General features: G+C 53.8%; 101 protein-coding genes (1 of these 101 cut by a window edge). 43 read left to right on the top strand and 58 right to left on the bottom strand.

Annotation, left to right across the window (positions count from 1 at the left end):
• Positions 1–336 precede the first annotated feature (336 nt).
• Entirely contained in the window at positions 337–897 is a 561-nt protein-coding gene (gmhB, locus tag DFO57_RS09495; RefSeq protein ID WP_041930709.1) for a D-glycero-beta-D-manno-heptose 1,7-bisphosphate 7-phosphatase, read from the bottom strand.
• Positions 898–1085: 188 nt separating this feature from the next.
• Here gmhB and metN point away from each other — a divergent pair, with 188 nt between their 5' ends.
• The 6 genes from metN (at position 1086) to proS (ending at position 6641) form a co-directional block, all read left to right on the top strand.
• Positions 1086–2117 (top strand): methionine ABC transporter ATP-binding protein MetN, encoded by a 1032-nt coding sequence (metN, locus tag DFO57_RS09490; protein WP_020693764.1) that lies wholly within the window; start codon positions 1086–1088, stop codon positions 2115–2117.
• A complete protein-coding gene (locus tag DFO57_RS09485) occupies positions 2110–2763 on the top strand; it encodes a methionine ABC transporter permease MetI (protein ID WP_013024713.1) in 654 nt (217 codons plus the stop codon). Before metN ends, DFO57_RS09485 begins: the two co-directional genes overlap by 8 nt.
• A 29-nt stretch (positions 2764–2792) precedes the next feature.
• Positions 2793–3608, top strand: a complete 816-nt coding sequence (locus tag DFO57_RS09480) for a MetQ/NlpA family lipoprotein (RefSeq protein ID WP_014592975.1) — start codon at positions 2793–2795, stop codon at positions 3606–3608.
• 126 nt (positions 3609–3734) lie between these two features.
• Positions 3735–4133 (top strand): Rcs stress response system protein RcsF, encoded by a 399-nt coding sequence (rcsF, locus tag DFO57_RS09475; RefSeq protein ID WP_014592974.1) that lies wholly within the window; start codon positions 3735–3737, stop codon positions 4131–4133.
• Positions 4130–4834, top strand: a complete 705-nt coding sequence (gene tsaA / locus DFO57_RS09470; protein WP_013024710.1) for a tRNA (N6-threonylcarbamoyladenosine(37)-N6)-methyltransferase TrmO — start codon at positions 4130–4132, stop codon at positions 4832–4834. Before rcsF ends, tsaA begins: the two co-directional genes overlap by 4 nt.
• Before the next feature lie 88 nt (positions 4835–4922).
• Positions 4923–6641 carry a proline--tRNA ligase gene (gene proS / locus DFO57_RS09465; protein WP_013024709.1) on the top strand — a complete coding sequence of 573 codons (1719 nt, stop codon included), beginning with the start codon at positions 4923–4925 and terminating at the stop codon, positions 6639–6641.
• 117 nt (positions 6642–6758) lie between these two features.
• Here the strand turns inward: proS and arfB are convergent, their stop codons facing one another.
• Entirely contained in the window at positions 6759–7169 is a 411-nt protein-coding gene (gene arfB, locus DFO57_RS09460) for an alternative ribosome rescue aminoacyl-tRNA hydrolase ArfB (protein WP_013024708.1), read from the bottom strand.
• A 217-nt stretch (positions 7170–7386) separates the two neighbouring features.
• Between arfB and DFO57_RS09455 the strand changes: the two genes are divergently transcribed.
• Together DFO57_RS09455 and rof are read left to right on the top strand one after the other, a co-directional pair.
• Positions 7387–7587 (top strand): YaeP family protein, encoded by a 201-nt coding sequence (locus tag DFO57_RS09455; protein ID WP_014606545.1) that lies wholly within the window; start codon positions 7387–7389, stop codon positions 7585–7587.
• Complete coding sequence (rof, locus tag DFO57_RS09450; protein WP_013024706.1) at positions 7574–7834, top strand: Rho-binding antiterminator; 261 nt, start codon at positions 7574–7576, stop codon at positions 7832–7834. The genes DFO57_RS09455 and rof overlap by 14 nt, the downstream gene beginning before the upstream one ends.
• 37 nt (positions 7835–7871) lie before the next feature.
• Here the strand turns inward: rof and DFO57_RS09445 are convergent, their stop codons facing one another.
• From DFO57_RS09445 to rpsB, 21 genes are all read right to left on the bottom strand, one after another.
• The gene (locus DFO57_RS09445) at positions 7872–8180 is read right to left on the bottom strand and encodes a cytochrome c (RefSeq protein ID WP_013024705.1); all 309 of its coding nucleotides are present in this window, start codon (positions 8178–8180) and stop codon (positions 7872–7874) included.
• Complete coding sequence (gene tilS / locus DFO57_RS09440) at positions 8180–9487, bottom strand: tRNA lysidine(34) synthetase TilS (protein WP_013024704.1); 1308 nt, start codon at positions 9485–9487, stop codon at positions 8180–8182. Before tilS ends, DFO57_RS09445 begins: the two co-directional genes overlap by 1 nt.
• A gap of 47 nt (positions 9488–9534) precedes the next feature.
• On the bottom strand, positions 9535–9924 hold the full coding sequence (locus DFO57_RS09435; RefSeq protein WP_013024703.1) for a VOC family protein: 390 nt from the start codon (positions 9922–9924) through the stop codon (positions 9535–9537).
• A 29-nt stretch (positions 9925–9953) separates the two neighbouring features.
• The gene (locus DFO57_RS09430; RefSeq protein WP_019106450.1) at positions 9954–12101 is read right to left on the bottom strand and encodes a lysine decarboxylase LdcC; all 2148 of its coding nucleotides are present in this window, start codon (positions 12099–12101) and stop codon (positions 9954–9956) included.
• A 121-nt stretch (positions 12102–12222) separates the two neighbouring features.
• The gene (accA, locus tag DFO57_RS09425) at positions 12223–13179 is read right to left on the bottom strand and encodes an acetyl-CoA carboxylase carboxyl transferase subunit alpha (protein WP_013024701.1); all 957 of its coding nucleotides are present in this window, start codon (positions 13177–13179) and stop codon (positions 12223–12225) included.
• 12 nt (positions 13180–13191) lie between these two features.
• The gene (gene dnaE, locus DFO57_RS09420; RefSeq protein WP_014592968.1) at positions 13192–16674 is read right to left on the bottom strand and encodes a DNA polymerase III subunit alpha; all 3483 of its coding nucleotides are present in this window, start codon (positions 16672–16674) and stop codon (positions 13192–13194) included.
• Between the two features lie 28 nt (positions 16675–16702).
• A complete protein-coding gene (rnhB, locus tag DFO57_RS09415; RefSeq protein WP_110015296.1) occupies positions 16703–17329 on the bottom strand; it encodes a ribonuclease HII in 627 nt (208 codons plus the stop codon).
• Positions 17322–18470, bottom strand: coding sequence for a lipid-A-disaccharide synthase (gene lpxB, locus DFO57_RS09410; protein ID WP_013024698.1), 1149 nt, complete (start codon positions 18468–18470; stop codon positions 17322–17324). Before lpxB ends, rnhB begins: the two co-directional genes overlap by 8 nt.
• 3 nt (positions 18471–18473) lie before the next feature.
• Complete coding sequence (lpxA, locus tag DFO57_RS09405) at positions 18474–19262, bottom strand: acyl-ACP--UDP-N-acetylglucosamine O-acyltransferase (RefSeq protein ID WP_013024697.1); 789 nt, start codon at positions 19260–19262, stop codon at positions 18474–18476.
• Positions 19263–19265: 3 nt separating this feature from the next.
• Positions 19266–19721, bottom strand: coding sequence for a 3-hydroxyacyl-ACP dehydratase FabZ (gene fabZ / locus DFO57_RS09400; RefSeq protein WP_006117769.1), 456 nt, complete (start codon positions 19719–19721; stop codon positions 19266–19268).
• A 152-nt stretch (positions 19722–19873) separates the two neighbouring features.
• Entirely contained in the window at positions 19874–20899 is a 1026-nt protein-coding gene (lpxD, locus tag DFO57_RS09395) for a UDP-3-O-(3-hydroxymyristoyl)glucosamine N-acyltransferase (RefSeq protein WP_064373233.1), read from the bottom strand.
• A 3-nt stretch (positions 20900–20902) separates the two neighbouring features.
• A complete protein-coding gene (locus tag DFO57_RS09390; RefSeq protein ID WP_014606549.1) occupies positions 20903–21403 on the bottom strand; it encodes an OmpH family outer membrane protein in 501 nt (166 codons plus the stop codon).
• Between the two features lie 96 nt (positions 21404–21499).
• Positions 21500–23911 (bottom strand): outer membrane protein assembly factor BamA, encoded by a 2412-nt coding sequence (gene bamA, locus DFO57_RS09385; protein ID WP_014592965.1) that lies wholly within the window; start codon positions 23909–23911, stop codon positions 21500–21502.
• 51 nt (positions 23912–23962) lie between these two features.
• On the bottom strand, positions 23963–25312 hold the full coding sequence (rseP, locus tag DFO57_RS09380) for a sigma E protease regulator RseP (protein WP_110015295.1): 1350 nt from the start codon (positions 25310–25312) through the stop codon (positions 23963–23965).
• Between the two features lie 12 nt (positions 25313–25324).
• Positions 25325–26182, bottom strand: a complete 858-nt coding sequence (gene cdsA / locus DFO57_RS09375; protein ID WP_015700924.1) for a phosphatidate cytidylyltransferase — start codon at positions 26180–26182, stop codon at positions 25325–25327.
• An 18-nt stretch (positions 26183–26200) separates the two neighbouring features.
• Positions 26201–26953: a (2E,6E)-farnesyl-diphosphate-specific ditrans,polycis-undecaprenyl-diphosphate synthase gene (gene ispU / locus DFO57_RS09370; protein WP_013024690.1), complete on the bottom strand. Its 753-nt coding sequence runs from the start codon at positions 26951–26953 to the stop codon at positions 26201–26203.
• 177 nt (positions 26954–27130) lie between these two features.
• Positions 27131–28327, bottom strand: a complete 1197-nt coding sequence (gene ispC, locus DFO57_RS09365) for a 1-deoxy-D-xylulose-5-phosphate reductoisomerase (protein ID WP_024472048.1) — start codon at positions 28325–28327, stop codon at positions 27131–27133.
• Positions 28328–28437: 110 nt separating this feature from the next.
• Positions 28438–28995, bottom strand: coding sequence for a ribosome recycling factor (frr, locus tag DFO57_RS09360; protein WP_013024688.1), 558 nt, complete (start codon positions 28993–28995; stop codon positions 28438–28440).
• Positions 28996–29138: 143 nt separating this feature from the next.
• Positions 29139–29864 (bottom strand): UMP kinase, encoded by a 726-nt coding sequence (gene pyrH / locus DFO57_RS09355; protein ID WP_006117760.1) that lies wholly within the window; start codon positions 29862–29864, stop codon positions 29139–29141.
• Positions 29865–30018: 154 nt separating this feature from the next.
• Positions 30019–30870 (bottom strand): translation elongation factor Ts, encoded by an 852-nt coding sequence (tsf, locus tag DFO57_RS09350; protein ID WP_013024686.1) that lies wholly within the window; start codon positions 30868–30870, stop codon positions 30019–30021.
• A gap of 183 nt (positions 30871–31053) precedes the next feature.
• Entirely contained in the window at positions 31054–31779 is a 726-nt protein-coding gene (gene rpsB, locus DFO57_RS09345) for a 30S ribosomal protein S2 (protein ID WP_014592960.1), read from the bottom strand.
• A gap of 318 nt (positions 31780–32097) precedes the next feature.
• On the opposite strand from rpsB, the gene map reads away from it, so the two are divergent.
• The 4 genes from map to DFO57_RS09325 all read left to right on the top strand — a co-directional run bounded on the left by map (position 32098) and on the right by DFO57_RS09325 (position 37119).
• Positions 32098–32892 carry a type I methionyl aminopeptidase gene (gene map / locus DFO57_RS09340; RefSeq protein ID WP_013024684.1) on the top strand — a complete coding sequence of 265 codons (795 nt, stop codon included), beginning with the start codon at positions 32098–32100 and terminating at the stop codon, positions 32890–32892.
• 64 nt (positions 32893–32956) lie between these two features.
• Positions 32957–35605, top strand: coding sequence for a bifunctional uridylyltransferase/uridylyl-removing protein GlnD (gene glnD, locus DFO57_RS09335; RefSeq protein WP_013024683.1), 2649 nt, complete (start codon positions 32957–32959; stop codon positions 35603–35605).
• Between the two features lie 80 nt (positions 35606–35685).
• Entirely contained in the window at positions 35686–36510 is an 825-nt protein-coding gene (gene dapD / locus DFO57_RS09330) for a 2,3,4,5-tetrahydropyridine-2,6-dicarboxylate N-succinyltransferase (RefSeq protein WP_013024682.1), read from the top strand.
• Positions 36511–36726: 216 nt separating this feature from the next.
• Complete coding sequence (locus DFO57_RS09325; protein WP_006117754.1) at positions 36727–37119, top strand: DUF3461 family protein; 393 nt, start codon at positions 36727–36729, stop codon at positions 37117–37119.
• 83 nt (positions 37120–37202) lie between these two features.
• On the opposite strand, the gene DFO57_RS09320 is transcribed toward DFO57_RS09325, so the two are convergent.
• The 4 genes from DFO57_RS09320 to dgt all read right to left on the bottom strand — a co-directional run bounded on the left by DFO57_RS09320 (position 37203) and on the right by dgt (position 42859).
• Positions 37203–38414 carry an alginate lyase family protein gene (locus DFO57_RS09320; RefSeq protein ID WP_064373230.1) on the bottom strand — a complete coding sequence of 404 codons (1212 nt, stop codon included), beginning with the start codon at positions 38412–38414 and terminating at the stop codon, positions 37203–37205.
• 32 nt (positions 38415–38446) lie between these two features.
• The gene (locus DFO57_RS09315) at positions 38447–39604 is read right to left on the bottom strand and encodes a CdaR family transcriptional regulator (protein ID WP_014606551.1); all 1158 of its coding nucleotides are present in this window, start codon (positions 39602–39604) and stop codon (positions 38447–38449) included.
• Positions 39605–39780: 176 nt separating this feature from the next.
• Positions 39781–41235, bottom strand: a complete 1455-nt coding sequence (gene degP / locus DFO57_RS09310; RefSeq protein WP_013024679.1) for a serine endoprotease DegP — start codon at positions 41233–41235, stop codon at positions 39781–39783.
• Between the two features lie 133 nt (positions 41236–41368).
• Positions 41369–42859 carry a dGTPase gene (dgt, locus tag DFO57_RS09305; protein ID WP_013024678.1) on the bottom strand — a complete coding sequence of 497 codons (1491 nt, stop codon included), beginning with the start codon at positions 42857–42859 and terminating at the stop codon, positions 41369–41371.
• Positions 42860–42951: 92 nt separating this feature from the next.
• Here dgt and mtnN point away from each other — a divergent pair, with 92 nt between their 5' ends.
• The 3 genes from mtnN (at position 42952) to DFO57_RS09290 (ending at position 44830) form a co-directional block, all read left to right on the top strand.
• Positions 42952–43650 carry a 5'-methylthioadenosine/S-adenosylhomocysteine nucleosidase gene (mtnN, locus tag DFO57_RS09300; RefSeq protein WP_013024677.1) on the top strand — a complete coding sequence of 233 codons (699 nt, stop codon included), beginning with the start codon at positions 42952–42954 and terminating at the stop codon, positions 43648–43650.
• Entirely contained in the window at positions 43643–44437 is a 795-nt protein-coding gene (gene btuF, locus DFO57_RS09295) for a vitamin B12 ABC transporter substrate-binding protein BtuF (protein WP_022622243.1), read from the top strand. Before mtnN ends, btuF begins: the two co-directional genes overlap by 8 nt.
• 141 nt (positions 44438–44578) lie before the next feature.
• Positions 44579–44830, top strand: coding sequence for a hypothetical protein (locus tag DFO57_RS09290; RefSeq protein ID WP_014606555.1), 252 nt, complete (start codon positions 44579–44581; stop codon positions 44828–44830).
• Between the two features lie 30 nt (positions 44831–44860).
• Here DFO57_RS09290 and erpA read toward each other — a convergent pair whose 3' ends face one another.
• Entirely contained in the window at positions 44861–45208 is a 348-nt protein-coding gene (gene erpA, locus DFO57_RS09285) for an iron-sulfur cluster insertion protein ErpA (RefSeq protein ID WP_013024674.1), read from the bottom strand.
• A 189-nt stretch (positions 45209–45397) separates the two neighbouring features.
• Between erpA and hemL the strand changes: the two genes are divergently transcribed.
• On the top strand, positions 45398–46678 hold the full coding sequence (gene hemL / locus DFO57_RS09280) for a glutamate-1-semialdehyde 2,1-aminomutase (protein ID WP_014592952.1): 1281 nt from the start codon (positions 45398–45400) through the stop codon (positions 46676–46678).
• Between the two features lie 32 nt (positions 46679–46710).
• Here hemL and fhuB read toward each other — a convergent pair whose 3' ends face one another.
• The 6 genes from fhuB to hrpB all read right to left on the bottom strand — a co-directional run bounded on the left by fhuB (position 46711) and on the right by hrpB (position 57921).
• On the bottom strand, positions 46711–48690 hold the full coding sequence (fhuB, locus tag DFO57_RS09275; RefSeq protein ID WP_199226573.1) for a Fe(3+)-hydroxamate ABC transporter permease FhuB: 1980 nt from the start codon (positions 48688–48690) through the stop codon (positions 46711–46713).
• A complete protein-coding gene (fhuD, locus tag DFO57_RS09270; RefSeq protein ID WP_014592950.1) occupies positions 48690–49568 on the bottom strand; it encodes a Fe(3+)-hydroxamate ABC transporter substrate-binding protein FhuD in 879 nt (292 codons plus the stop codon). The genes fhuB and fhuD overlap by 1 nt, the downstream gene beginning before the upstream one ends.
• A gap of 10 nt (positions 49569–49578) precedes the next feature.
• A complete protein-coding gene (gene fhuC / locus DFO57_RS09265) occupies positions 49579–50373 on the bottom strand; it encodes a Fe3+-hydroxamate ABC transporter ATP-binding protein FhuC (RefSeq protein ID WP_022622244.1) in 795 nt (264 codons plus the stop codon).
• A 39-nt stretch (positions 50374–50412) separates the two neighbouring features.
• Positions 50413–52620 carry a ferrichrome porin FhuA gene (gene fhuA, locus DFO57_RS09260; protein ID WP_026021066.1) on the bottom strand — a complete coding sequence of 736 codons (2208 nt, stop codon included), beginning with the start codon at positions 52618–52620 and terminating at the stop codon, positions 50413–50415.
• Positions 52621–52816: 196 nt separating this feature from the next.
• Positions 52817–55342 carry a bifunctional glycosyl transferase/transpeptidase gene (mrcB, locus tag DFO57_RS09255; protein ID WP_072404436.1) on the bottom strand — a complete coding sequence of 842 codons (2526 nt, stop codon included), beginning with the start codon at positions 55340–55342 and terminating at the stop codon, positions 52817–52819.
• An 83-nt stretch (positions 55343–55425) separates the two neighbouring features.
• A complete protein-coding gene (hrpB, locus tag DFO57_RS09250; RefSeq protein WP_110015294.1) occupies positions 55426–57921 on the bottom strand; it encodes an ATP-dependent helicase HrpB in 2496 nt (831 codons plus the stop codon).
• Between the two features lie 36 nt (positions 57922–57957).
• Between hrpB and thpR the strand changes: the two genes are divergently transcribed.
• The 9 genes from thpR (at position 57958) to panD (ending at position 65018) form a co-directional block, all read left to right on the top strand.
• The gene (gene thpR, locus DFO57_RS09245; protein ID WP_110015293.1) at positions 57958–58485 is read left to right on the top strand and encodes an RNA 2',3'-cyclic phosphodiesterase; all 528 of its coding nucleotides are present in this window, start codon (positions 57958–57960) and stop codon (positions 58483–58485) included.
• An 11-nt stretch (positions 58486–58496) separates the two neighbouring features.
• Positions 58497–59201, top strand: coding sequence for a DNA/RNA nuclease SfsA (sfsA, locus tag DFO57_RS09240; RefSeq protein ID WP_014592945.1), 705 nt, complete (start codon positions 58497–58499; stop codon positions 59199–59201).
• Positions 59202–59450: 249 nt separating this feature from the next.
• Positions 59451–59906, top strand: a complete 456-nt coding sequence (dksA, locus tag DFO57_RS09230) for an RNA polymerase-binding protein DksA (protein ID WP_006117731.1) — start codon at positions 59451–59453, stop codon at positions 59904–59906.
• Positions 59907–59976: 70 nt separating this feature from the next.
• Positions 59977–60858 carry a tRNA glutamyl-Q(34) synthetase GluQRS gene (gluQRS, locus tag DFO57_RS09225; RefSeq protein WP_105088310.1) on the top strand — a complete coding sequence of 294 codons (882 nt, stop codon included), beginning with the start codon at positions 59977–59979 and terminating at the stop codon, positions 60856–60858.
• Between the two features lie 86 nt (positions 60859–60944).
• Positions 60945–62363, top strand: coding sequence for a polynucleotide adenylyltransferase PcnB (pcnB, locus tag DFO57_RS09220; RefSeq protein ID WP_206099803.1), 1419 nt, complete (start codon positions 60945–60947; stop codon positions 62361–62363).
• Entirely contained in the window at positions 62360–62845 is a 486-nt protein-coding gene (folK, locus tag DFO57_RS09215) for a 2-amino-4-hydroxy-6-hydroxymethyldihydropteridine diphosphokinase (RefSeq protein ID WP_013024661.1), read from the top strand. Before pcnB ends, folK begins: the two co-directional genes overlap by 4 nt.
• 83 nt (positions 62846–62928) lie before the next feature.
• Positions 62929–63723 (top strand): 3-methyl-2-oxobutanoate hydroxymethyltransferase, encoded by a 795-nt coding sequence (gene panB / locus DFO57_RS09210; RefSeq protein WP_110015292.1) that lies wholly within the window; start codon positions 62929–62931, stop codon positions 63721–63723.
• 15 nt (positions 63724–63738) lie between these two features.
• A complete protein-coding gene (panC, locus tag DFO57_RS09205) occupies positions 63739–64593 on the top strand; it encodes a pantoate--beta-alanine ligase (RefSeq protein ID WP_013024659.1) in 855 nt (284 codons plus the stop codon).
• 44 nt (positions 64594–64637) lie between these two features.
• Positions 64638–65018, top strand: coding sequence for an aspartate 1-decarboxylase (gene panD / locus DFO57_RS09200; RefSeq protein WP_013024658.1), 381 nt, complete (start codon positions 64638–64640; stop codon positions 65016–65018).
• A 55-nt stretch (positions 65019–65073) separates the two neighbouring features.
• On the opposite strand, the gene DFO57_RS09195 is transcribed toward panD, so the two are convergent.
• Together DFO57_RS09195 and DFO57_RS09190 are read right to left on the bottom strand one after the other, a co-directional pair.
• Positions 65074–65844: an ABC transporter permease gene (locus DFO57_RS09195; protein WP_013024657.1), complete on the bottom strand. Its 771-nt coding sequence runs from the start codon at positions 65842–65844 to the stop codon at positions 65074–65076.
• Complete coding sequence (locus DFO57_RS09190) at positions 65841–66767, bottom strand: ABC transporter ATP-binding protein (RefSeq protein ID WP_013024656.1); 927 nt, start codon at positions 66765–66767, stop codon at positions 65841–65843. The genes DFO57_RS09195 and DFO57_RS09190 overlap by 4 nt, the downstream gene beginning before the upstream one ends.
• 106 nt (positions 66768–66873) lie before the next feature.
• Here DFO57_RS09190 and can point away from each other — a divergent pair, with 106 nt between their 5' ends.
• Positions 66874–67539, top strand: a complete 666-nt coding sequence (can, locus tag DFO57_RS09185) for a carbonate dehydratase (protein ID WP_014606563.1) — start codon at positions 66874–66876, stop codon at positions 67537–67539.
• 69 nt (positions 67540–67608) lie between these two features.
• On the opposite strand, the gene hpt is transcribed toward can, so the two are convergent.
• Positions 67609–68145, bottom strand: coding sequence for a hypoxanthine phosphoribosyltransferase (gene hpt, locus DFO57_RS09180; protein WP_013024654.1), 537 nt, complete (start codon positions 68143–68145; stop codon positions 67609–67611).
• A gap of 234 nt (positions 68146–68379) precedes the next feature.
• On the opposite strand from hpt, the gene DFO57_RS09175 reads away from it, so the two are divergent.
• On the top strand, positions 68380–69663 hold the full coding sequence (locus DFO57_RS09175; RefSeq protein ID WP_013024653.1) for a cystathionine gamma-synthase family protein: 1284 nt from the start codon (positions 68380–68382) through the stop codon (positions 69661–69663).
• On the opposite strand, the gene cueO is transcribed toward DFO57_RS09175, so the two are convergent.
• Positions 69664–71265 carry a multicopper oxidase CueO gene (cueO, locus tag DFO57_RS09170; protein ID WP_110015302.1) on the bottom strand — a complete coding sequence of 534 codons (1602 nt, stop codon included), beginning with the start codon at positions 71263–71265 and terminating at the stop codon, positions 69664–69666.
• A 158-nt stretch (positions 71266–71423) separates the two neighbouring features.
• Between cueO and DFO57_RS09165 the strand changes: the two genes are divergently transcribed.
• The 5 genes from DFO57_RS09165 to DFO57_RS09145 all read left to right on the top strand — a co-directional run bounded on the left by DFO57_RS09165 (position 71424) and on the right by DFO57_RS09145 (position 76254).
• Positions 71424–71771 (top strand): YacC family pilotin-like protein, encoded by a 348-nt coding sequence (locus tag DFO57_RS09165; RefSeq protein WP_014606565.1) that lies wholly within the window; start codon positions 71424–71426, stop codon positions 71769–71771.
• A gap of 108 nt (positions 71772–71879) precedes the next feature.
• The gene (gene speE / locus DFO57_RS09160) at positions 71880–72743 is read left to right on the top strand and encodes a polyamine aminopropyltransferase (RefSeq protein ID WP_110015291.1); all 864 of its coding nucleotides are present in this window, start codon (positions 71880–71882) and stop codon (positions 72741–72743) included.
• Between the two features lie 28 nt (positions 72744–72771).
• Positions 72772–73581, top strand: coding sequence for an adenosylmethionine decarboxylase (speD, locus tag DFO57_RS09155; protein WP_013024649.1), 810 nt, complete (start codon positions 72772–72774; stop codon positions 73579–73581).
• A gap of 731 nt (positions 73582–74312) precedes the next feature.
• Positions 74313–75080, top strand: coding sequence for an alpha/beta fold hydrolase (locus DFO57_RS09150; protein WP_227008665.1), 768 nt, complete (start codon positions 74313–74315; stop codon positions 75078–75080).
• A gap of 1 nt (position 75081) precedes the next feature.
• A complete protein-coding gene (locus DFO57_RS09145) occupies positions 75082–76254 on the top strand; it encodes a nucleotide disphospho-sugar-binding domain-containing protein (protein ID WP_022622250.1) in 1173 nt (390 codons plus the stop codon).
• A 52-nt stretch (positions 76255–76306) separates the two neighbouring features.
• Here the strand turns inward: DFO57_RS09145 and DFO57_RS09140 are convergent, their stop codons facing one another.
• The 6 genes from DFO57_RS09140 to DFO57_RS09115 form a co-directional block, all read right to left on the bottom strand.
• The gene (locus DFO57_RS09140) at positions 76307–77854 is read right to left on the bottom strand and encodes a methyl-accepting chemotaxis protein (protein ID WP_014606568.1); all 1548 of its coding nucleotides are present in this window, start codon (positions 77852–77854) and stop codon (positions 76307–76309) included.
• Between the two features lie 609 nt (positions 77855–78463).
• On the bottom strand, positions 78464–79732 hold the full coding sequence (locus DFO57_RS09135) for a four-carbon acid sugar kinase family protein (RefSeq protein ID WP_199226575.1): 1269 nt from the start codon (positions 79730–79732) through the stop codon (positions 78464–78466).
• A complete protein-coding gene (locus DFO57_RS09130) occupies positions 79732–80688 on the bottom strand; it encodes a 2-keto-3-deoxygluconate permease (RefSeq protein WP_146206685.1) in 957 nt (318 codons plus the stop codon). Before DFO57_RS09130 ends, DFO57_RS09135 begins: the two co-directional genes overlap by 1 nt.
• 151 nt (positions 80689–80839) lie before the next feature.
• Positions 80840–81202: a protein YacL gene (gene yacL / locus DFO57_RS09125; RefSeq protein WP_013024643.1), complete on the bottom strand. Its 363-nt coding sequence runs from the start codon at positions 81200–81202 to the stop codon at positions 80840–80842.
• 158 nt (positions 81203–81360) lie between these two features.
• The gene (acnB, locus tag DFO57_RS09120) at positions 81361–83958 is read right to left on the bottom strand and encodes a bifunctional aconitate hydratase 2/2-methylisocitrate dehydratase (protein ID WP_085980279.1); all 2598 of its coding nucleotides are present in this window, start codon (positions 83956–83958) and stop codon (positions 81361–81363) included.
• 245 nt (positions 83959–84203) lie between these two features.
• Positions 84204–85202 (bottom strand): aldo/keto reductase, encoded by a 999-nt coding sequence (locus tag DFO57_RS09115; RefSeq protein ID WP_110015288.1) that lies wholly within the window; start codon positions 85200–85202, stop codon positions 84204–84206.
• 97 nt (positions 85203–85299) lie between these two features.
• Between DFO57_RS09115 and DFO57_RS09110 the strand changes: the two genes are divergently transcribed.
• A complete protein-coding gene (locus DFO57_RS09110) occupies positions 85300–86220 on the top strand; it encodes a LysR family transcriptional regulator (RefSeq protein WP_072136427.1) in 921 nt (306 codons plus the stop codon).
• A gap of 620 nt (positions 86221–86840) precedes the next feature.
• Here the strand turns inward: DFO57_RS09110 and lpdA are convergent.
• The 4 genes from lpdA to pdhR all read right to left on the bottom strand — a co-directional run bounded on the left by lpdA (position 86841) and on the right by pdhR (position 94001).
• Positions 86841–88265: a dihydrolipoyl dehydrogenase gene (lpdA, locus tag DFO57_RS09105; RefSeq protein ID WP_014606575.1), complete on the bottom strand. Its 1425-nt coding sequence runs from the start codon at positions 88263–88265 to the stop codon at positions 86841–86843.
• 283 nt (positions 88266–88548) lie between these two features.
• Positions 88549–90453, bottom strand: a complete 1905-nt coding sequence (gene aceF, locus DFO57_RS09100; RefSeq protein ID WP_110015287.1) for a pyruvate dehydrogenase complex dihydrolipoyllysine-residue acetyltransferase — start codon at positions 90451–90453, stop codon at positions 88549–88551.
• Between the two features lie 14 nt (positions 90454–90467).
• Entirely contained in the window at positions 90468–93134 is a 2667-nt protein-coding gene (gene aceE / locus DFO57_RS09095; protein ID WP_014592928.1) for a pyruvate dehydrogenase (acetyl-transferring), homodimeric type, read from the bottom strand.
• Positions 93135–93236: 102 nt separating this feature from the next.
• On the bottom strand, positions 93237–94001 hold the full coding sequence (gene pdhR, locus DFO57_RS09090) for a pyruvate dehydrogenase complex transcriptional repressor PdhR (RefSeq protein ID WP_013024636.1): 765 nt from the start codon (positions 93999–94001) through the stop codon (positions 93237–93239).
• A 513-nt stretch (positions 94002–94514) separates the two neighbouring features.
• Between pdhR and aroP the strand changes: the two genes are divergently transcribed.
• The 3 genes from aroP to DFO57_RS09075 all read left to right on the top strand — a co-directional run bounded on the left by aroP (position 94515) and on the right by DFO57_RS09075 (position 98406).
• A complete protein-coding gene (aroP, locus tag DFO57_RS09085) occupies positions 94515–95870 on the top strand; it encodes an aromatic amino acid transporter AroP (protein ID WP_014592927.1) in 1356 nt (451 codons plus the stop codon).
• 176 nt (positions 95871–96046) lie between these two features.
• Positions 96047–97450, top strand: coding sequence for a glycoside-pentoside-hexuronide (GPH):cation symporter (locus DFO57_RS09080; protein ID WP_029571016.1), 1404 nt, complete (start codon positions 96047–96049; stop codon positions 97448–97450).
• Entirely contained in the window at positions 97447–98406 is a 960-nt protein-coding gene (locus DFO57_RS09075) for a family 43 glycosylhydrolase (RefSeq protein WP_015700951.1), read from the top strand. Before DFO57_RS09080 ends, DFO57_RS09075 begins: the two co-directional genes overlap by 4 nt.
• Here the strand turns inward: DFO57_RS09075 and ampE are convergent.
• Positions 98388–99242: a beta-lactamase regulator AmpE gene (ampE, locus tag DFO57_RS09070; protein ID WP_013024632.1), complete on the bottom strand. Its 855-nt coding sequence runs from the start codon at positions 99240–99242 to the stop codon at positions 98388–98390. The two genes, DFO57_RS09075 and ampE, sit on opposite strands and share 19 nt — an antisense overlap.
• A gap of 16 nt (positions 99243–99258) precedes the next feature.
• A complete protein-coding gene (gene ampD, locus DFO57_RS09065; protein WP_014592923.1) occupies positions 99259–99810 on the bottom strand; it encodes a 1,6-anhydro-N-acetylmuramyl-L-alanine amidase AmpD in 552 nt (183 codons plus the stop codon).
• 197 nt (positions 99811–100007) lie between these two features.
• Here ampD and nadC point away from each other — a divergent pair, with 197 nt between their 5' ends.
• The 4 genes from nadC (at position 100008) to hofC (ending at position 104101) form a co-directional block, all read left to right on the top strand.
• Positions 100008–100904 (top strand): carboxylating nicotinate-nucleotide diphosphorylase, encoded by an 897-nt coding sequence (nadC, locus tag DFO57_RS09060; RefSeq protein WP_019106426.1) that lies wholly within the window; start codon positions 100008–100010, stop codon positions 100902–100904.
• Between the two features lie 177 nt (positions 100905–101081).
• On the top strand, positions 101082–101537 hold the full coding sequence (gene ppdD, locus DFO57_RS09055) for a prepilin peptidase-dependent pilin (RefSeq protein WP_014606580.1): 456 nt from the start codon (positions 101082–101084) through the stop codon (positions 101535–101537).
• Positions 101524–102909: a type II secretion system protein GspE gene (gene gspE / locus DFO57_RS09050; protein WP_029571013.1), complete on the top strand. Its 1386-nt coding sequence runs from the start codon at positions 101524–101526 to the stop codon at positions 102907–102909. The genes ppdD and gspE overlap by 14 nt, the downstream gene beginning before the upstream one ends.
• A complete protein-coding gene (gene hofC, locus DFO57_RS09045) occupies positions 102902–104101 on the top strand; it encodes a protein transport protein HofC (RefSeq protein ID WP_089517591.1) in 1200 nt (399 codons plus the stop codon). The genes gspE and hofC overlap by 8 nt, the downstream gene beginning before the upstream one ends.
• Positions 104102–104141: 40 nt before the next feature.
• On the opposite strand, the gene DFO57_RS09040 is transcribed toward hofC, so the two are convergent.
• On the bottom strand, positions 104142–105182 hold the full coding sequence (locus tag DFO57_RS09040) for a GMP reductase (RefSeq protein ID WP_013024626.1): 1041 nt from the start codon (positions 105180–105182) through the stop codon (positions 104142–104144).
• Positions 105183–105407: 225 nt separating this feature from the next.
• Between DFO57_RS09040 and coaE the strand changes: the two genes are divergently transcribed.
• Genes coaE through yacG form a run of 3 tightly spaced genes read left to right on the top strand, consistent with a single transcriptional unit; the run spans position 105408 to position 106978 of the window.
• Entirely contained in the window at positions 105408–106025 is a 618-nt protein-coding gene (gene coaE, locus DFO57_RS09035) for a dephospho-CoA kinase (RefSeq protein ID WP_014606583.1), read from the top strand.
• Between the two features lie 3 nt (positions 106026–106028).
• Positions 106029–106772, top strand: coding sequence for a cell division protein ZapD (zapD, locus tag DFO57_RS09030; protein WP_013024624.1), 744 nt, complete (start codon positions 106029–106031; stop codon positions 106770–106772).
• A gap of 8 nt (positions 106773–106780) precedes the next feature.
• Positions 106781–106978 (top strand): DNA gyrase inhibitor YacG, encoded by a 198-nt coding sequence (gene yacG, locus DFO57_RS09025; protein WP_014606584.1) that lies wholly within the window; start codon positions 106781–106783, stop codon positions 106976–106978.
• Positions 106979–107009: 31 nt separating this feature from the next.
• Here yacG and mutT read toward each other — a convergent pair whose 3' ends face one another.
• From mutT to ftsQ, 7 genes are all read right to left on the bottom strand, one after another.
• The gene (gene mutT / locus DFO57_RS09020) at positions 107010–107405 is read right to left on the bottom strand and encodes an 8-oxo-dGTP diphosphatase MutT (RefSeq protein WP_013024622.1); all 396 of its coding nucleotides are present in this window, start codon (positions 107403–107405) and stop codon (positions 107010–107012) included.
• 137 nt (positions 107406–107542) lie between these two features.
• Positions 107543–110248 (bottom strand): preprotein translocase subunit SecA, encoded by a 2706-nt coding sequence (gene secA / locus DFO57_RS09015; protein ID WP_013024621.1) that lies wholly within the window; start codon positions 110246–110248, stop codon positions 107543–107545.
• A gap of 71 nt (positions 110249–110319) precedes the next feature.
• Positions 110320–110826, bottom strand: a complete 507-nt coding sequence (secM, locus tag DFO57_RS09010) for a secA translation cis-regulator SecM (protein WP_014606586.1) — start codon at positions 110824–110826, stop codon at positions 110320–110322.
• 291 nt (positions 110827–111117) lie between these two features.
• Entirely contained in the window at positions 111118–112035 is a 918-nt protein-coding gene (gene lpxC, locus DFO57_RS09005; protein WP_013024619.1) for a UDP-3-O-acyl-N-acetylglucosamine deacetylase, read from the bottom strand.
• Between the two features lie 101 nt (positions 112036–112136).
• A complete protein-coding gene (ftsZ, locus tag DFO57_RS09000) occupies positions 112137–113291 on the bottom strand; it encodes a cell division protein FtsZ (RefSeq protein WP_013024618.1) in 1155 nt (384 codons plus the stop codon).
• A 71-nt stretch (positions 113292–113362) separates the two neighbouring features.
• A complete protein-coding gene (gene ftsA / locus DFO57_RS08995) occupies positions 113363–114619 on the bottom strand; it encodes a cell division protein FtsA (RefSeq protein ID WP_006117681.1) in 1257 nt (418 codons plus the stop codon).
• Positions 114616–114957: the 3' end of a cell division protein FtsQ gene (gene ftsQ, locus DFO57_RS08990; RefSeq protein WP_013024616.1), read on the bottom strand. Its footprint extends 498 nt past the window's final position; only the last 342 of its 840 coding nucleotides appear in the window; the start codon falls outside the window, past its right edge; its stop codon occupies positions 114616–114618. The genes ftsA and ftsQ overlap by 4 nt, the downstream gene beginning before the upstream one ends.

Genomic DNA, 114957 nt, shown 5'->3' with positions numbered 1-114957 from the left:
TCGTGAGGCTTTGATATTTTTTACGTCCGGAGACGCTGATATCAATCCTGCGAGTGCCCACACAGATTGTCTGATAAATTGTTAAAGAGCAGTGCGAACAGCGGGTTAACCGTCTGTCGCGAGGTGGCGTATATTACGCTTTCCTCCTTCAGAGTCAACCTCTTTTTCAGAAGTTTTTCTCCGGCGGAAACTCCTGGGAGCCTCCTGCTGAACACCGCGTTACGTAAGCCGTTGTGCCGTGTCAGTGGAGGCGCATTATAGGGAAGCTTTCACAGAGCGCAAGTGCAAATTTGAACTTTTTTGCTGTTCGTCTGAAATTTGCACAAAGGGGCTGTTTTACGCGCTTTTAATACGGGCAGGTAACTCGGCAAGACTCTTTATTACCCAGTCAGCCAGCGCTTCACCTTCAGCCGTGACCGGCTTACCGCTGCGCACAAGGACTTTCTTACCTACGCCGGCGGCCTCGGCGGCTTGCATATCTTCCAGTTTGTCACCCACCATATAAGAGGCCGCCATATCGATGTGCAACTCTTGTTGCGCGGACAGTAACATTCCGGGCTGAGGCTTACGGCAGTCACACTGCTGGCGATATTCTTCAACCGTCGCGTCGGGAAGGTGCGGGCAGAAATAGATCCCATCAAGGTCGATATCCCGATCGGCCAGCGACCAGTCCATCCACTCGGTAAGCCGCATAAACTGATCTTCGCTAAACATACCGCGAGCAATACCAGACTGGTTAGTCACGACAACCAACGCAAAGCCCATCTTCTTTAATTGTTGCAATGCTTCAATGACGCCATCAATAAACTGGAAATTATCGATTTCGTGGACGTAGCCGTGATCAACATTGAGGGTGCCATCGCGATCGAGAAAAATGGCCGGGACTTTATTCGTCACGTAAAAACTCCTGCTATAAAAATTGCCGATCAGTATCGCACGATTGCGATTAAAGGGAGAATGTCTGATTGAATCACTTCCATTGATTTAGACGTCTGGATGCCTTACCATCCATCCAGCTTATGCATGCTTTCAGTGATGAGAGCACACCAGACCACGGACAATGCAAGACGATAATAAATAACGTAATGATTAAATTAGAAAATATTACCAAAGTGTTCCAGCAAGGTTCGCGATCGATACAGGCATTATCGAATGTCAGCCTGCACGTACCTGCCGGGCAAATCTATGGCGTCATCGGTGCATCCGGTGCCGGTAAAAGCACGCTCATTCGTTGCGTGAATCTGCTTGAACGCCCGACTTCCGGCCGCGTGCTGGTTGACGGTGCAGACTTAACGGCGCTGGGCGAACGGCAACTGACTCAAGCCCGCCGTCAGATCGGCATGATTTTCCAGCACTTTAACCTGATGAACTCACGCACGGTTGCGGGCAACGTTGCGCTGCCGTTAGAGCTGGGTCAGCTCTCTCGTGAGGAAATTAAAAAGCGTGTGACCGAGCTGCTGGATCTGGTCGGCCTGGCTGATAAACACGACGCCTGGCCAGCCAATCTTTCCGGTGGTCAGAAACAGCGCGTCGCTATCGCGCGTGCGCTGGCAAGCAACCCTAAAGTCCTTCTGTGTGATGAAGCCACCAGCGCGCTCGATCCGGCAACAACCCGTTCGATTCTTGAATTGCTCAAAGATATTAACCGTCGTCTTGGCCTGACCATTCTGCTGATTACGCATGAGATGGATGTCGTAAAACGCATCTGCGATCAGGTCGCAGTGATAAGCCAGGGCGAGTTAATTGAAAAGGACAGCGTGAGCGAAGTCTTCTCGCATCCTAAAACGCCGCTGGCACAACAGTTTATCCAGTCAACGCTGCACCTGGATATTCCGGACGATTATCAACAGCGCCTGTCACCTGAAGCAGGCCCAGAGAGCATGCCCTTACTGCGTATGGAATTCACCGGGCAGTCTGTCGATGCACCTTTACTCTCTGAAGCCGCGCGTCGTTTCAATATCAACAACAACATTATTAGTGCGCAGATGGATTATGCCGGCGGTGTGAAGTTCGGCATCATGCTGGCGGAAATTCACGGCAGCGAAAGCGATACACAGGCCGCGATTCAGTGGCTGCAGGAACATCACGTAAAAGTAGAGGTACTAGGTTATGTCTGAAGCGATGATTGCGTTGCTGGGGCGCGGCGTGTGGGAAACGTTGATGATGACCTTTGTCTCTGGCTTTTTCGGTTTCGTACTGGGATTACCGGTAGGCGTCCTGCTATATGTGACCCGTCCGGGTCAGATTCTGGAAAACAAAGGTTTGTATCGGGTGCTGTCGGCGCTGGTCAACATCTTCCGCTCTATTCCCTTTATTATCCTGCTGGTCTGGATGATTCCGTTTACCCGCATCATTGTTGGCACCTCTATTGGCTTGCAGGCCGCCATTGTGCCACTGACCGTGGGTGCGGCGCCCTTTATTGCCCGTATGGTTGAGAACGCCCTGCTGGAACTGCCAACCGGACTGATCGAAGCGTCACGCGCCATGGGTGCCACACCGATGCAAATCGTGCGAAAAGTGCTGCTGCCCGAAGCCCTGCCCGGCCTCGTCAATGCGGCCACCATCACGTTGATTACGCTGGTCGGCTACTCTGCAATGGGCGGAGCCGTGGGCGCGGGCGGTCTGGGACAGATTGGCTACCAATACGGTTATATCGGATATAACGCGACAGTGATGAATACGGTATTAGTGTTATTAGTCGTTTTGGTGTATCTCATACAATTCTGTGGCGACCGCATCGTGCGTGCTGTGTCCCATAAATAAGCAAGCAATATCACTATTAAGGAAAGGATATGTCTTTCAAATTTAAAAAAATTGCCGCTGTGGGTGCATTAATTGGCGCGATTGCGCTGGCAGGATGCGATCAAAAAGCCAAAGATCCAAACCACATTAAAGTGGGCGTGATTGTCGGCGCAGAACAGCAGGTTGCGGAAGCGGCGGCTAAAGTCGCTAAAGACAAGTATGGCCTGGATGTTGAGCTGGTCACCTTTAACGACTACGTGCTGCCTAACGAAGCACTGAGCAAAGGTGATATTGATGTGAATGCCTTCCAGCATAAACCGTATCTGGATCAACAAATCAAAGATCGTGGTTACAAGCTGGTATCCGTTGGTAACTCTTTCGTTTATCCGATTGCGGGCTACTCGAAAAAGATCAAATCACTCGACCAACTGCAGGACGGCGCGCAGGTTGCCATTCCTAATGACCCAACTAACCTTGGTCGTTCGCTGCTGCTGCTGCAGAAAGTGGGCCTGATTAAGCTGAAAGACGGTGTGGGCCTGCTGCCAACCTCACTGGATATCGTTGAGAATCCAAAACATCTGAAGATTGTTGAGCTGGAAGCGCCACAGCTGCCACGTTCACTGGACGATCAGCAAATCGCACTGGCGGTCATCAACACGACTTACGCCAGCCAGATCGGCCTGACACCGGCGAAAGATGGCATCTTTGTTGAAGATAAAGACTCACCGTACGTGAACCTGATTGTTGCGCGTGAGGACAATAAAGACGCAGAAAACGTGAAAAAATTCGTGCAGGCTTATCAGTCTGACGAGGTCGCGGATGCGGCGAACAAAGTCTTTAACGGTGGTGCAGTTAAAGGCTGGTAATTCAGCCTCCCATCTCTCCTCAGGGCGGCTTATAGCCGCCCTTTCTGATATTGCGCTTTGCTGACTTGTTATTTATCCGTGTCCTTGTTTCAATAACGCCACTTTTTGAAACTTGAGGATGTTGCCATGCGTTTTTTACCGCTCTGCTTGTTAGCATTGATGCTGACAGGGTGTGTTCGAGAGTACCACCCAATAAGCAGCGCACCTTCTCATCCGCAGCAATCCAGCGAACCGACACGTAAGCCAACGTATCGTCCCGCGCCTGTTAAGGTTTACACCGATGCGGCCGATCTGGTGAGCAAACCCTTCCGCGATTTAGGCGAAGTGTCCGCTGAAGATTGCCAGGTGAGCAATCAGAGCTCCCCCCCAAATATCGCTACCGCACGTAAACGTATGCAGATTAAAGCGTCACAGATGAAAGCCAATGCTGTACTGCTGCATAAATGTGAAATCGTCAGCAGCACACCGGGCTGTTACCGTCAGGCTGTTTGTCAGGGATCGGCGTTGAAAGTCACCAGTCAATGAGTGAATTCGCCTTTGCGCAAATCGGCGTGATACGTTCACCCTGGAAAGAGAAGTTCGCCGTGCCGCGTCAGCCTGGGCTGGTACAGGACGGCGGCGGCGAACTGCATCTTTTGCCGCCTTATAACCAGGCGGATGCCGTGCGCGGTCTGGAAGACTTCAGCCACCTCTGGATTCTGTTTGTTTTTCATCAGACCATGGAAGGCGGCTGGCGCCCTACCGTACGGCCTCCACGGCTGGGCGGTAACGCGCGCATGGGCGTTTTTGCCACCCGCTCCACCTTTCGCCCCAATCCCGTCGGCATGTCGCTGGTTGAGCTCAAAGGCATTCGCTGCGAGAAGCAGCAGGTCATTCTGCAACTGGGCAGCCTGGATTTAGTGGACGGTACGCCGGTTGTCGATATCAAACCCTACCTGCCTTTTGCCGAGGCCCTGCCCGAAGCGCGCGCCGGTTTCGCGCAGGCCGCGCCGGAAAGCACTATGCCGGTCCGGTTTTCAGCGCTTGCCCAACAGCAGTTGCAACAGCACGCCCGCTATCCGCATCTGGCACGCTTTATCAGCGACGTTCTCGCTCAGGATCCGCGGCCCGCTTACCGTAAAGGTGAAATCCAGGACAGGGAATATGCCGCCTGGCTAATGGAGTTTAACGTGCGCTGGCGCATTGATGACGCAGGGACGGAAGTCGTGGCTATCGATCCGCGTTAAAACCCGCTTTTTAGCCAGTGATCTCACTGGTACACTAGCCGCCAGCAAATTTTGTCTGTGAATTTCCGATCAACTGGAATCGTAATCAATGCGTACTACTCAATATCTGCTCTCTACTCAGAAAGAGACACCTTCTGACGCGGAAGTGATCAGCCACCAGCTGATGCTGCGTGCCGGGATGATCCGTAAACTGGCTTCAGGCTTATATACTTGGCTGCCAACCGGACTGCGCGTATTAAAAAAGGTCGAAAACATCGTCCGTGAAGAAATGAACAATGCCGGTGCCATTGAGATTTCAATGCCTGTGGTGCAACCCGCCGATCTGTGGCAGGAGAGCGGTCGTTGGGAACAGTACGGTCCAGAGCTATTGCGCGTTGCCGATCGCCATGAGCGCCCGTTTGTGCTCGGTCCGACGCACGAAGAAGTGATCACCGATCTGATTCGTAATGAGCTGAGCTCCTACAAACAGCTGCCGCTGAATCTGTATCAAATCCAGACTAAATTCCGTGATGAAGTGCGCCCGCGCTTTGGCGTAATGCGTTCGCGTGAATTCATCATGAAGGATGCTTACTCCTTCCATACTTCTCAGGAATCGCTGCAGGAAACCTATGACGCGATGTATCGCGCCTACAGCCAGATTTTCAATCGTATGGGGCTGGATTTCCGTGCAGTGCAGGCTGATACCGGCTCAATTGGTGGTAGCGCATCTCACGAATTCCAGGTGCTGGCGCAGAGCGGTGAGGATGACGTGATTTTCTCAACGGCGTCTGACTTCGCCGCCAACATTGAATTTGCTGAAGCCGTCGCGCCCGCGGGCGATCGTCCTGCGCCTGCAGAAGAGATGCGTGAGGTGGATACGCCGAATACCAAAACCATCGCAGAACTGGTGAGCCAGTTCCAGCAGCCGATTGAGAAAACCGTGAAAACCCTGATGGTGAAGGGCGCAGAAGAAAGCGGTCACGCGTTGGTGGCGTTGCTGGTTCGCGGCGATCACGAACTGAACGAAATCAAGGCAGAGAAATCGCCTCTGGTTGCTTCTCCGCTGACCTTTGCCACCGAAGAAGAGATCCGCGCAGCGGTTGGTGCGGGTCCTGGTTCGCTCGGCCCAGTGGGGCTGAATATGCCAGTTATCGCAGACCGTACCGTGGCGAAGATGAGCGATTTTAGTGCCGGTGCCAACATTGAGGGTAAACACTATTTCGGCATCAACTGGGAACGCGATCTGCCAATGGCGCAGGTAGCCGATCTGCGTAACGTCGTGGAAGGTGACCTGAGCCCGGATGGCAAAGGTACGTTGCAGATTAAACGTGGTATCGAAGTCGGCCACATTTTCCAGCTGGGCACCAAATACTCTGAAGCGATGAAAGCCTCCGTACAGGGCGAAGACGGTCGTAACCAGATCATGACCATGGGCTGCTACGGCATCGGCATCACCCGCGTGGTTGCGGCGGCCATCGAGCAGAACCATGACGACCGCGGCATCATCTGGCCTGCTGCGCTGGCGCCGTTCGAAGTGGCGATTCTGCCGATGAATATGCAGAAATCGTTCCGCGTGAAAGAGTTAGCGGAAGAGCTGTACAACACGCTGCGCGCCAAAGGCGTAGAGGTGATTCTGGACGATCGTAAAGAGCGTCCGGGCGTGATGTTTGCGGATATGGAGCTGATTGGCGTACCGCACACCATCGTGATTGGCGATCGCAATCTTGATAATCAGGAGATTGAGTATAAAGCCCGTCGTGCCGGTGAGAAGCAGATGATCAAGCAGGATGAGATTGTCGAATTTCTGCTTAACGCGCTTAACAAGTAACCGCACTATAACGCCCCTTTAAGGGGCGTTTTTTTTGCTGAATAACGCGCGGCTATCAGGCTTGTTCCCGCATTCTGCCCCTGTCTGACTTGTCATAACGCCCCATGCACATGCCCCTTATTGCACCTTACCGCGCAGCGCTTTGGTATTGCTGCGCCGTGACTTGCCTTCCAGCCTACGCTCTTTCGAGGCGCGCGTAGGTCGTGTTGAGCGCCGGACTTTCTCTACCGTGGTAAGTTCGCGGATCAGGTTGACCAGCCGCTGCAGTGCCGCCTCCCTGTTCATCTCCTGACTCCGGTACTCCTGCGCCTTGATGATCACGGTTCCGTCACCGGTAATTAAATGGTGGCTGGCATTTAGCAGTCGCTCTTTATAGAACGGTGGCAAGGACGAGGCAGCAATGTCGAAACGTAGATGAATGGCGGTGCTGGTTTTATTCACATGCTGACCGCCAGAACCCTGCGCCCGAATAGCCGTCAGTTCAATTTCACTGTCCGGCAGCTCAACGTTGCGTGACAGCATAATCATCTGTCACCTGCCTGCGTACAGTACGCGTTTTTTTGTATGGGGCTATCCATTCACTGAACCTTTCGTGCTTTATCCTGAGTCGTCTTAGACGGCGTAGCCAGCTACTTTAGCAGTGATTTGCGCGCGGTTCCTGTTTTTGCCTGGCTGATTTTCTGGAAATGCCTGTGATATAGTCGCTAATCAACCAGAGTGTTTCTGCTCTGCTGAGGAGGTGCCTGTGCAAAAATATTGTGAGTTAGTTCGCCAAAAATATGCCGAAATCGGCAGCGGAGATCTGGGATATGTACCCGATGCCATTGGCTGCGCCTTAAAAGCGCTGGATGATATTGCCGCGAATGTTGCGCTAAACGCTTCTCTCAGGGAACAGGCGGCCTATGCCGCCGCAAACTTATTGGTGAGCGACTATGTTGATGAATGAAGCTTATAAACCCATCAATTGCGATGACTACGATAATCTGGAACTCGCCTGCCAAAAAAACTGGATGCTGTCGCTGGAGTTAAAAGACGGTGAACAGCTTAAGGCCAAAGCCAAAGATATTCTTTCACGTAAAAACGTTGAATATCTGGCGATTGACCTTTCCGGTGAAACGCGCGAGTTACGCCTCGATCACATTGCCAGCTTCAGCCATCCTGAACTCGGCACCGTTGTTGTCAGCGAAGAGTAATTCACTTCCCGTCGGGCGGGATGCACTCCCGCCCACCTCATTCAGGTTTCAACGAACTGTAATAGGCGGCTAAATTCGCCATATCCTCATCATTTAAGCCTGCCACAAATGCCTTCATGACTTCAGCCTGTCCCCCGCTTCGTTCCCCTTTCTTATAGGCCTGTAATGCCTGGTTAAGATAGGCCGCATTTTGGCCAGCCAGATTGGGATAGAGAGGCGTGGTTGCTTTACCCTGTGCCCCGTGGCAGGCCATACAGGCGGCCGCGCGTTGCTCACCCGCGTTCACATCGCCTGCGGCGTGGACCGGTAAAACAGTTATCAGCAGCAAGGCTGCTATGCGTTGCATTATTCCGGCTCTCCCGTCGTTTTCTGCCAGTTGACTTGCCAGCCAGCGGCATCCTCGCTGGCACCTTCGCGGGTAACAAACAGCCCGGGCGCGCAAATCAACGTCTGATTAAAATAAATTAATGGAATACGCGCGCGTTGCCAGGGCGGGATATTCAGCCTCTGCCAGATTTTTTTTATATCTCGTCCGCCTGGGCGATTCACGATATGCACATAGCCTGTTGCGTGAAACCGCACGAATACCTGCTCCTGCGGTTGTGGGCAGCGAAGCGTACTCGTGCTTTTTTCGGCCGTCAGTACGCCCAGGTTTTGTGGCAAATGCAGAGGTTGTTCGACGTCATTCCAGGCGATTTCACAGTCAGCTAAAGAGGCGCTGAGCGGCAAGTGGTAAAGCTGCTGCCGGTAGCGACGGATCTCGTGGTTGCCCAGCTTCAGGCGCGGCTGCGCATCTTCACGGCACAACATGATCTCCTGACGGATTCGACGTAATGCTTCGCGCGACGGCATTTTCTCGCCCTGAGCGGCCAGCCAGCGACGCAGCAGGGCGTTGCCTTTTACCTCACTCATGGTCAGCAAAGGTGTGAAGCACAGGCTACCGTCGGGTTGAATAAGCTCGCTAAGCGGCTCAGCCAGTAACTCATCCAGCAGTTGCTCCTGCTCGCCACACAAGGCGGCACTGCGCGCCGACGCCTCGGCAAAATGCGGCCAGCGGCGCAGAACCGTCGGCAACAGCTGCTGACGCAGAAAGTTTCGGTCATAGCGCTGATCCTGATTGCTTTCATCTTCAACCCAGACCAGTTGATGCGCCTCGGCATACTGCTCCAGGCTCAGGCGGGAATGGTTTAACAAGGGTCTGAGTAAGGCATGTCCGGCAAACGTCGTCGCCGCCGGCATGGCCGCCAGGCCCGCCGGGCCGCTGCCGCGCTTCAGCGCCAGGAGCAGCGTTTCACACTGATCGTCCAGATGCTGCGCGGTTAGCAGCTTTTCATCCGCGCACAGCGCCTGCCCCAGAGCCTGATAGCGCACCTGCCGCGCTGCCGCTTCAATGCCTTGTCCCTGATCCGTTACCTGCACACGCAGGACTTCACAAGGAATCTGCCACCGTTCGCACAGGCACAGGCAGTGCGCTGCCCAGCTATCGGCATTCGGGCTGAGGCCATGATGCACATGCAGCGCACGCAGCCGTGACTGCGGGCGCGCTTGCTGCCAGGCCCGCAGTTGATGAAGCAGAACGGTAGAATCCAGACCACCGCTGAACGCCACGACCAGCGCGTCATTTTCCTTTAACAGTGCGTCAAAATCAGACATGTTCTCAATCCATACCGCGGCCAGTGGAGTCGCCCAAAGCCGCCATTTTACGCCTGATAGAGTTCCAGCGGCAAACCATCCGGATCGGCAAAGAACGTGCAGGGCTTTCCGGTTAGCTCATCGATGCGGATCGCTTCACATATCACGCCCTGCGTTGCCAGATAGCGCATCGCCGCTTCAACGTCCGGCACGCTGAAGGCCAGATGACGCAGGCCACAGGCTTCCGGTTGACTGACGCGTGCGGGCGGTTTGGGAAACGAAAACAGCTCAATCGTATACTGACCGTTCAGTGCCAGATCCCCTTTCCACGAATCACGCGCTTCACGATAGTGTTCGCTTTGCAGTTCAAACCCCAGAATGTCGCAGTAAAACGCTTTGCTGCGCGAATAGTCTGATGCAATGATCGCGATATGATGGATGTGCGTTAGCTGTAGCATCGTTGCTTCCTGTTAAACATGACGTCCTGTTAGCCGGCCTGTTTCAGCACACGTACCCGATATTCCCCCTCTTCGGTGAGGATCGCGCCGTGAATATCCGTCTCAAAGCCAGGATAGTGGCGTCCAATGCTACACAGCATTAACAGGAAGTCGAGTACGGCGCGGCTTTGTTCTGTGATCATTTCACCAGGCATCACCAGAGGAACGCCCGGAGGATAAGGCAGGATCATGTTGGCAGAGATGCGGCCCACCAGCTCATTGATGTTCACGGTTTCAATATTGCCCTTCACCTGTTGCTGAAAAGCCTGATGCGGCGTCATTTTCATCTCGGGCAACACGTCAAACGCCTTCAACATGAGCCGCGGTAAATCATGTTGCTGGATAAGACGGTGGATCCCCTGCGCCAGCGCCTGAATACGCATGTTGCGATAAAAATCGGGATCCTCCGCATAGAGATCCGGCAACATATTTTTGACCCGGAGATTGAGATCGTAGGCGCGCTTAAATTCCGTTAACCCTCGCAGCACGCTCATCGCTTTGGTTTTATCAATGCCGATACTAAACAGGAATAACAGATTGTAAGGGCCGGTTTTTTCAACCACGATGCCGCGCTCATCCAGGAACTTCGCCACCAGCGCCGCCGGAATGCCCTCTTCCGCCATCACGCCCAGCTCGCTCATGCCGGGTGTCAGGATCGTTACCTTGATCGGATCAAGATACATGTGGTCGCGATCGGCCTGGGTGAATCCGTGCCAGTCCTCTTCCCCCGGCTGTATCGGCCAGCACTGGGCTTCATCAACGTGTTCAGGCTGCCAGATATCAAAAAACCAGCTGTCGCACTCTTCTCGCAACCGCTGTATCTCACGACGGAAATGCAGGGCGCGTTCCACTGACCGGTTAATGAGCCTTTTGCCCGGATTTCCCCGCAGCATCGCCGCCGCTGTCTCAATGGATGAGACGATGGCATAGTTCGGTGAGGTGGTGGTGTGCATCATGTAGGCTTCATTAAACGTCTGCTCGTCATAGTCGCCTTTAATATGAATCAGCGAAGCCTGGGAAAAAGCCGCCAGCAGTTTATGGGTGGACTGCGTTTCATAGAAGACTTTACCCGGCACCCGCTCACCGCTCATGCCGCTTTTCCCCTCATAGATGGGATGAAAGTTGGTATAGGGAACCCAGGCAGAATCAAAGTGGATCGACGGCACCTCAAGGGTTTGCTTGATGTACTGAGTGTTGTAGAGCAAACCGTCGTAGGTCGAATTGGTAATCACCGCATGTACCGGCCAACTGGCGCGCGGCGTGACCGCCACTTTTTGCTCGATGCTGGCACGGGTGAACTCTTTTTGCGGAATACCGCCCAAAATACCCAATGCGTTGCGTGTTGGCTTGAGCCAGATGGGGATCAAATCGCTCATCATCAACAGATGCGTGAGCGACTTATGGCAGTTGCGGTCCACCAGAATCGTGCTGCCTGCCGGGGCAGCATACATTCCGACGATTTTATTCGAGGTCGAGGTGCCGTTGGTCACCATGTAGCTCTGTTCCGCACCAAAAGTGCGGGCGATATACTCCTCGGCTTCCAGATGCGGCCCTGTGTGGTCCAGCAGCGATCCCAGTTCCGTTACCGAAATCGAGATATCCGACTTCAGCGTATTGGCACCAAAAAAGTCATAGAACAAGCAGCCGACCGGGCTTTTCTGGAAGGCCGTACCGGCCATATGGCCAGGGGTACAGAAGGTGTATTTCCCCTCTTTCACATAGGTAAACAACGCTTTGGTCAACGGCGGCGTGATGTTGTCGAGGTAGTCATCTGTGTACTGTCGGATGTGAAGAGCAATATCGTCGGCGGCATTCAGAGCATATTCAAAGAAATGCAGTGGCATACGCATTTCATTAATACTGATATCCATCTGGGAATGGGTATTGATAAAGGCATACAGCGGCAGGTATTCATTAAGCTGATTGATTTCACCACACAGCTCCGGGCTGTTGTGTTCATCCCAGTCAAAAATGACGCCGCTGATACGGGGATTGTGTTCAATGAGTTTTAGCAGATCGTCATTGTTTTTCGGCCGGATGAGTTGAAAACCTTGCTGACTCAGCGCGACTTCCAGTTCGCGCAAGGGTTCATCTTTGTAAAACACGCCATGCGCGCCCATGATCGCCAGAATATTCAATGCACATCTCCCTGATTGTTGAGGCATTAAGTAAGCATAGCGAATGATGCCACTCAACTGCAGTCAGATTAATGGCATAAAAAAAGCGGACCGAAGTCCGCTTTATCGTCATGAAGCACAATCAGGCGTAGCCGTAGCTCATCAGACGTTGATAACGGCGATCGAGCAGTTCTTCGGTGCTGAGCCCTTCCAGATCTGCCAGATCGGCCAGCAGTTGCTGTTTCAGCGACTGCGCCATTTCGACAGGATGACGATGCGCCCCGCCCAGTGGCTCAGGGATAACCGAGTCAATCAGCTTCAGCTCTTTCAGACGCGGCGCGGTAATACCCATCGCTTCGGCTGCCAGAGGCGCTTTATCGGCGCTTTTCCACAGAATAGAGGCACAGCCTTCCGGAGAGATAACAGAGTAAGTGCTGTACTGCAGCATGTTAACTTTATCACCCACACCAATGGCCAGCGCACCACCGGAACCGCCTTCACCGATGACCGTACAGATCACAGGCACCTTCAGACCGGACATTTCCCGCAGATTACGGGCAATAGCCTCAGACTGACCACGCTCTTCCGCACCAACGCCAGGATAAGCGCCAGGCGTGTCGATAAAGGTCAGGATTGGCATCTTGAAACGCTCAGCCATTTCCATCAGGCGCAGCGCTTTGCGATAGCCTTCTGGTGCTGGCATGCCAAAATTACGGCGAATCTTCTCTTTGGTTTCACGTCCTTTCTGGTGACCAATGATCATGACCGGGCGACCATCAAGGCGCGCAATCCCGCCCACAATGGCTTTGTCATCCGCATAAGCACGGTCACCCGCCAGCTCATCGAAATCGTCAAAGGCATTGCGCACGTAATCAAAGGTATAAGGACGTAGCGGATGGCGTGCCAGTTGTGCAATTTGCCATGCGCCCAAATCGGCGAAGATTTTACGGGTCAGCTCAACGCTTTTCTCGCGCAGTCGCTTCACTTCTTCGTCGAGATTGACGTGTTTATCGTCCTGACGACCAATCGAGGTTAGCGAATCAATCTTCGCTTCCAGTTCTGCAATTGGCTGTTCAAAATCCAGGTAATTAAGACTCATAATGTTCCTGTTTTAGTCAAACTCCAGTTCCACCTGCTCCGATCCAATTAACGACCGCAAATCGTTGAGTAAACGATCGCTGGGCGAAATTCGCCACGCTGCACCAAAGCGTAGCTTCGCTCGCGCGTCGGCTCTCTGATAGTAGAGATGCACTGGAATTGTCCCTGAACGATGAGGTTCCAGGGACTGACGGAGTCGGTTTAATAGCTGGTCATCAATTTGCCTGTCCGTCAGCGAGATAGCAAGTCCACGGGCGTATTTTTCGCGCGCTTCGTCGATGTCCATGACTTCCCGGGCGGTCATTTTAAGCCCACCACTGAAGTCATCAAAGCTGACCTGTCCGCTGACGATCAGGATACGGTCTTTCTCCAGCAGTTGCTGGTATTTATCTAACGCATCGGTAAATAACATGACTTCGAGACGGCCGGAACGATCGTCAAGTGTACAAATACCAATTCGGTTGCCGCGTTTGGTCACCATTACACGCGCAGCAATCACCAGACCTGCCGCAACGGTAATCTTACCACGATCGGTAGGATGCATATCTTTCAAACGCATCCCGCCAACGTAACGCTCAATTTCTTTTAAATACTGATTAATAGGATGGCCGGTAAGATACAACCCAAGGGTTTCTCGTTCACCATCCAACTGCACCTGTTCCGGCCAGGGCGTCACGCTGGCATAGGACTGTTCTACCTGTTCAGGCTCGTCGGCCAGTACGCCAAACATGTCCGCCTGGCCGATCGCTTCGGCTTTCGCATGCTGATCCGCCGCCTTCAGCGCATCGTTAAGGGCGCTCATTAAGGCAGCGCGGTGTGGGCCGAGACGATCAAAGGCACCTGACATGATCAGTTTTTCCATGACCCGACGGTTGATCTTTTTGGTATCGGTGCGCGCGCAGAGATCGAACAGCTCCCGGAAATAACCGCCCTCGTTACGCGCATCGATGATCGCTTCGATCGGCCCTTCACCGACGCCTTTAATGGCGCCGATGCCGTAAACGATCTCGCCCTCATCATTGACGTGGAACTGATACAGGCCCGAGTTAATATCCGGCGGCAGGACCTTTAGCCCCATGCGCCAGCACTCATCCACCAGGCCAACCACTTTTTCCGTGTTATCCATATCCGCCGTCATGACCGCAGCCATAAATTCGGCCGGATAATGCGCTTTCAGCCACAGCGTTTGATAGGACACCAGCGCATAAGCCGCAGAGTGCGATTTGTTAAAACCGTATCCGGCAAATTTCTCTACCAGATCGAAGATTTTCATCGACAGTTCGCCGTCGATGCCCATGCTTTCAGCGCCGTCTTTAAATACGGAGCGCTGCTTGGCCATCTCTTCGGGTTTCTTTTTACCCATGGCGCGACGCAGCATATCCGCCCCGCCGAGCGTATAGCCAGACAGGACCTGGGCGATCTGCATCACCTGTTCCTGATACAGGATAATGCCGTAGGTCGGCTCGAGAACCGGCTTCAGGCTTTCATGCTGCCACTGGATATCAGGATAGGAGATGGCTTCCCGACCGTGCTTACGGTCGATAAAGTTATCCACCATGCCCGACTGCAACGGGCCAGGGCGGAACAGCGCCACGAGGGCGATCATGTCTTCAAAGCAGTCAGGTTTCAGACGCTTGATCAGATCTTTCATGCCGCGCGATTCAAGCTGGAAAACCGCCGTGGTTTCCGCGCGCTGCAGCATATCAAAGCTTTTCTTGTCTTCAAGCGGAATGGTGGCGATATCGATCGGCGGCAACCCCTGCTTTTCACGGCGCGGGTTAATCATCTTCAGTGCCCAGTCGATAATGGTCAGCGTACGCAGCCCCAGGAAGTCAAACTTCACCAGGCCGGCATATTCCACATCATTTTTATCAAACTGCGTCACCGGATACTGGCCGTTTTCGTCACAGTACAGTGGCGCAAAATCGGTAATTTTGGTGGGCGCAATCACTACTCCACCCGCGTGCTTACCGGCGTTTCGCGTAACACCTTCCAGCTTGCGCGCCATATCAATTAGCGCTTTGACTTCCTCATCGGCCTCATAAATTTCAGGCAGTTGCGGCTCTGCAGCAAAGGCTTTTTCCAGCGTCATGCCCGGATCGGGCGGCACCAGCTTTGAAATACGATCGACAAAACCATAGGGATGGCCCAGAACGCGTCCCACGTCACGAATGACCGCCTTAGCCGCCATGGTGCCGAAAGTAATAATCTGAGACACCGCTTCGCGGCCGTACATGTCGGCCACGTGTTCAATCACCTGGTCACGTTTCTCCATGCAGAAATCGACGTCGAAGTCGGGCATGGAAACACGTTCTGGGTTCAGGAAACGTTCGAACAGCAGGTCGAACTCCAGCGGATCAAGGTCAGTGATCTTGAGCGCATAGGCGACTAAGGATCCCGCACCAGAACCACGGCCCGGCCCAACCGGCACGCCGTTATCTTTCGACCACTGGATAAACTCCATCACGATCAGGAAGTAGCCAGGGAACCCCATCTGGTTAATAACGTTGAGTTCCACTTCCAGACGTTCATCGTATTCCGGCCGCTTTTCGGCCCGTACGGCTTCGTCCGGAAACAGCATCGCGAGGCGCTCTTCCAGCCCCTCGCGGGATTTCATCACCAAAAAGTCTTCGGTGGTCATATCCCCTGTCGGGAACTGGGGCAGAAAGTACTCACCCAGCCGGACCGTGACGTTACAACGCTTAGCAATCTCTACGCTGTTTTCCAGCGCTTCCGGGATGTCCGCGAACAGCTCGCACATCTCCTCTTCGCTGCGCATGTATTGCTGAGGACTGTAATGGCGAGGACGTTTCGGATCGTCGAGCGTGTAACCATCATGAATGGCAACGCGGATCTCGTGGGCGTCGAAATCTTCTTCATTGATGAAGCAGACTTCATTCGTGGCAACAACGGGGATCCCTTCTGCAATCGCCAGCTCAACCGCCGCATGCAGATAGCTCTCCTCATCAGGACGACCGGTACGGACCAGCTCCAGGAAGTAGCGATCGGCGAAATGCTGTTGATAGAAAGCCAGGCAGTCAGACACCAGCGCGCTGTTACCTCGTAGCAGGCTGCGGCCAACATCCCCTCGACGGCCCCCGGACAGCAGAATCAGTCCTTCCTGCAGTTCGGCCAGCCAGTCGCGATCGATAATCGGGCCAGCAATACCGTAACCCCGTTGGTAAGCACGGGAAATCAGCAGTGTCAGATTCTGATAGCCGGTATTATTTGCCGCCAGCACGGTAATCTGGGTCAGTTCATCGCCCATCAACTCGCTGGCAACGTTAAAATCTGCCCCGATAATCGGTTTAACCCCTGCCCCGTGCGCACCGCCGTAAAATTTCACCAGCCCGCAAAGGTTGGTGAAGTCGGTAATCGCGATGGCTGGCATACCCAGCGCAGCCGCTTTCTTGATCAACGGGCCGGTTTTCGCCAGGCCGTCGACCATGGAATAGTCGCTGTGTACGCGCAGATGTATAAAACGGGGTTCGGCCATATCAGTTTCCGGTTAAAACAGGTTCGGATTAGCGCAGCGTGGTCAGGCTGCTCGCCAGTACATCGGCATCAATCAGCGCATTACGCACCGGCGCAAAGCTGCTGCGGTGATGAGGGGTTGCACCGTACTGCGTCAATTTTTCCATGTGTAACGCCGTAGGATAACCTTTATGCTGCGCAAAACCATACTGCGGAAACAACAAATCCAGCTCTGCCATTTCACGATCGCGCGTGACCTTGGCGATGATGGAGGCGGCACTGATTTCGGCGACCAGGCTGTCGCCCTTCACCACCGCCAGAGAAGGCATCGGCAACGCCGGACAGCGATTGCCGTCAATCAGCACAAAGTCTGGCGTGATGGACAGGCCAGCGACCGCGCGCTGCATCGCCAGCATCGTGGCGTGCAGGATATTAAGATTGTCGATCTCGTCCGGTTCTGCGCGCCCCAGGCTCCAGGCGAGCGCTTTCTCTTTGATTTGATCAAACAGCGCGAGACGGCGTTTTTCTGACAGTTTTTTGGAGTCTGCCAGGCCGGGAACAGGATTCGCGGGATCGAGGATCACGGCGGCGGTCACAACGGCCCCGACTAATGGCCCGCGCCCGACTTCGTCCACCCCGGCAATACAACCGGCGGCAGGATAGATAAAATCAGCCATTGGCAAGCTCCAGCACCGCATCTGCGGCTTGTTCGTCAGCGTTCCAGCGGATCTGCTGGTGCAGTTCATAAAAGGTGTTCAGCAGCGTTTCACGTTCACGACTGGCATGCAGCAACGGATCCAGCGCCGCGGCCAGCGCCTCAGGCTGACATTCATCCTGCAACAGCTCTTTGACCAGTTCGCGCCCGGCCAGCAGATTCGGCAAAGAGACGTAATCCGTTTTGACCAGTCGTTTAGCCAGCCAGAAGGTAAACGGCTTCATGCGGTAGCCAACCACCATCGGGCATTTTGCCAGCATGCACTCCAGCGCCGCCGTTCCCGAAGCCAGTAGCGCAGCATCACTTGCCACCATGGCTTCCCTGCCCTGACCATCCAGCAGGTGCATCGGCAGCTCAGGCGCGACCTCCGCTTTAATTTTTTCAAACTGTTCGCGGCGCTTAGCGTTAACCAGGGGCACGACAATTTCCAGCGCCGGATAGTGCGTACGCAGACGCTGTGCGGTTTTAAGGAAATCCGCACTCAGCATTTCGACTTCGGCACCCCGGCTGCCGGGAAGCAGTGCCAGACAGAGCGCGTGCTCGTCTATGCCAAGATGGCGGCGAGCGGCGGCCTTGTCGGGCTGTAACGGCATGGCATCCGCCATGGTATGACCAATAAAGCGACAGGGAACGTTGAAACGGTCGTAGAAGGCTTTTTCAAACGGCAGAAACGCCAATACCAGATCGGTATTGCGGCCGATTTTAAAGACGCGCTTTTGTCGCCAGGCCCAGACAGAGGGGCTGACGTAATGAATGGTGCGAATGCCTGCGCGTTTGAGATGGCCTTCCAGCGTGATGTTGAAATCCGGCGCATCAATACCGACAAAGACGTCAGGCTGAAGCGCGGTAAAGCGCTGCGTAAGATCGCGACGTATACTTAATAAACGCCGTAACCGCCCCAGCACCTCCACAATGCCCATCACCGCCAGCTCTTCCATCTCGTACCAGGCTTCGCAACCTTCGGCCTGCATTAGCGGACCCGCGACGCCAACAAAACGGGCATCAGGATGACGCGCTTTTAATGCCCGAATCAGGCCTGCGCCAAGGATATCGCCAGAGGTTTCTCCGGCGACCAGGGCAATCGTAAGGGGACGCGCTGACATGAATTAGCGAATTAATCCACGAGTTGAACGAGCAAAGAAATCAAAGAAAGGCTGCACTTCGCTGTGCTGCTGAGCAATCGCCTCGATTTCCGGTTTGACTTCATCCAGCGTTCTGCCGCTGCGATAAAGTAACTTGTAGGCGTTGCGGATAGCGTGCAGTGCTTCTTTGCTGAAGCCACGGCGCTTCAGGCCTTCAATGTTGATACCGAATGGCGTGGCATGGTTGCCTTGCGCAATGACATAGGGCGGCACATCCTGAGCCACGCCTGAACAACCACCAACCATCACATGTGCGCCAATGGTGCACCACTGGTGCACGGCCGTCATGCCGCCAATAATGGCGAAATCGTCGACAGTGACATGGCCGCCTAGTGTCGCATTGTTGGCCATAATGCAGCGGTTGCCAATGACACAGTCATGCGCGATATGGACGTTAACCATTAACAGATTGTCACTGCCGACAACCGTGACATTTGTGCCCTGAGTCGTGCCACGATGAATGGTCACGCTTTCACGAATACGGTTACGATCGCCAATGTCAACACGGGTGGGTTCACCCGCGTATTTCAGATCCTGATTCACTTCACCGATAGAAGCAAACTGATAGATCTGGTTGTCTTTACCGATACGCGTATGGCCGTTTACCACCACGTGTGACTTAAGGACGGTTCCCTCACCAATCTCGACATTCGCCCCGACAAAACAGAAAGGACCAATATGAACGCCGGGGCCGATAACAGCCCCGTCTTCGATAACTGAACTGGGATGGATGTTGGCGGTTGGATCAATCACGAGTTATGCCTCCCGGCTACGGGCACACATCATGGTCGCTTCACAGACGATTTTACCGTCGACAGTCGCTACGCCATTGAAGCGAGTCAGACCACGGCGGGTTTTCTCGAAGGTCACTTCCATAATCATTTGATCGCCCGGTACGACCGGACGCTTGAAACGGGCATTATCAATGCCAGCAAAATAATAAAGCTCGCCTGGCTCCAGTTTACCCACGCTTTTAAATGCCAGAATGCCGGTGGCCTGTGCCATCGCTTCCAGAATCAGAACGCCGGGAAAAATCGGTTTACCAGGGAAATGCCCCTGGAAAAACGGCTCGTTAAAGGAGACATTCTTTACGGCGCGCAGATATTTGTTTTCTTCAAAATCCAGCACGCGATCTACCAGCAGAAACGGATAACGGTGCGGCAGCAGCTCTAAAATCTCTTCAATTTGCAGAGTATGAGTTTCAGTAGTCAAAATACTCTTCCTGTCCTAAAAATCTGATGACATCAATAACACGGCCTGCACCGATCATCATGATCGTTGGCAGGCCGCAAATAGGTTCCGTGGCGCCTGGCTTCCCTGCTTAACACTGTTATTATGAAAGCCGGTCTGTCATGGGATGGCGTCTAGTCGTCTTTGCCGACTTTCCGCTCGATTGCTTTTAAGCGTTTGCTTAGTTCATCGATATTCATCACCAACGCTGCAGTTTTGCGCCAGGTTTTGTTGGGCTGTAATGGAATGCCTGAGGAGTATACACCAGGTTCTGTTATCGGACGCATAACCATGCCCATGCCGGTTACGGTTACTTTGTCACAGATTTCCATATGGCCATTAATGACGCTGGCACCGCCAATCATACAATAACGACCAATTTTCAAACTACCCGCCATGATCACACCGCCAGCAACCGCAGTATTGTCGCCAATAAACACGTTGTGAGCAATCTGACATTGGTTATCTATGATAACACCATTGCCGATCAGAGTGTTATCCAGCGCACCACGATCGATGGTGGTACAGGCACCGATTTCGACCCGATCGCCAATGATGACCGAACCCAACTGCGGGATTTTCACCCAGTTGCCACGATCGTTAGCATAACCGAACCCATCTGAACCTATCACCGTGCCGGACTGAATCAGACAATCCTGACCAATCTGCACCTCATGGTAAACCGAGACGTTAGCCCATAAACGCGAGCCGTTGCCGATACGGGTTTTTTTGCCAACAAAACAGCCTGGGCCGATGACCACGTTGTCACCGAGTACCACGTCGGACTCAATAACGGCATTGGCGCCGATGGACACATTCTCACCCAGTCTGGCGCTGGAATCGATTACGGCGCTCGGCGCAATGTGCTGCGCAGGCTGCGGCGTCGTATCCAGTAACTGCGCCATTCGCGCATAGGTAAGATAGGGGTTTTTAACAACCAGCGCGGCGGTTTTACACCACTCCAGATCCGCTTCCGTCAGCACCACGGCTGAAGCCTGGATCAGGGCGAGCTGCTCGCGGTAACGGCTGTTGGCAAGAAACGTGATTTGACCAGTGGTGGCGGATTGCATAGAAGCAATGCCGGAGATGACGATATCGCCATCTCCGTGCAATTCTGCATCCAACTGCTGGGCTAAATCAGCCAGTCGAATTGATGACATCGATTATTTAACCTGCTTCGCAACTTCATCGGTGATGTCTTTAACATCAGAACCCGAATACAGCACAGCCTGAGAATTCAGCACCAGGTCATAGCCGCCGCTTTTGGCAACCGACTGAACAGCAGTCTGGATTTTTTCCAGCAGCTTGTTACGCTCCTGAACCTGACGGGTCTGGTTGTCTTTCTCAAACGCGTCGGCTTTTGCCTGGAAAGCATTACGCTCAGAGTCAATCTGCTTCTCTTTCTTGCTGCGCTCGCTCGCCTTCATGGTTGGCGCGTTACGCTGCAGATCCTGCATTTCCTGCTGGATTTTGTCGTGCTGAGAACGGAGTTCTGCCGCGCGGCCCTGGAATTCACTCTCGAGCTGCTTGGTGATAGTCGCGCGCTGAGGTGATTTCTGGAAAACCTGGCTCAGATCCACAGTTGCGACTTTATCCGCCGCCTGTGCGCCAGCAGAAGCAGCCAATGCAACACCCAGAGTAACTGCACATAACAACTTTTTCACTATAAACTCCTTACCCTCAACATGTATGTTTGCAGCGTGGAGCATAGCAATGCCCCACGTGTGCAAGCTAATTTTTTAACATCCCTGTATAGAACATTACCAGGTTTTACCAATGTTAAACTGGAACTGCTCTGACTTATCTCCCTCAACTTTCTTAACCGGCTGGGCATAGGAGAAGACTAACGGCCCCAGCGGTGACATCCACTGTAAAGACACACCGGTCGAAACGCGAATGTTGTTCGGATCGCTGTAGTCAGGAATACCGGCAGCGCGCGTCTCCGCCGTGTTCTGCCATTTAGTATCCCAGACCGTACCCGCATCCACAAACAGCGAAGTGCGGACGGAATTCGAATATTTCTCACTCAGGAACGGTGTTGGCGTGATCAGCTCAAGGCTGGCAATCGCCATCGCGTTACCCCCGATTGCATCGCTCGACTTACAGATACCGTTCGGATCGCTCAGGTTACAGTATGACGAACCATTGTTCAGGTAAGCGGCTTTCGGACCGATGGTATTGGACTGGAACCCGCGCACGGTACTCGAACCGCCGGCGTAGAAGTTCTCATAGAACGGCATCTCTTTACCGCTAATGCCGTCACCGTAGCCCACACGACCGCGACCTAATACAACCCAGGTATGATCTTTATTGATCGGAACATACTGCTGGCTGTCCAGGGTCATTTTGTAGAACTGGTTATCTGAACCTGGAATCGTGACTTTGCCGTTCAGGTTAGTACGGTTACCTGAGGTGGCAAAGAAACCACGGTCGAGCGTGTTATAGGTCCAGCCATAGTTAAAGGTGAAGTCGTCAGCAGAGAAGTCGCCGTTGCTGTTCAACTGCTGTGGCTTACCGACCGAGTCAAGATAACGCCACATCGCAACCTGTGGACGCATGTCTGACAGGTCGTTATGGACATAGCCCAGACCGACGCGCAGCGAGTTGTTCTCGTTGATTGGGAAGCCCAATGTACCGTCTGTACCGTAACTTCTGTTGGTATAGCCGGAGAGATCGGCGTTGCTGGCCTTAAAGTTGTTGTAGAACACCCGGCCGCCCAGACTCACACCGTCAACGGTAAAGTAGGGATCGGTCAGGGAGAATTCTGCATAGGTCTGGTAATCGTTTTTAGTGCCGCTAATCCCCACGGTATTACCGGTGCCGAGCCAGTTATCCTGGGTAACACCGACCTGGAAACTCACGCCACTTTCTGTACCGTAGCCGACGCCAAAGTTAAAGGTACCGGTATTGCGTTCTTTAACTTTATAGACCACGTCAACCTGGTCAGGTGAGCCGGGAACGCGCTGCGTATCCACGTCAACGGTTTCAAAATAGCCCGTACGATTCAGACGCTCTTTGCCCTGATCGACCAGGTCGCTGCCCAGCCAGGCGCCTTCCATCTGACGCATTTCACGACGCAGTACGGCATCTTTTGATGTATCGTTTCCTTCGAAGCGCACTTTACGCACGTAGTAGCGGTTACCCGCATCGACGTTGATGTGCAGCTTAACGGTTTTATCCGCATCGTTAATTTCAGGCTGTGTCACAACACGTGGATAGGCATAGCCGTAGCGACCCAGCAGTTTCTTAATGTCATCTTCCATCGACGTGACTTTCGTGCCGTTATACAGCTCGCCCGCCGGAATTTTGGTCAGATGTTCGATTTCGGCCGAATGACCCGCCATGCTGCCGTTAACGATTACGCCAGCAATCTTGTACTGATCGCCTTCGGTAATGTTCACGGTGATGTAGATGCCTTTCTTATCCGGCGTCAGGCTGACCTGGGTCGAATCAATGTTGAAACGCGCATAACCCCGATCCAGATAGAAGCTGCGCAGGGTTTCAAGGTCGCCCGCCAGTTTCTGCTTCTGGTATTTACGGTCGCCCACCACGTTCCACCACGGCACTTCGTCACGCAACTGGAAGCGGGAAATGAGCTCGTCGGAGCTAAAAGCTTTGTTACCGACGATATTGATCTGCTGAATTTTGGCAGAAACACCTTCGGTAAACACCAGTTTCAAATCGACGCGGTTACGCGGCAGCGGTGTGACTACGGCTTTAACGCTGGCGGTGTATTTGCCCACGCTGTAGTAGAAGTCTTCCAGGCCCTTCTCAATCGAAGAGATGGTGGTGCGGTCCAGCGCTTCGCCGACGCGCACGCCTGAGGCTTCAAGGTTTTGTTTGAGCTGATCGTCTTTAACCGCTTTGTTACCGCTGAAGGTAATGCTGGCGATGGTGGGACGTTCTTTGACCTGAACAATCAGCGTATTACCATCTCGCAGGACCTGAACATCCTCAAAGTTGCCAGTTGCGAACAGGGAGCGAATGGTATTTCTGACGTCATCGTCATTCACCGTATCGCCAACCCGAACTGGCATGCTCAGCAGAGCCGCGCCGACGGCGACTCGCTGCAGCCCTTCGAAATGAATGTCCTTCACCACGAAATCGTCTGCACCGTAAACGGTGGCGCTGCTAAACAGCAGCGACGCTATGAGCAACTTTTTCATCGCCATCGTTATTATGCGTTTTCCTAACACATCCCACGTAAGCTCGCGTTCCAGCGGTTACAAACGTGAGAAATCATTGAAAAGTGCAAGCCCCATTAACATCACCAGCAGTATTGAACCGATGCGGTAACTAAAGTCTTGAACTCGCTCGGACACCGGTCCCCCTTTGATCTTTTCAATCGCAAGGAAGAGCAAGTGCCCACCATCTAAAACCGGTAGCGGGAACAGGTTGATGATCCCTAAGTTGACGCTAATCAACGCCAGGAACATCAGGTAGTAAATCATTCCATACTCGGCTGACAAACCTGCACCTTGCGCAATCGAAATCGGGCCGCTCAGGTTGTTCAGCTTCACATCGCCGGTTATTAACTTGCCCAACATAGAGACGGTCAGCTTCATTAACTGCCAGGTTTTTACACTGGCTTCACCAATGGCTGAAAACGCACCATATTGTCTTACCGTTTTATACTCGTCTGGCAGCGGTACGACTCGGGGAATCACCCCCGCAAACCCTTGTGCTTTGTTCCCAGGTTTCGCTTCGGGCGTCAGGGTTAACTGCACCGCGTCACCGTTGCGATCGACCTCAAGAGCAATACTTTTTCCTGGGTTATCCCGAACCTGGGTAGCAAAAGGCTGCCACTGCGATAATAACTGACCATCGACTTTAACGATCCTGTCGCCAGCTTGCAAACCGGCTGCACTGGCAGGCGAATTCTTTTGCACTTCAGCCAGGGTCGTTTCAATCTGCGGGCCCCGGGGACGAATTCCCAGCGCGACGACAGGGTCCTGCTTATCAGGTTCGAACTGCCAGTTGCGCAAATCGACCTGTTTTTGCTGCGTCCCCTGTTCGCCAAAACGACCCACTGTTAATGTCGTGCTGGCCTCACCGATTTTACCGATCAATGCCATGCGCACAGCTTCCCAGTCAGGCGTTTCGATACCGTCAACGGCCTTAAGTTCCGTCCCGGGTGTAATTTGCGCTTCTGCGGCGACCGAACCGTTCAGAATTTCACCAACTACCGGTTTAATACCCGGCACGCCGTGGATGAACACGACCCAGTAGGCAAAGATAGCAAACAGGAAATTGGCAATCGGGCCGGCAGCAATAATAGACGCGCGCTGCCAAATCGCTTTATTGTTAAACGCCTGGTGCCGAAGCTCGGCGGGAACGCTTTCTACCCGCTCGTCCAGCATTTTGACATAACCGCCAAGGGGAATGAGCGCAATCACAAATTCGGTGCCGTGACGATCGCGGCGTTGCCATAACGCCTTGCCAAAGCCGATAGAAAAGCGCTCTACTCTCACACCGCAACGCCGCGCCACCCAAAAATGGCCAAACTCATGCACGGTGATTAACACGCCCAGTGCAATGATAAATGCGGCAAAACTCCAGATTACGCTTAACATCGTCGTTTGCCCTTAAAGTGTCTGAAACACCAACAGCAATAAACAGGCAAATACCGGCACTGCTGCTGTCAGGCTGTCGATGCGGTCAAGAATACCGCCATGTCCGGGAATCAGGCTCCCGCTGTCTTTGATACCGGCCTCGCGTTTAAACATGCTTTCCGTCAGATCGCCCAGTACCGAAGCAAGGGTGGAAATCACGGCGCAGATCACCAGCGTGCCGGTGGGAACGGAAAGCGGCGCAAAACTGGCGAACAGGACGGCAATCAGCGCAGAAGAGAGCAGTCCGCCCAGAAAACCTTCCCATGTTTTACCGGGCGACACTTTTGGCGCCAGCTTATGTTTGCCAAACAGTTTGCCGAACATGTAGGCACCGGAATCAGCGCCCCATACCAGAAACATAACAAACAGCAGCCACCAGGCACCGGCAAAGTGATCGGCTTCGTAATGATACTGGCGGAGCGCCATCATGCCCCAGAAGAAAGGAATGACCGTTAACGCACCAAACAGCAGACGCAAGGGTCGGGAAGTCCGCCATAACGCAGCAGAGGCAGGATAGAACAGAACCAGTAACAGCGCGGCAATCCACCAGGCCAGTGAGGCCCACAGCCAGCCCGCCACCTGCGGCAGGTGCGCGTTATGTTCGTAGGGAGGAAGCGTAAACAGCATCAGCGTCAGAGCCAGACCGCATATCAGCGCGAGCCAGATCCGTTGTTGACGCGATGCCATACCAGACAGCTGCCCCCATTCCCAGGCGGCCAGCATGCAGATAATAATCGTAATAATTGCAAAGCCAACAGGCGGTAACCAGAACAATGCAGCGATCACCAGCGGGATGAGAATCAGCGCGGTGATCAGACGAGACTTCAGCAAAGGTTACCCCCAGATTGCTCAGGCGCCGCCTGGTGCAGCGCCGCCAAAGCGTCGCTCCCGCAGAGAGAATGCATTCAGTGCACCTTCAAAAACGTGTTCATCAAAATCCGGCCAGAGCACATCAGTAAAATAGAATTCCGCATAGGCAATTTGCCACAACAGGAAGTTGCTAATCCGATGCTCTCCCCCGGTCCTTATCACTAAATCCACTGGCGCCAACTGGTTCATGCACAGTTGCGACGTCAGGCTCTCTTCGGTTATCTGATCAGGGCGTAACAAGCCTTCCTGAACCTGTTCAGCCAACTTTTTAACGCCTTCGATAATATCCCATCGCCCGCCGTAGTTCGCAGCAATGTTTAGCGTGAGTCGATCGTTATTCTCCGTCAGCGCTTCTGCCCGACGGACACGTTCCTGAATGCGGGGGCTGAAGCGGCTGATATCGCCAATGATGCGTAAGCGAACATTATGCTTGTGCAGGCTTTTCACTTCACTGTCCAGCGCCCAGACAAACAGCTCCATCAAGGCAGTGACTTCCTGCGCAGGACGGCTCCAGTTTTCGCTACTAAAGGCGTAAAGCGTTAACGCTTCAAGATTATTACTGACGGCAAAGCTAACGGCGCGACGTACTGATTTCACGCCCGCTTTGTGACCGGAGATACGCAGTTTTCCCTGGTTCTTAGCCCAACGGCCATTGCCATCCATAATGATAGCAACGTGGCGTGGACCGGTTCCCTGTTGGTCATCGGTGTTGTTGTGATTTTCAGACGACATAACGCGTAATCAATTCCTTTCATCAGAAATGCTGTGGTTTCTGAATACATTGCGCCCGGTACAAATCCCGGCACTGTCTGCCAGGCCACACCGAATTTGGTGACAGACCGTTAAACGCGAGCCAGCGACTATAACATTTTCACCTGAAGCGAACAAATAGCCTCAACGCAATCGTTGTTATGCCGTGAAGCGTGGCAACATTTCGGTCGCAGCGGCGCGTGCCATACGATCGATTTCGATGACAGCGTCCACTGAATCCGGTTCCTGGCCGTGCTGCGATGACAGCACTGCGCTGTTTAACGCTGCGATATCGGTAAAACGAATTCGCTGATTCAGGAACGCCGCCACGGCGATCTCATTGGCAGCATTAAGCGTGGTGGTGGCCGCCTGCCCGGCCTCGCAGGCATCAATTGCCAGTTTAAGACAGGGGTAACGGCCAAAATCAGGTTCTGAGAACGTCAGCGCCGACATGCGGGTAAAGTCCAGCGGTGTGACCCCAGCGTGAATACGCGCTGGCCAGGCCATACTGTGGGCGATAGGGGTTCGCATGTCAGGTGAACCTAACTGTGCCAGCACGCTGCCATCGCAGTAACGCACCATGGAGTGGATCACCGATTGGGGGTGCAAAATCACTTCCATCTGCGCGGCACTGGCGTTGAACAGCCAACGAGCTTCAATGTATTCAAGACCTTTATTCATCATGGTGGCCGAATCAACCGAGATTTTACGCCCCATTGACCAGTTCGGATGTGCACAAGCCTGATCTGGCGACATATTGCGCAGATCCGCTAAATTTGTGTCACGAAAAGGGCCACCCGATCCCGTAAGAATAATCGACTCAATGCCGTTATTCTGCAGGTCAGCGTAACCTAACTGATGCTGGATGGTAGCGGGCAAACTCTGAAAAATCGCATTGTGCTCGCTGTCTACCGGCAACAGCTGCGCCTTATGCTGGCGCACAGCCTCCATAAATAAACGGCCGCACGTCACCAGGGATTCTTTATTCGCCAGCAGGACGGTTTTACCCGCGCGAATCGCTGCCAACGTGGGCAGTAAACCTGAGGCGCCCACAATCGCCGCCATCACCTGGTCAACCTCATCCAGCGCGGCCAGTTCACAGGCTGCCTGAACGCCGGAGAGCACTTCAGTCTTCACCTTCAATGCTCTCAGTCGCTCACGTAGCGCAACAGCGGCTTCTTCGTCTGCCATCGCCGCATAGCGGGGTTGGAACTGTACGCACTGCTCAGCCATCAGGGCCACGTTTTTACCGGCAACCAGCGCCGTGATCTGATAGCGCGTAGGATTGGCACTGACGACTGCCAGCGTGCTGGTGCCTATCGAACCGGTTGAACCGAGCAGAGTTAATCGCTTCATAATGCTGTCCATGTAGAGGTGAAAGCGTGGGGCACAATGTAAAACGCCGCCAGAGGTGACATTCTGTCAGAATGCCTCTCTGTACGGCGTTTTGGTCGGCGATGATGGAATCAGAAGTCCATCAACTCCGCTTCTTTTTCGGCCAGTGCCGCATCAACTTTCTTGATGTGCGCATCGGTCATTTTCTGGATTTCATCCTGCGAACGACGTTCGTCGTCTTCGCTGATTTCTTTATCTTTCAGCAACGCTTTGATTTTATCGTTGGCGTCGCGACGAACGTTACGTACAGACACACGTCCCTGCTCGGCTTCACCGCGTACGATTTTAATCAGATCTTTACGACGCTCTTCCGTCAGCGCAGGGAGCGGAACACGAATGTCCGAACCCGCTGAGTTTGGATTGAGGCCAAGATCGGACGCCATAATCGCTTTTTCAACGGCCGGGCCGAGAGAGCGATCAAACACGTTGATTTTCAGCGTGCGGGAGTCTTCAACGGTAACGGAAGCCAGCTGACGCAGTGGCGTCGGCGTACCGTAATATTCAACGATAATGCCGTCGAGCAGAGAAGGTGAAGCACGGCCTGTGCGTACCTTGCTGATAGTGGTTTTGAATGCCTCGACGCATTTGTCCATGCGCGTATCAGCATCTTTTTTAATGTCGTTAATCACGTTAAAACCCTTGGATTCGGTTTGACCTGGCCAGTTCCGGCATCACCGGAAGCGGGATCGATAATCATCGATAATCCTGACTGGTGCACGGCTAAACATTACCGCACTGACAGAATATACCTTATTTTATCTCGCCTCGGGTATTAATGCGTAATCAGGGTACCTTCTTTTTCACCCATCACTACGCGACGCAATGCGCCAGGTTTGTTCATATTGAAAACGCGGATTGGCAGTTTGTGATCGCGCGCCAGCGTAAACGCGGCGAGATCCATCACTTTAAGCTCTTGATCCAGCACTTCCGCATAAGTCAGTTTTTCATACAGCGTTGCATCAGGGTGCTTCACCGGGTCGGCCGAGTAAACACCGTCAACTTTCGTGGCTTTCAGCACTACATCCGCTTCGATTTCAATACCACGCAGACAGGCGGCTGAATCCGTCGTGAAGAAAGGATTGCCCGTACCCGCAGAAAAGATAACCACACGGTTATTACGTAACAGGCTGATGGCTTCTGCCCAGCTGTAGTTATCGCAAACGCCGTTGAGGGGAATCGCGGACATCAGACGGGCATTGACGTACGCGCGGTGCAGTGCATCACGCATCGCCAGGCCGTTCATTACCGTAGCAAGCATCCCCATGTGGTCACCCACAACGCGGTTCATGCCCGCCTGCGCCAGGCCGGCTCCGCGGAACAGGTTACCGCCGCCAATCACAACGCCCACCTGGATACCCAGCTCGACCAGTTCTTTGACTTCCTGAGCCATGCGGTCAAGCACGCTCGCGTCGATACCAAAACCCTCTGCACCTTGAAGTGCTTCGCCACTGAGTTTTAGCAGGATACGTTGATAAACAGGTTTTGCGTTGGTCGCCATGGTCAATTCGTCCTGGAAGATATGATGAATAAGAAGTAATTCCGATCAATCATCCGCTTAGAGCAAAAGAATTACTATTGGGATGAAACTGAAAACGTATCTTTTGCCTGTGGCAGACAAAAAAGAACCGCCATCTGGCGGTTCTTTCAGATCATTAAGACTGTTTGGACATTGCTGCAACTTCAGCAGCAAAATCAGTCTCAACTTTTTCGATGCCTTCGCCCACTTCAAAGCGGATGAAGTTGATTACGTCAGCGCCCTGCTCTTTCAGCGCCTGGCCAACGGTTTTGCTTGGATCGATAACGAATGCCTGACCGGTCAGAGAGACTTCACCGGTGAATTTCTTCATACGGCCTTCAACCATCTTCTCTGCGATCTCTTTTGGCTTACCAGACTGCATCGCGATGTCCAGCTGAACCTGGTATTCTTTATCAACCACTTCCGCAGAAACGTCTTCTGGCTTAACAAACTCAGGTTTGCTTGCCGCAACGTGCATTGCGATCTGTTTGATCAGATCTTCGTTAGCGCCTTTGGCAGAAACCAGAACGCCGATACGTGCGCCGTGCAGGTAGCTGCCCAGTTCTTCGCCTTCCAGAAGAGCAACGCGACGAATGTTGATGTTCTCGCCGATTTTAGCAACCAGGGCAACACGTTCTTCTTCGAACTGTGCTTTCAGCACTTCAACGTCGGTGATGCGGTCAGCCGCAGCAGCGTCAAGAACTTTATCAGCAAACGCCTGGAAACCGCCGTCTTTTGCTACGAAGTCAGTCTGGCAGTTCACTTCCAGAATCACACCGTAGTTACCAACGATTTTGGTTTTGATTACGCCATCAGCAGCAACGTTACCCGCTTTTTTCGCTGCTTTAATTGCGCCAGACTTACGCATGTTTTCAATCGCCAGCTCGATGTCGCCGCTCGCTTCAGTCAGCGCTTTTTTGCAGTCCATCATGCCTGCGCCAGTACGCTCACGCAGTTCTTTTACCAATGCAGCGGTAATTTCAGCCATTCCAGAATCCTCGGTTCGTACCTGAGCACAAGTGCATCAGAAGGTACTTATTTGCGGAAAATTTACTCTGTCCCGCCGTCCTGAACAGGGGCGTAACAGACTTGGATAAAATAAAGGGGCCATGTTTGGCCCCTTACAGATCACATCTGAATGCTAAGGGCTCTTATGCAGAGCAAACCTTAATTAAGCGTTTTCTAAAGACGCTTCTTCAGCCTGCTCAGCCAGATCCTGAGAGCGGCCTTCGCGAACGGTGGTCGCAACGGCAGTCAGGTACAGGTTGATAGCACGGATCGCATCGTCGTTACCTGGGATAACGTAATCAACGCCATCTGGATCAGAGTTAGTATCAACGATAGCAAATACTGGGATACCCAGGTTGTTTGCTTCTTTGATTGCGATGTGTTCGTGGTCAGCATCGACAACAAACAGTGCATCCGGCAAACCGCCCATGTCTTTGATACCGCCCAGGCTGTTTTCCAGCTTGGCCAGTTCACGAGCGCGCATCAGCGCTTCTTTCTTGGTCAGTTTGTCGAAAGTGCCGTCCTGAGACTGCGTCTCAAGCTCTTTCAGACGTTTGATAGACTGACGAACGGTTTTCCAGTTGGTCAGCATGCCACCCAACCAGCGGTGGTTTACGAAGAACTGGTCGCAGCTCAGTGCAGACTCTTTGATCGCTTCGGCAGCAGCGCGCTTAGTACCAACGAACAGAATCTTACCTTTACGGGAAGAGATTTTGGTCAACTCAGCCAGAGCGTCGTTGAACATTGGTACAGTTTTCTCAAGGTTGATGATGTGAACTTTGTTACGCGCACCGAAAATGAATGGCTTCATTTTTGGGCACCAGTAACGGGTCTGGTGACCGAAGTGAACACCAGCCTTGAGCATATCGCGCATGGAAACAGTTGCCATGATTACTACCTCTAGTTTAATTGGGGTTGGGCCTCCATGTATCCCATACAACCGACCTCTTTCAAGGCACCCCGGCGTATGTGTCGATACATGTGTGTTTTATTACACATAGTGAGATTATTGCGTTTCCCGCTGACCTTAACGGCCATACAGAGAATCGTCGGCGCGCTTTATACCACAATCACGCTTTGGACGCCAATAAATGTTCGCTTACGGCCTGTGGTGCGTTCTCTGTTTGGCAGCCCTTTTGGCTTGCTGTTAACATGAGAGCACAGCATTCATTATCGCTGAAAATTTCAGCAGCAGCGGAATAATTTAATGGCAATCTCAATTAAAACCCCCGAAGAAATCGAAAAAATGCGCGTCGCTGGCCGCCTCGCCGCCGAAGTGTTAGAAATGATCGAACCCCATGTGCAGCCTGGCGTGACCACGGGTGAACTGGATCGTCTCTGCCACGAACACATTACGCAGCATCAGCAGGCGATTTCTGCCTGCCTGGGTTACCACGGTTTTCCGAAATCCGTCTGCATCTCGGTAAATGAAGTGGTCTGTCACGGTATTCCGAGCGACGATCGTCCGTTGAAAGATGGCGACATCGTTAACATCGACGTGACCGTGATTAAAGACGAGTACCACGGCGATACCTCGAAAATGTTTATCGTCGGCAAGCCGACGATCCAGGGTGAGCGCCTGTGCCGCGTGACTCAGGAAAGCCTTTATTTATCACTGCGTCTGGTGAAGCCGGGTATTCGCCTGCGCGAGCTGGGCCGCGCTATCCAGAAATATGTTGAAGCGAATGACTTCTCAGTGGTGCGTGAATACTGCGGTCATGGCATCGGCAAGGGCTTTCATGAAGAGCCACAGGTTCTGCACTACGATGCAGACGACAGCGGTGTCGTCCTGCAGGCCGGCATGACCTTTACCGTGGAACCGATGGTGAACGCCGGTGATTATCGCATTCGTACCATGAAAGACGGCTGGACGGTGAAAACCAAAGATCGCAGCTTGTCGGCGCAGTACGAGCATACTATTGTGGTGACGGATAACGGCTGTGAGATTTTAACCCTGCGTAAAGACGACACCCTTCCCGCGGTGTTAGTTAACCAGGCGTAATTCCTCCCCTGATAAAAGGCCGGCGCTCTGCCGGTTTTTTTATGGTTACTGATGAGAACGCTGCATGAGCCTGTCGCAAGAAGTGAAAAACGGTCTGAATGATTCGCCTGGCGAGTGGCAGGACGATCAGCTATCACGTGAAATACTCAAGCAGCGCCTGGAGTGCTTTCAACAGCACCTGGCGGCGGCCTTTGATAGCGGTGAGGCGGCAGAGAATCTGATTCATGCCCGAACCCTGTTTATCGATCGCCTTCTGCGTCGCCTGTGGCGTTACTTTGGCTTCGACAGCATGAAATCCATCGCTCTGGTTGCTGTCGGGGGTTATGGTCGGGGTGAGCTTCACCCGCTTTCCGATATTGACATATTGATTCTCAGCCGCCAGCCGCTTAACGAAGAGGCCGCCCAAAGCGCCAGCGCGCTGCTGACGCTGATGTGGGATCTCAAACTGGAAGTGGGCCACAGCGTGCGTAGCCTGGAAGAGTGCCTGTTGGAAGGCTTATCCGACCTGACGGTGGCGACCAACCTGATTGAAGCGCGGATGCTGGCCGGTGATGTCGCGCTGTTCCTCGAACTGCAGAAAAATGTCTTTAGCGATGGCTTCTGGCCGTCGTCCCGCTTTTTTGCCGCCAAAATTGAAGAGCAACAAGAGCGTCATACGCGCTATCACGGTACCAGCTACAACCTGGAACCGGATATTAAAAGCAGCCCGGGCGGTTTACGTGATATTCATACGTTACAGTGGGTTGCGCGACGGCACTTCGGCGCGACAACGCTCGACGAGATGGTGGGCTTTGGCTTTCTGACCGACGCCGAACGCGCCGAACTGAATGAATGCCAGGCCTTTCTCTGGCGGATTCGGTTTGCGCTGCATCTGTTGCTGCCGCGTTATGACAACCGGCTACTGTTCGATCGCCAGCTTAGCGTTGCCCAGCGCCTTCAGTATCAGGGCGAAGGCAACGAGCCGGTTGAACGCATGATGAAGGATTTTTATCGCGTCACGCGTCGTATCGGCGAACTGAACCAGATGCTGCTGCAGTTGTTCGATGAAGCCATTCTGGCCCTCTCTACCAATGAAAAACCCTGCGCTATTGATGATGACTTTCAGCTACGGGGTAACCTGATCGATCTGCGCGATGAAACGCTGTTTGATCGGGAGCCTCAGGCGATAATGCGCATGTTTTACGTCATGGTGCGCAATGACAACATCAAAGGGATCTATTCGACCACGCTGCGCCGCCTGCGCCACACACGTCGCCATCTTAAGCAGCCGCTCTGTCAGTTGCCTGAAGCACGCCGTCTGTTTATGTCGATCCTGCGTCATCCCGGTGCGGTCAGTCGTGCATTAGTTCCGATGCATCGCCATAGCGTACTCTGGGCCTATACGCCGCTCTGGGGTCAGATCGTTGGGCAGATGCAGTTTGACCTGTTCCACGCCTATACCGTGGATGAGCACACCATTCGGGTTCTTCAGAAGCTGGAAAGTTTTGCCAACGAAGCGACGCGTCCACAACATCCTTTATGCGTTGAACTCTGGCCGCGCCTGCCTCAGCAAGAGTTACTGCTGATGGCGGCGCTGCTGCATGACATTGCGAAAGGACGTAACGGCGATCACTCTGTTCTTGGCGCGCAGGATGCGCTGGAGTTCGCCGAGATGCACGGCCTTAACTCGCGTGAAACGCAACTTGTCGCATGGCTGGTACGGCATCATCTGTTAATGTCCGTGACCGCGCAGCGTCGTGATATTCAGGACCCCACGGTGATTCAGCAGTTCGCCGAGGTCATGCAGAACGAAAACCGACTGCGTTATCTGGTGTGCCTGACGGTGGCTGATATCTGCGCCACCAATGAGAGCCTGTGGAACAGCTGGAAGCAAAGTCTGCTGCGAGAGTTGTTCTTCGCCACCGAAAAACAGCTGCGTCGCGGCATGGAAAACAGTCCGGATCTGCGGGAACGCGTACGTCATCACCGCCTGCAGGCGCTGGCGCTGCTGCGTATGGACAACATCAATGAAGAGCGGTTACATCACATCTGGAATCGCTGTCGCGCCGACTATTTTCTGCGCCATACGCCCAACCAGATTGCCTGGCATGCCCGCCACTTACTGGGACACGATCTTAATCAACCGCTGGTGCTGGTCAGCCCGCAGGCAACGCGCGGCGGGACCGAAATTTTTATCTGGAGTCCCGATCGCCCGCACCTGTTCGCCGCCGTGGCAGGAGAGCTGGATCGTCGCAACCTCAGCGTGCATGATGCGCAAATTTTTACCAGCCGCGATGGCATGGCGATGGATACCTTTATTGTACTGGAGCCGGATGGCAGTCCCCTGTCGCCCGATCGTCATGCGATGATCATTCAGGCGCTGGAGCAGGCGATAACCCAGAGAGAGTGGGTGCCACCGCGCACCCGCCGTCAGGCCGCCAGGCTTAAGCACTTTAGCGTGGATACCGAAGTGAATTTCCTGCCAACTCACACCGATCGCCGCAGTTATCTGGAGCTGGTAGCCCTGGATCAGCCCGGTTTACTGGCGCGCGTGGGGGAAGTGTTTGCCGATCTCGGCGTCTCTCTGCATGGTGCGCGCATCAGCACCATTGGCGAGCGCGTGGAAGATTTGTTTATTTTAGCCAATAGCGAACGCAAGGCACTGGATGAGGAAATGCGTCAGACGTTGCAACAACGGTTGACAGAAGCCCTTAATCCAAACGATAAAGTGTGACCCGCTTCAATTTGTGAACATCAACTTTTTACCCGTGCCGGTCACTGGCTGGCACCACAAATGACAGATCAGGAAAAAATATGCAACAGTTACAGAGTGTTATTGAATCTGCCTTCGAACGTCGCGCTGACATCACCCCGACCAGTGTGGATACTGAAACCCGCGAGGCGATTAATCAGGTTATCGCCAAACTGGACAGTGGTGAACTGCGCGTTTCTGAAAAAATCGACGGCGAATGGGTAACGCATCAGTGGCTGAAAAAAGCCGTTCTGCTCTCTTTCCGCATTAATGACAATCAGGTGATGGAAGGGGCTGAAACCCGTTTTTACGACAAAGTGCCAATGAAGTTTGCCGACTGGGACGATGCGCGCTTCAAAGAAGCCGGCTTCCGCGTGGTGCCGCCCGCTGCCGTTCGCAAAGGGGCTTTTATTGCGCGCAACACGGTTCTGATGCCTTCCTACGTGAACATCGGCGCCTTTGTGGACGAAGGCACAATGGTTGATACCTGGGCAACCGTCGGTTCCTGTGCACAGATTGGTAAAAACGTACATTTATCCGGTGGTGTAGGAATCGGTGGCGTACTCGAGCCGCTGCAGGCCAACCCCACCATCATTGAAGATAACTGCTTTATTGGCGCACGTTCTGAAATCGTTGAAGGCGTGATCGTTGAAGAAGGCTCCGTGATTTCAATGGGTGTTTATATCGGTCAGAGCACCAAAATTTATGACCGCGAAACCGGCGAAATCCACTACGGTCGCGTGCCTGCCGGCTCGGTCGTGGTATCCGGTAACCTGCCGTCTAAAGATGGCCGCTACAGCCTTTACTGCGCAGTCATTGTGAAAAAAGTTGATGCGAAAACGCTGGCGAAAACCGGCATCAATGAACTGCTGCGTACGATCGACTAATCTGTCGGACGGGCTGTACGGCAGCCCGTCATCTTTTGTTTACAGCTGTTACGGGTAATGTTGTTTTTCTACACGAACCAACAGGTGCGTTTACTTTTCATCCAGGTCATAATTCGCGCCAGTTAAATCCTGTTGCGCACTGATTCATGTTATTTATGTCTATAGTCATTAAGTCATGAACAATTCTGCGCGCCTATCATTTGGTGGAAAATAATTATGTATGACAATATTAAGAGCTTAGGCATTAGTAACCCTGACGATATCGATCGCTACAGCCTGCGTCAGGAAGCGAATAACGATATTTTGAAAATTTATTTCCGCAAAGATAAAGGTGAATTTTTCGCCAAAAGCGTGAAATTTAAATATCCTCGCCAGCGCAAGACCGTCGTTGCTGATAACGCGTCACAAGGCTATCGCGAAGTGCAGGAAATCAGCCCGAACCTGCGTTATGTGATCGATGAACTGGACCAGATCTGCCAGCGCGATCAGGTGGAAGTCGATCTGAAACGTAAAATCCTTGATGATCTGCGTCATCTTGAAGGCGTCGTTTCCCATAAAATCGCCGAAATTGAATCCGATCTGGAAAAACTGACCCGCAGCGGCCGTTAATTATTTCAGATTTACATCAGGCCAGCCGCATTAAGTGTGATTCACTTGACGCGTCTGGCCTTTTTTATTGGCAATCTGCGCGGCTATCGCCTGAGTAACACCACATCACGTAGCACCTCTGCTGAGCCGGTACGCCATTCAGGACGATCAATCCAGGATTGGTAACGTTCTGACTTAAGTGTGACGTCAGCCAACAGCAGTAAGGGGATTAACCGCTCGCTTTGGCGTTCGCGGGTTTTCCACGGCCAGCGGCGTGATGGATCGCTAAAGGGCGCCATATAATCCAGCGCCGCCAGTAGCGAGCCACCCTGCTTGTTTTGATAGTGCCAGAGATCGTCCAGCCCACGCTGAGAAGCTAACGCCGCGATAGCGGTTAGCGCCTGCAAATTAAAGACGCTGTAATGAAAGGAGCGGGTTCGCGCCAGCTCAAGTGGCTGAGTCCCCTCTTTCTGTATTTGCCCATCAATTTTTCGTTTGGCCAGCGCCGACATATCAGCGATCACCGTGTTTTTGCCCAGGTAAGCGGCAATACCGGCAACCTGTACGCTGTACCAGCTGCCATGATTATTTGGGGCATCCCGCTCCTGTTGCGCCAGCTGGCTGGTCTGCAGCCAGCTAAGATAGTCACTGAACCAGCGATGTAACGCCGCCTCGTCGCTGTCGCGCCAGCCGGGTGACTGGCGCAACAGCACCAGCGCATCAACAATGCGGGTCGCAAAATAGCGCCCATCCAGTACGCCATCATGACGGCCAGGCGTCCTGCCTGGAATCCCCTGGGCATAATTCAGGTTTGGATTCATACGGCTGGCAGGATCGATAAACCAGTGGCGGATCATCGATTGTGCTTTGCTGGCATAGCGTGCATCGCCAGAAAAGAACCAGGCCAGCGAGAGTGTCTGTACATCTGCGCTAAAGCGCGCCAGCCGCACGCCGTCGGTTTGGTTATTTTTCGTGTCGGGATTAATCTCACCATCCCGACGAATCCAGGGCAACCCCGTTTTCTGCTTTCCGTCCGGCCACCAGTAGGCGCTCAGGCTCAGATAGTCATGCCGCGATCCGCTGGGCGGCATCAGCCCCTTATCCATCACGCTGGGATCGGGCTGGCTGAGCGCCTTTTCTGCCTGATGTTGCAGCTGACGCCAGGCCTGTTCCGTCAGTGTGCTCGCCTGATGATTCTGCAAAGCCTGCCGGGTATTCATCAGGGCATCAGTAGAGAGAAAAATCAGGCTGTCAGGCCGTGCCTGGCAGGTAAACGTAACGATTAGCAGGCAAACTATGGCGGGCAATATACGCATCGGGCGTCCTCATGGTTTCATAAGCAGCGTCATCAGCCCTGCTCATCCAGCTGTAACGCAATATACAGCAGTAATCGATCGTCAAAATGACCAAGGTTCAGTCCGGTTAACTCAGCGATCCGATTCAGTCGATACTCCAGCGTATTACGATGAATAAACAGCGCGCGTGATGTTGCGCCGGGCTGGACGTTATTGCTGAACCAGGCGCTTAAGGTCCGGCGCAGTAAACCGTTGCTGTCCATGCTTTTCAGTTTTTCCAGCGGACGTGCCAGCTCGTTCGCCTGCCAGCCACCGCGTAAACTGTCCAGTAATACCGGCAGCATCAGATCCTGATAAAAATAGCTGCGGACGTCTGGCATGCGCTGCTTTCCAACGGCCATGGTGGTGCGCGCAGTGCGGTAAGAGCGGGCGATGCTGCCCGGACCGGTAAAGAAGTTGCCCAGCGCAATACGCATGCGCAGATGACCGCTTTCGTTCATTCGCTGCATCAGTTGCTCAACCCGCTTGCGATGATCGTGACGGTCGTAACGTCCGTGTGTGTTTAATGCCGGTTTCAGTACGACCATTTCGGTTAGCGACACAATGGCTATCAGGTTATCCCGAACGGGGGTGGTGAGTAAGGTTTGCAGCTGCTGTAATTCAGACATGGCGCTGTCCACGCCTAACTGCCCGCTGTCGACTTCGATCACTGCCACCACGCGGGGCTGATTAAGATCGATACCCAGGCGCTGTGCCCACTCTGTCAGCTGTGGCGTCAGCGCATCACTTCTTATCAGGTTGAGCACCAGCTCTTCACGCAGTCGGCTGTCCTGAGCCAGCATATGTAATAGCCGGGCCTGCTCCAGCATCATCTCTGCCGCCATACAGACTAATTCGCCATAGTGACGCAGTGCGCCCGGCTCGCCTGTCAGGCCAATGACGCCTACGATCGCCCCGTCAATACGTAGCGGAAGATTGATGCCTGGCCGCACGCCGTGCAGATGTTTTGCCACAGCATCGTCGATATCCACGATGCGCCCCTGAGACAACACCAACAGCGCGCCCTCATGCAACTCCCCGATGCGCTCCCTGTCACCACTGCCAATGATTCGCCCACGCGCATCCATCACGTTGACATTGCCATCAATGATTTTCATGGTGCGCGCAACAATTTCCTGCGCCAGCCGCGCGTCGAGATGACAGGTAGCCATCCTTATCTCCTGAGTCATATGAGAGGAAGGACAGAATAGCCGTGTGACACGCGGAGAACATTATGCATTCGCCCATAGCCGCGCCGGCTTTGGCAGAAATGCGGCAGGCATCACATTTGTGATCTGTGCCATAAAAAAGGCGGACCGAAGTCCGCCTGATAAGCATCAAGCAGTGATTACTGCATCAGCAGGTAGAGCGATGTGTCGCCACGTTGCACATTCAGCGCCAGCACCGGTGGTTTGGTATCGAGGATCTTGCGTAGTTCCCCTAAGTTGGTCACCGGCTGCTGGTTGACGCCAAGAATCAGGTCGCCTTTTTTCAGACCCACTCTTGCCGCCGCACTGCCCGCTTTCACGCTATCGACCCGCACGCCTTTCTCTTTGCCTGCGTTATTACTCAGATCTGCACCTTCAATGCCGGTGTAAATCGTAGCGGACTGCACTTTGTCCTGGGTGCTCTGCTGCAGCTGCACGGAGACATCCAGCGGTTTGCCATCACGCAGCAGGCCCAGCTTCAGCGTCGTGCCTACCGGTAAAGAGCCGACTTCAGCGCGCAGCGAGGCAAAGCTGGTGAGCGGCTTGCCGTTCATAGAAACGATCACGTCACCCGCTTTAATACCGCCTTTCGCTGCCGCGGAATTGGGCACGACCTGACTAACAAAGGCGCCGCGCTGCGCATCGACCTTCATCGCTTTAGCCAGTTCAGAGTTGAGCTCTGTTCCCATGATACCCAGCTCACCGCGTTTCACCTGACCATACTCCACCATCTGTGCGGTCAGGTTTTTCACCATGTTGCTGGGGATGGCAAAACCAATACCAATGTTGCCGCCGTCTGGGGCCAGAATCGCGGTGTTAATACCAATCAGCTCACCGTTGAGGTTCACCAGCGCGCCACCCGAGTTACCGCGGTTAATCGCGGCATCGGTCTGGATAAAGTTTTCGTAGTTTTCAACGTTGAGACCACTGCGCCCCAACGCCGAAACGATGCCCGAGGTTACGGTTTCGCCCAGACCATAGGGGTTACCGATTGCTACGGTATAATCGCCAACGCGCAAATTATCGGAGTCAGCCATTTTAATGGCGGTCAGATTTTTCGCGCCTTCCAGCTGAATCAGCGCTATATCCGAGCTGGGATCTTTGCCGATGACTTTGGCGTCGTAGCTACGACCATCGCTCAGTTTGACCTGAATTTTCGTCGCATCGTTGACCACATGGTTGTTGGTTACCACATAGCCTTTTTCTGCGTTAATGATCACGCCAGAACCCAGCGCTCTGAATTTTTGCTGCTGGGTATCCGGGCCTGCAGGCGCACCGCCGCCGCTCCCGCCCGCGCCCTGGCACAGCGGCGAGCCCATGAACGGAGAACCGTCCTGACAGAAAGGCGAATTATCGCCAAAAAATTGCTGGAACTGCTGCGGCATACGCGGCGTTTTGACCGTTGTACTGCCTTCCACGCTGATGCTCACAACGGAAGGCATCACCTTCTCCAGCATGGGGGCAAGGCTTGGCAACGGCTGGCTTGGGGAAGATGAAACGGAAGAGGATGTCTCCGCAGCGAAAGCACTCACAGGGGTCAGTGCCATGCCAAGACTAAGCGCCAGAGCGCTTAACATTAACGAGGTTTTTTTCATTTTGGTATCTCACAATGATGGATATACTGACCATTGCTGTGGTCGAATGTTGAGATAAATGTTTTAGCGCGAAGTTCCTCGAAAAGTTTTAGGCAAAGGTAAAAATTTATTCGCGCTCTTTACAATTCTCTGCTTATTCCACCGCCATCAAACGACGGTACTCATCCCAGGCATAGAGATCGGTCATGCCGCTAATGTAATCCTGAATCAGACGAAAGCGATAATAACGTTCCCATAACAAACGCTCATATTTGTGTTCAACAACCAGCGTGCGCATTTTATACAGATAGGCTTTTCTGTGCTTTCCGGAAAGTTTATGGAAAAGACGTGTCTCAATCGGATGGTTGCGCAAAAAATCTTCATTTATCAGTGTAGTAAAGTCTTCATAATTCAACATCATTAACGGTTGGTATATTTCAAGCAACCCCTTTATGACGCGATAACCCTGCAGCTCCAGCTGTTCAACTTCGGAATGATTAAACACCTGCTGCCGTGCTACAGTTTTAAATATTTGTAATAAACGCCCCTCTTCGCCGCCATCTTCTAATAATGCATGGTTGAAGTTTCCGTCAAAAATAGCGGGCAGATTGTCGATAAAACGTTTAACGGCATAGGTGACCAGAACGTTCTGAACATTAACCCGGAGGGACATGAAAAATTGATCGCTTCGGCTGCGGCGTTTTTTACTTCCTGCTTCGCGCCAGGCCTCACCTACGGTACGGCTGAACGCATCATTGTTATTTATTGGCCCCCAGGCTTTGCTGAGGAATTCATACAAACTGTCGACATTGAAAATGGCTTTTTCGACGGCGTCATCCAGATCGGCAATACAATATGAAATGTCATCAGCCGCTTCCATGATATAGGTCAGCGGGAAGCGATGATGCTCCGTCAGATGCGTGGCGGCACGGAGGTCGCTGATATATTCCCGCTCAGACAAATAAAAGCCCGGCTTTTTCATTAATACGCTAAATTCGGCCGGTTTCTCACCCTGCCACCATGCCGGCGCGGTATATTTAAGAATACAGGCCACCTGAGAGTAGCTCAGGTTGAGCTGCAGCAAGGTGTGCACCATACGGATCGCCTGGGCATTGCCTTCAAAATGGCATAAATCCTGACGAATCATAGCGTTCATTTGATTAAAGGACTGGCGCTGCTCTTCGCTTTCGACGCCAGCCACCAGCGGATCGACCAGTTCGGCAGCCAGATTATCTTCAAACCAGTCGTTAATGGCAGCTTCGCCAAAATGCCCGAACGGAGGATTCCCGACGTCATGCAACAGACACGCCATTTCGACCAGACTTTCAAAGGCCCCTTCCATGTCGTCCAGTCCATATTTTGCCAGCCCACCCTGCATTTTTAAGGTTTGCAGAATCTCTTTGCTGATATATCGACCGGTTTGCTGCACTTCAAGCGAATGCGTCAGGCGTGAACGGACGGCGGCGTTGCGCTCAAGCGGAAAGACCTGGGTTTTTTGTTGCAGTCGGCGAATGGCCGCCGAATTAATGATGCGTCCACGATCGCTTTCAAAATGGCGGGTAATAAAATATTCACCTTGCGGATCTTTACGGTTGCTATAAGGGCGAGTGAAGCTGATCTTCTTCCTGAAATTGATCGCCGCCATACCTGTCCCCTTATTTTTTCGTGAAATGATCCCGTCAGTGCCATGATAGACTATGCCCGATTTTTACATTCATTACATTAGCGAGACGCAAAATGAAAGCAGGCATCATTGGCGCAATGGAGCAGGAAGTGACCCTGCTGCGTGACAAAATTGAAAATCGTCAGACTCTGTCTCTGGCGGGCTGTGAAATTTACACTGGCACACTCAATGGTGTTGACGTTGCCTTGCTGAAATCAGGCATTGGTAAAACCTCGGCAGCCCTTGGCACCACGCTGTTGCTGCAGCTGTGTAAACCCGATCTCGTTATTAATACCGGTTCCGCAGGCGGTTTAGCCCCGACGTTAGCCGTAGGTGACATCGTGGTGTCGGAAGAAGTGCGCTATCACGATGCCGATGTGACCGCGTTTGGCTATGAGCCGGGCCAGATGGCAGGTTGTCCGGCTGCCTTTACGGCTGACAGCACCCTGATTGCCGAGGCGGAAGCCTGCATTAAGCAGCTCAACCTGAACGCGGTTCGCGGCCTGGTGGTGAGCGGCGATGCGTTTATCAACGGGGCTGAGCCCCTGGCGCGCATCCGGGCGACTTTCCCACAGGCTATTGCGGTTGAAATGGAAGCGACCGCCATCGGCCATGTCTGTCATCAGTTCCAGGTGCCTTTTGTGGTCGTCAGAGCGATTTCCGACGTGGCCGATAAGGAATCACACCTGAGTTTTGACGAGTTTCTGAGCGTCGCGGCCAGCCAGTCGTCACTGATGGTTGAAAATTTGCTGGCCCGTCTGGCTCGTGGCTAAACGGCTGTTGTTGTGCTGGCTGCTGCTGTTGAGCAGCAGCCTGTATGCTGCCCCACCCCGCGTCATCACCCTTGCTCCCCATCTGACTGAGCTCGCCTTTGCCGCAGGTATTACCCCGATTGCGGTCAGCGCCTGGTCCAGCTATCCGCCTGAAGCAAAAAACATTGAACAGGTCGCTAACTGGCAGGGCATCAATCTTGAACGTATTTTGCAGCTTAAACCCGATGTGGTGTTGGCGTGGCGCGGCGGCAATCCGCAGCGTCAGGTAGACCAGCTGCAGCAGTTGGGTATTAAGGTTGAATGGGTCAATGCCGCAACGCTGGATGGCATGATTGATGCACTGGCAGGATTAGCAAAGTGGAGTCCAGCTCCGCAACGTGCCGCACAAGCCGCCGAGGAGCTGCGCCAGCAGGAAGCGGCTTTGCGGGAGCGCTACCACACACAACATCCCGTTCCCGTCTTTCTGCAGTTTGGCTTTTCGCCTATGTTTACCGCGGCTAAGGCGACGCTGCAAAACGATATCATCAGGCTGTGTGGCGGGCAGAATATCTTTGCCGACAGTGCGGTGAGCTGGCCCCAGGTGAGCCGGGAACAGGTGCTGATGCGCCATCCGCAGGTCATCGTCACAACAGGTGATGCACAGCAGGCGAGTCACACGGCGCAGTTCTGGCGACCGCAGCTTAACGTCAGCGTGATTGCCATTAACGACGACTGGCTCAGCCGTCCGGGACCGCGCATCCTGTTAGCCGCCGACCAACTGTGTAAAGGCCTGCACCCGGGTAAATAATGCTGTCGGTTCTGCATGCGTTACACCGTCAACTAAAGAAATCACCCTGACTGCCGTTAATTTTAAGTATGAGACACGTGCCACGTATGCCCGATGTCCGTTTTAGCGCTTAGCGCATTCGACTACACCAGGAATTTAAATATGACCAAAGCACCGCTTCTGGCCATAGGGCTTCTGATCGCGCAGCAGGCCTACGCGGGATCGACGACCGGCTCTATTAACGTCAGACTCGTCATCTATTCACGTTGTGAAGTTAACCGTTCAATGGGGCAGTCTGTGCCGCAGGTTGAGTGCGGTCGTCAGATAAACGCACAGCCGCGCGTGACACAAACGGTGTTAAAGCGACAGGGAAGCAGCGGGACGAACGATCGTCTGGTGACGGTTGAATGGTAGCCGAGGCCGCCCGCTGAGGCGGCCCGATAATCAGATACTGAATGACGACCCGCAGCCGCAGGTGGTTTTGGCGTTAGGGTTGGTGACGATAAAGCGCGATCCTTCCAGCCCTTCCGTGTAATCCACAGAACCGCCCACCAGATACTGCAGGCTCATGGGATCAACCACCAGCGAGACGCCCTGCTTTTCAATGGTCATGTCGCCGTCGTTCATTTGATCGTCGAATGTAAAACCATACTGAAAGCCGCTGCAACCACCACCAGTGATATACACACGCAGCTTCAGTGCCGGGTTCTCTTCGTCAGCAATCAGATTCTTAACTTTTTTGGCTGCTGCGTCGGTAAACTGCAACGGCAGTGCTACTACTTCATCACTCATGAGTTACTCCGTAAACGTCCGGGTCAGAAAACGACCTCAATATTGCTATTATCTGCCAGCGACCCGGCGCAATCAAGCTTTCAGCTTCGCACTCTGTGCCGGATTCACTTTGATGATTATAGCGGCCTTTCGTCAGCAGCCCCTCTTCCGTAGAATAGCCCGATATTTTATGAACTGCTGGAGCCGAAAATGAGTAAGTCTGAAGAACTGTTCGCCGAAGCACAACGCCTGATCCCCGGCGGTGTGAACTCGCCGGTACGGGCGTTTACCGGTGTGGGTGGCGTTCCGCTGTTCATTGAGCATGCTGACGGTGCATATCTTTATGACGCCGACGGTAAAAAGTACATCGACTATGTTGGGTCATGGGGCCCGATGGTGCTGGGACATAACAATGATGGCATTCGTCAGGCCGTGATTGAGGCTGCCCAGCGCGGCCTGAGCTTCGGGGCACCAACCGAGATGGAAGTCACCATGGCGCAGCTGGTGTGTAAACTGGTGCCCAGCATGGAAATGGTGCGGATGGTGAACTCCGGCACCGAAGCCACCATGAGCGCGATTCGTCTGGCGCGCGGTTTTACCGGTCGCGACAAAATCATCAAGTTTGAAGGGTGCTACCACGGTCATGCCGACCATCTGCTGGTGAAAGCCGGTTCCGGTGCGCTGACGCTGGGGCAGCCTAACTCACCGGGCGTGCCCGCCGATTTTGCCAAGCATACGCTGACCTGTACATATAACGATCTGGATTCGGTGCGCGCTGCGTTTGAACAGTATCCGCAGGCTATCGCCGCTATTATTGTCGAGCCCGTGGCCGGAAACATGAACTGTATTCCGCCCCAACCCGAATTCTTACCCGGCCTGCGCGCGCTCTGTGATGAGTTTGGCGCACTGCTGATTATCGATGAAGTGATGACGGGTTTCCGCGTTGCCCTGGGCGGTGCGCAAGAGTACTACAACGTTAAACCGGATCTCACCTGCCTCGGCAAAATCATCGGTGGCGGTATGCCGGTGGGTGCTTTTGGCGGCCGTCGCGAAGTCATGGAGGCACTGGCACCGACCGGACCGGTTTATCAGGCGGGTACGCTGTCCGGTAACCCTGTCGCTATGGCTGCCGGCTATGCCTGCTTAACCCAGATTGCCCAGCCGGGCATGCATGACAAACTCAATCGTCTGACCTCACAGTTAGCGCAGGGACTGCTCGACGCGGCAAAACAGGAAAATATTCCGGTGGTGGTGAATCAGGTTGGCGGCATGTTTGGCCTGTTCTTTACCGATGCCGACAGCGTCACCTGCTATAAAGATGTGACGCAGTGCGATGTTGAACGCTTCAAGCGCTTTTTCCACCTGATGCTTGAAGAAGGCGTTTACTTTGCACCGTCCGCCTTTGAAGCCGGCTTTATGTCGCTGGCGCACAGCGCAGAGGACATTCAGCACACTGTCGATGCCGCCCGTCGCTGCTTCGCTAAGCTGTAAAAAAATGCAGACCGGCAAACGCCGGTCATTTTTTAACGAGCGCGCCGCAATAACCAAATAAAATAGGGTGCCCCTAAAAATGTGGCCATCAATCCCGCCGGAATTTGGTTTGGGAACGCCACCATTCGCCCACACCAGTCAGCTATCATCATTAAACCTGCGCCAAGCACACCCGACAGCAACAGCTGCGGCAACGCGCGACGGAACCCCAGCATGCGCGCCATGTGTGGTGCCATCAGCCCCACGAAGCTCAATGGCCCAATCGTCAGCGTGGCACTGGCCGTTAAGGCCGCGGCCAGCAGCAGCAGCGCCAGCCGCGAGGCGGTGAGCGCCATGCCGGCCGAGCGCGCCGTGGCGCTTCCCAAAGGCAGCAGCGTGAGCCAGCGGCTGGCCAGCGGCGCTAACGACACCAGCACGACTGCACAGCCTGCACTTTGCAGCGCCTGGGTGGCGCTGACGTTATAGGTCGAGCCGGAGATCCAGGTCAGTAAACCCGACATCCGGGGATCGCCACTGGCCATCAACAACATCAGAATGGTGACAAAAGCGCTGTTTAACGCCATCCCGGCCAACAGCATGCGTTCGGGTGAAAACCCGCCACGGCTGGCAACCAGCATAATGATCGCCAGGGTTACCGCTGCGCCCAGCGCACCGGCAGGCAACAGAAACGCCAACGCATTACCGGGTACCAGGAATAGCATCACGACCACACCACAGGCCGCCCCGGAACTGATGCCCAAGACTTCCGGGCTGGCCATCGGGTTACCGGTCAGTCGCTGAATCAGGCTACCGGCTACGCCCAGCATTAAGCCTACCGCCAGGGCCGCCAGCACGCGCGGTGCGCGCCAGGGTAGCAGCTGCTGTAGCATGTCACCCTGGGTCCAGATCCAGCCTTGCGCGTCCCGTCCAAACGCCAGACAGAGCCAGGCCAGCATGCCTAACACCACCAGACCGGTCAGGCTCCAGCGCAGAAAATGATGACGTTCAACCGGCACGCTGTCGCCCTGATCCAGTGCGGGGGGAACGGACCCCGTCCGCAGGCGCGGGAGCAGCCAGAGCAGAATCGGCACGCCCAGTAACGCCGTCACCGTGCCGGTGGAAACCTCGCGCCAGTGCGTCGTAAGCCACAGGACGCAGGCATCCGCCAGCCACAGCAGCAATGCGCCAATCAGCGGAGCCAGCAGCATGCGGCTCAGCAAGCGGCGTCCACCGAGCAGCCTTGCCAGCAGCGGCGCAAACAGGCCGATAAAACCAATGATGCCGGCGACGCTCACCAGCTGTGCGCTCAGCAGTATTGCCAGCGCCAGAATCGCTAGCCGGGTGACGGACAGGGCCAGCCCGAGGTTTTTTGCCACGCCATCGTCCAACCCCATGAGCGTCAGCGGCCGCAGAAGTGCCAGTGACAGTATCAGCGCCAGCACCAGGCGCGGCCAGAGCTGGGTAACGCTGTCCCAGCTCATCTGGTTCAGTGCGCCCGTGCTCCACAAAAACATATTTTGCAACTGGTCGTGATTGAAGATGGCGAAGATCTGATTAACCGCCCCGCTGTAGAGACTCAGGATCAGCCCTGCCAGAATCAGGGTAACGGGCGATAAGCGTTTACTCCAGGCCACGCTAAAGACCAGCGCCCCCACCAGCAACGCACCACCTGAGGCGGCAAGCTGCTGGGTGAGTGCTCCGCCCGGCAGGTGCCACAATGTGGCGACGGTGATCCCCAACTGTGCGCCGGATGAAACCCCTAGCGTTCCCGGTTCCGCCAGCGGGTTTCGCAGTACCTGTTGAAACAGCAAGCCCGCTAATCCCAGACCGGCACCCACCAACAGCGCCAGCGCCCAGCGCGGCAGCAAACTGTAGTGAAACACCATCTGCTGGACATTAGCGGTATCCGGTGACCACAAGGCCTGAGTCCACTGCCCCGGAGGCAGGGCCTGCTGAAGGTTTATCGCGGTGAGCGCCAGCGCGAGCAGAAACAGGACGCTCAGCACGGTGACAGGAAAATAACGATGCCGCATCAGACCTTCTCCAGCGCATGTTCCAGCACGCGTATAAAATGCAGGGCCGACAATGTTGCCCCGTAGTACCAGACCGCCGGTACGCGTTGAAAATGACCGCTTTGGACAAAAGGCATTGCCTGCCACAGCGGGCTGCGCGACAGCTGCTGCATAACGGCCGCATTGTCGTGGTCGAAGCAGATGGCTTCGACATCGTGAAACGCCGCCAGCCTTTCCAGGCCAATCACTGAACTTCCCCAGAAATTGGTTTCTCCCTGCCAGGCATTCTTCAGGCCAAGCCGTTCCATGACTTCAAGGAATAAGCTGTTCTTACCGAAGGTGATGGCATGGCGGCTGTCAAGCAGTGACATCAGCAAGATAGCGCGTCCGGCATAGGGAGCCAGACGCTGACGGGCTGCGGCGATTTCCGCATCCACGTATTGCAGATGCGCTTCAGCCTGAGCTTCCCGCCCCAGCCTGGCCCCGAGCGCGCGCAGCGAGACACGCGCGCGCGACAAGGGTTTACCGTCGCCGCCGTGCAGGTCAAACCCCATAATGGGCGCAATACGCTGGAGTTTCTCTTTAGGCGGTCCATAGCCGTTTGAACAGAGAATCAGGGAGGGATGCATCTGGGTCATCAGTTCAAGGTTAGGCTCGGTACGCAGCCCAACATCCACCACGCCGGCAGGCAAGGCTGGCTGCCCGACCCAGATATTATAATTATGCACATCGGCGACCCCAAAGGGCTTAACGCCTAACGCCAGCAGCAGTTCGGTGGGTAACCACTCCAGCGCGATGATGCGAGCGGGATCGGGCTGCGCCGCCTGGAGTGAAAAGGGGCTCATCAGTGGCGATAACGCCATCGCCATCATCAGGCGACGGCGGAATAAATCGGGCATTATCCTGTCCTTAACACACAAAGCTCACCGGCGCGCCGCCGCCAGGATGGGGAAAGATCCCCATTGGAATACCATAGATATCCTGCAAAACGTCCGCCTGCATGATGTGCTCCGGGCCGCCTTGCGCGATAAGCCCGCCGCCACGTAATGCCACCAGATGGTCGCAGTAACGGGCCGCCATGTTGATGTCATGCAATACGGTAATGACGGTTAAGCCATGCTCCCGGCTCAGCGTCTGAATCAGGGCCAGCACGTCCACCTGGTGGGCAATGTCCAGTGCGGAAGTGGGTTCATCCAGCAGCAGACAGCGGCTGTTTTGCGCCACCATCATCGCCAGCCAGGCCCGTTGCCGTTCCCCACCCGATAAGCTGTCTACCAGACGAGAGGCAAAAGGCGTTAATCCGACGAGCGAAATCGCCTGCTCAACGCGTGCCCGGTCCTCCTGACTGAAACGTCCCAGCGCCCCATGCCAGGGATAACGCCCGATGGCCACCAGCTCACGCACCGTCATGCCTTCGGCAGCCGGTAACTGCTGCGGTAAATAGGCGACCTCACGGGCAAACAATTTGCTTTTTAAGCTCTCTACAGGCCGACCGTTAAGGAGCACCCGGCCTTCGCTGGCCGCGTGATGCCGTCCCAACATTTTTAACAGCGTGGATTTGCCTGAACCGTTATGACCTATCAGTGCGGTCACTTTGCCTGGTGTAAAAGAGAGAGACAGCGGCTGGAGAAGCGTGCGACCGGGTACACGAAAGCTGGCATTCTCCAGTTGGAAGGTCGTTTGTTGATGCTGCGGAAGCTGCATGGTAATCCCTGTAAACGGGCGCCGAAGCGCCCTCATCTATCAGAACCGGAACGTGGCGGTACCTGTAATCTGCCGTTCAGCGCCCCAGTAGCACGCATACTCACGGTAACAACTGGCAACGTAGTCGCGGTTAAACAGATTGTTAACGTTAACGCCTACCGTTGAGCCAGGCAAACCAAAACGTCCTAAATCATATTTCAGTGCAGCATCGACAGTGGTATAACCCGCCACGCTAAAGTTCTGGTTGACATCAGGACCTGTGCTATACAGCCCCTGACTTTCGCCCACGTAACGGACGCCCGCTCCGACCGTGACGCCTGACAGCGCGGTTTCGTGGAAGGTATAGTCACTCCACAGTGACGCCATGTGTTTGGGCACCTGTACCGGGGTTTTGCCCTGGAGCTGGGTATCTTCCGTATACTCGGCATCGGTATAGGTATAAGAGGCCGTCAGGTTTACGTTGGCGTTTAGCGCCGCTTTGGCTTCCAGTTCCACACCGCGAGAACGGATTTCGCCGCTCTGGATGCTGGCAAACGGATGCAATGGGTTGGGATCTGCCGTCAGATTTTTGGTCTTAGTCAGTTCATATACCGCGGCTGTCATGACGATTGGCCGATCTTTCGGTACATATTTCACACCGGCTTCATACTGCTTAGCCCGAGAAGGATCGAACGCGTTCCCCTCATACGTCGAGCCCGCATTAGGAAGGAAGGCTTCGCTGTAGCTGAAGTAAGGTGCGATACCGTTATCGAATACGTAGTTCAGACCGCCGCGCCAGGTAAAGGCCTGATCGTTTTGACGATCGAGATTACCGTTATAGCGGTTGTATACTGACGTCATGGCGTAATCATATCGGCCACCTAACGTCAGAACCCAGCGATCCCACTCCATCTGATCCTGCGCATACAAACCTGTCTGGCGCTGTTTATTTAAGTGCTTGTAGGGTTCAGCATAGGGCGAAGTCGTATCATTGCCATATTGCGGGTTAAACGGATTTAACGCTGTTGCTGTACCGAACTGTGCGTCAATATCATTACGGGTACGCTGGAAATCAACGCCAAGCAATAAGGTATGAGCGAGTTCACCGGTGGCAAATTTAGCCTGTACCTGATTGTCCACAGCAAACTGGTTCAGCTTCTCTTTGGAAAGTGCTGAATTGCGCGTAATCAGCTGCGTGTCCGGATTATAACCAAAGCCGTAAATACTGCGGTAATCCGTGGTTAACTCGGCATAGCGCAGATTCTGACGCACCGTCCAGGTATCATCAAAACGGTGCTCGAAGCTGTAGCCCAGCATTTTGGTGTTGCGTGAGATGCGGTTGCTCTTCTCGCCCTCATCAAAGTTGGTCGGCAGTTTGTACTGGCTGCCATCAGGCCGGGTGATCGGCACAACGGTCCCTTCACGCGGCAGCCAGCCGTAATAGCCGGTGTCCGGCTCGTTCTGGAAATAGGTCAGCAGATCTAAACGGGTATTTTCATCCGGACGCCAGCTGAATGAAGGGGCGATAGTGTAACGCTTTTGTTTATTGTTCGCCTGTTGGGCATCCTGGCTGCTGGCCTGGCCTGTCAGGCGATAGCTGTATACGCCCGCATCGTCTATGGCACCGCCAAAGTCGAAACCGGTGGAATAAAGATTATGGTTGCCCATCTGGAACTGGACTTCGCGCAGCGTTTCCTGAGTGGGACGCTTGCTGACTAAAGCGACAACCCCGCCGGGATTGCTTTTACCGTACAGCACGGAAACCGGACCGCGCAGCAGTTCAGCCCGCTCCAGAAAATAGGGATCGATAGCGAATTCAGAGTAGTTGTCACCCTGCAGCTTAAGCCCATCAAGATACTGGTTGGTGTTGGTTTCGCTAAAGCCGCGAATCGACAGCGCGTCAATGACCGAAGAGCTGCCGCGGTTGCCGGTGAGTACGCCTGGCGTATAGTTAAACGCCTGCTTGACGCTGCTGACGTTGCGCATCTCCATCTCTTCACGCGTGACCACGGAAACCGACTGCGGGTTCTTTTCAATCGGCGTATCCGTTTTGGTACCGGTAGCGCTGCGTTTCGCAGCAACGGTGGCCGCCGGTCCCCACGGATTTTCCTGCCCGACAGCGGCACCACCGTTGGCCGAAACCACCACCGTTTGTTCGGCGAAGGCCAGCGAACTTGCGCCGCCGGAAAGCAGCGCAATCATCAGTGCCAGAGGGCGACGGGTAAATAACCTTTGTGGGAAACCAAAAGTGGTGGTGCGCGCAGTCATGAAGGTGTCTCTCAAATGGGGATGAATAAGCGAATCGAAACGATAATGATTATTATAACGTTTCGATAATATGCGAGATCCAACATTTTCTGCAAGCGGAATTCCCTTCAGTGGCGCTGTTTGTCGCTCGATTCCTTCATCATCAGCAGGCACAAAAAAAGGCACCTGAGTGCCTTTTTTAACCGCTTTTAGCCGGTTATTTACCAAACATATCTTTTATCCAGCCCGCAACGCCATCACTGTCTTTCTGTTCCTGTTGTTGCTGCTGTTGCAATTGTTGCTGCTGTTGCTGTTGTTGCTGCTGCATTTGCTGCTGCTGAACCTGCTGCTGCTGCTGTTGACACAGCGCGTTGGGATCCAGCGCCCAAACCGGTAGCGAACGCCAGGTGCTGCTGCCCGAGCCACAAACAAAGTTGCCTGCCGAATCTATATTCATCATCGTGACATCTTCAGGCGGCGTCAGCTGCAACGGCATGGGTGCCTGGTTATCAAGATAGCGACGATAGATCTGCATGGCGCCGCTGGCACCGTACAGTTTGGTGGGCTGGTTGTTATCACGCCCTACCCAGGTTATCGCTACTTCTTTACCGTCGATGCCCGCAAACCAGCTGTCGATCAGGTCGTTTGTGGTGCCTGTTTTACCTGCCAGATGCGCATTCGGGAAACGCGCGCCCAGGGCGCGCGCTGTACCGTGATCGGCAACCTGCTGCATCGTGTAGAGCGTTAAATAGGCCGCCTGCGCCGGTTCAACCCGCTGGGCCTGTGGGAAGCTCTGGTACAGTACGGTTCCGTCTTCCGCAATGACGGAGCGCACTGCAGACAGATCGGCACGATTCCCTCCGCTGGCAATCGACTGGAATGCCTGGGCAACTTCAACCGGCGTCAGGTTGAGTGCGCCCAGCAGCATAGCCGGCACCGGGTTGAGCTGATCTTTTGGCACGCCCAGTTTGGTCCAGGTATCCACCACTGCATTGAGCCCCAGCGTCATGCCCAGGTTCACCGTTGGCACGTTCATAGAGTTGGTTAACGCGTCCACCAGCATAACTTTGCCACTGAAGCGGCGGTCGTCATTCATGGGTTTCCAGACGCTGCCGTTGGGCTGTTTCAGCGCAATAGGTTCGTCGGCGATCCAGGTATTCAGCCGGTACGTATTCGGCTGGCTCAGTGCGGTAAGATACGTCGCGGGTTTCGCCAGAGAACCAATTGAACGGCGAGCCTGTAACGCACGGTTATAGCCTGCAAACTGCGGATCGGCGCCGCCGACCATCGCGCGAACTTCACCCGTGAAGCGGTCAACGACCACCATTGCGGTTTCCAGATCTTTCAAACCGCGCTGCTTTTTCAGGGTGGGAATACCGTCGATCACCGCTTTTTCAGCGGCATCCTGTGAGACCGGATCTAACGTGGTGAAAATTTTCACACCCGACAGATCTTTGACCTTGTCGCCCAGCTTCGCCTGCAGCTCATTACGCACCATTTGCATAAAGGCAGGCTGAGGCGTGATCACACCGCCTTTCGGTTGCACGCCTAACGGACGGGCTGACAGCATGTCATACAGTTCCTGGTCGATGACTTTCTGCTGCTGCAGTAAGCGCAGAACCAGATTGCGTCGTTCCAGCGCCAGCTTCGGGTTACGCCATGGATTATAGAGCGAAGCACCTTTTACCATGCCAACCAGCATTGCCTGCTGATCGAGGCTCAGTTCATCTACCGGTCGGCCAAAGTAGTAAAGGCTGGCCAGGGGGAAACCACGAATCTGATCGTTACCTGCCTGGCCGAGGTACACCTCGTTAAGGTAAAGCTCCAGAATGCGATCTTTACTGTAACGGGCGTCCATGATCACGGCCATATAGGCTTCACGCGCTTTACGCCACAGTGAACGCTCGTTGGTCAGGAACAGGTTTTTTACCAGCTGCTGAGTCAGCGTGCTGCCGCCCTGCACCGCTTTACCTGCCGTAATATTCGCGACGAAGGCACGACCGATAGAATAGGGGCTGATACCGTCATGCTCGTAAAAATGGCGATCTTCGGTGGCGATCAGCGTATCAACCAGCAGATCCGGGAAACCCGCACGGGGCACAAACAGGCGTTGTTCACCGTTGGGTGACTGCAGCATAGTAATCAGACGTGGATCAAGACGGAAGAAACCAAAATCACGTCCGGTTTCAACGTTTTTAATCTCGCTGAGTTCATCTTTGCTAAAGGTCATACGGGCATGGATCTGCCCCTCTTTGCTGTCCGGAAAATCAAACGGACGGCGCAACAGTTCAATGGTGTTGCCCTTAACCGAGAACTCACCCGGGCGCGTAATACGTGAAACTTCACGGTATTGCGTGCCTTCAAGCAGCGCGATCATTTCACTTTTGTTGTAGGCCATGCCAGGTTCAAGGCTGACCATACGACCATATACGGCAGCGGGCAGCTGCCAGACTTTCCCGTCTATACGGCTGCGAATTTCCGAGTCGAGGTATACGCCCCACGCGGCCATTACCACCACAAATACCAGGAACAGCTTAATTAACCATCCCAGCCAACGGCGTTTGCCGCGCGGCGGTTTTCCACCTTTACCTTTACGTGGCACCGGCGCTTCCTCCTCGTAGTCATCATCAAAATCGTCCTGAGCATCGTCATCGATGTCTCTGCGCCGCCCACGGCGGGCGCTGCTGCGCGGTGGCAGCGGTTTTCCTTTGCGCCCAATAGGTTCGCGATCGTTCCCAGACATGCGTTTTATTCTCCAGACATAGCTTACGGCTGCGCCGCTACTCTAACTGCTTTCTTCACTGTCGCATGGCAGAACCCTCTGAATTAACCTGAGGTTCCGCCCTGTGACGTATTCTTTTTTGTCCGCCTTGTCGGCAAGGCAGAGGCAGGATCGTCAGGCCAGGGATGTTTGGGATAACGCCCTTTCATCTCTTTTTGCACGTCCGCATAGGCACCCCGCCAGAAGGCCGCAAGATCGCGGGTGATCTGTAAAGGGCGCTGGGCGGGCGATAACAGCTCCAGTACCAGTGGAACCCGCCCTTCTGCCACGGTCGGATTGCTGGCTTCGCCAAACATTTCCTGGATGCGTACCGCCAGTGCAGGCGGTTTATCCGCATCATAGCGGATGGGCAGCCGACTTCCGGTGGGCACAGTGTAATGAGTTGGCAGCACAGTATCCAGCCGCTGACGTTGTGACCATGTGAGCAAATGTAAGAGCGCGCTGACAAGGTTCACGGACTGTAAACTCTTCAGGTCGCGCACTCCGCTCATCTCAGGCAGAAGCCAGTGTTCGAGCGACTCAAGCAGGCTGGCGTCATCAACCTGAGGCCACGGCTCATCGGGTAACCATTGGGCCGCACACTGAATGCGCAGGCGCAACTGCCCGGACGCCGGCGTCCAGCCCAACACCGAGAGTCCTTTTTTACTGATCCACCGTAGCATGGCCGCCTGCAGTACTTCTGTATCGGGCCGGGCAAGCGGTTGGGTTTTCAGGACCAGTTCGCCAATCTGCTCACGCCGCAACGTGCGCAGTGTGCCTTTCTCCTCATCCCATTCCACCTCGGTACGCTGTTCAACGAGCAGCGGACACTGTTGCGTCAGGGTATCAATATCGACGGGCATGGCCAGCAGGATGCGCGCGTCCGGCGCGCTGCTGCCCTGTAACAATGTGGGCGCGATTAACCATTCGTAACGCGTCAGTGCCTGTTGTTCGTCCAGCATCGCGCCCAGTCCGTTAGCGAGCTGATACCGGCCGCTGTTATCGCGACGTCGTGCCAGGCGATCGCTGAATCCAGCGGTCAGCAGCGCGGCAAACCGGTCTTCGTCCACCCGGCCACCCAGGACGCCGATGCGTTTTTGCCAGTGCTGTGCGCGGCGTTGCCACTGAGGCGATGGACGATAAAGCGCGTCACGTAAATCGACGCTGGCGCTGCGAGGAGGATCTTCCAGAATGGCCACCAGCAAGGCCGCGCTGGCAACGGCATCAGCGTCACCGCCTGCCGCACATAACATCGCGCTAAGACGGGCGTCGCTGCCCAACTGCGCCATTCGTCGTCCCAGGGCATTAAGATGGCCCTGATCGTCCAGCGCCCCCAGCCGCAACAGCTGCTGCCGGGCCGCACGCAAATGCTTTTCCGGCGGCAGATCGATCCACTGTAGCTGATCGATACGGGTACATCCCCACTGCAGCAGCTCCAGCCACAGCGAGGTGAGATCGCTGTGCAAAATTTCCGCTTCGCTCTGCGCAGGCGCGCGTGAGGCCTGTTCCTGCGCTACCAGATGCAGGCAAATACCGGGCATGACACGTCCGGCTCGTCCGGCGCGCTGCGTCATGGAGGCCTGACTGACGCGCTGGGTCTGCAGCCGCGTCACACCGCTGCGGGCATCAAACAGCGCGCTTCGTTCCTGCGCGCTGTCCACCACCAGGCGAATGCCTTCAATTGTCAGGCTGGTTTCGGCGATGTTGGTCGCCAGCACCACTTTGCGGCGTCCGCTGGCGGCAGGCAGGATGGCCCGTTTCTGGGCCGCAAGGGGAAGTGCGCCATACAGCGGAGTCAGATCCACATCAGCGTCAACGCGCGCTTCCAGCTCTCGCTTTACCCGCTCGATTTCCGCAACGCCAGGCAGAAACAACAGCAGTGAGCCCGTTTCCTCTCGCAGCAACTGCGCGACTTCGCGCGCCACCGCCTCTTCAAACCGCAGAGTCTGGCTCAACGCCGTGTAGCGGCGTTCAACCGGGTAGCTCCGCCCTTCCGAGGTAATGAGAGGGGCATTCGGTAACAAGGCTGCCAGCCTGGCGTTATCGAGCGTCGCCGACATCAGCAGGATTTTCAAATCTTCACGCAACCCCTGCTGCACGTCCAGCAGCAGCGCCAGCGCCAGATCGGCCTGGAGGCTGCGCTCATGAAACTCATCCAGGATAACCAATGATACGCCGTCCAGCATGGGATCCTGCTGCAGCATTCGGGTCAGAATGCCTTCGGTCACCACTTCAAGCCGGGTCATCGGCCCTGCGCAGCTTTCGCCACGCATACGGTAGCCTACGGTCGCGCCGGGTTGTTCACCCAACTGTTCTGCCAAGCGTTGCGCCACATTACGTGCGGCAAGCCGACGCGGCTCCAGCATAATGATGCGTCCCGCTATCGCCCGATGCTGTAAAAGCTGAAGCGGCAACCAGGTGGATTTACCTGCGCCAGTGGGCGCGGCCAGCAGGATGTTTGAGGCGTCGTTAAGCGCGCTCAGAAGGTCAGGCAACACCGCGCTGACGGGTAGATCACTCACCGCAAACTCCACGAATGGCTGTGTTAAGATGGCGCGCATTGTAGCACTCATCCGTGAGGATTGCCGGAGACCGCCATGGCGTCACAACGCTTATTTTTTGCTATTACCCCGCCAGAGGCGCTGCAACAGCAACTGGTGCACTGGCGGGCACACACGTTTAGTGAGGATGCTGGCCGCCCGATTGCAGCCGCCAACCTCCACCTGACGCTGGCTTTTCTGGGGGATGTCTCCCCTGAAACCTCAACCCAGTTGCAGACGCTGGCGTCGCGTATCCGCCAGCCCGCGTTTGACGTCGCATTAGACGATGCGGGCCACTGGCCTCGTCCCGGCGTGGTGTGGCTGGGTTGCCAGCGTCCGCCGCGCGGCTTGTTACAGTTAGCAAGCCTGCTGCGCGCCCAGGCCGCGCGCCAAGGCTGCGGGCAACCGGCCCAGCCCTTTCATCCCCACGTGACGCTGCTGCGTGCGGCGACGCAGCCCGTCGCCCTGCCCCCTCGCGGCTTTCACTGGCAATTTTCAGCCAGCGAATTTTCCCTTTTCGCCTCCGAGTACGTGCAAGGCCGGACCCGCTACCGCACGCTGGCCAGTTGGCCCTTACTGCCTTAATCAGGAGCCTTATGCTTTTTTCCCCCGTTCTCAAATCTGCGCGACTGGTTACCCGCTATAAACGTTTTCTGGCCGATGTCGTGACGCCTGAAGGCGAGACGCTGACAATACATTGCGCCAATACCGGCGCAATGACCGGCTGTGCAACCCCGGGCGACACCGTTTGGTATTCAACCTCTGACAGCCTGACGCGCAAATATCCGCATAGCTGGGAGATGACCGAGACGCAGCAGGGCCACTGGATCTGCGTGAATACCCTGCGCGCCAACCAACTGGTACGTGAGGCGCTAAGCAAAAACCAGATTTTACCGCTGGCGGGCTACGAGGAATGTCAGGCCGAAGTCAAATATGGCACTGAAAAAAGCCGAATTGATTTCCTGCTCAAGGCACAGGATCGACCTGAGTGCTATATTGAGGTGAAATCCGTGACGCTTTTGCAGGAAGGTAAAGGCTATTTTCCGGATGCGGTGACGATTCGAGGACAGAAACACCTGCGCGAGCTGAGTCAGGCTGTGGCAGAGGGTCATCGGGCCGTTTTGTTGTTTGCCGTTCTGCACTCGGGGATTGAGGACGTTTCCCCGGCGCGTCACATTGATGCCGCTTACGCAGAGCAACTGGTACAGGCGCAGCTGAGTGGCGTGGAGATTTTGGCTTATCGGGCAGAACTGTCATCCGCCGGGATGTTATTAACGACGCCGGTTGACGTAACATTGTAATATCACTGGCATCCTTCTGTGATATGACTACCTTCTGTCAGGGGTCAACTACGCTGTTCCTCACAGGCTTGTCAAGATGCGATCAGGAATAATTGCCAACCTTGACTGCTTCTGTTATTTATAGCGGCCTGTTTTTTCCCCGTTGGGGGATCGATGTACCCAGGAGAGGGCCATAAACACGGTCAGCGTGAATGCGCTTACCGATGGCTATCGAAGGGTATAGTGCGTGTTATCCAGGAGAGAAACAACATGCAAGAAGGGCAAAACCGTAAAACATCGTCCCTGAGTATTCTCGCCATCGCTGGGGTGGAGCCTTATCAGGAGAAGCCGGGCGAAGAGTATATGAATGACGCGCAACTGGACCATTTTCGCAAGATTCTGGAAGCCTGGCGCAATCAATTGCGGGACGAAGTCGATCGCACCGTTACACATATGCAGGATGAAGCTGCTAACTTCCCTGACCCGGTTGACCGTGCCGCTCAGGAAGAAGAGTTCAGCCTGGAACTGCGTAACCGCGACCGCGAGCGTAAGTTAATTAAAAAGATCGAGAAAACGCTGAAGAAAGTCGAAGATGATGACTTTGGCTATTGCGATTCCTGTGGCGTAGAGATCGGTATCCGCCGTCTTGAAGCGCGTCCTACCGCCGATCTGTGTATCGACTGTAAGACACTGGCAGAAATTCGTGAGAAGCAAATGGCGGGTTAATGTTGCCGTCTGACTGCAGCCACACGGCGGAAGAAGTCCCACTTTTTCCGCCGTGTGATTCATAACGCCTATGTCATACTCATCCTGCGTTGGGCGCTTCGCGCCATCTCCCTCTGGCGAACTCCATTTCGGCTCCCTGATTGCTGCGTTAGGCAGTTACCTGAGCGCACGTTCACAGCACGGCCGCTGGCTGGTTCGTATTGAAGATATCGATCCGCCGCGCGAAGTCGCCGGTGCCGCAACGCGTATTCTGCAACAGCTGGAGCATTACGGCCTGTTCTGGGACGGCGAGGTGATGTGGCAATCCCAGAGACACAACGCTTATCGCGATGCACTGCACTGGTTAAGAGCGCACCGTCAAAGCTATTTCTGCACCTGTACCCGAAGCCGCATTCAGCAAGCCGGTGGCTTTTATGATGGTCACTGTCGGGATCGTCAATGCGGCCCCGAAGGTGCGGCCCTGCGCCTGCGCCAGCATGCGCCTGTTTATGGTTTTCAGGATCGGCTCAGAGGCGAGATCATTGCCGATCGGCGGCTGGCTGAGGAAGATTTTATCATTCATCGTCGTGATGGGCTGTTTGCTTACAATCTGGCTGTCGTCGTGGACGATCATCATCAGGGCATCACGGAAATTGTGCGCGGTGCAGACTTAATTGAGCCTACGGTACGGCAGATTGCTCTTTACCAGCAATTTGGCTGGGCGCTACCGGACTATTTACATTTGCCGCTGGCAACGACGGCCGATGGTCACAAACTTTCTAAGCAAAATCATGCGCCCGCGTTACCGGAAGGGGATACGCGGCCGAGCCTGGTGCAGGCTTTACGCTTTCTGGGGCAGCCTGTCGCCGAAGGCTGGATGGACAAAACGCAGGAGAAACTGCTGTCTGACGCCGTGAAGCAGTGGAATATCGCTTTGATACCTCACGATAACGCCCTGATAACGGATGCATAGACAACAGCATTCTCAAATGATTCACAACAGGCTATGATTAGCCGCTGATTTTACCTACACCCTAATTGTCACTGTCGAGGTGTCCCATTTTTACCCGAGTCGCTAATTTTTGCCGGAAAGTCCTGAAGCGTGATGACGAGGAAGCACCAGCAGAGGTTGAACCTGAGAGTCATATGACCATCATTCCTCGTGAAAGCCACACCATCTCACGTAAAGACATCAGCGAAAATGCCCTCAAGGTGCTGTATCGTCTGAATAAAGCCGGTTATGAAGCCTATCTTGTTGGCGGCGGCGTGCGCGATTTGCTGCTGGGACAGAAGCCTAAAGACTTCGACGTGACCACAAACGCCACGCCGGAGCAGATGCGTAAACTGTTCCGCAACTGCCGTCTGGTTGGCCGCCGCTTCCGTCTGGCGCACGTGATGTTTGGGCCGGAAGTGATCGAAGTGGCGACATTCCGCGGTCATCATCAGATTGAAGAGACCAGCGACGATCATAACAATTCTCAGCGTGCCCAGAGCGGTATGCTGCTGCGCGACAATATTTTCGGCAGCATCGAAGATGATGCTCAGCGTCGCGATCTGACGATCAACAGCCTCTATTACAGCGTGGCCGATTTTTCGGTTCGGGATTATGTTGGTGGTCTGAACGATCTGCAGCAAGGCATTATTCGCTTGATTGGCGATCCGGAAACCCGTTATCGCGAAGATCCTGTGCGCATGCTGCGCGTTGCGCGTTTCGCTGCCAAATTAAATATGCGTATTGCGCCTGAAACGGCTGAGCCGATTCCCCGTCTGGCGTCGTTACTTCGTGACGTGCCCGCCGCGCGTCTGTTTGAAGAGTCGCTAAAACTGCTGCAGGCCGGCTATGGTTACAGTACCTGGCTTAAGCTGTGTGAATACCAGTTATTTCAGCCGCTGTTCCCCACGCTGGCCCGTAACTTTACCGAGAACGGCGACAGCCACATGGAGCGCATGCTGGCCCAGGTGCTGAAGAACACGGATAACCGTATTCAAAATGATATGCGGGTTAATCCGGCCTTCCTGTTCGCCGCGATGTTCTGGTATCCACAGCTCGAAGCGGCTGAACGCATTGCGCAGGAAAGTGGCCTGACCTATTACGATGCCTTTGCCCTGGCCATGAACGATACGCTGGACGAAGCCTGCCGTGCGTTAGCCATTCCCAAGCGCATCACATCGTTGATTCGCGACATCTGGCAGCTGCAGCTACGCATGTCTCGTCGCCACGGTAAGCGGGCCTGGAAGCTGATGGAGCATCCTAAGTTCCGTGCTGCTTACGACCTGCTCTCGCTGCGAGCGGAGGTAGAAAACAATCCGGAACTGCTGCGCCTGAGTAAGTGGTGGGGAGAGTTCCAGGTTGCCGCGCCGCCACAGCAAAAAACGATGCTGAATACCCTGGGAGACGATCCGGCCCCGCGCAGCCGCACGCGCCGCCCTCGTCGCCGTTCAACGGCTCCGCGTCGTGATAACAACAACGCCTCATGACCCGGGTTTATCTGGCATTAGGCAGTAACCTTGCCGATCCGCTGCATCAGATTGATGCAGCGCTCTCAGCCCTGGACGCTCTCCCTGAGACTCAACGCGTAGCTACCTCCCCCTTTTACCGCACGCCGCCCTATGGCCCACCCGACCAGCCGGACTACCTCAATGCGGCGGTAGCGCTTGAAACCACGCTCACTGCCGAGGCGCTCCTGGATCAAACCCAGCGAATTGAACGGGAACATGGTCGCGTTCGCAAAGCCGAGCGCTGGGGCCCGCGCACGCTGGATATTGATATCATGCTGTTTGGTACAGCCAGCCTCAACAGCGATCGGCTGATCGTGCCGCATTACGACCTGCTTAATCGCGCATTTATGCTGGTACCGCTGCTGGCGATTGCGCCCAATCTGCACCTGCCTGATGGCCGCCCGCTTCAGCCGCTTCTGGCCAGACTTGACTGCTCCAGCATCCGTCCCTGGCACAGTTGATCATCTATTCACACGTCACAGATTCCGCTCAGCAACGCGATACAGTAAAATGCGTCCATCTGAATTTCTGAGTTGAGAGCGCCATGAAACCCACCACCATTTCTCATTTGCGTCAGTGGAAAGAAAGCGGCAAAAAATTCGCGACCCTGACCGCCTACGAGTTTAGTTTCGCCCGGCTATTTGCCGATGAGGGCATTCAGGTGCTACTGGTAGGCGACTCGCTGGGAATGACCGTACAGGGCCATGATTCGACGTTGCCTGTAACGGTAAGCGATATCGCCTACCATACCGCAGCGGTGCGTCGGGGTGCGCCTCAGTCGCTCTTACTGGCTGACCTGCCCTTCATGAGTTATGCCACGCCAGAGCAAACCTTTAATAACGCAGCGCAGCTCATGCGAGACGGAGCCAATATGGTGAAGCTGGAAGGCGGCGCATGGCTGGCAGACAGCGTACGCATGCTGACGGAGCGCGCCGTGCCGGTATGTGGCCATCTGGGATTAACGCCGCAGTCTGTGAATATTTTTGGCGGTTATAAAGTACAGGGGCGCGATGAAGCAGGCGCGGAGCAGCTTCTGGCTGATGCGCTGGCTATCGAAGCGGCGGGGGCTCAGCTGCTGGTGCTGGAATGTGTCCCTGTTGCGCTGGCGCAGCGCGTGACCCAGGCGCTGGCGATTCCGGTGATTGGTATCGGCGCAGGTAACGTTACCGACGGTCAGATACTGGTCATGCACGACGCCCTAGGGATCACCGGCGGGCACGTGCCCAAATTTGCGAAAAACTTTCTGGCTGAGACCGGCGACATCCGGGCGGCCATCCGCCGCTATATTGCTGAAGTTGAAGCAGGAAGCTATCCCGCTGTTGAACACAGTTTCCAGTAATTCAGGAGAATTGCCGTGCTGATCATCGACACTCTGCCTATGTTGCGACGTGACGTTCGTCGCTGGCGCGAGCAAGGTAAACGTATCGCGCTGGTGCCGACAATGGGCAACCTGCACGAAGGGCATTTAACGCTGGTCGACGAGGCGCGTGAACGGGGTGATATCGTTATCGTGTCCATTTTCGTCAACCCCATGCAGTTTGATCGTCCTGACGATTTGGCTCGCTATCCGCGTACGCTCCAGGAGGATTGCGAGAAGCTCAACCGTCACGGCGTCGATGTCGTGTTTGCGCCCTCACCTGCCGAGGTTTATCCCCAGGGGCTGGCGAATCAGACGTTCGTAGAGGTCCCGGTGTTGTCATCGCTGCTGGAAGGCGCGAGCCGTCCCGGCCATTTTCGCGGCGTCGCGACCATCGTCAGCAAGTTGTTTAATCTGGTTCAGCCCGATATAGCCTGCTTCGGCGAGAAAGATTTTCAGCAGTTAGCCATCATTCGTAAAATGGTGGCGGATATGGGGTTCGACATCGAGATTGTCGGTGTGCCCACCGTCCGTGCCAAAGATGGCCTGGCGCTCAGCTCACGCAACGGCTATCTCACTGACGATGAACGCAAGCTGGCCCCCGGTTTGAGTCAGGTAATGAATGAAATGGCCGCCCGACTGGCTAATGGCGAGCGGCAGATTGACGATATTATTGATGCCGCGAATCTGTCGCTGCAGGAAAAAGGATTGCGTCCGGATGGCCTGGCAATCTGCGATGCAGAAACGCTAGCGCCTCTGACGGTGGACAGCCAGCGTGCCGTGGTTTTAATGGCGGCCTGGCTGGGGAACGCACGGCTGATCGATAATCAACAGGTCGACCTCACGCAGTAAAGGCTGCAGGTCGTATTTTTGGCTGTATAACAAGGTTTCTGACTATGATTCGCACGGTTTTACAAGGCAAATTGCATCGCGTGAAGGTGACGCAGGCAGACCTCAACTATGAAGGCTCCTGCGCCATCGATCAGGATTTCCTTGATGCTTCTGGCATCCTGCAATACGAAGCCATCGATATTTACAACGTGACCAACGGTCAGCGTTTCTCTACCTATGCTATCGCCGCCGAACGAGGTTCAAAAATCATTTCGGTCAACGGCGCAGCGGCGCGCTGTGCCTGTGAAGGCGATATCCTGATTATCTGCTCCTATGTGCAGGTTGAAGATGCAGAAGCCCGTCAGTGGAAGCCCAACGTGGCCTACTTTGAAGGGGATAATCAGATGAAGCGCCTGGCGAAAGCCTTGCCGGTACAGTTGGCGTAAGCCCGGCCCACATAAAAAAGCAGCGATATCGCTGCTTTTTTTGTCCGTCATGGCATCAGGTACGCAATCCGCGCCCGCGCTGAATCAGGAAGTAGACCGCGATATAGAACACCACGATAAAGGCAATCAGTACCGATAAGGTCAGCGCCAGCGGAACATCGTGGATGCCGAGGAAACCAAAGCGGAAGCCGCTTATCATGTACACCACCGGGTTCAGCTTTGAAATGGCTTGCCACACGGGCGGTAACAGCGTCAGCGAATAAAACACGCCGCCCAGGTAAGTTAATGGCGTCAGTACAAAGGTCGGTATCAGGCTGATATCGTCAAAGGTACGGGCAAACACCGCGTTAATCAGGCCGGCCAGCGAAAACAGCACGGCAGTGAGCAGCAGCGTGACGGCAACCATCATCCATGAATGAACGTGGAAAGGGACAAAAAACAGCGACACCGCCGTAACCAGCACACCGACACAAACGCCGCGTGCCACACCGCCACCGACATAGCCCGCAATGATGATGTGCGTCGGCACCGGTGCCACCAGCAGCTCTTCGATATTGCGCTGAAACTTGGCGCTAAAAAACGAGGAAGCCACGTTGGCATAGGCGTTGGTGATCACCGACATCATAATCAGGCCAGGCACAATAAACTGCATGTAGCTGAACCCATTCATATCGCCGATACGCGCACCAATAAGGTTGCCGAAGATAATAAAATACAGCGTCATGGTGATAACGGGTGGCACCAGCGTCTGAATCCAGATACGGGCGAAGCGGTTCACCTCCCTGGCCCAGATGCTCTTTAACGCCACCCAGTACAAATGTGTCATGCTTTAGCTCCTGTTTTTCCTTGCGTCAGGCCGACGAACAGCTCTTCCAGACGATTCGCTTTGTTGCGCATACTCAGTACCTGCACGCCCTGAGCGCTGAGCTGGCTAAATACGCTGTTCAGCCCCTGCTCACGTAGGACTTCGACCTCCAGCGTCGATGTATCGACCAGGCGATACTGGAAACCTTCCAGCGACGGCAGCGGACTGCGCGGGGCCAGATCCAGGATAAAGGTTTCCGATTTCAGCTTTGACAGCAGAGATTTCATTGAGGTGTTTTCCACCAGCTCGCCATTTTGAATAATGCCGATGTTGCGGCACAGCATTTCTGCCTCTTCAAGATAGTGAGTGGTCAGAATGATAGTGGTGCCCTGCGCGTTCAGATCTTTCAAAAACACCCACATCGAGCGGCGCAGTTCAATATCGACCCCGGCGGTAGGTTCATCCAGAATCAGCAGCTTGGGCGCATGCATCAGGGCGCGGGCGATCATCAAACGACGTTTCATGCCACCGGACAACATCCGCGCGCGCTCGTTGCGTTTTTCCCACAGGTCGAGTTGCTTCAGGTGCTTTTCCGCACGTTGCAGGGCTTCACGGCGCTCAACGCCATAGTAACCGGCCTGATTCACTACGATCTGCATGACCGTTTCAAACGGGTTAAAGTTAAACTCCTGTGGGACAAGGCCCAACTGGCGTTTGGCGTTCACTACGTCTTTTTCCAGATCGTAGCCAAAAACCCTGACGCTGCCCTCAGACTTATTCACCAGCGAACTGATAATGCCGATAGTGGTCGATTTACCCGCGCCGTTAGGCCCTAAAAGCGCATAAAAATCACCGGCTTCGACGTTCAGATCGATGCCCTTGAGCGCCTGTACGCCGCCGGGATAGGTCTTGGTCAGCCGGGAAAGTTCCAGTGCATAGGTCATTCTGAATACATACCCTGTTGTATGGCATTGTAATGCCGTTTGAATTTAGGAAGCCTTCGCCTATAGTACGCGCACGCAAATGCGCAGTAACAGGTTGCTTAACGCCATGACAGATATTGATACCCTGATCAGTAATAACCGCGAATGGTCCACATTACTGGTCAAAGAAGATCCCGGCTTTTTTGAGCGACTGGCTCAGGCGCAAAAACCGCGTTTCCTCTGGATTGGCTGTTCAGACAGCCGCGTGCCCGCCGAACGCCTTACCGGCCTTGAGCCCGGCGAACTGTTTGTTCATCGCAACGTCGCCAACCTGGTCATTCATACCGACCTCAACTGCCTTTCTGTGGTGCAGTACGCGGTAGAGGTGTTAGAAGTTGAACATATCATCGTGTGCGGCCACTATGGCTGCGGTGGTGTTCAGGCCGCTATGGATAACCCGGAGCTGGGTCTCATAGATAACTGGCTGCTGCACATTCGCGATCTCTGGTACAAGCATAGCGTGTTACTGGGGGAACTCCCGCCGGATAAACGCCTGGATAAACTTTGCGAAATCAACGTTGTTGAGCAGGTTTATAATCTTGGGCATTCCACGATTCTGCAATCCGCCTGGAAACGTGGACGCAAAGTGTCGCTCCATGGCTGGGTTTACGGTATCCAGGATGGCTGCCTGCGCAATCTTGATGTGACGGCAAGCAGCCGGGAGAACCTTGAACAACGCTATCGTCACGGCATGGCTAATCTGTTAGTTAAGGGCGATTTTCAGCGCCAGTAACGCTGTTGCGCGACAAGCCTACACGAAACGACGGGCTCAGGCCTTGGAAGAATGTGCGGTCAACGGCATTCAGTCTTCGAGAGGCACCACTTTGCCGATGTAAGGGAGGTGGCGATAATGTTGTGCATAATCAATACCAAAGCCCACCACAAACTCATCGGGAATAGAAAAGCCGACGTATTCAACGTTGACGTTGACTTCCCGACGTTCAGGCTTATCCAGCAGCGTACAAATCGCCAGGGATTTTGGCTCACGCAAGCGCAGGATTTCACGCACTTTCGAAAGCGTGTTACCGGAGTCGATAATGTCTTCGACAATTAAAACATCTTTGCCGCGAATATCTTCATCCAGGTCTTTCAGGATTTTCACATCCCGGGTCGTGGACATACCGCTGCCGTAACTGGATGCGGTCATAAAATCCACTTCGTGCGGAACGTCAATGACGCGGCATAAATCAGCCATAAACATAAATGAGCCACGAAGTAGCCCCACCAGCACCATATCACTGCCGCTGTCGCGGTAATGGTCGGTGATTTCTTTGCCCAGTTCAGCGATGCGCGCGGCGATTGCCTGTTCAGGGATCATTACGTCAACAGTATGTTTCATTGCCTTTTGCCCGGTAGCTCACAAAGCCACGCAGTCTATCATAGTAGAAAGGCGTACTGACGCCGCGCGGAAAAAGCAAACGTTTACGTGTAGTAAAAATCTTCACCTGTCGTCTGGCAGTTGCACAGTCAGCATTACCTTAGAACAACACAGCATTTAACAGCATTAATTGCTGCATGATAGGATTTTATCAACATATCGTTATGCAGTTAACGACCTTATTGGGAGATCTCAATGACTTCACCCTCAAGTAAGAAAACGCACGTTGGCGATCGTCAACTGCATCCTGAAACCCAGATGCTGAATTATGGCTACGATCCTCGCCTGTCGGAAGGTGCCGTGAAGCCGCCCGTGTTTCTTACCTCTACCTTTGTTTTCGACAGCGCAGAAGAAGGCCGCGACTTTTTCGACTATGTTTCAGGCCGTCGTCAGCCTCCGGAAGGCAAAAGCGGCGGACTGGTTTATTCCCGCTTTAATCATCCCAACAGCGAGATCGTAGAAGATCGCCTGGCCATTTACGAACAGGCGGAAAGCTGTGCCCTGTTTGCTTCCGGTATGGCGGCTATCTCGACAACGCTGTTAACCTTTGCACGACCGGGAGAAGTCATTCTGCATTCGCAGCCGCTGTATGGCGGCACGGAAACGTTGCTGAGTAAGACACTGCACAATCTGGACATTCAGGCGGTCGGCTTCAGCGACGGACACGATGAAGCAAAAGTGCGTGATGCGGCTCATCGTGCGATGGCGCAGGGACGCGTCGCGATGATTCTGGTGGAAACCCCGGCGAATCCCACCAACAGCCTGGTGAATATTGCGCTGATGGGGCGCATCGCCGACGAGATCGATCGGCATCAGGGTTCGCGTCCGGTCATCGCCTGTGATAACACCTTGCTGGGCCCGATTTTTCAACAGCCGCTGACGCTGGGGGCGGACTTATCGCTGTATTCTCTGACGAAATATGTCGGCGGGCACTCTGACCTGATCGCTGGCGCGGTGATGGGTAAGAAAACGCTGATGACGCAAATTCGCGCCCTCCGCAGCGCTATCGGTACGCAACTGGATCCGCACTCAAGCTGGATGATTGGCCGTTCACTGGAAACGCTGTCGCTGCGCATGGAAAAAGCCTTTCGCAATGCCGAAGCCGTTGCCGCCTTTCTGCAGCCGCATCCTAAGGTAGCAGCGTTGCACTGGTTGCCCTATCTGGATGCAGAAAGCCCCGCGGGCAAAACGTATCGCGAGCAGTGCAGCGGCGCCGGCTCGACCTTCTCTTTTGATATCGTGGGCGGACAACCTGCCGCGTTTCGCTTTCTCAATGCGCTTGCGTTGTTTAAGCAGGCCGTTAGCCTGGGCGGCACCGAGTCACTTGCCAGCCATCCCGGCACAACCACGCATTCTGGCGTGCCGGATGCAGTCCGTGAGCGCATCGGTATTACCGACGCGACGATACGCTTATCGATCGGCATCGAACATGCCGGAGATCTGGTAGAAGACATCCGACTGGCCCTTGAACAAGCCTGATCAGGTCACGGTGAAGCCCAGCATCATCCCGGTATCTTCATGCTCCAGCAAATGGCAGTGGGCCATATAAGCATGATCGGCGGCGGCGGCGTGATTGAAACGCACCAGTACTTCACTGCGCCAGCCGTCGACATTCACCATGTCTTTCCATCCCTGACGATGGGCGGCGGGCGGTTTGCCGTTTTCTGAAAGAATACGGAACTGTGTACCGTGAATATGAAAAGGATGCAGCATGCTGTCGCCTTCGCCGGAAATGGTCCATTTTTCCACGGCGCCCTGTTTCACATTGAAGGCGGGACGCGTCATATCAAATGCCAGACCGTTAATTTTATTGCCGTTATGGAAATCATACGCGGCAGTGGACATTGCGCCATGGTCCATATTTTGGTGATCCATCGTCTCTGCGCCGCTGTCATGTTTCATCTCGCTCGCGTCGTTGCCCATTGGCATAGCGTGCTGCCCTCCTTTGCCCATGGCTTTCTCACCGTAACGCGCCATTAACGCCTGCATACCTTGCTGATCCAACTGGGGATCCATACTGAGCTGCAGCCAGCGCGTTGTCAGGCCTTCTGTTTTTGGCACAGCTGGCAGCGTGGCGAGCTGGTCGGGTAAAGTTGCACTGGCCATGATCCGCAGCGGCAAGATATTCACCAGCGGCAGGGGGCGATCGAAAGGTGCCAGCGTCATGCCCATTTGCGTGACCGGCAGCGTGACGATATCAAAGGCGTTGCCGTCAGAGGTATCGACCATGATCTCAAAACGCTCACCAGGGAGCAGCGGAAGTGAATCCACTTTCACCGGCTCCGACAGCAGCCCACCGTCACTGGCGATAACACACAGGGGACGTTTGTCGCTGGCCGCGATATGCAGCGAACGGGCATTGCAGCCGTTAAGCAGGCGCAGACGTAGCCAGCCACGCGGCACGGCGTGCTGCGGATACTGCACGCCATTCGTCAGCATCATGTCGCCAAACCAGCCCACCGCCGCGCGCATCACGTCAAGTTGATAATCGATATGCTCGCCAGACTGACTCAGCTGCTTATCCTGAAAGATAAGCGGTACATCGTCGGTGCCCCACTGTCTGGGCAGCCGGAGCGTACCTGACGGCTGATCCTCCAGCAAAATTAACCCCGCCAGGCCCTGAGCGACCTGATGGCCGGTTTTGCCGTGTAGATGCGGATGGTACCAGCAGGTTGCCGCAGGCTGATCCGGGGTAAAGGTCACCTGACGCATCGCACCCGGTGCAATGACGCCCTGTGGGCCGCCGTCTACCTCACCGGGAATGTCCAGCCCGTGCCAGTGAAGCGTAGTCGCTTCTTTAAGCCGGTTATGAATGTTGATGGTGGCTGTCGTACCGCGCTTCAGGCGAATCGCCGGGCCCAGCAGGCTGCCATTGTAGCCCCAGGTGGGTACGGCTTTCCCCTGCCACTGCGTCGTGCCCTCCATCGCCGTCAGGCTGTACAGGCCATTCGCATCCGCCTCCAGCAACGCGGGAATAAGAAGCGGCGGTCGGGTGGCGGCCATGAGCGAGCGGCTCCAGAGCGGCAGCGCACCCGCCGCGCCCAGTGCCGCGCTGAGTTTCAAAAAGTGGCGACGTTGCATAATCAGCATCCTTGTAACGAAATTACCTGAAGCCTAAACCCTGCCCTTATGGCAAGGTCAAGCATAGCCGGACAGAATGCCCCGAAAAGCGTAAATTGATCGAAAATCTTTACATAACTGTGCTAACGTCTTAAGACAATTATCTGATGAGAATAACTATGAAGAAAAGCATCAAGATCCTGCTGCTGGCGGGACTCTTCGGCTTCTCCTCCACCAGCTTTGCCCTGAGCGAATCCGAAGCAGAAGATCTTGCCGATCTCACTGCCGTATTCGTTTATTTAAAAAATGATTGTGGCTACCAGGATTTGCCCGATGCGCAGATTCGTAAGGCGTTGGTGTTTTTTGCTCAGCAGAACCGCTGGGACTTAAGCAATTACAACAACTACAACATGAAAGCCCTCGGCGAAGCCAGCTATCGTGATTTAAGCGGCATCGCCATTGCTAATGACCAAAAATGTAAGTCGTTGGCCCGGGATTCTCTCAGCCTGCTTGCTTATGTAAAGTAGCGCGCCAGCCCGCTCTCCCACCAGACATTTGCCCGTGCAAGGACTATCATAGTTAGCTATGATGTCCCGCCGATTTTCGGGGTGATGTCACGAAAGGAGAGCTTCATCATGGCCCAAAATGAGATGTGGTATGAAACACTTCATGCCGGCTTTGGCCAGTATTTTACCGTCGATAAACAGCTTTATCGGGATAAAACGGCCCACCAGGATTTAATCATCTTTGAAAACGCGGCCATGGGTCGCGTCATGGCGCTGGATGGCGTGGTGCAAACAACCGAACGTGATGAGTTTATCTATCACGAGATGATGACGCACGTGCCGTTGCTGGCTCACGGCTCGGCAAAAAGCGTGCTGATCATCGGCGGCGGCGACGGTGCCATGTTGCGCGAAGTGTCCCGCCACGCTGATATCCAAAAAATCACAATGGTCGAGATTGATGCTGGCGTGGTCACCTTTTGCCGTCAGTATTTGCCCAATCACAGTGCCGGCGCTTACGACGATCCGCGTCTCAATCTGGTTATCGATGACGGCGTGAATTTCGTCAATCACACCACTGAAAAGTTTGACGTTATTATCTCAGACTGTACCGATCCCATCGGTCCGGGCGAAAGCCTGTTTACCTCTGAATTCTATGCAGGCTGTAAAAAAGCCCTGAATGAGAACGGTATTTTCGTTGCACAAAACGGCGTCTGCTTCCTGCAGCAGGACGAGGCAGTGAACAGCCATCGTAAACTCAGCCACTACTTCCAGGATGTCAGCTTTTATCAGGCGGCTATCCCGACCTACTATGGCGGGATCATGACGTTTGCCTGGGCCAGCGACAATCCTGCTTTGCGCCAGCCCGACGCGGCCCTGTTACAGGCGCGTTTAGAAGCCTCTGGCTTGCGCTGCCGTTACTATACACCGGCGATTCATACTGGCAGCTTTGCCCTGCCACAATATCTGTTGAATGCACTGGAAGACCCGCGCTGACTGGGCATTTATAAGGGGGTGAATAAAATTGCAAAAGCTAAAACTACATGGCTTCAATAACCTGACCAAAAGCCTGAGTTTTTGTATCTACGATATTTGCTATGCAAATACTGAAGCTGAACGTGATGGGTATATTGCTTATATCGATGAGCAATATAATGCCAATCGCCTGACAGAAATTCTGACCGAAACCTGTTCCATCATTGGCGCAAATGTCCTGAATATTGCCCGTCAGGATTATGAGCCACAGGGTGCCAGCGTGACCATTCTGGTCAGTGAGGAACCCATCGATCCCAAAGATATTGATACGTCAGAACATCCGGGTCCGCTGCCCAACTCCGTCGTTGCGCACCTTGATAAGAGTCATATCTGTGTACATACCTATCCAGAGAGCCACCCAGAAGGCGGCCTTTGCACCTTCCGTGCCGACATCGAAGTATCGACCTGTGGCGTGATCTCCCCTCTTAAGGCGCTTAATTATCTGATTCATCAGTTGGAGTCAGACATCGTCACGGTGGATTATCGCGTGCGCGGCTTCACGCGTGACGTGAACGGCGTGAAACATTTTATCGACCATGAAATCAATTCTATTCAGAACTTTATGTCTGAAGACATGAAGGGCATGTACGACATGGTGGATGTTAACGTTTACCAGGAAAACATCTTTCACACCAAGATGTTATTAAAAGAGTTCGATTTAAAACACTATCTTTTCAATACCCGCCCTGAAGATCTGACGCCTCAGGAGCATAAACGTATTACCGACCTGCTGTGGAAGGAAATGCGTGAGATTTACTACGGCAGAAATATTCCGTCAGTGGGATTAAAAACGTACTAGTCACCCTACCGCTGCCCTGCCCCCTGCGTTGGGGGCCATTTTCTCCTTCGTCATTATCCATGCCTCTTCCCGTTTCAACCAGAACAGGACTTATTATGCGCTGCAAACCAGGATGGCCGCCGTCCGGTTAATTTGCCTCTTCTGGTGGCTTTATCGCCTGGTGGCCGCGAGCACTTTTCTTGTAATACGCGCAGAACCCCGCGTCTCACTTTCTCCTGCTCAGCGCTGTCATCGCTGCCCTCCTCCGGCCGTTCTTGTCTCTTTTCCGCTACAACACAGGCATTAATTCAAATATTCAGTACTAAACACTAAAAAACCAATCCAGATCCGTCAAAATCATTAATTTAGTTAACATGAATTTCTGTAATGAAAATGATGTGACATAACAAACTGCATCGCTTTACGCCACGCTAACCAATGCTTTTTCCATGAGGAAGATCACATTATATCGCAAGAAAACATAAGCTTAATTTTTGATTAAAAGTAAGCCATTTAAGATTAGTCATCTAAAACCTCATTAAAAACCTTAACTATCATAGGCATAAAAAGAATCCCATTAAAAAAACCAATAAAACATAAAAATAACTTAATGATCACATCACCCTGTGATATACATTAAAAAAATTTACTTTTCGCGGGTAATCGTTGGTAAGGAGAGTGATATGAGTCACGCATACTCTGTTATAAACATAAACAAACTTAACGTTTATGTGGAATTAGTGAAATGCAGCGTGCCCACACGTAACAGGACCATCCTGATAAATGGCGCGCTGGCGACCTCGTCTTCCTTTCGGAACTGGAAGCGGTTTCTGGCGGATAAATCAGATGTGATTACGTTCGATCTGCCTTTTTCCGGCAAATCGAAACCCTACAATGAGCAGGACTGTAATATCGTTACGCTGGATGATGAAGTGGCGATCATTCGGGAAATTATTTCAATCTATAAGCCTAACATTATTGCCTCTGCTTCGTGGGGCGGCGCATCGACGCTGAAGCTGTTAAATAACGGCGAAGATGGCCTGGAACACGCCATTATTGCGTCTTACTCTTTCGAATTTAACGATCGAATGCGCACCTACGTTAAACAGGCAAATCTGTACTCAAAAGAGAAAAAATTTGTCGATCTTGCGCATTTGATGAACGAAGAAGTCGGCGCCTATTTGCCGAACAAAATGAAATTCTGCAATTTCAGACACCTCACCACGCTGGATGAAATTGAGTACCGCCAGGGGCGCTTCCACCTTGAGCAAATCGCTAATATTCGCAATCATGACTACAAAAGTATTATCGATAATTCGGCATGTCAGTTTCACTTTATCAATGGCGATCTGGATATTCATACGCCGCAGAAAAACATTGAAGAGATTTGCGGCGAGTCGGACAAAACCTGCTTTTATCAGATCAGAGATGCGGGACACTTTTTAGATCTGGAAGGAAAAGTTAGCCGGGAGCGTACGGCTGCCGCCTTTAACACCATTTTTAACCAGATTGGTGTCTGAAATGAAAGTGATCATTGGCGCACTCGGCTCAGCTGGCGATGTCTTTCCCTGTATTGAAATTGGATCGCTTCTGAAAGAAAAAAATCATGATGTTTATTTGCTCGCTAACGATTACTTCAGGTCAGAAGCCGTTTCTCGCGGACTTTCCTTTGTTGCGGTGGGCGATAAAGAAACGTACGTCAACGCGGTACAGGACCGTTCGCTGTGGGAAAAAAAGCACTCTCTGAAACGTATCTCACACTATATGGCGGAACAGCAGGAAGCCATGTTCAATGCCATGAGCGCCCTTGTGGATGATGACTGCATTATCATTCATTCTTTATGGTGCTTCGCTGCAAAAGCGGTAAGTGACAAATACCAGATTAAGAAATATGCAATCAGCCTGACCAATTCAAATTTAAAATTGCAGCCCGGGCGCGTGATTAACGCGCTGGAAAAAGGCCTGCGAGTGAATCTGAACTGGAAACTGGCCTTATTTCAACGCGCACTGGTGTCACCCGCACTTCAGGATACGCTGGACAAATTACGCCGCGACAATCACCTGCCCGCCTGTCGAAATATTTATGCTGACTGGGTGAGCGGTGGACAGCGTTCGATCGTGTTATATGAACCCTGGTTCTATCAGAAAAAAGCGCATAACGGGTTTTACGCTGGTTTTATGCTTAATAAAAGCCGTGCATCAACGGATGACGAACAGATTACCGCCTTTATTGACTCCCGGACGGTGGTATTTTTTACCAGTTGGGCACTGGCTGAGAAAAAGTCCGTTAGCCAGATATTGCAGGACTTAAAAGCTGAGGGGTTAAAATGCGTACTTGTTACGCCAACAGCAACCGCCTTGTCGGTGAACGATGACGTGATGACCGTACCTCAACTGAATATTGCCCTTGTCGAAACGTGCTTATTTGCCATTCATCATGGCGGTATTGGCACCACCGCGCAGTTACTCAAGAATGGCGTTCCCCAACTGATCTATCCCCGCGCGTTCGATCAGTTTGAAAACGCCCGTGCACTTGAGCGGCTGGCCTGTGGGCTGAAAGGAAAAGGGATAAAGGAAATCCGGAAAATGGCGGCGCTTTCACGCCATAAGAAACATAATTGCGATTACTACGCGGCGCAATTTGATAAAGCGGGCAATAAAAGTCACGAACTGGAAAACTTTCTGACCCGTTAAGCCATCCGGCACAGCCAGCCAGGCATGATTTACCCTGGCTGGCCGATGGGCATCAGATCTGAAACGCGGCCGTTAATACTCTCAGGCTCCTTGCCTGTTCCGTTAACGACTGGGATGCAGAAGCGGACTGTTCGACCAACGCCGCGTTGCTCTGCGTTACGCTGTCCATTTGGGTCACAGCCACGCTGACCTGCGAAACGCCCTGCATTTGTTCTACCGATGCCAGAGCCAGCCCATCCATATATTGTGCCAGCGAGGCGACCTCGCTCGCGGCTTTAAGAATACTGTGTGCCGTATTATCTGCCGCTTTTACGCCTTTCTCGACGCCACTGACGGCTTCTTCAATCAGGGTGCCGATTTCTCGTGACGACGAGGCGCTGCGTTGAGCCAGAGTCCGGACTTCGCTCGCCACCACGGCAAAACCGCGACCATGTTCACCTGCTCTTGCTGCTTCAACGGCGGCATTCAGCGCCAGAATGTTCGTCTGAAACGCGATGCTCTGAATGACCGCCGTAATCTCTTTGACCTTGGCCGCACTCACCGAAATGCTGTGCATGGTCTGACTCATTTCATTGACGGCTTTTTCACTGGCGCGGGTCAGCGATTCCGTCTCGCGAGCCGAAGAGGCGGTGGATTCTGCGACGGAAGTGTTGTTGCGCACGGTAGCGGTAATCTGCTCCATACTGGCTGCCGTCTGCTGCAACGCGGCAGCCTGCTCCTCCGTGCGGGAAGAGAGCTCTGTATTTCCCTGTGCGATTTCGCTGGCTGCCAGTTCAACCGACGCAGCGGAGTCTTTGATCTGAGAAACCAGTGTCCGCAGATGATTTTGCATATTGGCCAGCGCCGCAAGCAGCTTGCCGGTCTCATCCTTTCGATCCACGGTAATCACGGAGGTCAGGTCGCCCCGGGCGATGGTATCAGCCGTATTCACCGCCAGCGTCAGAGGACGGGAAATGCTACGGGAAATAAGCAGTCCCAGCACCAATGAGATGGCTGTCGAAAGCACCAGCCCGCCTGTTAACGTCATTCTGGTCTTTGTACGCTCAGTGATTAACTCGTCTGCACGGGCCTGCAGCAACGATTTTTCAGTGGCAATCATTGACTCAATGACAGAGCGCATCGCATCCATTTGAACTTTCCCTTCACCCGAGGCAAAGAGCTCAAAAAAGCGCTGCTGATCCAGCGAGCCCTGATTCAGGCGTTCGCGCGCATCGATCACCTTTTGGGCATAGGTTTCCAGCCAGGCCTTTTGTCTGTTTTCCAAATCAACTAAACGTTTCTGCTGTTCCGGATTATCCTGGGTCAGCTGATGCGTACTCTCTATATATCGACTGAATGCCTGTTTTCCTTCATTAAACGGGACCAGCATCTGCGGTTTGCCGTTGAGCGCAAAACCACGCACCCCCGTCTCCATATTAAGCAGGTTTTCGGTGGCCTTGTTTAATCCTTCAACAACCTGATAAGTATGAATATTAAGCTGGCTGGCTTGTGTTACCCGGCCAAACCCGGCATAAAACAGGCCACAAACGACAATCATGACCAGCGTAATCGCGCCAAATGCAATATAGAGTCGTGTTCTGATAGATGTGTTGCTGAGCATAATTTCTCCGCGAGTGGAAAAAAATAAATAAATTCCATTAATTAACTGAGACTAATGGCAAAAACATTAATAATCAGGCATGTAAATTTAATGAAAAGCCTGTTAACGCACCCAAAAATGAGTGACGCCAATATAAACGCATTAATGTCCAGTTGATTATTAACGCAGTTGCTGAAATTTCCACTGCGTTACCTTTTTAATTTTAAGCCACTTCAAAAAATCGCAGAGATGCTTATCTATCACTATGCAGCTTCAGCGGAGCGTGAATTAACCCACCGAAATAAAAGAGATTAAAATCAAAGACTTTTAAAAGAGATGAGAATGAAAATGCTTACAACATTGCGTTGAAGGAATAAAGTGCAACGTTAATTTGACTTAGCGCCATCGCATTATTAACCAATTAAATGTTATCACTCATGTCAAAACCGCCTGTCATCTCCTCATCTTTTTGGTGAAAGGTTATATTTTAATAAAACAGAACATCGCGCGCGGCGTTAAATATTGCCCTGTGCCCCGTGCTCTTAATACAAATCAGCCCTACCTTGTGCTCTCTGAAATCGATTTTAACCTGCACATCGACTGCAACGTCGCCGATGTACAGGCCCGGGCTTAGGGTTGGAGATACAACTCTTCTATGTAGTGCAGGGCTTCGCATAGCGTACTGTCTGTGCCAAATCCCCCCGCCTTGGTAATAACCGGCAGGTCATCAATTTCACTGTTCACGAAGGTACCGCAGGGGATACAGGGAGCGACTTCGCTCTGAATACGATAACCTTCAGCGCCCAATGCGTTAGCCACCGCAATAGCGATGTCCCCACCGGTGAGAAACAGGCCGCCGGTACGAGCACGATCGAGAATCGCCAACGTGATCTCTCCCAGCCGCTGACTCAGCTTTTCACCTAAGGCTTCACGACTCAGTTCGTAGTGCGCGGTCAGAGCATCAATCTGATTACGATCGTCAACGCTGCTGCTGGTCTGAAGAACACAGTGCCTGTTCTGCATCAGAATCTCGCACGCCTGGGCCACGATATGCTCGCACTCATCTTTAGGCCCCAGAAGGGTTTGTACCGCAATTCTGACAACGTCAACGCGTCCTGAGCGCTGCGCCTGCTCAACCTGACGTCGGGTCATTTCACTCATTGAGCCTGCCACCACCAGTACCGGCAGAGTTTGATGCATAGTCATGTAACTTTCAGCCGGAAGTGCATTCGCCAGCCCCGCCGCACCGACCAATAAAGGGGGATGGGTCATGGCCAGGGCGGCCTGGGCAATTAGCGTCAGATCGTTATCATTTTCGGCATCCATGACCACGATGCCCACTCCCTGCCGGGCCAGACTTTCAAGCCGGGCACGTAGCTCACCGCCTCTTACCACGTCCAGCGACATTTCACTCACCGGCAGATGAGTCTGTAAGCCGATAAGCGTACTGATCCGCGACGAAATAATCGGGGTGCGAGGATCGCTGGCAAACTCTGTCTCCAGTAACGGACGCTGGTGCACCAGGCACTCACCCTGGCGCGTGATGCGGCCTGCCGAAGGTATGGCCGCGGCAACGATCGCCAGCGTGGCACCACTTGCCGCCATAGCCGCGGCAATCTCTGCCCCGGGGTTCCCCCGCAAGGTCGAGTCGATTTTTTTATAAATCAGTACGTTATTTTGCGTCGTGCCCAGCCAGGCAGAAAGCGCCTGAGTAACGGCAATGCTCGCCTGCTCTGCGCTAAGCGCCCGGCTATCCGTGTTGATGACGAGTACGTCAGTCCGCCGCGAGGGTTTCTGCTGTGGCGTCAGCATCACTTCGGTGCGTGCGCCCTTTTTGGCCAACTGGACACCGGTATCGTTTGCGCCCGTAAAATCGTCGGCGATGACAAGCATTTTCATCATAACTTCTCCGTGGATGACAGCGATCGCTGCTGATTACTCTTTGCCACCCATGAGGTCAGCATGGGCGTTAAAATTGCGGTAACAATGACGGACGTCGCGACCAGCGGCGTGGCCGACGCAACGACGTCCGCCAGGGCGGGATCGGCGTGAGCAATAGCAACAGGCGTGGCGACAGCATTGCCCGCCGTGCTGGATGCCGCCGCGCCGGCAATTCCGCTGCCACCTAACAAGCGATCGACTTTTATATTAAAGAAGCCGCCGACGAGCGTGGTTAAGCCCCCCAGAACAATGCCAGCCAGCCCGCCTTTGAGCAGCATGGCAAAATCAATGCTGGCGCCCAACGCAAAGGCAAAGAAGGGAATCAGTATCGGGCCGCCCTGAGACAAAAAATCGCGCATTTTTGGATCGAGATTACCGAGCAACATGCCCAGCAGCATGGGGACGATCACCACCACCACCGACATGACAGGAATATTTGCCATCCCTGCCGCGCCCAGGGCAATCATGGTGAGTACCGGACCATCGTTAAGGGAGATCACGGGGGTCGCGCCGACTTCATTGTCCTGGCCAAACTCCCCCGCGAGCGCAGCATAAAGGCCGCCATTCGTATTGCTCATGGCCGAAATGACGGCGACCGACGTCAGTCCCCACAGCCCCTCCGCGCCAAAAAAGGTATCCACAGCAAAGCCCACGGCCACAGCAATAAGAAACTTGCTTGCCGTGACGCCACCGCCTATCAACAAGGCTTTGGGTGCCGCTTTGATATATATCCCTGCGCCCATACAAAACAAAAATGCCCCAATCAGAGCAGGTGCACCTTCTTTAAAAAGCGCGGTGGTAAAGCCGCCCACCTGTAAGGCTTCGGGCGCGAGCGTATTCACGATGGCCCCTAAAACCAGCGGGACAACCATCATACCGCCCGGGATTTTTTCAACTGTTGCTTTAATATCCATATTATCACCATTATGATTAATTATAATCACCATGATGATATTAAATCATTAAGAGGAAAATTGCGGCATGAATCGCAGAATAGCGCGCGGTTAGTTGAGCATAATCAATCAATACGGAGGGGAACCACAGGGCCTGCAATACTCACCGGTATTATCTGTTTTGCATGAAGCGCCGCCAGGCAGCAATAACCGCCAGAAAATCTTCCATACCGCAGAAGCACAAGCTTTCTTCATCGTAATAATTCATGCCCTCTTCCATTTCATCGCCTTCAAAATTCAGCGTATTCGCGCGGACAATCACCTCTTCGTCATCCATCCACAGCGTGTATTCCCGCCCGATACGTTGCCACTGACGTTCACTTCCTTTTAATTTATGGGCTTCCGCTTCTACCTCATCCAGCACGCTGGCATCGTGCTCGACCTCTTCATTAAACCAGTGGCCCAGTGCTTCATGTCCCATCGACATACGAACTTTCACTTTGCCCGTGATGTCACGTAGAAATTCATACTCCATGATCTTATCTCTCTATCAGTCACTCGCGCTGTTATACCGCTATTTTCATTACCATGCACCTGCTTAGCGCACACATCCGGCTTCCTTCAGGACACTTTTCAGGCATAAAAAAAGAGGAACGCCAGAGCGTCCCTCTTAAATGGACCAACGATCAGCAATCAGACGGCGGTCTGGAAAATCACGCCATCCGCTTTTTCAGTGTACTGGCTCAACTGGTCAAAGTTGAGATAGCGATAGGTATCGCTAGCCGTTTTATCCACCTGCGCCATAAACTGCTGATACTCATCTGGCGTTGGCAGCTTACCTAACAGTGATGAGACCGCCGCCAGCTCCGCAGAAGCCAGGTAGACGTTAGCCCCTGTACCCAAACGGTTCGGGAAGTTACGGGTTGAGGTCGAAACGACCGTTGCGCCATCGGCGACACGTGCCTGGTTACCCATGCACAGTGAACAACCCGGGATCTCAATACGCGCACCGCTCTTACCGAACACGCTGTAGTAGCCTTCTTCCGTCAGCTGAGCCGCATCCATTTTGGTCGGTGGTGCGACCCACAAACGGGTTGGCAGCTGGCCTTTGTGGCTGTCCAGCAACTTACCTGCCGCGCGGAAGTGACCGATGTTGGTCATGCACGAACCGATAAAGACTTCATCAATCTTCTCGCCCTGCACATCTGACAGCAGACGCGCATCGTCGGGATCGTTTGGCGCGCACAGAATCGGCTCTTTGATCTCCGCCAGATCGATGTCAATCACCGCAGCATATTCTGCATCGGCGTCGGCTTCGAGCAGCTGTGGATCCGCCAGCCATTTCTCCATGCCTTCGATACGGCGCTCAAGCGTACGACGATCGCCGTAGCCTTCTGAGATCATCCATTTCAGCAGGACAATGTTAGATGTCAGATACTCTTTGATCGGCGCCTGATCCAGCTTGATGGTACAGCCTGCAGCAGAACGCTCAGCAGACGCATCGGTCAGTTCGAACGCCTGCTCCACTTTCAGATCGGGCAGACCTTCAATTTCAAGGATGCGACCGGAGAAGATGTTCTTCTTGCCTTTCTTCTCAACGGTTAACAGGCCCTGCTTAATCGCATACAGCGGAATGGCGTGAACCAGATCGCGCAGCGTAATGCCGGGCTGCATTTTACCTTTAAAACGTACCAGTACCGATTCCGGCATATCCAGTGGCATAACGCCGGTCGCTGCCGCAAAGGCAACCAGACCCGAACCTGCCGGGAAGGAAATACCGATTGGGAAGCGGGTGTGGGAATCGCCACCGGTGCCGACGGTATCCGGCAGCAGCATACGGTTCAGCCAGGAGTGAATTACCCCATCCCCAGGACGCAAGGAAACGCCGCCACGGTTCATGATGAAGTCTGGCAGCGTGTGGTGCGTGTTCACATCGACTGGCTTAGGATAAGCCGCCGTGTGACAGAATGACTGCATCACCAGATCGGCAGAGAAGCCCAGACATGCCAGGTCTTTCAGCTCGTCGCGGGTCATAGGACCGGTGGTATCCTGCGAGCCCACCGAGGTCATTTTCGGTTCGCAATAGGCACCCGGACGGACGCCGTCAACGCCACAGGCGCGGCCAACCATTTTCTGCGCCAGTGAGTAGCCACGTGAGCTTTCCGCCACGTCTTTCGCGATACGGAACACGGTGCTGACAGGCAGCCCCAGGGATTCACGCGCTTTGCTGGTCAGGCCACGACCGATGATCAGTGGAATACGGCCACCGGCACGCACTTCATCAATCAGCACGTCGGTTTTCAGTTCAAAACTGGCCAGCAGATCGCCGGTTTCGTGATTGCGCACTTCGCCTTTAAAAGGATAGATATCAATGACATCACCCATATTCAGGTCGTTCACATCCACTTCGATCGGCAGCGCGCCGGCATCTTCCATGGTGTTGAAGAAGATAGGCGCAATCTTGCCGCCCAGAACAACACCACCGCCTTTTTTATTCGGCACGTTAGGGATGTCATCGCCCATAAACCACAGCACCGAGTTGGTGGCCGATTTACGGGATGAACCTGTGCCCACAACGTCGCCCACATAGGCCAGCGGGAAACCTTTAGCCTGCAGTGCTTCGATCTGTTTGATCGGACCGATGTTGCCTGACTCATCCGGCTCAATGCCTTCACGGGCATTTTTCAGCATCGCCAGGGCATGCAGTGGGATATCAGGACGTGACCAGGCATCCGGTGCCGGAGACAGGTCATCGGTGTTGGTTTCACCCGTGACTTTGAAAACCGTAACGGTAATTTTTTCAGCCAGCTCAGGACGTGACAGATACCATTCGGCATCCGCCCACGACTGCATCACCTGCTTCGCGTGTGGATTGCCTGCTTTGGCTTTTTCTTCAACGTCGTAAAAGCTGTCAAACATCAGCAACGTGTGGGAAAGCGCTTTTGCCGCAATCGGTGCGAGTTTCGCATCATCTAATGCTTCAATCAGAGGATGGATGTTGTAGCCGCCCTGCATGGTACCGAGCAGTTCAACAGCTTTTTCAGGAGATACCAGAGGAGAGGTTGTTTCGCCTTTGGCGACAGCAGCCAGGAAACCTGCTTTAACATACGCCGCTTCATCGACGCCGGGTGGTACGCGGTTGACCAACAAATCGGTCAAAAATTCTTCTTCACCCGCAGGTGGATTTTTTAGCAGTTCAACCAGCGCGGCCATTTGGGAAGCATCTAATGGCTTAGGTACGATCCCTTGGGCAGCACGCTCGGCAACGTGCTTACGGTATTCTTCTAGCACGACGTTCTCCTCGCTCTCATTGTATGGGTTTCCGGTGCACCCTGATGACAACGCATTCCATGAGTAGGGTAAGGTGCCCGGTTCCGCGTGGGGCAGCATAGCAGGATTTAACCGCCTTGTTAATCTGTTTACAAAAAAGCAACATTAGGGTTTTCTGTAGCAGAATGCGCTAACTAATCCGGTGTAAACGGAAAAAAAGCAGGGCGTAAAGCCCCGCCTGCTAACACAGTCATACCCGATTACGTTTAGCGGTCGATCATACCGTATTCTGCATTGGCGTAGCGCTCACCGCGAATGTTTTCCGGGGCAAACACAGTATCCAGCATGTCGATGTCGACCTTTTTCAGCGCAACTGACACGGCGGCACAGTTTTCTTCCAGATGGTGGACTTTGCTTGCTCCCGGAATAGGCACGATATCCTCACCCTTCGCTAAAACCCACGCCAGTGCCAGTTGAGCCGCAGAAATACCATAACCCCGCGCCATCTCCATCAGTTGATCCACTAACTTTTGGTTATGTTGCTGTGACTGCTGCTGGAAACGCGGCAAGCCACGGCGGAAATCATGCGGATCAAGGTCGGTCACCGCTGCCAGCTTACCGGTCAGAAAACCGCGGCCCAGAGGGCTGTAAGGCACAAAACCGACGTTAAGTTCGCGGCAGGTAGCAAGAATGCCCTGCTCGGGATCGCGAGTCCACAGTGAGTACTCGCTTTGTAAGGCCGAAATCGGATGTACGGCACAGGCACGGCGCAGCGTGGCGGCAGACACTTCCGACAGGCCGAGGTAGCGCACTTTTCCCTCATTAATTAAATCTGCCATCGTGCCCACCACGTCTTCGATCGGCACCGCGGGATCGAAACGATGTTGATAAAGCAGGTCAATATGATCGGTGCCGAGACGCGTCAAAGATCCTTCTACTGCCTCGCGAATATGCTGTGGCTGACTGTTCACACCGGTCATGTTCTCCCAGCCCTGACCGGCACCGCTAATGCTGAAACCAAATTTCGTCGCAACGGTCACGCTATCACGGCGGCCTTTAAGGGCTTTTGCAATCAGCGCTTCGTTTGTGAAGGGCCCGTAGATCTCAGCGGTATCCAGAAAATTAATGCCCAGTTCAAATGCGCGGGAGAGCGTATTCAATGCCTGCGACTCATCCGTGTTGCCATAGGCGAAGGTCATGCCCATGCAGCCCAGCCCGAGTGCCGATACCTGTAAACCCTGATTACCTAATTGACGTTGTTGCATGACATCTTCCTCATTATTGCGGTGTTATTGTTATAATCCTCATCAATCTCAACAACAATTGTGCTTAATTTTCTAATTCAGTGAGAAAAACTCATCAATGACGTTATCCCGGGCAACGCTTCAGGAACTGGAAATGTTTTGTGCGATTGCGCACCATCGTAGCTTTCGCAAAGCCGCGCAGGCGCGTAACGTCACGCCCTCGGCACTCAGCCATGCTATGCGCCATTTCGAGCAGCGGCTCGGCGTGAGGCTGCTTAACCGCACCACTCGCAACGTTTCCCTGACCGAAGCGGGCGCGCATTTTCTCCAGCGTATTCAACCCGCGCTGGTCGAACTCTCTCAGGCCGTGGATGAACTTAATGACTGGCGGGCGCGTCCACACGGCAAGCTGAAACTCAATATGCCGCGTTCTGCTGAAACACTGTTCTTTGAAAGCTTGATTCTGCCGTTTATCCAGCGCTATCCGGAAATCACGCTGGAAATTGACAGTAATGATGCGCTGGTCGATATTCTGGAAGCGGGTTTTGATGCAGGCATTCGCTATGGCGATGTGCTGGCACAGGATATGATTGCCCTGCCCTTTGGCCCGGCAATGCGCACTCTGGTTGTCGCAAGCCCGGCCTTAATCGAACGTCATGGCGCACCACAAACGCCGGATGAACTGCTTGCATTTCCCTGCATCGAACGCCGCTTCCCCAGTGGCCGACGCTATCGCTGGGAATTCTGGCACGCGGGGCAAAGGCAGGAGATCGCGGTCAGTGGCCCGCTGGTGCTGGATAACAACGAGCGGATTTTGCAGGCCGCCCTTTCAGGGGCAGGGATCGCCTTCTTACAGGAAGCCGTGGTTAGCGCCCATCTGCAGCGCGGCGCACTCGTTGAACTGCTCAGTGGCTTTACCCAACATGCAGATGGCTTCTGGCTGTATTATCCTGGCAGGCGTTATGTCTCTGCGCCGTTGCGGCACTTTATTGACTGGCTACGCCTTAATAATAACGAAGCAGGCAATCATAAAAATTGAATAACAACGCGATCTCGCGTTAAAAAAATTAAAAAGGCGCCAAAAAGTAAATATAAAACCTTTTTAATCAGGACGTATTAACCTCTGACGATCTTATTAATGGTTCACTAAATAATCCAATAAAATGTAAAGAGACTCTGAAATAATACATGCGCAGACTGCGGTTGGGTACCTGAATCATTCTGCCTGACGTGAGAATCTGAGGTGGAAAGAGGCAGGAACCGCTCACAATAATTTTAACGCGTGCGAGCGGGGAAACCCTGATACCTCAACACTGCAAGCCCTAACCCCTCTCACGATAAAAATCAAGAGAGGTGCCACCATCAAGTCGAAATCCGGTTCGCTTGTTATCAGCGGGTCAATGCTCTTAGGATTACGTTTATCAAATTGACGTTCATTATGTGAACTTCGCCTCAGAATAATGAGTACTGAACTTTCGGCTGTCTTGAATAACGAAACCAGACAGTAAAAAATGCGTTAATGGCGGGATTGACTACGCCATTTTTGCCCGTGTAAACGTGTTAGCACAGGCGCCCTTTCTTTTATTCCTTTCATTATCCGATTGAATCTAAGCCATAAAAAAACGGCCCCATAAGGGGCCGCTATTTCAGTTCTGAAACTTATTTCTTTTTCGCTTTCGCGTTAGGCAGATCGGTGATGCTGCCTTCAAAGATTTCAGCGGCCAGGCCTACTGACTCATGCAGGGTCGGGTGCGCATGGATGGTCAATGCGATGTCTTCTGCATCACAGCCCATTTCAATGGCCAGACCAATTTCGCCCAGCAGCTCACCGCCGTTAGTACCAACGATGGCGCCACCGATAACGCGATGGGTTTCTTTGTCGAAAATCAGTTTGGTGATACCGTCTGCGCAGTCAGAAGCAATAGCACGGCCGGATGCAGCCCACGGGAATGTGGCAGTTTCGTAGCTGATGCCTTTCTCTTTCGCTTCTTTCTCGGTCAGACCTACCCAGGCAACTTCTGGTTCAGTATAGGCAATGGACGGAATCACTTTCGGATCGAAGTAGTGCTTCAGACCTGAAATGACTTCTGCCGCAACGTGGCCTTCATGCACGCCTTTATGCGCCAGCATCGGCTGCCCGACGATATCGCCGATAGCGTAGATGTGCGGCACGTTGGTGCGCATTTGTTTGTCAACGCGGATAAAGCCACGGTCGTCAACCTCAACGCCGGCTTTATCTGCATCCATGCCCTTACCGTTTGGCACGCGACCAATTGCCACCAGAACCGCATCATAACGCTGGGCTTCGCCTGGCGCTTTTTTACCTTCCATTGAAACATAGATACCGTCGTCTTTTGCTTCAACGGCGGTCACCTTAGTTTCCAGCATCAGGTTGAATTTCTTGCTGATACGTTTGGTGAAGACTTTCACCACGTCTTTATCGGCAGCCGGGATAACCTGGTCGAACATTTCAACCACGTCGATCTCTGAACCCAGCGCATGGTAAACCGTCGCCATTTCCAGACCGATAATACCGCCGCCCATGACCAGCAGACGTTTAGGCACTTCTTTCAGTTCCAGCGCATCGGTTGAATCCCACACGCGAGGATCTTCATGAGGAATGAACGGCAGCTCGATTGGGCGTGAGCCCGCAGCGATAATGGCGTTGTCGAAGTTAATGGTGGTTGCACCACCTTCACCTTCAACCACCAGCGTATTCGCACCGGTAAATTTGCCCAGGCCGTTAACAACCTTGACTTTACGACCTTTTGCCATGCCTGACAGACCGCCAGTCAGCTGGTTAATCACCTTCTCTTTCCAGCTGCGGATTTTGTTGATATCCGTTTGCGGCTGACCAAACACAATGCCGTGTTCTTCCAGCGCTTTCGCTTCTTCAATCACTTTGGCAACGTGCAGTAGCGCTTTAGACGGGATACAGCCTACGTTAAGACAGACACCGCCGAGGGTGCTGTAGCGCTCAACCAGTACGGTTTCCAGACCTAAGTCAGCGCAACGAAAAGCTGCAGAGTAACCTGCAGGACCTGCCCCAAGTACCACGACCTGAGTTTTAATCTCTGTACTCATCATGACCTCTTATTGGATTTCCGGCGGGTCAGACGCTGAGCCTATCCCATTAGGCTAGTTAACTGGCCATATTGCGTATGTTGCTACCACCCCACCGTTGACGGGTTTGCGTGGCAGGTACGCAAGCTGACTGCGCCAATTATGCCTAATGGAATAGGCTCATGATGTCCTTATTCCACCGGGACATGTTCACCGCAAGAGTTTACAGAATTGTTAATAAACTGCCAACCGCGGTGCCCTGAATGTTACAAAAAGGCCGGCATTTGCCGGCCTTTTGCGCTTTTTACATAACCAGACGACGAATGTCTGACAGCATATTGCCAATAATGGTAATGAAACGTGCGCCGTCTGCACCGTCGATAACGCGGTGATCGAAGGACAGAGAGATTGGCATCATCAGACGTGGTGCAAACTCTTTACCGTTCCACACTGGCTCCATCGCTGACTTTGACACACCCAGGATGGCCACTTCTGGCGCGTTAACAATCGGCGCAAAGTGGGTGGTGCCCAGGCCGCCAAGGCTGGAGATGGTGAAACAGCCGCCCTGCATGTCGCCTGCGGTTAGTTTGCCATCGCGCGCCTTTTTAGAGATCGCCATCAGTTCACGAGACAGTTCTGTGATGCCCTTCTTGTTCACGTCTTTAAAGACCGGAACCACCAGGCCGTTTGGCGTATCCACCGCCACACCGATGTTGATGTACTTTTTCAACGTCAGCTTCTGCGCATCTTCAGACAGTGAGCTGTTAAAGCGTGGCATCTGCTCAAGCGCCGCCGCCACCGCTTTCATGATGAAGACCACTGGCGTGTATTTCACGTCCAGCTTACGCTTCTCCGCTTCGGCGTTCTGTTGCTTACGGAAAGCTTCAAGCTCGGTAATATCGGTTTTGTCGAAGTGCGTAACGTGTGGGATCATGACCCAGTTACGGCTCAGGTTCGCACCCGAGATTTTCTGGATACGGCCCAGCTCCACTTCTTCAACTTCACCAAACTTACTGAAGTCAACTTTTGGCCATGGCAGCATGCCCGGCAGGCCGCCACCGCTGGCGGCGGCTGGCGCGGCTTCTGCGCGTTTCACGGCATCTTTAACGTAAGCCTGAACGTCTTCTTTCAGAATACGGCCTTTACGACCTGTGCCTTTAACTTTGGCCAGGTTAACGCCAAATTCACGCGCCAGACGACGAATGACCGGGGTAGCGTGAACGTAAGCGTCGTTCTCTGCAAACTCACCTTTGCTCTCTGTTTTAGCGGCGGCAGGTGCTGCTGCGGCTTTCGCTTCAGATTTGGCAGCAGGCGCCGGTGCGGCTTCCTGTTTCGCAGCCGCAGGGGCAGCCGGAGCAGCACCTTCAACTTCGAAGACCATAATCAGTGAGCCGGTGCTGACTTTATCGCCCGTCGCGACTTTCAGCTCTTTGACGAGACCCGCAAACGGTGCCGGCACTTCCATAGAGGCTTTGTCGCCTTCAACAACGATCAGTGACTGCTCGGCTTCCACCTTGTCGCCAACCTTAACGAGGATCTCGGTGACTTCAACTTCGTCTCCCCCGATATCCGGAACGTTAACGTCTTTTGCGCCCGCAGCCGCGGCAGGTGCCGATGCCGCTTCTTCTTTCACTTCTGGCTTCGCATCAGAGGCCGGTGCTGCACCTTCTGCTTCAAAGACCATGATGGCTGAACCGGTGCTGACTTTGTCGCCGGTCGCAATGGTGATCTCTTTGACCACACCCGCGAACGGAGCCGGAACTTCCATTGACGCTTTGTCACCTTCGACGACAATAAGTGACTGCTCGGCTTCGACTTTATCGCCAACCTTAACCAGAATCTCAGTGACTTCAACTTCGTCACCGCCGATATCCGGCACAGCAACTTCTTTGCTGGCACTGGCCGCAGCAGCGGCTGGCGCAGGCGCCGCGTCCGCTTTCTTCTCTTCGGCGGCGGCAGGGGCTGCTTCTGCAGCGGCTTCTGCGTCAAACATCATGATCAGCGAACCGGTTTCCACTTTGTCACCGGTTGCGATTTTGATCTCTTTCACCACGCCAGCCTGCGGCGAGGGAACTTCCATAGAGGCTTTATCGCCTTCCACGGTGATCAGCGGCTGCTCGGCTTCCACCTTGTCGCCAACCTTGACCAGAATTTCGGTGACTTCAACTTCGTCTGACCCGATATCTGGTACCTTGATTTCAATAGCCATTACTCTGTTACCTCTTAAGCCAGACGCGGGTTAACTTTATCGGCATCGATCTTGAACTTCACGATCGCATCCGCCACGACTTTCTTATCGATTTCGCCACGTTTAGCCAGTTCACCCAGCGCGGCAACCACAACGTAAGATGCATCCACTTCAAAGTGGTGACGCAGATTTTCACGACTGTCAGAGCGGCCAAAGCCATCCGTACCCAGCACGCGGTAATCGCTTGAAGGCACATAGCTGCGAACCTGCTCAGCGAACAGCTTCATGTAGTCGGTGGAGGCCACGGCTGGCGCTTCGTTCATCACCTGAGCGATGTAAGGCACGCGTGGGGCTTCCGTTGGATGCAGCATGTTCCAGCGCTCACAGTCCTGACCATCGCGGGCCAGCTCGGTGAACGAGGTGACGCTGTAAACGTCTGAACCAATGCCGTAATCGGTCGCCAGAATCTGGGCAGCTTCACGCACGTGACGCAGGATAGAGCCTGAACCCAAGAGCTGAACTTTACCTTTGCTACCCTCAACGGTTTCCAGCTTGTAGATACCTTTACGGATACCTTCCTCGGCACCTTTCGGCATCGCTGGCATGTGGTAGTTTTCGTTCAGCGTGGTGATGTAGTAATAAATATTTTCCTGCGCTTCGCCGTACATACGAACCAGACCGTCATGCATGATGACTGCCACTTCGTAGGCATACGACGGATCGTAGGAGATACAGTTAGGGATCGTCAGTGACTGAATATGGCTGTGGCCATCTTCATGCTGCAAACCTTCGCCGTTCAGGGTGGTACGGCCTGATGTACCGCCGACCAGGAAGCCACGCGCCTGTTGGTCGCCCGCCAGCCACATCAGATCGCCAATACGCTGGAATCCGAACATCGAATAATAGATGTAGAACGGAATCATCGGCAGGTTGTTGGTGCTGTAAGAGGTTGCCGCCGCCAGCCAGGATGATCCTGCGCCCAGCTCGTTAATCCCTTCCTGCAGAATCTGACCTTTCTCATCTTCTTTATAGTAAGCCACCTGCTCACGGTCCTGCGGTGTGTACTGCTGACCGTTCGGGCTGTAGATACCAATCTGACGGAACAGGCCTTCCATACCAAAGGTACGGGCTTCATCCGCAAGGATAGGCACCAGGCGATCTTTGATCGATTTGTTCTTCAGCATCACATTCAGTGCACGCACGAACGCGATGGTGGTAGAGATCTCTTTGTTCTGCTCTTCAAGCAGCGCACTGAACTCTTCCAGCGCTGGCATTTCCAGCTTTTCAGTGAACTTCGGCTGACGTGATGGCAGGTAACCGCCTAACTTCTCACGCTGGCCGTGCAGGTAGTTGTACTCTTCAGAGCCTTTATCGAAGGTGATGTAAGGCAGAGATTCGATCTTGTCGTCTTCGACCGGCACGTTGAAGCGATCGCGGATGTAGCGAACGCCATCCATGTTCATCTTCTTCACCTGGTGCGCGATGTTCTTACCTTCGGCGGTGTCGCCCATACCATAACCTTTAATGGTATGGGCCAGGATCAGAACAGGCTTGCCTTTGGTGTCCTGCGCTTTTTTCAGTGCCGCATAGATCTTCTTCGGATCGTGACCACCACGGTTCAGTGCCCAGATTTCATCATCTGACCAGTCTTTCACCAGGGCTGCGGTTTCCGGATATTTGCCGAAGAAGTGCTCACGCACATAGGCACCATCACGTGACTTAAACGTCTGGTAGTCGCCGTCAACGGTTTCGTTCATCAGCTGGATCAGTTTACCGCTGGTGTCATTACGCAGCAGTTCATCCCAACGACCGCCCCAGATAACCTTGATCACTTCCCAGCCAGCACCGGCAAAAATGCCTTCCAGCTCGTTGATGATCTTACCGTTACCGGTGACCGGTCCATCCAGACGCTGCAGGTTACAGTTGATGATGAAAACCAGGTTATCCAGTTTTTCACGGGTGGCGATGGTGATCGCACCTTTGGATTCTGGCTCATCCATCTCGCCGTCGCCCAGGAAAGCGTAAACGGTCTGACCTGAGGTATCTTTCAGACCACGGTGTTCCAGATATTTCAGGAATTTAGCCTGATAGATGGCATTGAGTGGGCCCAGACCCATGGAGACGGTCGGGAACTGCCAGAATTCCGGCATCAGTTTAGGATGCGGATAAGAGGACAGACCTTTACCGTCCACTTCCTGACGGAAGTTATTCATCTGCTCTTCAGTCAGACGACCTTCCAGGAAAGCACGGGCATAGATACCCGGAGAAATGTGGCCCTGGAAGTACACCAGATCGCCGCCGTCTTTTTCACTGCGCGCGCGGAAGAAGTGGTTAAAACACACTTCATAGATGGTGGCAGAAGACTGGAAGGAGGACATGTGGCCGCCAAGTTCCAGATCTTTCTTCGATGCGCGCAGCACCGACATGATGGCGTTCCAGCGAATGGCGGAACGGATACGACGTTCAAGTGAGGTGTTGCCCGGATAATCCGGTTCATCTTCAACGGCAATAGAGTTGATGTAGTTACTGATTGCGGCAGCACCGCCAGCAACTTTCACACCGCCTTTGCGGGCTGCACTCAGCACCTGATCAATCAGATACTGTGCACGTTCAACACCTTCTTCACGGATGACCGATTCGATCGCCTGTAGCCAGTCACGAGTTTCAATCGGATCCACGTCATTGTGTAAACGTTCTGACATGGGGGTATTCCTTATCTGTGTCTAATACGTTGAAAAATCGGGAGCCTGTTAACGTCAGGGAGACAGGCTCGTCGCACATGTTCGCACGATCTTTGCCGCACGTTATTCCTTACGTTGCTGTAAACGACGCAGGGAGCGTTCTCGACGGCTCTGCTCCCGACTTCTGTCCAGCAAGATTTCCTCAATGAACGCCAGGTGACGGTGTGAAGCCTCGCGTGCTTGTTCCGGCTCACGAGCCACAATCGCCTCGAAAATTCTGGCGCGGTGACCGCTCACTTTCGCCAGCATTTCCCGGCGCGAGTAGAGCAATTCAAAATTCTGTCGAACGTTCTGTTCCAGCATAGGTCCCATTGATCGTAGCAAATGCAAAAGCACGACATTATGGGCTGCTTCTGTGACAGCGATCTGATACTTCATTACTGCGTCTGCTTCAGCGTCGAGATCGCCGCTGTCCTGCGCCTGCTGAATATGAAGATGGCAGTCGCGAATCCGCTGTAAATCCTCTTCTGTACCGCGCAGCGCGGCATAGTAAGCGGCGATGCCTTCTAACGCGTGGCGCGTTTCCAACAGGTCAAACTGCGATTCCGGATGCTCGGCAAGAAGCCCAACGAGAGGATCGCTCACGCTCTGCCAGAGATGTTTCTGTACAAATGTTCCGCCGCCCTGACGGCGTAGTAACAATCCTTTCGCTTCTAAACGCTGGATTGCCTCACGGAGAGACGGACGTGAAACATCGAATTGTTTGGCGAGTTCGCGCTCGGGGAGCAACTTCTCTCCCGGCTGCAGCGTCCCTTCCATAATCAGGGATTCAAGTTGCTGCTCAATGGCATCGGAGAGTTTGGGTTGACGAATCTTAATGTAAGCCATCTTCCCTTCTTAGTGTGCCTGTCTGATAAAGTAAATTGGTAATACCAATTCAAAAAAGGAGCCCGTAAAGTAACAAAGTATTCACCTTGTGTCTATACGGCATCGGTGACATTAAGGTGACGTAAGGCTGTGCTTTTGCATTAACTGTTGAGTTGAAAAGTGGAAAACAGGGTGTTAACTCAATGTTAAATTTTTTCGGGTTTACCTAAAATTACACAAAGCTCCCAGTTAAACCGATTTAGCTCGCTGCGCTTTCCTTTCGCTGCGTTCAGGTTCGTTTTTTACCCACCTCGTCAACATCCCCCCTTTTTCCGCTGCTTCTTTTTCAGCCAACTCGTAACAGGTAAAGCGAAAGCAGGTGCAAAGCCCTGCGCTTATCACTATTCTGGTCGGCAGGTTACAGCTGGCGGCATTACGCAAGTCAGATTCCCTAAAAATATCAGTCTTACGTGTATTTAATTCTTTACAGTCAGAGCATCCTGCGGCGAAGAATAACAACATCATGAGGTGTGTATGGAACAACAGCACGGCGAATCGCTGAAGCGCGGTTTAAAAAACCGCCATATTCAGTTGATTGCCCTGGGTGGTGCAGTGGGAACCGGCCTGTTTCTGGGCAGTGCGTCGGTTATCAAATCCGCTGGCCCGGCCGTTATTTTAGGCTATGCCATTGCCGGATTTATCGCTTTTTTAATCATGCGCCAACTCGGCGAAATGGTCGTCGAGGAGCCGGTCGCCGGCAGCTTCAGCCATTTCGCTTACAAATACTGGGGCAACTTCGCCGGTTTTGCCTCCGGCTGGAACTACTGGGTCCTGTATGTGCTGGTGGCGATGGCCGAGCTAAGCGCGGTGGGCAAGTATATCCAGTTCTGGTGGCCTGATTTTCCTACCTGGGCCTCAGCCGCCATCTTCTTTGTGCTGATCAACGCCGTTAACCTGACCAATGTAAAAGTGTTTGGTGAGATGGAGTTCTGGTTCGCCATTATTAAGGTGATTGCGGTTATTGCCATGATCCTGTTCGGCGGCTGGCTGCTGTTTAGCGGTACCGGCGGTCCACAGGCCACCGTGCGCAACCTGTGGGAGCAAGGCGGCTTTATGCCCAACGGCCTGGGCGGACTGGTGATGGTCATGGCCATTATTATGTTTTCGTTCGGCGGACTGGAGCTGGTAGGGATTACGGCTGCCGAAGCGGACAATCCTGAAACCACGATTCCTAAAGCCACTAATCAGGTGCTGTGGCGTATTCTGATCTTTTATATCGGTTCGCTGGCGGTACTGCTTTCTTTAATGCCGTGGACGCGCGTAACCGCAGAAACCAGCCCGTTTGTGTTTATTTTCCACGAGCTGGGCGATGCGATGGTGGCTAACGCGCTGAACGTCGTCATTCTGACTGCGGCGCTGTCGGTCTATAACAGCTGCGTTTACTGTAACAGCCGTATGCTGTTTGGTCTGGCGCAGCAGGGCAATGCACCTAAAGCGCTGCTGAACGTGGACCGTCGCGGTGTGCCCGTGATGAGTATTCTGGTGTCGGCCGTTGCCACGGCATTGTGTGTACTGCTCAACTTTCTTATGCCGGCTGAAGCGTTTGGCCTGTTGATGTCGCTGGTCGTTTCTGCCCTGGTCATCAACTGGGCGATGATTAGCCTGGCGCACCTGAAATTCCGTAAAAAGAAAAATCAGCAAGGCGTAACCACCCGATTCAAGGCCGTTCTCTACCCGCTGGGTAACTGGATTTGCCTGGTGTTCCTGGCCGGCATTCTGGTTCTGATGGCCATGACGCCGGGGATGGCCATCTCCGTCTGGTTGATTCCTGTCTGGCTGATCGTTCTTGCTATTGGCTATTTCGTCAAAAATAAGACGCAAAAAGCCTGATCCCCCTGCCCACCCGCAGCCATTATTCAGCGGGTGGGCCGTCACCAGACCCGACGCGGTTCACACTTCTTCTCGCATGGCTGTTTTGTCCATCATCGCAACGATTTATTGCCGCTCATCCTGCTGATTAAACATTAATACTTCTTTTCTGTTTAATTGTTCTGCAGGAAACATTAATGACAGGTAAAACCCTCTCGTTCAGAGAAAAGCTGGGTTACGGCATGGGTGATGCCGGCTGCAACATGATTGGCGGTGCCGTCATGTTATTTCTCAGCTATTTCTATACCGACGTATTTGGCTTAGCCCCGGCGCTGGTCGGTGTGCTGTTACTCTCCGTCCGGATTCTGGATGCCATTACCGATCCGATAATGGGCGCGATTGCCGACAGAACCCAAAGCCGCTGGGGGCGCTTTCGCCCCTGGCTGCTGTGGGTATCGGTGCCCTACGTTATATTCAGTGTGCTGATGTTTACCACGCCTGACTGGAGCTATCACAGCAAAGTTATCTGGGCGTTTGTGACCTATTTTTTCATGTCCCTGACCTACACCGCGATCAATATCCCCTACTGCTCGCTGGGTGGCGTGATCACTAACGATCCTGGCGAGCGTGTATCCTGTCAGTCGTACCGTTTTGTGATGGTGGGGATTGCCACGCTGATTCTCTCGCTGTCTTTACTGCCCATGGCAGAGTGGTTTGGCGGCGACAATAAAGCGCGCGGCTACCAAATGGCGATGGGCGTACTGGCCCTGGTCGGCCTGGCGATGTTCCTGTTCTGTTTCGCAAACGTCCGTGAACGTATTCATCCTGCCGTGCCGACAAATGATGACCTGAAAAACGATTTGCGCGATGTCTGGAAGAATGACCAATGGGTGCGCATCCTGCTGCTCACGCTCTGCAACGTGTGTCCGGGGTTTATTCGTATGGCGGCGACCATGTATTACGTGACCTGGGTAATGGGCCAAACGCCGCACTTTGCGACGCTGTTTATCAGCCTTGGCGTGGTGGGCATGATGCTGGGCAGTACGCTGGCCAAAGTGCTGACCGATCGCTGGTGCAAGCTGAAAGTCTTTTTCTGGACTAATATTGTCCTGGCCCTGTTCTCCTGCGGCTTCTACGGGCTTGATCCTCATGCCACCGTAGCAATCGTTATCGCTTACTTCCTGCTGAATATCCTGCATCAAATTCCTTCCCCCCTGCACTGGTCCCTGATGGCAGACGTGGATGACTACGGTGAATGGAAAACTGGCAAGCGCATCACGGGTATCAGCTTTTCAGGCAACCTGTTCTTTCTCAAGGTCGGGTTAGCGGTAGCAGGGGCGATGGTGGGGTTCCTGCTCTCCGCTTACGGTTACGATGCGGGAGCTAAGCAGCAATCCGCCCAGGCGATTAACGGCATCGTGCTGCTGTTTACCGTTATTCCTGGCATCGGCTATTTGATTACCGCGGGCGTAGTACGACTGATGAAAGTGGATCGTACCTTAATGCAAACCATCCAACGCGATCTTGCCCTGCGTCGCATCGCGGCACAGTCGGGCAGCAACCAGCCGCTGAGCGAGATCCAGACAGGAGCACTGAAATGAGTGAACACTGGCCGAACCCCTTTATCGAACGGCGTGCCGATCCTTTTATCCTGCGCCACAGAGAGCACTACTACTTTATTGCCTCTGTGCCGGAATACGATCGTCTGGAAATCCGACGCGCCAGTACGCTAATGGACTTACGCCACGCGGAGCCGGTGGTGATCTGGCACAAGCCCGATATCGGTCCCTTCAGCGAGCTGATTTGGGCGCCGGAGCTGCATCACATTGACGGTCAATGGGTCATCTATTTTGCCGCAGCGCCCTCGCGTGACATCAAAGACGGGCTGTTTCAGCACCGCATGTATGCGCTGGTTTGCGAGGGTGAGGATCCGCTCAGCGGCCGCTGGCAGCCTGTACGCCAGGTTTTGAGCCATATCGACAGCTTCTCGCTGGATGCCACTCACTTCGTTCATCAGGGTAAAAACTGGTATTTATGGGCGCAGAAAGATCCCGGCATTCCGGGCAATTCCAACCTCTATCTTGCGGAGCTGCGCAACCCATGGACGCTTAAAGGTAAACCGGTCATGCTGAGCCGTCCGGAATATGAATGGGAGTGCGCAGGCTTTAGTGTTAATGAAGGGGCGGCGGCGATAGTGCATGGCGATCGGCTTTTTATTACCTATTCCGCCAGCGCAACGGATGAGAATTATTGTATGGGCCTGCTGTCGATTCCGCGTGATGCCGATCCGCTTAATGCCCTGGCCTGGCAGAAGTCAGCGCGGCCGGTATTCTCAACCAGTTGGGAGAACCGCCAGTACGGCCCTGGGCACAGCTGTTTTACCCAGGATGAAGCGGGGCGGGATCTGCTGGTCTACCATGCGCGCAACTATACGGAAATTGAAGGGGATCCACTGTGGGATGGCAACCGCCACACGCGCCTGAAATATTTTTACTGGCGTGAAGATGGCACACCGGATTTTGGCGTGCCACCTGCGGATTACACCAGCGTCCCGTAAATGGTCAAGAGCGCCACGACCACCACTAATACCAGTGAAATGCGTTTTGCCAGCGCCACCGCAACACGTGGCGTAGCAACCTTATCAGTATGAGGATCGCGGGCCAGCGAAAACTGTGCCAGCGTCGTCAGCACATGGTATTGAGAGCGATGCCTGTCGGTTAATGATGCAAACCAGGCAGGCAACGCTTTTTCACCATGCCCCAGCAGCGCATAGGCAACGCCCGCCAGGCGGACCGGGATCCAGTCAACCAGATGCAAAAGCGTGTCTACGCCTGATTGCGCGCGCGCCATTGGCGTACCGTGTTTTGCCAACCAGCTTTGCCAGGCCCGTAAAAAGGCGTAGCCGACCAGTAAAACTGGCCCCCATGCGCCGCCCACCACAAACCAGAACATTGGCGCCAGATAGAAACGAAAGTTAATCCAGATAAGGGCGTTTTGTAACTCGCGTAAAAATTCGCGTTCGCTGCATTCAACCGGCACGCCGTGGATCAAGGTCAGTTCTGCCGCCATCGCCTGATGCGCGGCCGCCTCATCCCGACTCGCCGCCTGCAGATAGGCATGATAATGCTGACGCACCACACCGGCACCGATGCACAGTAATCCCACCACAATCCAGAACACAAGCTGCGGGATCCCAAACAGAATCCCTTTCAGGCTCCACACCACCAGCGCAGTCAATGCCATCACGACCAACAACATCAACAGAGTACGCATGAGGGAAACCTGCCGACGGCGACGAAAAACAGGTTCAAGCCGATGATCCAGTTGCCAGTGCTCTCCCAGCTTAAACAGCCGCTCCCAACCTAAAACCAGTAACAAGGTAAATAACGTCATAGTTACTCCAGATGAATCACGATTTTTGTTGCGGTAACCGCTGCAGATAATATTGCCAGTTAAACGCCGGTCCGGGATCGGTTTTACGTCCCGGTGCAATGTCGCTGTGTCCGGTAATGCGAGCAGGCGTTATCGGATAGTGCTGTAACAAAATTTGCGTGACCTGATGCAGCGCGTGGTATTGCGCTTCGGTATAGGGCTCAACGTCCGTTCCTTCCAGCTCGATACCGATGGAGAAGTCGTTGCAGTTTTCCCGCCCTTCAAACTGCGATATGCCTGCATGCCAGGCGCGTTGATCAAAAGGAACATATTGCACAATCTCGCCATCACGACGAATTAAGCAGTGGGCTGCAACGCGCAAATGCGCGATATCAGCAAAGTAGGGATGCGCGTCTGAGGGCAGTGTGCCCGTGAACAGTTTATCGATCCACGGCCCGCCATATTCGCCAGGCGGCAGGCTGATATTATGAATGACCAGAAGAGAGGGCGCCTCGTTGTGCGGCCGTTCATTACAGTGGGGTGACGGTACCTGGCGCACACCGGTCAGCCATCCATGTTCTAATTTCATACTGATTTCTCATCGCGAAGTCGAATTGAGAATAGCATGAATTCTAAGGCATTATTGCGCCAAAATGCGCCGCGCTCTCCTCACTCTCGCCCGTTTGTTAAGTATACTAAACAAAAATCCCCTCGGGGCTGGCACCGCTTTGTTATCCAGGATATGGTAATCCCACTGTTATCTGTCTTTTGCTGGAGCTGAACGCTATGTCTGTGCGTCGCTATGATCCTGACAGTCGCCGGAGTGCGCTGCTTGAACGTATTGAAAATGATATTCCTGAAACGGTCGCACGCGCATTACAGGAAGATCTTGGCGGTGAGGTAGACAGCGAACGGGATATTACCGCCCAACTGTTGCCCGCCGAAAGTCGCGCCCACGCCCGGGTGATTACCCGCGAAGCCGGTGTTTTTTGTGGTAAACGCTGGGTAGAGGAAGTCTTCAACCAGTTGGGTGCCTATACCGCGCTGACATGGCACGTGGAAGATGGCCAAACGCTTACGCCGGATCAACTGCTGTTTGAAATCGAGGGCCCTGCCCGCCTGTTGCTCACCGCCGAACGCACCGCCCTGAACTTTGTGCAAACGCTGTCTGGCGTTGCCACCGAAGTCAGTCGCTATGTTGCGCTGCTGGAAGGCACACAGACTCAGCTTCTGGATACACGCAAAACCCTACCAGGGCTGCGCACAGCTTTGAAATATGCGGTGCTGTGCGGTGGCGGCAGCAATCACCGTCTGGGTCTGTCAGATGCCTTTTTGATTAAAGAAAATCATATCATTGCCAGTGGTTCGATTCGCGAGGCCGTGGAAAAAGCCTCCTGGCTCTATCCGGATGTACCGGTCGAAGTCGAAGTTGAGTCGTTAAAGGAGCTACAGGACGCGCTTACGGCGTCGGCCGACATCGTCATGCTGGACAACTTCACGCTGGATGAGATGCGCGAGGCGGTGAAGATAACCGAGGGCCGTGCGCTGCTGGAAGTCTCAGGCAACGTGACCGAAACGACGATCCAGGAGATTGCTCAGACCGGTGTGGACTATGTTTCCGTCGGCGCACTGACTAAACATGTCCATGCCCTGGATCTTTCTATGCGCTTTGACGCTAAATAACAGCTTGTGCCGTGCCGCTTGGCACGGCCTGTTTTGTGCTATTTCTTCCAGCGTAACCGCTGTATTGCTGTAACCCGCTGTATTTACTGCCTGCCCTTTTCCACTCTTTCCTTTTGCTGCTGTTAACGCCATCACAGGCTTTTTAAACTGCGACCTTCTTATTCAGGAGGTAATGCAATGATCTCTCAACGTGGATTCACGCTGGTCGAGTTAATGATTGTGGTCGGCATCGTGGCAATACTCAGCGCTATTGGGTTGCCCGCCTACCAAAATTATCTGCAGCGCGCCGCGCTGACCGACATGCTGCAAACGATGGTGCCGTTTAAAACGGCGGTTGAGCTTTGCGCCATTGAACGCGGCGGCCCGGACGCCTGCCAGGCCGGGCAGCGAGGGATTCCGCAAGGCACAACATCACGGTATGTTTCAGCGGTCACCGTCGTGAACGGCACGATCACCCTGACCGGACAGGAAAGCCTTAACGGGCTAAGCGTTGAAATGCTGCCCGTGTGGGACAGCAATGAAGGCAGCATTCAGTGGCAGCGCACCTGTACCAGCGCTAACACCACGCTACGTGATAATTGTCAGGAGCAGTTCCGCTTTGCCGATCGGGGAGGTGCCTATGCCCACGTCTGATGATGCGATTGCGCTCATCTGCCAGCGCTTTCGGGCGATTGTCCTTGAGCACAGTGCGACACACTTGCGCCTTGCCGTTCCTGAAAGCGTCCCGGCGGGCCTGATGGAGGCATTACAGTTTGCCAGCCAGTGTCAGGCAGAGGTGGAGTGCTGGCCTCGTGCCCGGATAGAACAGTTTGAATCGATGCGTAAACCTTTGGTGGCCAATGAAAAAGCTCCCGGCGAATCGACCATTGATACGGCCAGTCAGCTTTTGCGCCAGGCAACTCTGCGTCGTGCATCGGATATTCATATCGAACCTTATCAGAGCACTCTGCGTATTCGCCTGCGGATTGACGGGGTCCTGCATTCTCTCCCCCTGCAGTTTGATACACAACCGGCTGCGCTGCTGGCACGACTGAAAATTCTGGCCGGTCTGGATATTGCCGAACGGCGCCTGCCTCAGGACGGACAGTTTAGTTGTGACATTGACGGAAAATCGGCCTCTTTTCGGCTCTCTACCCTGCCCGTTCAGGGCGGCGAAAAAGCCGTCGTTCGCCTGCTTCAGAGTGAGGGCGCGGCCTTGTCGCTGGATAAGCTGGGATTACCCACCGCGCAGTTACGCCTTCTGACCGCCGCGCTCAGGCAGCCACAAGGGCTGATTTTGGTAACGGGCCCTACCGGGAGTGGCAAAACCTTCACGCTTTACAGTGGCCTGAGCGCGATCAACCAGCCTGATAAGAATGTCTGCAGCGTGGAAGATCCTGTTGAAATTCCTCTCCCCGGTATCAACCAGACCCAGATTAATCCAAAGTATGGCCTTGATTTTAATCGCGTGTTACGCGCCCTGTTACGTCAGGATCCGGACGTGATGATGGTCGGTGAAATACGTGACGGCGAGACGGCGGAGATTGCCGTTAAGGCAGCCCAGACCGGTCATCTGGTTCTCTCTACCCTGCATACTAACTCGACAGCGGAAACCCTGACGCGCTTGCGTCAAATGGGCATTCCCGGTTATCTGCTGGGTTCCGCACTTCGTCTAATCGTTGCCCAGCGGCTGGTCAGGCGTTTGTGCCCTCACTGCCGTAAGCCAGCACAGGCGGTTGCCCACTTTCCCGCCTCACTTTGGCCCGGAACGTTACAAACCTGGCGGGCGCCGGGCTGCGATCACTGCTTCTCCGGTTATTTTGGTCGGCTGGCCTTGTTTGAATTACTGCCCATAACGGCTAAGTTACAAAACGCCATTGCCGCCGAAATGCCACTTGAGGGCTTGCTGAGTCTGGCAAAACAGCAGGGCATGCGCACCCTGCTGGCATCAGGTCTTGAAGCCGTCAGCCGTGGGGATACCTCCCTGGAAGAAATGCAGCGCGTTGTCGGACTGGATAATGACTAGCCTTTATGTGTATCGCTGGCATGCGGTAGACGGCAGCGGAAGGTTGCAAACGGGCCACCATCTTGCGCCTGACGGCGAGACGTTGTTTTCTGACCTGGCACAGCGTCATTTACTGCCCGTCAGCTGGACGCGGGGAAAGGTGATGCGGCGAAGAGACTGGAAGTGGCAGCACAAAATTGATTTGATTCGCCAGCTCGCCACGCTGCTTAAGGCAGGCCTTCCTCTGTCACAAAGCCTGAGCCTGCTTGCCGAAGGACATTCGCAGGCGCCCTGGCGAGCCTTGATGCTGGCCCTACAACATCAGATATTAGCGGGCGAACCTTTTTCCAGCGCCTTACGACAGTGGCCGCAAATATTTCCCCCGCTTTACCCGGCGCTCATGGAGGTGGGTGAGCTGACGGGCCAGTTGGATGTCTGCTGCGAGCAGCTGGCACAGCAGCAAACGCGCCAGCAACATTTGCGGAGCAAGGTGATCAAGGCGCTGCGCTATCCGCTGTTTATTCTGGCCGTCGCACTGACCGTTACCTGCGGCATGCTGCTGTTCGTCTTGCCGGAGTTTGTTTCCGTGTATGCTTCCTTCAATGCTCCCTTGCCTGCGTTCACTGCGGCCGTGATCGGGCTCTCTGAGCGATTACAGGCATGGGGATTCCCGCTAAGTGGATTGATTATTCTGCTGGTCGCAGGGTGGCAACAGTGGCGGCGGCGTTCTGAAAACTGGCAGCGGCGCGAACAGCGCGTTTTGATGCACATTCCGATCGTTGGCGGGCTATGGCAGGGCAATCAGCTGACACAAATCTACAGCGTTCTCCAGTTGACGCAGCAGGCTGGCCTCACGCTGCTACAGGGACTTGAGGCAGCGAAAGTCACCCTGTCCTCGCGACTGTGGCAGGACGCCATCAGGCTGCTACAGAACCACATTGCGCAGGGTAATCCCCTGTATCTGGCGCTGAGCAATCATCCCTTATTTAGTCCGCTCTGCAGCCAGTTGATTCGCGTGGGGGAAGAGGCTGGCGCACTGGATGTGATGCTGGCGCGCCTGGCTGAATGGCATGAAGGGCAAACGCTGGTGCGGGCTGATAACCTTGCCGCCTCGCTGGAGCCTGTCATGATGGTGGTGATTGGCGGCATCGTTGGCACGCTGGTGATTGCCATGTATTTGCCGGTGTTTGGGCTGGGAGAAGCGATGCAGTAAAGGCGCTGTATAGCCCTTACTGCATACGCAGCAGGCAACCTTAACGATTAAAGGTTCGGTTTTCCTGCTCGGCGACCCGAATAAAGGTGGTGCGCTTGGTTAACTCTTTCAGACGCTCAGCGCCAACATAGGTGCAGGCAGAACGAAGACCACCAAGGATATCGCGGAGGGTTTCCTCTACCGGCCCGCGTAACGGAAGCTTCACCGTTTTGCCTTCGGCCGCGCGGTATTCTGCGACGCTACCGGCATGACGCTTCATGGCCGATTCTGAACTCATGCCGTAGAACAGCATGAAACGCTCACCGTTTTCTTCTGTTATACGACCTTCGCACTCATCATGCGCCGCCAGCATGCCGCCCAACATGACGAAGTCTGCGCCACCACCAAAGGCTTTTGCGATATCGCCGGGTACGCTGCAGCCACCGTCGCTGACGATCTGACCGCTCAGACCGTGCGCTGCATCGGCACATTCAATAACCGCAGAAAGCTGGGGATAGCCGACACCCGTTTTGACTCGCGTGGTGCAAACTGAGCCAGGCCCAATGCCCACTTTGACGATATCCGCCCCAGACAGGATGAGCTCTTCCACCATCTCACCGGTTACCACGTTACCCGCGCAGATTGTCTTGCCGGGAAACGTTTCACGGGCACGCTTCAGGAAATCAACAAAGTGTTCAGAGTAGCCGTTGGCGACGTCGATGCAGATAAATTGTAGCGCATCGGAGATCGCCATGATCGCAATCAGTTTATTGAGATCGGCATCCGAGGTACCGGTTGAAACCATGACATAGTTCAGTACTGAACCCGGCACGCGCTGAACAAAGGCCCGCCACTCTTCCACGCTGTAATGCTTATGGACGGCCGTTAAAAGATGAAAACCTGCCAGCGCCTCAGCCATCATAAAGGTGCCAACGGTATCCATATTGGCGGCGATAACCGGGACGCCGCTCCAGCTCAGACCGGAATGCTTAAAGGTGAATCGGCGATCCAGCTCAACCTGTGAGCGACTTTTCAGCGTGGAGCGCTTGGGGCGAATCAGTACGTCTTTAAATCCCAGTTTCAAATCTTCTTCAATGCGCATACATCGTGTCCTGGTAAGAGGTTATACACTGCCGTACATGACGCCATCAGGGTTTTCCCTGTCTCATGATACGCGCCATTCCAGCCGCAACAAGACTGCGAATTTCACTTTATTTACGCTACAATCCATTACATTCAGATGCGGATTTTTAGTGTGATCCGGCACGCATTTTTTCCTGTAACGACGCGTTGACCTGCGTGATACTGACCGACTAAGAGAGTTCGAGTGAGAAATCCCCCCTACACCGTGGCGCTGACTGGCGGAATTGGCAGCGGTAAAAGTACGATTGCCGGGTATTTTGCTGCGTCCGGTGTCGATATCATTGATGCGGATGTCATTGCACGCGAAGTCGTTGAACCCGGCACGCCAGCGCTTCAGGCCATTATCGAACGCTATGGCGATGCGATATTGACCGAACAGGGAACCTTGCAACGTTCACGGCTTAGAGAAATCATCTTTGCGACGCCCGATGAGAAAAACTGGTTAAACGCGCTGCTTCACCCGCTTATTAATGCCCGGACGCAACAGCTTAAAGCTCAGGCGGCCTCACCTTATGTTTTGTGGGTCGTGCCCTTGCTGGTCGAAAACCGGCTGCAGCGCCAGGCCGATCGCGTGCTGGTGGTCGATACCGACGAAGAGACGCAGCTCAGACGAACGCTGCAGCGCGATAATGTTTCTCTTGAGCAGGCTAAACGTATTCTTGCAGCACAGGCCACTCGCCAACAGCGCCTTGACTGTGCTGACGATATTATTGATAACAGTGGCGCACCTGAAAAGGCGCTACCCCAGGTTGCCAAGCTTCATCAGCTTTATCTAAAGCTTGCGGCAACGAGACAGGATTAACCCATGAGTACAGTCGTTCTGTTTGAACATCCACTGAATGAAAAAATGCGTACCTGGCTGCGCGTGGAATTTTTGATCGACCAGCTGCATGACATTATGCCGCTGGAAAACACCGCCACGGCACTGACTTTTTTCCGCCTGGTTGGCGAATTACTGGATATCTTCGAGCGCGGCGACATGCGCACCGAGTTGCTGAAAGAACTTGAACGCCAGCAAACGAAACTGCGCGCCTGGGCGGATGTCCCCGGTGTCGATATGTCCGTGGTCGATGCATTGCGTGACAAACTCAAAGCGCAGTCTGTTTTGCTTAACAGCGCCCCACGAATGGGCCAGCAGCTGCGGGAAGATCGTCTGATTGCCCTGGTGCGCCAGCGACTCAGCATTCCCGGCGGATGCTGTAGCTTTGATTTACCCGGCCTGCACATCTGGCTGCACCTGCCCCAGGCGACGCGCGACGCGCAGGTGACGCGCTGGATGGAAACGCTTATCCCGCTGCACAGTACGCTGGCGATGTTGCTGGATTTGATTCGCCAGTCAGGCACCTACCGTTTACAAACCAGTTTGAATGGGTTTTACCAGGATAATGCTGAAGGCGCTGATTTACTGCGGCTGCAGCTGGAAATGGAGGATGCGCTGTATCCTCAGGTTTCAGGCCATAAAAGCCGTTTTGCGATTCGTTTTATGCCATTGGACAGTGAGCGCGGCGAAGTGCCTGCGCGCCTGAATTTCCAACTGGCCTGTTGTTAGAGGTGAACATGCAGGAAGAGATAATGACGGTGGAATGTCCACAGTGCGGTAAAACGGTGATCTGGGATGAACTCAGTCCGTGGCGGCCATTTTGCAGTAAACGCTGTCAGTTGATCGATCTGGGCGAATGGGCGGCGGAAGAGAAGCGCATTCCCAGCAGTGATGATTTAAACGACAGCGACAACTGGAGTGAGGAAGAGCGCTGAGTGAGACGTGGGGCTTTGTTGCCCCACTCTGTTAAAGTTCGCCCGCCACCAGACGTGCGATCAGCTCATGATTCGCCGCAGGAAACTCATCGGCGATCAGCGCCTGTTGATCGACCCAACGCTGTGGTTGCCCTTCTTTGCCCCAGGGTTCTCCTTTCCAGCCTTCCACCAGAAAAAAGTGCAGCGTCACGCGCAGGTCATCGTAAGTGTGATCTTTCGTGCCAATTGCCCGCGCCTGCGTCACTTCAATCCCGGTTTCTTCGGCCAGTTCGCGCACCAGCCCTTCCTCTGCGCTCTCACCGGCTTCAATTTTGCCGCCGGGAAATTCCCATTTATTGGCCATATAGGAAGAGGCCGCACGCTGGGCAAGGAAAATTTGTTTACTGGCATTACGAATGATGCCGACTGCAACCTGCAGGTGCTTCATGAAAATATCCCGAAGAGTGGGTGAATGAGGGCTGATTCTAAAACATGTTAAGCAGGTTGTTAACCGCTCAGGGGGCCGAATGGTCAGCGGAAAAGTAAAAAAAAAGGAGCCAGTGGCTCCTTTTCGTTAACCGCTTATCAGGCCAGACGACCGTGACACTGTTTGTATTTTTTACCTGAACCGCACGGACAAGGATCGTTACGCCCCACTTTGCGCTCACCACCCTGCTGCGCAAGAGATTCCGCTGCCAGAATTTCTTCGCTGGCGTGGCTCAGATGCTGCTGTTGCGCCAGACGCTCGGCCTCTTCACGACGCTGTTGCTCCATCGCTTCAACCTCTTCCGGCATGCGCACCTGGACTTTGCTCAGCGTGCTGATCACTTCGTACTTCAGCGTTTCCAGCATCGCGGCAAACATGGCAAAAGATTCACGCTTATATTCCTGCTTAGGATCTTTTTGCGCATAGCCACGCAGGTGGATGCCCTGACGCAGATAGTCCATTGCGGCCAGGTGCTCTTTCCACAGCGAATCCAGCGTTTGCAGCATGACGCCTTTTTCAAAGTTGCGCATCATTTCTGCGCCGACAATCTCTTCTTTTGCCGCATAACTTTCGGCCGCGTGCGTCATGATACGTTCACGCAGTGTCTCTTCATGCAGATCCGGTTCTTTGTCCAGCCATTCGCTAATCGGCAGATCCAGATCGAAGTCGTTACGCAGGCGCTCTTCAAGGCCCGGTACATCCCACATTTCTTCCAGCGACTGAGGTGGAATGTAGCTGTCGATAATGGATTTATAGACGTCTTCGCGAATGCTGTTGATAGTGTCTGATACATCGGACACATCCAGCAGTTCATTACGCTGGCTGTAGATAGCACGACGCTGATCGTTGGCCACGTCGTCATATTCCAGCAGCTGCTTACGAATATCGAAGTTACGGCTTTCCACTTTACGCTGTGCGTTGGCAATGGCTTTGGTCACCCACGGATGCTCAATGGCCTCGCCAGGTTTCATGCCCAGCTTGCGCATCATGTTTGAAACACGATCCGAAGCAAAGATACGCATCAGCGCATCTTCCATTGACAGGTAGAAGCGTGAAGAACCGGCGTCACCCTGACGGCCTGCACGACCGCGCAGCTGGTTATCGATACGGCGAGATTCATGGCGCTCAGTACCCACGATATGCAGACCGCCAGAGGCCAGCACCGCATCATGACGAATCTGCCAGGCGGCTTTAATCTCGTCGATTTGCGCATCGGTTGGGTTTTCAAGCTCGGCAACGTCCGCATGCCAGCTACCGCCCAGCATGATATCGGTACCACGGCCCGCCATGTTTGTCGCGATGGTAACCGCGCCTGGTTGACCAGCCTGCGCCACGATGTCCGCTTCGCGGGCGTGAAACTTAGCATTCAGTACGTTGTGTTTAATGCCTGCACGTGTCAGCTCGTTCGATACCACTTCTGATTTTTCGATGGAGATCGTACCCACCAGAACCGGCTGCCCGTTAGCCGTACGCTCACGAATATCTTCGATGATGGCGTCAATCTTCTCTTTCTCGGTCATATAAACCAGATCGGCAAGATCTTTACGCACCATCGGACGGTTGGTCGGGACAACAATCGTGTCGAGTTTGTAGATGGAACTGAACTCAAACGCTTCTGTATCAGCCGTACCGGTCATCCCTGCCAGCTTGTCGTAGAGGCGGAAGTAATTCTGGAAGGTGATTGACGCCAGCGTCTGGTTTTCGTTTTGAATTTCAACGCCTTCTTTGGCTTCAACGGCCTGATGCAGACCATCTGACCAACGCCGGCCCTGCATCGTACGACCCGTGTGCTCATCAACAATGACAACTTCACCCTCTTTGACGATGTAATCAACGTCACGCGTGAACAGCGCATGGGCGCGAAGCGCAGCGGTAACGTGGTGCATCAGCATGATATTGGTCGGTGAATAAAGCGACTCACCTTCTACCATGATGCCCTGGCTCACCAGCAGTTCTTCAACTTTGACCAGGCCGCGCTCGCTCATATGTGCCTGGCGCGCTTTCTCATCAACCCAGTAGTCACCTTCGCCCTGGAAATTGTCTGAGTCTTCTTTTTCCTGACGAATCAGATGAGGAATGATTTTATTCACTTTGGTGTACAGGTCTGAACTGTCTTCTGCCGGACCCGAGATGATTAATGGCGTACGGGCTTCATCAATCAGGATGGAGTCAACCTCATCCACCAGTGCATAGTGCAGCTTACGCTGTACGCGCTCGTCAGGGCTGAACGCCATGTTGTCACGCAGGTAGTCGAAACCGTATTCGTTGTTGGTACCATAAGTAATGTCTGCGGCATAAGCTTCACGTTTGGCGACGGAAGGCAGGCCTGACATGTTGATCCCGACGCTCAGGCCAAGGAACTCAAACAGGGGGCGGTTATTTTCCGCATCACGCTGGGCCAGATAATCGTTGACGGTAACGACGTGTACGCCTTTTCCGGTTAACGCGTTCAAATAGGCTGGCAGGGTTGCCGTCAGGGTTTTACCTTCACCGGTGCGCATCTCTGCAATACAGCGGTTATTCAGCACCATCCCGCCAATCAGCTGCACGTCGAAGTGGCGCATGCCAAACACACGCTTACTGGCTTCACGTACCGTCGCAAAAGCTTCAGGAATCAGGCTTTCGAGTGATTCCCCTTTTTTCAGGCGCTCACGGAACAGCTCAGTTTTGGCTTTCAGTTCTTCATCAGAGAGCGCTTCGAATTCCGGCTCCATCTTGTTGATGATATCAACGTTTTTACGCATACGGCGCAAAGTACGATCGTTGCTGCTACCAAAAACTTTGGTCAACATTTTGATTAACATAATAAATATATTCTCAATTCAGCCGGGTCACCCGGACTGCGAAATCTAAAATGGGATTTAAAGCACAAAGATTAGCAGAACAATGGCGCGGGTCCGGCACGGATACCGTGCACTTTGCCGTGTCCGTCAGCCTGTGAGGATACCGGAGCAGCAGGAAGAGGTTGCGGGGACAAACCAACAGGGATGCCGGACTGTGCCGCCTGAGACGTTAATAACGCATGAAGGGAATCAATCAACGCCAGCTTTTGTGCGGCCAGCGGATGCACCTGCTCTTCCGCCTGCGCCTGTGGCGTTAACGTGAAAGAGAGATGGCGGATAACCGTGCGAATGGCATGCTGGTGCCAGTAGTCAACCGTAAAACTGGGGCGTCGCGAGGCTTCCTGAAGACGGATCAAATGATCAAAACGGACCGCATTGCCAATGAACAGGCTACTGGCTGAGGCTTCGGATGCCGTATTGAGTTCAGTGGTTTGCGCACACGCCGGCAAGCCAAGACTGGCCGCCACCATTCCCAGGAGGAAATGAGGCCAGAAATAGCGTCTACCTATTTGTCGCCAGCGTAGAAAAATTCCGATCACAATTGTTCCATTGCGCATAACATTTTAATTATTCACTGCTGTTTTCAGCAGCATGCAGCCTGTAAAAGCGCCAGAGATAGTAACACTAATGTGGCGCGGCGACACCTGAGTTTAGTGCGACAGTGGGAGAAATCGCGCGCGATTGTGCAGCAATTCAGCAATTGGTCGTTCTGAGCGGAGAATGCTGTCGCAACAAGCAGAAATGAATGGCGAGGCAATAAAAAAACGGCTGGTGCAACTGACCGGAGAGAGTGTCAGCGCAACCAGCCGTTTTTACGTTCTGAGCCGATATCAGGCCAGAACCAGATTAGGTGCTTTAAACGCCAGTGGCAATTCAGCTTCGTCTTCGAAGGTCGCCCATTCCCAGGCTTCCTGCTTCGCCAAAACGGCCTGCAGCAGTTTGTTGTTCAGAGCATGACCCGATTTGTACGCGGTAAACGCGCCAATAACGTTATGGCCACACATAAACAGATCGCCGATGGCATCTAACATTTTGTGACGCACAAACTCGTCTTCAAAACGCAGGCCTTCTTCATTAAGCACGCGGAAATCATCAAGGCCAATCGCACAATCTAAACTACCGCCCAGGCACAGGCCTTTAGACTGCAGATATTCGATTTCACGCATGAAGCCAAAAGTACGTGCACGGCTGATCTGACGAACAAACGCTTCGGCAGAGAATTTCATCTGGTAACGCTGAGAGCTGGAATCGATAGCCGGGTGATTGAAATCAATGGTGAAATCAAGCGAGAAACCGTTGTAGGGTTTGATCTCAGCCCATTTGTCACCGTCTTCAACACGCACGGTCTGCTTAACACGCACGAATTTCTTCGCGCTGTTCAGCTGCTCGATGCCTGCATCCATCAGCAGATAGATGAAAGGCGCTGCACTGCCGTCCATAATTGGGATTTCTGGCGCATCAACTTCGACAATAATGTTGTCAATGCCCAGACCTGCCAGTGCGGCATTTAAGTGTTCAACTGTCGAAATACGCACGCCTTCATCGTTCACCAGGCAGGTGCTCAGCATGGTGTCGCGCACGTATTTTGCATCAGCCGGAAAATCAACCGGTGGATTCAAGTCAGTGCGACGATAGATGACCCCGGTATTAGCCGGCGCAGGGCGCAGGGTCAGGCTGACTTTCTTGCCGGTATGTAAACCGACACCTGTCGCCTGAACAATACGTTTTAATGTCCTTTGTTTGATCATCGTTATTATCTCGCAATATCGCTTTCCGACCGCCAGTATACGTTACCAGCGGGCGAACACTTTAGCACAAAGAGCGGGAAATCCCAATTATAAGGTTATTCCTAGTCGGCCTGCTTGCGCAAAAACGCCGGAATATCAAGGTAATCGGGCTCTTTGTTTGACTGTGCACTCTGATCGTTTACCACTTTCGCAGCAGGTTTTTGCTCCTGCGGCAGCGGGGACATACCATGCTGCTGGTAACGATGATCCATGACAGGCTGGCTGGCAGGTTTGTTCGTTACCAGCGTGATCTCTGGACGCTTATCCATGCCGATACCGGTTGCCACCACGGTGACGCGCAGTTCGTCATTCATCTCTGGATCCAGAGAGGTACCAATTACAACGGTCGCGTTGTCTGAAGCGAAGGCGCGGATAGTGTTACCCACGGTTTCGAACTCATCCAGACGCAGGTCGAAGCCCGCAGTAATGTTGACCAGCACGCCGCGCGCACCAGAGAGGTCGATATCTTCCAGCAGTGGACTGGAGATCGCCATCTCAGCGGCTTCTTCTGCACGGTCTTCACCACAAGCCACGCCTGAACCCATCATCGCGTAACCCATTTCTGACATCACGGTACGTACGTCAGCAAAGTCCACGTTCATCAAGCCAGGACGGGTAATCAGCTCGGCGATCCCCTGTACGGCGCCTTTCAGCACGTCGTTAGCCGCACCAAACGCGTCGAGCAGGGAAATACCACGTCCGAGAACTTTTAACAGCTTGTCGTTTGGGATAGTGATCAGTGAATCCACGTGCTTGGACAGCTCAGCGATCCCCTGCTCAGCAAAGGCCATGCGCTTTTTGCCTTCAAAATTGAAGGGCTTGGTCACGACCGCAACGGTCAAAATACCTAGATCTTTGGCCACTTCAGCCACAACAGGCGCAGCGCCGGTACCGGTACCGCCACCCATACCTGCTGCGATGAACACCATGTCTGCCCCTTCCAGCGCAGAACGCAGTGCTTCGCGATCTTCCTCTGCAGAGTTACGGCCGACTTCCGGGTTCGCACCCGCTCCCAGTCCTTTGGTAATGTTATTACCAATCTGGATGGTCTGGCCGACTGCTGTTTTACGCAACGCCTGCGCGTCGGTATTCACAGCGAAGAATTCCACACCTTCGATACGCTCGCGTACCATGTGCTCTACGGCGTTGCCACCGCCACCGCCGACGCCGATGACTTTAATCACCGCGTCATTGGTTAATTCCATAGGTTCAAACATGATTTCTCTCCGTTATGTGCCTGTCGCCTGGAGATCACTAAAGAAAACAGCATGATCCCCTTTTACAAAAATTAAAACTCTTTTTTTAACCAACTATTAATACGTTTAAACCAGTTACCCACGGAAACGCGCTTTTCAGCCTCTGCGTCACCGTTCATATGTGACTCTTTACCGTAGTGCAACAGCCCGACCGCCGTGGAATAGTAAGACTCCTGGGCGTAGTCCGTCAGGCCAGTAATGTTCAGCGGCTGTCCAATGCGCACCTGCGTATGGAATACGCGCTGTGCGCAGGCTGCCAGACCTTCAATCTGCGCCGCGCCGCCGGTTAACACAATCCCGGCTGCCAGATGGTGCTTTACGCCCTGCTGGCGAAGCTGTTCCTGTAACTGCAAAATCTCGTCATTGACCAGATTTAAAAGCTCGGTATAACGTGGCTCAATCACCTCTGCCAGCGTCTGACGTTGCAGGCTTCGTGGCGGACGTCCGCCTACGCTCGGCACTTCAACGTTTTCATCTTTACCTACAATCGATCCTAGCGCACAGCCGTGACGCACTTTAATGGCTTCCGCATCGGTGGGCGGCGTACCAAATGCGTAGGCGATATCGCTGGTTACCACATTCCCCGCATAGGGGATCACCTTAGTATGACGCAATGCACCGCCAGTATAGACGGCGATATCCATTGTGCCGCCACCAATATCCACGACACAAACACCCAGCTCACGTTCGTCTTCGGTCAGGACCGCAAAGCTGGACGCCAGACCGGCAAAAATCAGTTGGTCAACTTTGAGGCCACAACGTTCAACGGCTTTAACAATATTTTTTGCCATGTCGTTGTGACAGGTGATCAAATGCACCTTTGCCTGCATGCGCACACCAGACAGGCCGACCGGATTTTTGATGCCTTCCTGGTAGTCGATAGCATATTCCTGCGGAATAACGTGCAGGATACGATGCTCATCACGAACGCGCACTGACTTCGCAGTATGCACCACGTTCTCGACATCATCCTGAGTCACTTCCTCTTCGGAAATCGGAACCATCCCGATTTCGTTCTGACAGCTGATATGTTTGCCCGATAATGCAAGGTAAACAGAGGAGATCTGGCAATCCGCCATCAACTCAGCCTGATCGATGGCGCGCTGAACGCATTTCACCACCGACTCAAGATCGTTTACGCCGCCTTTATCCATACCGCGGGACGGACAACTGCCGACCCCAATAATATTGACCATACCATCGGGCAGAATTTCCCCAACCAGGGCGGCGACCTTCGCAGTGCCGATTTCGAGTCCAACTACCAGTTTTCTGTCCGTTGCCTTGATCATTGTTGTTTAGCCTGTGCCTGGTTTTGTTGCTGATTACTGTCCTGTGGATCCATCACTATCGGTGTCCAGCCAACAGAAGCGCCAGAGTCATAGCGTAAATCAACCGAGTTGATGCGCTTGTGTTCATTCTGACCTTGCTGCAGCAGCACCGGATAGAGCTCAATAAAACGATTCAGACGCTTCATGGTATCGGTCCGCCCCAGCTCAATGCGGACATCATCGCTGGTCACTAACTGCCATGAACGTCGCGCCGTCATCGACGCCACCTTCAGGGTAAACTTCCTGGCCTTCAGCACGTCATCCATACTGTGATAACCCGCCAGCACCTCTTTTTCACT

The organism is Pantoea sp. AG702, assembly GCF_003182295.1.
In the GTDB taxonomy this organism is placed as follows: Bacteria; Pseudomonadota; Gammaproteobacteria; order Enterobacterales; family Enterobacteriaceae; genus Pantoea; species Pantoea ananatis.
The sequence above is the reverse complement of the archived record's forward strand: the minus strand, read 5'-3'. Positions and strand labels throughout refer to the sequence as shown.

Excerpts from the sequence above, each read along its gene's own strand:
- ispC (WP_024472048.1), bottom strand. The coding sequence starts at position 28,327 with ATGAAGCGATTAACTCTGCTCGGTTCAACCGGTTCGATAGGCACCAGC.
- tsf (WP_013024686.1), bottom strand. The coding sequence starts at position 30,870 with ATGGCTGAAATTACCGCTGCATTGGTAAAAGAACTGCGTGAGCGTACT.
- gspE (WP_029571013.1), top strand. The coding sequence starts at position 101,524 with ATGCCCACGTCTGATGATGCGATTGCGCTCATCTGCCAGCGCTTTCGG.
- degP (WP_013024679.1), bottom strand. The coding sequence starts at position 41,235 with ATGAAAAAAACCTCGTTAATGTTAAGCGCTCTGGCGCTTAGTCTTGGC.
- bamA (WP_014592965.1), bottom strand. The coding sequence starts at position 23,911 with ATGGCGATGAAAAAGTTGCTCATAGCGTCGCTGCTGTTTAGCAGCGCC.
- panB (WP_110015292.1), top strand. The coding sequence starts at position 62,929 with ATGAAACCCACCACCATTTCTCATTTGCGTCAGTGGAAAGAAAGCGGC.
- DFO57_RS09480 (WP_014592975.1), top strand. The coding sequence starts at position 2,793 with ATGTCTTTCAAATTTAAAAAAATTGCCGCTGTGGGTGCATTAATTGGC.
- hemL (WP_014592952.1), top strand. The coding sequence starts at position 45,398 with ATGAGTAAGTCTGAAGAACTGTTCGCCGAAGCACAACGCCTGATCCCC.
- DFO57_RS09165 (WP_014606565.1), top strand. The coding sequence starts at position 71,424 with ATGAAGAAAAGCATCAAGATCCTGCTGCTGGCGGGACTCTTCGGCTTC.
- DFO57_RS09140 (WP_014606568.1), bottom strand. The coding sequence starts at position 77,854 with ATGCTCAGCAACACATCTATCAGAACACGACTCTATATTGCATTTGGC.
- DFO57_RS09115 (WP_110015288.1), bottom strand. The coding sequence starts at position 85,202 with ATGCAACAACGTCAATTAGGTAATCAGGGTTTACAGGTATCGGCACTC.
- dnaE (WP_014592968.1), bottom strand. The coding sequence starts at position 16,674 with ATGGCCGAACCCCGTTTTATACATCTGCGCGTACACAGCGACTATTCC.
- folK (WP_013024661.1), top strand. The coding sequence starts at position 62,360 with ATGACCCGGGTTTATCTGGCATTAGGCAGTAACCTTGCCGATCCGCTG.
- ampE (WP_013024632.1), bottom strand. The coding sequence starts at position 99,242 with ATGACGTTATTTACCTTGTTACTGGTTTTAGGTTGGGAGCGGCTGTTT.
- cueO (WP_110015302.1), bottom strand. The coding sequence starts at position 71,265 with ATGCAACGTCGCCACTTTTTGAAACTCAGCGCGGCACTGGGCGCGGCG.
- zapD (WP_013024624.1), top strand. The coding sequence starts at position 106,029 with ATGAGTACAGTCGTTCTGTTTGAACATCCACTGAATGAAAAAATGCGT.
- DFO57_RS09130 (WP_146206685.1), bottom strand. The coding sequence starts at position 80,688 with ATGGATATTAAAGCAACAGTTGAAAAAATCCCGGGCGGTATGATGGTT.
- DFO57_RS09445 (WP_013024705.1), bottom strand. The coding sequence starts at position 8,180 with ATGCAACGCATAGCAGCCTTGCTGCTGATAACTGTTTTACCGGTCCAC.
- aceF (WP_110015287.1), bottom strand. The coding sequence starts at position 90,453 with ATGGCTATTGAAATCAAGGTACCAGATATCGGGTCAGACGAAGTTGAA.
- lpxD (WP_064373233.1), bottom strand. The coding sequence starts at position 20,899 with ATGTCATCAATTCGACTGGCTGATTTAGCCCAGCAGTTGGATGCAGAA.
- yacG (WP_014606584.1), top strand. The coding sequence starts at position 106,781 with ATGCAGGAAGAGATAATGACGGTGGAATGTCCACAGTGCGGTAAAACG.
- DFO57_RS09075 (WP_015700951.1), top strand. The coding sequence starts at position 97,447 with ATGAGTGAACACTGGCCGAACCCCTTTATCGAACGGCGTGCCGATCCT.
- DFO57_RS09290 (WP_014606555.1), top strand. The coding sequence starts at position 44,579 with ATGACCAAAGCACCGCTTCTGGCCATAGGGCTTCTGATCGCGCAGCAG.
- DFO57_RS09485 (WP_013024713.1), top strand. The coding sequence starts at position 2,110 with ATGTCTGAAGCGATGATTGCGTTGCTGGGGCGCGGCGTGTGGGAAACG.
- hpt (WP_013024654.1), bottom strand. The coding sequence starts at position 68,145 with ATGAAACATACTGTTGACGTAATGATCCCTGAACAGGCAATCGCCGCG.
- DFO57_RS09325 (WP_006117754.1), top strand. The coding sequence starts at position 36,727 with ATGTATGACAATATTAAGAGCTTAGGCATTAGTAACCCTGACGATATC.
- aceE (WP_014592928.1), bottom strand. The coding sequence starts at position 93,134 with ATGTCAGAACGTTTACACAATGACGTGGATCCGATTGAAACTCGTGAC.
- rpsB (WP_014592960.1), bottom strand. The coding sequence starts at position 31,779 with ATGGCAACTGTTTCCATGCGCGATATGCTCAAGGCTGGTGTTCACTTC.
- sfsA (WP_014592945.1), top strand. The coding sequence starts at position 58,497 with ATGCTTTTTTCCCCCGTTCTCAAATCTGCGCGACTGGTTACCCGCTAT.
- rof (WP_013024706.1), top strand. The coding sequence starts at position 7,574 with ATGTTGATGAATGAAGCTTATAAACCCATCAATTGCGATGACTACGAT.
- ftsZ (WP_013024618.1), bottom strand. The coding sequence starts at position 113,291 with ATGTTTGAACCTATGGAATTAACCAATGACGCGGTGATTAAAGTCATC.
- thpR (WP_110015293.1), top strand. The coding sequence starts at position 57,958 with ATGGCGTCACAACGCTTATTTTTTGCTATTACCCCGCCAGAGGCGCTG.
- DFO57_RS09315 (WP_014606551.1), bottom strand. The coding sequence starts at position 39,604 with ATGGCTACCTGTCATCTCGACGCGCGGCTGGCGCAGGAAATTGTTGCG.
- dapD (WP_013024682.1), top strand. The coding sequence starts at position 35,686 with ATGCAACAGTTACAGAGTGTTATTGAATCTGCCTTCGAACGTCGCGCT.
- lpdA (WP_014606575.1), bottom strand. The coding sequence starts at position 88,265 with ATGAGTACAGAGATTAAAACTCAGGTCGTGGTACTTGGGGCAGGTCCT.
- aroP (WP_014592927.1), top strand. The coding sequence starts at position 94,515 with ATGGAACAACAGCACGGCGAATCGCTGAAGCGCGGTTTAAAAAACCGC.
- arfB (WP_013024708.1), bottom strand. The coding sequence starts at position 7,169 with ATGATTATGCTGTCACGCAACGTTGAGCTGCCGGACAGTGAAATTGAA.
- can (WP_014606563.1), top strand. The coding sequence starts at position 66,874 with ATGACAGATATTGATACCCTGATCAGTAATAACCGCGAATGGTCCACA.
- tsaA (WP_013024710.1), top strand. The coding sequence starts at position 4,130 with ATGAGTGAATTCGCCTTTGCGCAAATCGGCGTGATACGTTCACCCTGG.
- DFO57_RS09320 (WP_064373230.1), bottom strand. The coding sequence starts at position 38,414 with ATGCGTATATTGCCCGCCATAGTTTGCCTGCTAATCGTTACGTTTACC.
- gluQRS (WP_105088310.1), top strand. The coding sequence starts at position 59,977 with ATGTCATACTCATCCTGCGTTGGGCGCTTCGCGCCATCTCCCTCTGGC.
- DFO57_RS09135 (WP_199226575.1), bottom strand. The coding sequence starts at position 79,732 with ATGAAAATGCTTGTCATCGCCGACGATTTTACGGGCGCAAACGATACC.
- fhuA (WP_026021066.1), bottom strand. The coding sequence starts at position 52,620 with ATGACTGCGCGCACCACCACTTTTGGTTTCCCACAAAGGTTATTTACC.
- secA (WP_013024621.1), bottom strand. The coding sequence starts at position 110,248 with ATGTTAATCAAAATGTTGACCAAAGTTTTTGGTAGCAGCAACGATCGT.
- fhuD (WP_014592950.1), bottom strand. The coding sequence starts at position 49,568 with ATGCCCGATTTATTCCGCCGTCGCCTGATGATGGCGATGGCGTTATCG.
- fhuC (WP_022622244.1), bottom strand. The coding sequence starts at position 50,373 with ATGCAGCTTCCGCAGCATCAACAAACGACCTTCCAACTGGAGAATGCC.
- ispU (WP_013024690.1), bottom strand. The coding sequence starts at position 26,953 with ATGTCGTCTGAAAATCACAACAACACCGATGACCAACAGGGAACCGGT.
- mtnN (WP_013024677.1), top strand. The coding sequence starts at position 42,952 with ATGAAAGCAGGCATCATTGGCGCAATGGAGCAGGAAGTGACCCTGCTG.
- dgt (WP_013024678.1), bottom strand. The coding sequence starts at position 42,859 with ATGGCGGCGATCAATTTCAGGAAGAAGATCAGCTTCACTCGCCCTTAT.
- DFO57_RS09435 (WP_013024703.1), bottom strand. The coding sequence starts at position 9,924 with ATGCTACAGCTAACGCACATCCATCATATCGCGATCATTGCATCAGAC.
- DFO57_RS09080 (WP_029571016.1), top strand. The coding sequence starts at position 96,047 with ATGACAGGTAAAACCCTCTCGTTCAGAGAAAAGCTGGGTTACGGCATG.
- speE (WP_110015291.1), top strand. The coding sequence starts at position 71,880 with ATGGCCCAAAATGAGATGTGGTATGAAACACTTCATGCCGGCTTTGGC.
- DFO57_RS09110 (WP_072136427.1), top strand. The coding sequence starts at position 85,300 with ATGACGTTATCCCGGGCAACGCTTCAGGAACTGGAAATGTTTTGTGCG.
- proS (WP_013024709.1), top strand. The coding sequence starts at position 4,923 with ATGCGTACTACTCAATATCTGCTCTCTACTCAGAAAGAGACACCTTCT.
- tilS (WP_013024704.1), bottom strand. The coding sequence starts at position 9,487 with ATGTCTGATTTTGACGCACTGTTAAAGGAAAATGACGCGCTGGTCGTG.
- rseP (WP_110015295.1), bottom strand. The coding sequence starts at position 25,312 with ATGTTAAGCGTAATCTGGAGTTTTGCCGCATTTATCATTGCACTGGGC.
- yacL (WP_013024643.1), bottom strand. The coding sequence starts at position 81,202 with ATGGAGTATGAATTTCTACGTGACATCACGGGCAAAGTGAAAGTTCGT.
- erpA (WP_013024674.1), bottom strand. The coding sequence starts at position 45,208 with ATGAGTGATGAAGTAGTAGCACTGCCGTTGCAGTTTACCGACGCAGCA.
- glnD (WP_013024683.1), top strand. The coding sequence starts at position 32,957 with ATGAGCCTGTCGCAAGAAGTGAAAAACGGTCTGAATGATTCGCCTGGC.
- dksA (WP_006117731.1), top strand. The coding sequence starts at position 59,451 with ATGCAAGAAGGGCAAAACCGTAAAACATCGTCCCTGAGTATTCTCGCC.
- hrpB (WP_110015294.1), bottom strand. The coding sequence starts at position 57,921 with ATGCGCGCCATCTTAACACAGCCATTCGTGGAGTTTGCGGTGAGTGAT.
- fhuB (WP_199226573.1), bottom strand. The coding sequence starts at position 48,690 with ATGCGGCATCGTTATTTTCCTGTCACCGTGCTGAGCGTCCTGTTTCTG.
- accA (WP_013024701.1), bottom strand. The coding sequence starts at position 13,179 with ATGAGTCTTAATTACCTGGATTTTGAACAGCCAATTGCAGAACTGGAA.
- pdhR (WP_013024636.1), bottom strand. The coding sequence starts at position 94,001 with ATGGCTTACATTAAGATTCGTCAACCCAAACTCTCCGATGCCATTGAG.
- DFO57_RS09145 (WP_022622250.1), top strand. The coding sequence starts at position 75,082 with ATGAAAGTGATCATTGGCGCACTCGGCTCAGCTGGCGATGTCTTTCCC.
- lpxC (WP_013024619.1), bottom strand. The coding sequence starts at position 112,035 with ATGATCAAACAAAGGACATTAAAACGTATTGTTCAGGCGACAGGTGTC.
- rnhB (WP_110015296.1), bottom strand. The coding sequence starts at position 17,329 with ATGGCTGATTTTATCTATCCTGCCGCCGGTTGTATTGCCGGGGTGGAC.
- ftsA (WP_006117681.1), bottom strand. The coding sequence starts at position 114,619 with ATGATCAAGGCAACGGACAGAAAACTGGTAGTTGGACTCGAAATCGGC.
- panD (WP_013024658.1), top strand. The coding sequence starts at position 64,638 with ATGATTCGCACGGTTTTACAAGGCAAATTGCATCGCGTGAAGGTGACG.
- DFO57_RS09175 (WP_013024653.1), top strand. The coding sequence starts at position 68,380 with ATGACTTCACCCTCAAGTAAGAAAACGCACGTTGGCGATCGTCAACTG.
- map (WP_013024684.1), top strand. The coding sequence starts at position 32,098 with ATGGCAATCTCAATTAAAACCCCCGAAGAAATCGAAAAAATGCGCGTC.
- mrcB (WP_072404436.1), bottom strand. The coding sequence starts at position 55,342 with ATGTCTGGGAACGATCGCGAACCTATTGGGCGCAAAGGAAAACCGCTG.
- rcsF (WP_014592974.1), top strand. The coding sequence starts at position 3,735 with ATGCGTTTTTTACCGCTCTGCTTGTTAGCATTGATGCTGACAGGGTGT.
- metN (WP_020693764.1), top strand. The coding sequence starts at position 1,086 with ATGATTAAATTAGAAAATATTACCAAAGTGTTCCAGCAAGGTTCGCGA.
- mutT (WP_013024622.1), bottom strand. The coding sequence starts at position 107,405 with ATGAAGCACCTGCAGGTTGCAGTCGGCATCATTCGTAATGCCAGTAAA.
- nadC (WP_019106426.1), top strand. The coding sequence starts at position 100,008 with ATGTCTGTGCGTCGCTATGATCCTGACAGTCGCCGGAGTGCGCTGCTT.
- DFO57_RS09040 (WP_013024626.1), bottom strand. The coding sequence starts at position 105,182 with ATGCGCATTGAAGAAGATTTGAAACTGGGATTTAAAGACGTACTGATT.
- DFO57_RS09195 (WP_013024657.1), bottom strand. The coding sequence starts at position 65,844 with ATGACACATTTGTACTGGGTGGCGTTAAAGAGCATCTGGGCCAGGGAG.
- DFO57_RS09190 (WP_013024656.1), bottom strand. The coding sequence starts at position 66,767 with ATGACCTATGCACTGGAACTTTCCCGGCTGACCAAGACCTATCCCGGC.
- hofC (WP_089517591.1), top strand. The coding sequence starts at position 102,902 with ATGACTAGCCTTTATGTGTATCGCTGGCATGCGGTAGACGGCAGCGGA.
- ampD (WP_014592923.1), bottom strand. The coding sequence starts at position 99,810 with ATGAAATTAGAACATGGATGGCTGACCGGTGTGCGCCAGGTACCGTCA.
- ppdD (WP_014606580.1), top strand. The coding sequence starts at position 101,082 with ATGATCTCTCAACGTGGATTCACGCTGGTCGAGTTAATGATTGTGGTC.
- lpxB (WP_013024698.1), bottom strand. The coding sequence starts at position 18,470 with ATGTCAGCGCGTCCCCTTACGATTGCCCTGGTCGCCGGAGAAACCTCT.
- pyrH (WP_006117760.1), bottom strand. The coding sequence starts at position 29,864 with ATGGCGACCAACGCAAAACCTGTTTATCAACGTATCCTGCTAAAACTC.